Source organism: Streptomyces chattanoogensis (assembly GCF_001294335.1).
Classification (GTDB): domain Bacteria; phylum Actinomycetota; class Actinomycetes; order Streptomycetales; family Streptomycetaceae; genus Streptomyces; species Streptomyces chattanoogensis.
The window spans coordinates 1-101,263 of record NZ_LGKG01000142.1 but is presented as its reverse complement, the minus strand read 5'-3'; the positions used below and the strand labels follow the sequence as shown (position 1 = coordinate 101,263).

Below are 101,263 nucleotides of genomic sequence, written 5' to 3'. Positions count from 1 at the left end.
ACTGGGTTGATAGGCCAGATATGGAAGCGCCGTAAGGTGTGGAGTTGACTGGTACTAATAGGCCGAGGGCTTGTCCTCAGTTGCTCGCGTCCACTGTGTGGTTCCCGGGTTGCGCGCCCGGTTACATTCCGAACCCGGAAGCTAAGCCTTTCAGCGCCGATGGTACTGCAGGGGGGACCCTGTGGGAGAGTAGGACGCCGCCGAACAATCTTTCAAGGACCCTTGGTCCCAGCGTTCAGCTGGGATCAAGGGTCCTTTTTTGTTTTGCCGAAGCGCGCCGAACAGGTCGGTGCGTGAGAATGAAGTAGTACCGAAGACAGGAGTCACGTCGATGTCCACCAACTCTTCCGACGATCGTTGGGAGCGCCGGCCGCAGCGGCGCGACGGCGGTGACCGCGGTGGTTTCCGGCGTGATGACCGGGGGCCGCGGCGTGACGATGACCGCGGTGGACGCCCCTCCGGCGGCGGCTATGGGGGTCGTGACAATCGCGGCGGGGACCGTGGCGGATTCCGCCGCGATGACCGTCCGTCCGGTGGCGACCGTGGCGGGTTCCGTCGGGATGACCGGCGAGATGACCGTCGGGACGACCGGCCGCGTGGGCCGCGTCGTGAGGACGACCGTGGTGGCCGGCCGAGCGGTGGCCGTGGCGGATATGGCGGGCGGGATGACCGCGGCGGGGACCGTGGTGGGTTCCGTCGTGATGACCGTCCGTCCGGTGGCGATCGTGGTGGGTTCCGTCGGGATGACCGTCGGGACGACCGGCCGCGTGGGCCGCGTCGTGATGATGAGCGCGGTGGCGGCTTCCGGCGGGACGACCGCGGCGGTGAGCGTGGCGGGTTCCGTCGTGATGACCGCGGTGGGGACCGTGGCGGTTTCCGGCGGGACGACCGTGGCGGGCGGCCTGGTGGCAGCGGTGGCGGTTACGCAGGGCGGGACGACCGCGGCGGGTTCCGTCGTGACGACCGTCGTGACGAGCGGCGGGATGACCGCGGCGGTGAGCGTGGCGGCTTCCGCCGTGACGACCGTCGTGACGAGCGTCCCTCTGGTGGCGACCGTGGTGGCTTCCGGCGTGATGACCGCGGCGGGGACCGTGGTGGGTTCCGTCGTGATGACCGTCCGTCCGGTGGCGATCGGGGCGGGTTCCGGCGTGATGACCGGCGTGATGACCGTCGGGACGACCGGCCGCGTGGGCCGCGTCGTGATGATGAGCGCGGTGGCGGCTACCGGCGGGACGACCGCGGCGGTGAGCGTGGCGGGTTCCGTCGTGATGACCGCGGTGGGGACCGTGGCGGGTTCCGGCGGGACGACCGCGGGCCGCGTCGGGACGATGACCGCGGCGGGCGTCGGCCGTACGGCGGCGGGCGTGGGCGTGACGACCGGCGTGACGAGCGGCGTGACCGGGACCGGGAGCCGATCAAGCGGCTGCCGATTCCGGAGGACGTCACCGGTGACGAGATCGACAAGGACGTGCGGCAGGAGCTGCTGAGCCTGCCGAAGACGCTTGCCGAGGATGTGGCCAAGAACCTGGTGATGGTCGCCAAGCTGCTGGACGAGGACCCGGAGAAGGCGTACGGGTACTCGCGGGTGGCGCTGCGGCTGGCGTCCAGGGTTGCGGCGGTGCGCGAGGCCGCGGGCTTCGCGGCGTACGCGGTCGGTAAGTACAGCGAGGCGCTGGGCGAGTTCCGGGCGGCGCGGCGGATGACCGGTGGCGTCGAGCTGTGGCCCGTCATGGCGGACTGCGAGCGCGGGATGGGCCGGCCGGAGAAGGCGCTGGCGATGGCCGGTGAGCCCGAGGTGCAGCGGCTGGACCGGGCCGGGCAGGTCGAGATGCGGCTGGTCGCGGCGGGTGCCCGTCGGGACATGGGGCAGGCGGACGCGGCGGTGGTGACGCTGCAGAGCCCCGAGCTGGCGTCGAACGCCGTGCACCCGTGGACCGCCCGGCTGCGGTACGCCTACGCGGATGCGCTGCTGGAGGTCGGGCGCGAGGACGAGGCCCGTGACTGGTTCGCCAAGGCGCTGGAGGCCGACCAGGCCGGTACGACGGACGCCTCGGACCGGCTGGCGGAGCTGGACGGGGTGCAGTTCACCGATGTCCTGGAAGACAGCGAGGACAGCGAGGACAGCGCCGACGCGGATGAGGACGCGCGCGGCGGGGCTGCCGGTGAGGCCGAGGCCGAGGGGCGGTCCGAGTCCGAGAAGGGCTGAACAGCTGTCTGGTAGCTGAGCAGCTGCCTGGCGGACGAGTACGGCGAAGGGCGGGATCCCGGTGGGGTCCCGCCCTTCGCCGTTGTGGGGGGTCAGGGGGCGTACGGGGCGATCGGGTTGCGGAGGGTGCCGATGAGCTGGAGGGCGCCGGCCGGGTCCTGGAGGTCGACCATCTCCTGGTTGTTCCGCAGCTGGAGGCGGTTGAGGCAGGAGAGCGCGAACTCCTCGGTGAACAGGTCGTATGCGGTGAACTTGGCGGCGAGGTGGGGGTGGGCGGCCTGGTAGGCGGTGACGCAGTCGGCGACCGTGCGCCAGAAGGACTCCTCGGTCAGGATGCCGCGGTCGGCGAGGGTGCCGCTCAGGAAGCGGAAGAAGCAGTCGAAGACATCCGTGAAGACGGAGAGGAGCTTCTTGTCCTCGGGGACGTCGGCGCGGATGCGTTCGACGGCGGGGGGCAGGACCGCGGCGAAGGGGGCACCTCCCTGGCCCTTAAGGCCTTGGGGGACCATGACGGCGATCTCTTCGGCGATGTCCTTGAAGATCGCGCGGTCCACCGCACCGTCCTCGTCCAGGACGAGGATGACGTTTTCGCCGTGCGGCATGAAGACCAGGTCGTAGGCGTAGAAGGCGTGGAGGACGGGGGTGAGGTAGGCGTCCAGGTAGCGGCGGAGCCAGGCAGTGGGCTCGAGGCCGGACGCCTCGATGAGGGCGGCGGCGAAGGAGTCGCCGTCGCGGTCGGTGTGGAGGAGCGACGCCATGGTGGCGAGGCGTTGTCCCGGTTCCAGGGTGGGAACGGGGCTTTCGCGCCACAGCGCGGCGAGCATTTTGAGGTACGGGGAGCCCTTGGCGGTGGCGGCCTCGTACTGGCGGTGGTGGTAGCCGATGGCGGCGCGCTCGCGGATGATCGAGAAGCGGGCGGCCCGGAAGGTGTCGTCGGCGGCGATCAGGCCGGCCAGCCAGTCGTTGATGGCCGGGGTGGCCTCCATGTAGGAGGCGGAGAGGCCGCGCATGAAGCCCATGTTGAGGACGGAGAGGGCCGTCTTCACATAGTGCTTGGCGGGGGCGGTGGTGTTGAAGAAGGTACGGATGGACTGCTGGGCGAGGTGGTCGTCGTCGCCGGGGCCGAGGCACACCAGGCGCTGCTGGGCGACCTCGGCGGCGAAGGTGACGGACAGCTTGTTCCACCACTGCCAGGGGTGGGTGGGGAAGAAGTAGTAGTCGGAGGGGGTGAGGCCGAGGTCGGTGAGGGTGGTGGTGAAGCGCTTCACCGTTGCTTCGTCGAGTTCGTCGCGGATGAGGGTGTCGTAGTCGAGGCCGGTGCCGGCGGTGAAGGTGGCGTGGTCGCGGCGGGCGGCGAGCCAGAGGAGCCGGACGGGGGCGGCGGCTTCGGGGGCGTAGGCGTGGTACTCGTGGATGCCGAAGCCGAGGCGGCCGTTGTTGGCGACAAAGCAGGGGTGGCCCTCGGTCATGCCGGTTTCGACGGCCTGGAAGCCGGATTGTGCGAGCTCGGCGGCGGAGGGCCGGTCGGCGGCGAGTTTGTACGCGGTGCCGGAGAGGGTGGAGCTGATCTCCTCGAGGTAGACGGGGAGGATCGACGGGCCGAGGCCCAGGAAGTTGCGGAGTTCGATGAAGAACTCCAGGGCGTCCAGGGGGAGTTCGTCGTGGCCGCGGTGGCGGGTGATGCTGTCGGGGTCGACCTGCCAGTGGTCGAGGGCCTGTCTGCGGGCGGCGAAGCGGTATTCGGTGCCGCCGTCGTCGCTGCGTACGGCGTAGTGGCCGTCCTGGGGGAGGCGCTTGGGGGTGAGCAGCCGTTCGTGGGCGAATTCGGCGAGGGCCTTGCGGATCAGCAGGCGGTTGGCCTCGGCCCACAGGCCGGGGGTGAGGTGGGCGACGGCGTCCTGGGCGGCAAGGCCGGGGGTGGTCATCGGTGGTCTCCTTGGGTGGCCAGGAACTGGTCGCGGGTGCAGGTGCTGAGGTAGGCGTCCTTGGAGGGGAGCGAGACGGTGCGCAGGACCTCGAAGCCGACGGCCTTGTTAAGGGCGTGGACGGCGGTGTTGCGGGCGTCCGGCTCGACGACGACGCGGTGGGTGGCCGGGTCGGTGAAGAGCATCTCCATGACGGTGGTGATCACGGCGCGGGTGAAGCCGTGCAAGGGGGTGGCGGTGGGGGCCGTGAGGAAGTGCATGCCGACATCGCCGGGTGCGGCGGCGTGGATGCCGACCAGTTCGCGGTGCGCGGGGTCGTAGCGCTCCATCAGGAAGGCCGGGGTGCCGTTGTGCAGGCCGAGGAACGCGTCGTGGTGTGGGTCGGCGGCGATGCGCGTGAATTCCTTCTCGACGGCGGCGAGGCCGAAGTCCTGCATCAGCCAGAAGACGGCTTTGGGGTGGGTGACCCAGGAGTGCAGGAGTGTGGCGTCGGCGGCCGGCTCCACGGGCCGCAGGGAGAAGTCCCCGAGTGTGGTGTCGGTGCGGGTGAAGAGGGGGGTGGTCATGCTGCGGGGATCTCCGGGAAGTGGTGCGGGGCGGCGGCCGGGGCGGCGAATTCCTGGAAGGCGATGGCCTTTTCGACCGGGTAGTACTCGCGGCCGAGCAGCTCGCGGATGATGCAGGAGTTGCGGTACGCGGCCATGCCGAGGTCGGGGGTGACGAAGCCGTGGGTGTGCAGCTCGGCGTTCTGCACGAAGATGCCGTGGCCGGTGGTGTCGATGCTGTAGTTGCGGGCGACGTCGTAGCGGCCGCTGTCGTCCCAGGCGATGCGGTCGCGGACGGGGGTGAGGAAGTCCGGTACGCGGTGGCGGTAGCCGGTGGCGAGGATCAGGCCCTGGGTGTCGAGGGAGTAGTCCTGGCCCTGTTCCTCCTGGCGCAGGCCGAGGGTGTAGGTGCCGGATGCGGCTTCGTAACTCGCGCTGTGCAGTGCGGAGTTGGTGAGGAGCCGGGTGGGGACGGGGCCCGCGAGGCTCTTCTGGTAGAGCAGATCGAAGATGTCGTTGATCAGCTCCGAGTCGATGCCCTTGTAGAGGTGTTTCTGGGTGGTGTTGAGACGGTCGCGGGTGGCCGCGGGGAGGGCGTGGAAGTAGTCCACGTACTCCGGGGAGGTCATCTCCAGGGTGAGCTTGGTGTATTCGAGGGGGAAGAAGCGGGGGGAGCGGGTCGCCCAGGTCAGGTGGTAGCCGTGGCTGTCGATGTCCTGGAGGAGGTCGAAGTAGATCTCGGCGGCGCTCTGGCCGCTGCCGATGAGGGTGATCGAGTCCTTGGCCTGGAGAGCGGCCTTGGCGTCCAGGTAGTCGGCGTTGTGCAGGAGGTCGCCGCCCAGGTCCCGGCAGGCGTCGGGGATGTGGGGCGGGGTGCCGGTGCCGAGGACGATCTTGCGGGCGCGGAAGGTGCGGCGTGCGCCCTGGTGGTCGGCGTGGACGACGTAGAGCTGGGCGCTCTCGTCGTACTCGACGGTGGTGACCTGGTGGGCGAAGCGGACGGTGTCGAGTTTGCCGGCCGCCCAGCGGCAGTAGTCGTTGAACTCGGCCCGCAGGGGATAGAAGTTCTCGCGGATGTAGAACGGGTACAGCCGCCCCGATTCCTTGAGGTAGTTGAGGAAGGAGAAGGGGGAGGTGGGGTCGGCGAGGGTGACCAGGTCGGCCATGAAGGGCACCTGGAGATGGGTGCTGTCCAGCATCATGCCGGGGTGCCAGTCGAAGGCCGGCTTGTCGTCGAGGAACAGGCCGTCGAGTTCGGTGATGGGGGCGGTCAGGCAGGCCAGGCCCAGGTTGAAGGGGCCGAGGCCGATGGCGATGAAGTCGTAGGGGTCGTCGGGGCAGGAGTGGCGGGGCGCGGCGGACACAGGGGTTCTCCGGGAAGGGGGGCGGCTCGGGAAGGGGGCACCTCCCATGCCTCAAGGCATGGGGGAGGGTCAGCGGGCGCTGAGGGCCGGTTCGGGCCGCTCGGCCAGGTAACTGCCGGCGTGTTCGGCGATCAGGTCGAGGACGGTGGCGATGTCCTCGAGCGTGGTCTCCGGGTTGAGCAGGGTGAATTTGAGGTAGTGGCGGCCGTCGACCTTGGTGCCCGCGACGATGGCGTCGCCGGAGGCGAACAGGGCGTCCCGGGCGTGCAGGTTGACCTGGTCGATGACGTCGGGATCCGGCCCGGTGGCCGGTACGTACCGGAAGACCAGGGTGCTGAGCTGGGGCTCCACGACCACCTCGAAGCGGGGGTCGTCGTGGAGGAGCTTCCAGGCGTCCGCGGCGCGGTCGATGACCTCGTCGAAGAGCTCGCCGAGGGCCCCGGCGCCCATGATGCGCAGGGTGAGCCAGAGTTTGAGGGCGTCGAAGCGGCGGGTGGTCTGGATCGACTTGTCGACCTGGTTGGGGATGCGCCGCTCCGCCATCCGGCGCGGGTTGAGGTAGTCCGCGTGGTAGGTGACATGGCGGAGGGTGGACCGGTCGCGGACCAGGACGGCGCTCGAACTGACCGGCTGGAAGAAGGACTTGTGGTAGTCGACGGTCACCGAGTCGGCGCGCTCGATGCCGTCGAGCAGCTCGCGGCGGCGGGAGACCAGCAGCCCGCAGCCGTAGGCCGCGTCCACATGCATCCATGCTCCGTACCGGACGCAGAGGTCGGCGATCTCGGGAAGCGGGTCGATGGAGCCGAAGTCGGTGGTGCCGGCGGTGGCGACGACGGCCATGGGGATCAGGCCGTCGCGATGGCAGCGCGCCAGCTCGTCGGTCAGGTCGTCGGTGCGCATCCGCCTGTGCTCGTCGGCCGGTACGGAGATGACGGCCTCGGCGCCCATGCCGAGCAGGGTGGCCGATTTGCGGATGCTGAAGTGGCTGCACTCGGAGGTGAGGATGCGCAGCCGGGGCAGGACGTCGGTGAGCCGGGCGCCCGCCGGCGCTCCGTCGCGGGTCAGCTCCCGGCGGCAGGCCTCGTCGCGGGCGAGGAGCATGGCCTGGAGGTTGGACTGGCTGCCGCCGCTGGTGAAGATGCCGTCGGCGTGCTCGCCGAGGCCGGCGCGGCCGGCCGTCCAGTCGATCAGACGCCGCTCGATGAGGGTGCCGCCGGCGCTCTGGTCCCAGGTGTCCAGCGAGGAGTTGACGGCGGCGAGGACGGCCTCGCCGACCAGGGCCGGAATCACCACGGGGCAGTTGAGGTGCGCGAGATAGCGCGGGTGGTGGAAGTAGACGGCGTCGCGGAGGTAGACCTCTTCGAGTTCGTCGAGGGCGGCGGCCGGGTCGTGGAGCGGCGCCTCGAGGTCGACGGCGGCCACGGTGGGCGTGAGGCCCTCGACGGAAATCCCGGTGAACGGGCGGTCGGTGGCGGCGATTCTGGCGCTGACGCGGGCGACGGATTCGGTCACGGCGGCGCGGTAGCGGGCGGCGGTGGCGTTGTTGAGCAGATGGGCTCTGCTGTCGGCCGGTTCGGTGGGGGATATACCGGCGGGCGACGGATCCTCGGCGGAGGGCGCGAGGAGGCTCATGAAGGTGTCCTCCCTGATACGGGGTTGACCACGTCCTGCGCAGGGCGGAGAGGTGCCCAGGGGGATGGGTGCGCAGGGGCGGGAAACCCACCCGGAGCGACGTAGTGAGGTAAGCCTAACCTAACTAGCCCTTCGGGTGGGTATGGGGTGCCGTCAAGAGGGCCGACCGGCTGGGGATTCAGTTCTCGCCGTCGTCCAGCGTGCGCATGACCAGGCCGGTGGCCGGCTTGGGCCCGAAGGAGGTGGACTTGCGCGGCATCGTCACGCCGCACTGGGCGAGTTGACGGACCGTGTCCTCGGAGGTGGCGCGCATCAGCACGGCGGTGCCGCCGTGCCGGGCGGCCTGGGCGACGGCGGCCTCGGCGTGGTGCAGATAGCCGATGTCCGACGGACGGTCGGGAATGCGCCAGACCTCGTCCAGCAGGGCGGAGTGCAGCACGGTGGCGTCCAGCCGACGCCACGCCTCGGGCCGGTCGGTGCGGATCGTACGGTCGAGCAGCCCGGGGTCGGGGCGGTCCAGGAGGTGGAAGGAGTCCGGGCCGCCGGCCAGGACGAAGGCGTTGCCGGGCGTCTCCTCGAGGGTCTCCATGGCGGCGGACAGCCCGCCCGGCAGCCGGCGGACGCGGAAGGCGCCGGCCACCCCCATCAGCGCCTTGCCGACCGGCAGATGCGGCAGGACGCGGTGGATCGCCCGGACCTGCAGCGGATAGCGGGCGGTGTCGACCAGCAGCACCAGGCCAAAGGCCCAGGGGGAGTCCGAAGTGGCGCCCGGCTGCTGCTCGTAGAGCCGCTGGTACGTCGCCCAGCGGTGGTGGCCGTCCGCGATCAGCGCCTCGCGGCGGGCGAGATCGGCGTTGATGGCGGCCAGGTCGGCGGGGTCGGACACGGCCCACAGACGGTGCGCGAAGCCGTCCTCGGTGGTGGTGGCGAGCAGCGGGGCGGACTGCACGGTCCGCTCGATGACGGCGGTGGCGCCGGTGGCCGTGCCCTGGCCGCGGTACGAGAGCAGCAACGGCTCGAAATTGGCGGCCGCCTCGCGCATCAGGGCGGCGCGGTCCTCGACCACCTCCGGAATGACGTCCTCGTGCGGCAGCACCGGCCCGTCCAGGCGCAGCGCGCCGATCAGCCCGCGCTGCAGCACCTCGCCGCTGCGCTGCTCGTACACATACAGCGCGGGCCGGTCGTCCGGCCGCAGGACACCCTCCGCGCGCCAGCGGTGCAGGGTGTCGGCGGCCTGGCGGGGAGCGGCACCGGGGTCGGCGGCGTGCGGCAGGATCAGCCGGACGATGTTGTACGGATCCGCGGTCTCCAGTTCGCGCACGCCGTCCGGCCGGACCACGACGTCGTACGGCGGGGAGGTGACAGCGGTGAGGCTGCTGACCCGGTCCGGGGCGTAGCGCAGTCCACGGAACGGGAGGAGGCGAAGGCCGTCGGTGCTGGTCATTGAAGAATGCTATGCCGATTGCGCGATGAGGGAAGATCGGGGTACAGCGCGCGGTTGGCCGGAAATATCGGCTGGATGTGCCGGTGTGCGAGGAGAGCGGACCCCGGAGCGCAGGCGTCCGGATACGCGTCGGACACTGGGACGACGATGCGTGGGAGCGAGGAGCGAGACGGCATGAACGAGCGGATTCGCAGGCAGCCCGACGGGTGCGAGCGTGCGCTGAGTGCGGCGTACGACACCGCGCTGCTGGATCTGGACGGTGTCGTCTACGCCGGCGGGGAGGCCATCGCGTACGCCGTGGAGTCGCTGACGGCGGCGCGGGACGGCGGTATGCACCTGGCGTATGTGACGAACAACGCGGCCCGTACCCCGCAGGCGGTCGCCGATCAGCTCACCGGCTTCGGGCTGCCGACCGGGCCGGACGATGTGATCACCTCGGCGCAGGCGGTGGCGCGGCTGATCTCCGAGCAGGTGCCGCGCGGTGCGCGGGTGCTGGCCGTGGGGGGCGAGGGGCTGCGGGTGGCGCTGCGCGAGCGCGGACTGGAACCGGTGGCGTCGGCGGACGACGACCCGGCGGCCGTGGTGCAGGGCTATGACCCCACGCTGGACTGGGCGCGGCTGGCGGAGGCGGCGTACGCGGTGCAGCGCGGGGTGCCGTGGTTCGCGTCCAACACCGATCTGACCATCCCCAAGGAGCGCGGGATCGCCCCCGGCAACGGCGCGCTGGTGGAGGTGGTGCGGATCGCCGCGGGCGGGGCGCCGCAGGTGGCGGGCAAACCGCAGCCGCCGATGCACCGGGAGACCGTGCTGCGGACCGGGGCGAAGCGGCCGCTGGTGATCGGCGACCGGCTCGATACGGATATCGAGGGCGCGTACAACGGCGGGGTCGACTCGCTGCTGGTGCTCACCGGCGTCACCACGGCCGCGGAGCTGCTGGCCGCGCCGCCGCAGCACCGGCCGACGTATGTGGACGCCGATCTGCGGGGCGTGCTGCAGCCGCAGCCTCCGGTGACCCCGGAGGACGGCGGCTTCCGGTGCGGCGGCTGGCGTGCCGAGGCGGCCGGGGACGCGCTCGTCCTGGACGGTGACGGCGCACCGCTGGACGGGCTGCGCGCGCTGTGCGCGGCGGCCTGGACGGCGGCCGGGGACGGCAGTTGGGAAGGGGACGCGGGGAAGGCGCTGGGGCGGATCGGCAGGTGAGGCGGGCGCGTCCGGTCAGCGTCGTCGGTCAGTCCTCGCCGTCCGCCGGTGCCGTGCCCGCCGTCAGCTCCGCGAGCAGGTCCTCCTCGGTGGCGCCGCGCCGCCAGTAGCCGGTGAACTTCACGGCCCTGCGGTCGATTCCGCGGTCCCTTACGAGATGCCGGCGGACGGCCTTGACGGTCCCGGCCTCGCCGGCGATCCAGGCGTACGGGGTGCCCTCGGGCAGTTCGGCGGTGCGCAGGGCCGCCGGCAGCCGGCCGGGGTCGCCGTCCCGTACGAGCCAGGTGATGTCGGCGTCGGCGAAGGTGGGCAGCGGCTGACGGTCGTCCTCGTGGGCGATCTCGATCCAGACCTTGGCCCGGGTGCCGGGGGACAGCCAGGACAGGATGCCGGCGATGGCGGGCAGCGCCGTCTCGTCGCCGGTGAGCAGGATCCAGTCGGTGCCCGTGGGTGGCCGGAAGTCGACGCCGCCGTTGTCCTCGACGACCGGGGCGAGGACGGTCAGCCGGTCGCCGGGCCGGGCGCCGGCGGCCCAGCGGGCCGCGGGACCGCCCGCCGCCGTGCCGTGCCCGGCACCGTGCAGCGCGAAGTCCACGTCGAACTCCCCGGAGTGACACCGCTTTTCGCGGATCGTGTACGAGCGCATCAGCGGGCGCTCGGCCGGATCCTGCGCGCGCCAGGTGGTGTACCAGCCGTCCGAGGTGTCCTCGAAGACCGGCCGGTCCTGGTGCGGCTGCGGGAGGAAGAGCTTGAAGCGCTGGTCGCGGCCGCCGGACGCCAGGGCGTCCAGCCGTTCGCCGCCGAAGGTGACGCGGACGACGGAGGGGCTCACCCGCCTGGTGCGGACGACATGGACATCGAAGAAGCGGAAGGGCGCGGTGGCGGGGGCGGCGGTCGTGGTCATGTCGGGGACCTTCCGTGCGGGGGGTGGCGGGGGTTGGGAGACCGCGGCGGGCCGGTGCCGGTGATCCGCCGCGGCCGTCACCTCAGCTGACCTTCTTGGCGCCTTCGATCGCCTTGGTGAGCGACTCGAGCAGCGGTGCCGCGCCCGCGTACGAGAAGCGCGGCTCGCTCGACCAGGGCGTGACCTGGCCGGCCTTGACGGCGGGAAGCTTGGCCCAGGAGGGCTTGGCGGCCAGGTCCTTGGGCTGGAGGGTGGCCGTCCGGTTGTCCAGCAGCAGGACATCGGCCCGGTACTTGTCGGCGTTCTCCCAGCTCAGGCTCTCGAAGTAGCCGCCCTTGTCGAGGTGGTCGGGGACGATCAGGTCGACACCGAGGGACTTGAAGTACATGAGGTCGGCACTGATGCCGGGGTTGGAGGCGTAGAAGAGACCGGCGCTGCCGGAGCAGGCGAGCACCTTGACGGGGTGCGATGTGGCGGCCTTGCGCAGTGCGGCGGCGGCCTTTTCGAAGCGGGCCTTGGCGTCGGTGACCTTCTTGGCCTTCAGGTCGGCGCCCAGCGACTTCGCCAGCTCGGCGTACCGCTCGATGATGGTGAGCAGCGGCACACGGGCGGAGGTGATCGCGACGGACTTGGCCAGCCCGGTGATCTTGTCCTTGCTGTCGTCTGGGACGAACCACAGGGCGCCCGGCTCGAACATGTTGGTGATCAGCAGATCGGGGCTCAGGCCCGCGTACTTCTCGACGTTGAACTGGTCGTAGGCGTTGCCGAGGATGGTGACCTTGCTGATGTCCAGGTCGCCGGCCTGCGGATCGGGCTTGCCGTTCTTGAGCCTGGTCGGGCCGAAGACGCCGACTATCTGCTCGTCGATGCCGAAGTCGTGCAGTGCGGCGGCGGTGCCGGTGAAGGCGACGATGTGCTGCGGGGTGTGGTCGAGGGAGACCTTCTGCTTCCGGTCGTCGGTGAAGGACCACGGGCCGCCCTTGGCAACGCCGTTGGCGCCCGCCGCACCCTTGTCACCACCGCAGGCGGCGAGCAGGGCGCCGATGCCGACGGCGCCGCCCGCGGCCAGGATTCCGCGGCGGGACACAGTTACGCTTCGGGTGGTGCTCATGGTGGGTGCGCTTCTCTCTGGGAGGGGGCGGGGGCCCTCAAGGCCGGGCGATGTGAGGGTAGGCTAACCTAACTCTCGTGTTGGCTGACAGTCCCCCCGAAGCAACTCCCGTAGCGACCACGGCGGCCACGGCCCCGGACCGGGCGGCGCCGCGGCGCCGGCGGCTCACCTTCCCCCATTGCCTTATGGGCATGGGAGGTGCCCCCTTCGCGGGGCTGGCCGCCTCCGTGGCCGTACTGGCCGTCATCACCGTCGCGGGCATCGCCGTCGGTGCCAAACAGATCCCCCTCGACCAGGTCTGGCACGGGCTCTTCCACTACTCCGGATCCGCCACCGACGTCGTCATCCGCGATGTGCGGCTGCCCCGCACCCTCCTCGGACTGATCGTCGGCGCCGCCCTGGGCCTGGCCGGTACGGTCATGCAGGCGCTGACCCGGAATCCCCTCGCCGACCCCGGAGTTCTCGGTATCAACGCCGGTGCCTCGGCGGCGGTCGTCTCCGCCATCAGCTTCCTGGGCGTCACCTCGCTGACGGGCTATGTGTGGTTCGCCTTCCTCGGCGCCGCGGTGGTCAATGTCGCCGTCTACGTCCTCGGCGGCACCCGCAGCGCCACTCCCGTACGGCTCGCCCTGGCCGGTACCGCACTCACCGCCGTGCTCACCGGCTACCTCAACGCCGTCAACCTCACGGACACCGCGGCGCTGGACAAGATGCGCTTCTGGACGGTCGGTTCGCTGGCCTCGGCCACCATGCCCACGGTCACCGGCATCGCACCGTTCCTCGCCGTCGGCGCGGTCCTCGCCCTGCTGCTCGCCCGGCCGCTGAACGCCATCGCGCTCGGCGACGACCAGGCGCGCGCCCTGGGCACCAAGCTGACCCGCACCCGCGTCCTGGCGATGCTCGCGGTCACCCTGCTGTGCGGCGGCGCGACCGCGGTCTGCGGGCCGATCGTCTATGTCGGCCTGATGGTCCCGCATGCCGTACGGGCCCTCACCGGGCCCGACATGCGCTGGATCCTGCCGTACTCCGCGGTGCTCTCGCCGGTCCTGCTGCTCGGCGCGGACATCCTCGGCCGGGTGGCGGCCCGGCCGGGCGAACTGCAGGTCGGCATCGTCACGGCCGTCATCGGCGGACCGGTCTTCATCTATCTCGTACGGCGTCGGAGGATGGCCCAGCTGTGAGTACGACCAGTACGACCGTGAAGCCTGGGGAGTCCGAGGTGTCCGGGGAGTCCGGGGCGGGTGTGAAGGGGGTCCGGGGCGTACGGGCCGTGCGGACGCGGGGCGGGCTCTCGCTGCGGCTGGACGTACGCGCCCTGCTCGCCTGCCTCCTGCTGCTGGCCCTCGCGCTGGCCGCCGCGATCGCGCTGATCGGCTCCGGCGACTACCCGATGACGCCCGCCGAGGTGCTGAGCACCCTCACCGGCGGCGGCAACCCGGGCCAGGAATTCATCGTCCAGGACCTCCGGCTGCCGCGCGTCCTGGTGGGACTGCTGGCCGGCGCCGCGTTCGGGATCTCCGGGGCGGTCTTCCAGGCCGTCTCCCGCAACCCGCTCGGCAGCCCCGACGTGCTGGGCTTCGCCCAGGGGTCGTCCGTCGGCGCGCTGGTCGTCATCGTCTACTTCCAGGGCGGGACCGTCGCGGTCGCCGCCGGATCCGTCGTCGGCGGAGTGGCCACCGGCGTCGCCATCTTCCTGCTCGCCTGGAAGCGCGGCATCCAGGGCTACCGCTTCGTGCTCGTCGGAATCGGCGCCTCCGCGATGCTCTACGCCCTCGTGCTGTACCTCCTCACCAAGGCCAACATCGTCGAGGCGACCCGGGCCACCATCTGGATGAACGGCTCCCTCAACGGCCGCGACTGGGACCAGGTCGGGCCGCTGGCCGCCGTCTGCGCCGCCCTCCTCCCGCTGCTGCTGCTCCACGGACGGCCGCTGCGGATGCTGGAGATGGGCGACGACGCCGCGTATGCGCTCGGCGTACGGGTCGACCGGGTCCGCGTCGTGACGCTGCTCGCCGCGGTGCTGCTCGTCGCCTCCGCCACCGCCGCGACCGGGCCCATCGCCTTCGTGGCCCTCACCGCGCCCCAGCTCGCCCGTCGCCTCACCCGGTCCCCCGGCCCCAACCTGCTGCCCGCCGCCCTGATGGGCGCCGTCCTGCTGGTCGCCGCGGACTGGTCCGCGCAACGTCTCTTCGGCGCCGACCAGCTGCCGGTGGGGGTGCTGACCGGCGTACTCGGCGGCGGCTATCTGCTGTGGCTGCTGGCCAGGGAGCGGCGGGTGGGGCGGATGTGACGGCGGGGCGGGTGTGGCCGCGGGGCGGAGCGGTACGGCCGGATGTCTGCGTCCTCCCGCCGGCGCCGCGTTTCGCTGCCTGCCGACCGCCCCCGCCGCGTACCGACCGCCTCCGCCGCGCCCCTCGCGCCCGCCGGACAACAGCAGTGATCACGACAATCCCCAGGAGTCCCGAAGTGAGCCGTCTCGCGGCCGAGAACGTCACCCTCGCCTACGACCAGCGGGTCATCGCCGAGAACCTCTCGGTCACCATCCCCGACCACTCCTTCACGGTCATCGTCGGCCCGAACGCCTGCGGCAAGTCGACGCTGCTGCGCGCCCTGTCACGGATGCTGAAGCCCAGCGCGGGATCGGTGCTGCTGGACGGTTCGGCGATCTCCTCCCTCCCCGCCAAGAAGGTCGCCCGCACGCTCGGACTGCTGCCCCAGACCTCCGTCGCGCCGGACGGGATCACCGTCGCGGACCTGGTGGCGCGCGGCCGCTATCCGCACCAGGGGCTGCTGCGGCAGTGGTCGGCCGAGGACGAGCGGATCGTCCAGGAGTCGATGGCGGCCACCGGCGTCGGCGGGCTGGCCGAGCGCTATGTCGACGAACTCTCCGGCGGGCAGCGGCAGCGCGTCTGGATCGCGATGGCACTGGCCCAGCAGACGCCGCTGTTCCTGCTGGACGAGCCGACGACATACCTGGACATCCAGCATCAGATCGAGGTGCTGGACCTGTGCGCGGAGCTGCACGAGGAACAGGGGCGCACCCTGGTGGCCGTGCTGCACGACCTCAACCACGCCGCCCGTTACGCGACCCATCTCATCGCCATGAAGGACGGCGCCGTGATCGCCGAGGGCGCGCCGTGCGAGGTGGTCACGGCCGAGCTGGTGCAGCGGGTCTTCGGCCTGTCCTGCCAGGTCATCGACGATCCGGAGACCGGCACTCCGCTCATCGTCCCGGCGGCGCGCAAGCCCCGTAAGGCGGCGGCCGCGGCTGCGGTGACCGCCTCCGCGGTGCCGACGGCGTCGGCTACAGCAGCGTCCTGAGGCGCAGCAGGTCGCGCAGGCTCGCCTCCAGCCTGACGCGGCCGCTGCCCCAGGCCCTGGCGAAGTTGAGTTGGCCGTCCACCAGCGCCAGCAGATCGTCGCCGGACATGGCGAGGCGGACCTCGGCCTTGTGCGGCGGCGGGCCGGGGACGCTGGTGATGCCCTTGATGGTGCCGTCGGCCAGGCGGCCGAGGAAGGTCACGTCCAGGTCGGTGATGCGGCAGCTGAGTGAGCGGTCGAGGGCGGCGGCGCTGCGTACGTCGCCGTCCGCCGTGGTCATGTTCTGGGCCAGCCGGTCGAGCGCGGCGCGGCACTGGTCGAGGGTTGCCATCGTGAGCGACGATACGCCAGGTCGTGGGCGGCTCGTTCGCCGTGGACGGCCTGCGCCAAGGTAGCGTCGGGGGTATGGAAGAGCCGACGTCCGGCCAGGGGCCGGAGGCAGTCACGGGGGGCGGTCCTGCGGGGCCCGCCGGGCCGGAGCATGCCGGGCCGGGGGAGGCCGCCGCGAGCGGGGAGCCCGCGGGGTCCGTGGAGGCTGCCGGGTCCGTGGAGGCTGCCGGGCCTGCCGAGTCTGCCGGGCCCGCCGGGCCGGAGCCGCTCGGGGTCGGGGTGACCCCCACCGGCGATGCGGCGGTCGATGCCCGGCTGCGGCGTCTCGCCGATGCCGACCACCTCCCCGTGAGCGGCCACCTCGAGGTGTACGAGGATGTGCACCGTGGGCTGCGCGATGCACTGGCCGCTCTCGACCAGCGCCCCGGGCCGCCCACACCTTCCTCGACTTTCTCGACGACGCACGACAACAGGAGCTGAACCACAGGTGGCAGGAGTGGCACGACGCCGACTCGACGCGGAGCTGGTGCGCCGCAAGCTGGCCCGCTCGCGCGAGCACGCGAGCCAGCTGATCGCCGCCGGACGGGTGACCGTCGGCGGGACCACCGCGACCAAGCCGGCCACCCAGGTGGAGACCAGCGCGGCCGTGGTCGTCCGCGAGGACGCCGGGGACCCCGACTACGTCTCGCGCGGCGGCCACAAGCTGGCCGGCGCCTTCGCCGCCTTCGTCCCGCAGGGCCTGCGGATCAAGGGCCGCCGGGCGCTGGACGCCGGCGCCTCCACCGGCGGCTTCACCGATGTCCTGCTACGCGCCGGGGCCGGACATGTGGTCGCCGTCGACGTCGGCTACGGACAGCTCGCCTGGTCCCTGCAGAGCGACGACCGGGTCACTGTGAAGGACCGCACGAACGTACGCGAGTTGACGCTCGAGCAGATCGACTCGCAGCCCGTCGACCTCATCGTCGGCGATCTCTCCTTCATCCCCCTCGGCCTGGTCCTGCCCGCTCTTGTCGCCTGCGCCGCCCCCGACGCCGACCTCGTCATGATGGTCAAGCCGCAGTTCGAGGTGGGCAAGGAACGCCTGGGCAGCGGCGGGGTCGTGCGCAGCGCCGAGCTGCGGGCCGAGGCGGTGCGCGGCGTCGCGGGCCGGGCCGCGGACCTCGGACTCGGCGTACTTGGCGTGACCGCGAGCCCGCTGCCTGGACCTTCCGGGAATGTCGAGTACTTTCTGTGGCTGCGCGCCGGGGCGCCAGCACTCGACCCGGCGGATGTCGACCGTGCAGTGGCGGAGGGGCCTCGTTGACCACAACCAAGGCAGTTGAAGGCAGCGCAGCACACGAACACAACGGCGCGGAGCGGAAGATCTTCCTGCTCGCGCACACCGGCCGTCCCGCGGCCATCCGCAGCGCCGAACTCGTCGTCCAGGGGCTGCTGCGCAGCGGCATCGGGGTGCGGGTGCTGGCGGAGGAGGCCGCGGACCTGCCGCTGCCGACGGCCGTCGAACGCGTCGCCTCCGAGCAGTGCGCGGCCGAGGGCTGCGAACTCCTGGTGGTCCTCGGCGGCGACGGCACACTGCTGCGCGGCGCGGACTTCGCCCGGACGTCCGGGGTACCCATGCTCGGGGTCAACCTCGGCCGGGTCGGCTTCCTGGCGGAGGCCGAACGCGACGACCTCGACAAGGTTGTCGACCGGGTCGTCACCCGCGCGTACGAGGTCGAGGAGCGGATGACCCTCGACGTCCTGGTGCGCAACAACGGCAGTGTGGTGCACACCGACTGGGCGCTGAACGAGGCGTCCGTGGAGAAGGCGGCGCGGGAGCGCATGCTGGAGGTCGTCACCGAGGTCGACGGCCGGCCCGTCTCGCGCTTCGGCGGTGACGGGGTGGTCTGCGCGACCCCCACCGGCTCGACCGCGTATGCCTTCTCGGCGGGCGGCCCGGTGGTCTGGCCCGAGGTCGAGGCCCTGCTGATGGTCCCGATCAGCGCGCATGCCCTCTTCGCCAAGCCGCTGGTCACCTCCCCGCGTTCGGTGCTGGCGGTCGAGGTCCAGCCCAAGACCCCGCACGGTGTGCTGTGGTGCGACGGCCGCCGCAGCGTCGAACTCCCCGCGGGCGCCCGCGTCGAGGTCCGCCGCGGCGCCGTGCCCGTGCGCCTGGCCCGGCTGCATCATGCCTCCTTCACGGATCGTCTGGTGGCCAAGTTCGCCCTGCCGGTGGCGGGGTGGCGGGGGGCGCCGCACTAGGTGCATCCGGTGGATCAGGGCCGGCAGGGCCGGCAGGGCCGCGGCGACCGGTGCTCCCGCACGCCTCAGGAGCGCGGGAGGTGCCCCGTACCCCATCGCTTCGCTCCGTCTGGGCCGTTCCTTGATCCCCCGGAAGCCGGGCTGCATCGCACGGCGCCGGAGCGGCCTGATGGCGGAGCTCTTGGGACATTTCGGAAACGCCGGGTGGGGTCCCCAGCGCTGGTCGGGAGGCCGTCGCGGGCCCGGCCGTTGATCCCCCCCCCGTACGGCCATGGGCGCGCGGCGCCCCTAGGGCCGTACGGCCTTGGGTGCGCGGCCGTTCAGGAGCGCGCGGGCTCGGGTGAGTGCGGAGTCGCGCCGGGCATCGAGCTCCTTGTCGCTGAAGACGGGTGTCCGGATGGCCGGGGGTATGCCGGGGCCGTCGAAGGTGCGGCCGTCGGCGGTGAGGAATTCCTCGTTGGGCAGGCCGAACGTCCAGCCGTTGGGGAGGGTGCGGTCCAGGACGTCGGAGAAGACGCCCTGGGTGGGCTGCCCGATCCGGGTGGGGGCGGGGGCGCGGCCCATCACGGACTGGGTGAAGGTCTCGCCCGCGCTGATCGTCAGCGGCCCCGTGAGGACCGTGACCGGGCCGGTGTAGACGGGGCCCCGGTACGGGTGGATCCGTATCGGCTGGGGCCGGGTGAACTTCTCCGGGGCCGACGGGTGGTTGCGCGCCCGCTTGGCATAGGCGAGATACGGGCGGCCGGTGAGCCGGGAGGCGATCCGCAGGCCGAGCGGGTCCGCGCCGCCGCCGTTGAGCCGCAGGTCGGTGACGAGCCCGCGCAGGGCGGCCGGGCCTTGCGTACGGGCCCTGGTGAACACGGAGTCCAGGGCGCGGTCGAGCGCGGCGACATCGCCGGCGTAGTCACCCTTCTCGGTGTAATCGGCGAACTGCGTGATGCGGAAGTAGCCGATGCGGCCGGGGAGATCGGCGTAGGAGAGCTTCCCCTGTGCCCAGTGGCGCTGAGTGACACCGGGGCCGAGGTTCGCCGCTATGGCTCTGTCGGTACGGGCCGCGGATTCGGGGGTGGGCAGCACCGTACCGGGGCGCTTGCCGGCGTAGTGCCGGCCGCGGCCGGCGGCGATGTGGGTGTGCGCGTCGTGCAGCGGCTCGATCATCGCGCGCAGCACCGCGAACAGTTCGTCGTCGGTCGTCTTCGCCGTGATGCGGGGTCGGTACCGCTCGCGGACCGCCGTCCAGTCGATCTTCTTCGCGCGGAAGAACGGGTAATTCTCGGCGTAGGTCCGCCAGAAGACGTCGAAGACCGCACGCGGGTCGCGGGACGGGCGCTCGGCGCAGCGGGCGGGCAGCGCACCGATGCGGTGCAGGGTGCGCCGGCCGACGTTGTCCGCGATCGCCAGGCCGGCGCGGCCGGGTCCGGACGGGCTCACGGTGAGGGGCGCGGCGTCGAAGGGGGCACCTTCCTGGCCCTCAAGGCCTTGGGGGACGGTGAACCGGCTGCGTCCGTGCGCGTCGGGCGCACCCGCGCGGGTGCCCGTGACGCCGCCGGGGAGGCAGCTGACGGCGGTCGCCTCGTACGTCCGCAGGCTGCGGCCCTTGATGGCGACCAGGGTGCCGTAGCCGTCCATCCGCCAGACGCCTTCCAGGGCGCCGGCCGCTGCCGGTCGCGCCGCCGCGGCACGGCCCCGGGGACCCGCGTCCGCCCCGCGGCCCGCTGTGGACGGGGCGGTGCAGGCGGCGGTCGTGGCGAGGGCGGTGAGGACGGTGAGGACGGTCATGCCCGTCAGGAGGAGGGGCGCGGGGCCGGGACTGCGGGACCGGCGGCGGTCGGCGAGGCTCATGAGAACTCCCTTCGTTGCTTTCGTGACTCAGCGTGACGGACGGGTGCGGCCCCGCACCATGTGGAAGTCCTCAGACTTCGGGTGGGGTTTTCCGCAGGGCGCGGGCCAGGCGTTTCCCCAGTCCGTTGCGCGAGGGACAGGAGGAGACAGGGGGAGGCCGTCGCGGGGCGGCCCCCGGACCTCGTAAGGTCGTATCCGTGTTGGAGGAGATGCGGATCCGGTCCCTGGGCGTCATTGACGATGCCGTTGTCGAGCTGTCCCCGGGTTTCACGGCGGTGACCGGCGAGACGGGCGCGGGCAAGACCATGGTCGTCACGAGTCTCGGCCTGCTGCTCGGCGGGCGCGCGGACCCCGCCCTGGTGCGGATCGGTGCCAAGTCGGCGGTCGTCGAGGGAAGGGTCGCCATCGGACCAGGGGCCCCCGCGGCCGTACGGGCCGAGGAGGCCGGCGCGGAGCTGGACGACGGTGCGCTGCTGATAAGCCGTACCCTCTCCGCCGAGGGCCGCTCACGCGCGCATCTGGGCGGCCGGTCCGTCCCGGTCGGCCTGCTCGGGGAGCTGGCGGACGACCTGGTCGCCGTGCACGGCCAGACCGACCAGCAGGGCCTGCTGCGCCCGGCCCGGCAGCGCCAGGCGCTGGACCGCTACGCCGGGGACGCCGTCGCCGTCCCGCTCGCCAAATACGGCGCCGCCCACAAGCGGCTGCGCGCCGTCGCCGCCGAGCTGGAGGAGCTCACGACCCGGGCGCGGGAACGCTCCCAGGAAGCCGATCTGCTCCGCTTCGGCCTGGACGAGATCGCCGCCGCCGAACCGCAGCCGGGCGAGGACACCGAGCTCGCCGCCGAGGCCGAACGGCTGGGCCACGCCGAGGCGCTGGCCTCCGCCGCGACCGCCGCGCACGCCGCGCTGGCCGGCAACCCCGAGGACCCCGAGGACGTCGACGGCACCACCCTGGTCGCCGGCGCCCACCGCGCGCTCGACGCCGTACGCAGCCACGACCCGGCGCTGTCCGCACTGGCCGACCGGCTCGGCGAGATCGGCATCCTGATGGCCGATGTGGCGGGCGAGCTGGCCAGTTACGCGGACGGCCTGGACGCCGACCCGCTGCGGCTCGCCGCGGTCGAGGAGCGGCGCGCCGCCCTCAACCACCTCACGCGCAAATACGGCGAGGACATCGCGGGCGTCCTGGCCTGGTCGGAACGGAGCGCCGCACGGCTCGCCGAACTGGACGGCGACGACGACCGGATCGGCGAGCTGACCGCCGAACGGGACGCCCTTCGCGCAGAACTGGGCGAACTGGCGCAGGAGTTGACCGATGCCCGGACGGCCTCCGCCAAGCGGTTCGCCGACGCGGTGACCGCCGAACTCGCCGAACTGGCCATGCCGCACGCCCGGGTGAGCGTGCAGATCCGCCAGACCGAGCTGCCCGCCACGGCCGACGCGGCCGACGGCATCGAGGTCGGCGGCCGCACGGTGGCCTACGGGCCGCACGGCGCCGACGAGGTGGAACTCCTGCTCGCCCCGCACCCGGGCACCCCGCCGCGCCCGATCGCCAAGGGCGCGTCCGGCGGTGAGCTCTCCCGGGTGATGCTCGCCGTCGAGGTGGTCTTCGCCGGGTCCGACCCCGTACCGACCTACCTCTTCGACGAGGTCGACGCGGGCGTCGGCGGCAAGGCGGCCGTCGAGGTCGGCCGGCGGCTGGCCCGGCTCGCCAGGTCGGCGCAGGTCGTGGTGGTCACCCACCTTCCGCAGGTCGCGGCGTTCGCGGACCGCCAGCTCCTGGTGGAGAAGACCCACGACGGCTCGGTCACCAGGAGCGGGGTCACCGTCCTGGAGGGCGAGGAGCGGGTCCGTGAACTCTCCCGGATGCTGGCGGGCCAGGAGGACTCCGAAACGGCGCGGGCGCACGCCGAGGAGCTGCTGGAGACTGCGCGTACGGGGCGCTGAGGGGCGCGCTCAGGGGCGTACGGGCCAGGCGGGGCGCACGGCGGCGGTGGGGAGCACGGCCGCGGTGGGGAGTGCGGGCCGCGGCGTCGCCGGGCGGATATCCCTTAAGGGTCGTTCGAACGGATCCCCTAGGGGATGCGAGGGCCCCTTGCAGGCCTCCAACGCGGCGGGGCGGGAGGGATATTCCCGGTCCCCGGGACGAGTCGGGCACGGCGCTCTGCCTAGGGTGGCGGGGAGTTGAGCCCGGCACGGTGCCGGGGGAGGGGAGCGACATGGCGGCGGCACGCGGCAAGGTGCTGGGGCGGATCTCGTCGATGCTCGGGGCGGCGGGGGCGACGCGGGCCGCGTACGGGGTGCTCGGGAAGCGTCCGCCGGGTGGCGCCGTCCTGTGGGACCGCAAGAACTACGCGGGGCGGACCGTCCACCTGCACGCCGGGCTCGCCACGGCCACCGGTACCGCGCTCGCGGCCGTCACCGCACCGGGACTCTCCGCCCGTACCCGGGGCGCCACGGCCCTCGCGGTGCTGGCCGCCGGGGGCTGCGGGGCGTACGACGATGTCTTCGGCGTCGGCGACACCCGGCGCGGATTCCGGGCGCATCTCTCGGCGCTGCGCCAGGGGGAGGTCACCAGCGGGACGGTGAAGCTGTTCGGTATAGGTGCCGCCGGGCTCGCCGCCGGCGCACTGCTGAAGCGGCACCCGGCCGACAAGCTCCTCGCCGGTGTGGTGATCGCGGGCTCGGCCCATCTGGTGAACCTCCTCGACGTCCGGCCGGGCCGGGCGACCGGCGCCGTCCTGGCCCTCGGCGCGCCGGGGCTGCTGCGCCGCGGAGAGGCCGGGGCGCTGTCCGCCGCGCCCATGGGAGCCGCGGCCGCGGTCATCGGCGACGACCTCGCGGAGCGCACGATGATCGGGGACGCCGGGGCGCACGCGCTCGGCGCGGCCCTCGGGCTCGCCATCGTTGCCGGGAACGGGCGCAAGGGCCTCGCCGCGCACGCCGTGGGCCTGGTCGCCGCCGCGGCGGCGGGGGACCGGGTCAGCCGGGCCGTCGCCGCGATCTGAGGAGCGGCGCCGCCGGGGCGTCACGGCCCGGGGTGCGCCCTGGAGCCGCCGGGGCGCACCGCCGTCGAGCAGCGCGCCGTGGGGACCGCCGGATCCACCCCCGACGACGACTTCCGGCCGTCTCTTCGGGCCTGCGGCAGCCGGGGAGCGGCTCAGGTATCGCCCATGTGGGTGATCCCGCGGCGCCGGGGGCGATCGATCCCACCGGAACGGCGTCCGGACGGTGCCGAACCGGTGCCGCGGGGCTGGCATCCTGGGCGCGGTGCGCGGTGCGCGGTGCGCGGTGCGCGGTGCGCGGTGCGCGGTGCGCGGTGCGCGGTGCGCGGTACCGGGCGCGCTCGTGCCGTCCCGCCCGGTCGGGGGACGTCCCGCCCGCCACCGGCAGCCTGCCGCAGCGCCTTGTAGTACTCGGACCGCGCCACCGGTACGGTCCTACCGTCCCCCGACCCAGGAGCCCCGACCTCGTGACCAGCACCCCGACCTCGTCGCACGGGCAGTCGCCGCTGCGCACGGTCCAGGTGCTCGGGCACGGAAGCGCCGGCAGCGCGGCGCATGTCCGCTCGCTGGCCGAAGGGCTGGTCGCCCGCGGGGTACGGGTCACGGTCTGCGCCACGGCGGACGCCGAGCAGGCCTACGGCTTCACCGCCGCAGGCGCACGGTTCGCGCAGGTCAGCCCGCGGATGGACCCGGCGGCAGTGGCCTCGCTGCGCAGCGCCTGCTGGGACGCCGACCTGGTGCACGCACACGGACTGCGGGCCGGGCTGCGGGCCACGATGGCGCTGCGCGGGCTGCGCGGTCCCCGGGGCGCGCGTGTCCCCCTGGTCATCACCTGGCACACCAAGGCGCACTCCGAGGGCGCGCGGGCCGGGCTCGTGCATCTGATGGAACGGAGGGTGGCCCGCGCCGCCGCCGTCGTCCTGGGGGCCTGTTCCGACCTGGTGGACCGGGCGCGCGAACGGGGCGCGCGCGATGCCCGGCTGGCGCCGGTCGCGATTCCGCGCCCCCGTCCGGGCCGCGCCCCGTCCGAGCCCGAGGACCATGACCGGATGCGGCGCAAGGAACGGGCCGAACTGGGCGCGGTGGACCGGCCGCTGCTGCTCGCGGTCGGCCGGCTCGAACCGCATCACGGCCACGACCTGCTGCTCGACGCGGCACACGCCTGGTGCTCACTCGACCCGCAGCCGCTGCTCGTCATCGCGGGCGAGGGCGAGCAGCGGGCCGCGCTGCAGCGGCGCATCGACGCCGAACGGCTGCCCGTCCAGCTGCTCGGCCGCCGCGACGACGTGCCCGAACTCCTCGCCGCCGCCGACCTGGTGGTGCTGCCCAGCCGCTGGGAAGCGCGGTCCCTGATCGCCCAGGAGGCACTGAGGGCCGGTGTCCCGCTGGTCGCCACCGACACCGGTGGCACCCGCGAACTGGTGGGCCCGGCCGCGGAACTCGTCCGCTACGGGGACGCCGCCGCCCTGGCCCGTAGCGTCCTCGGCCTCCTCGCCGATCCCGTACGCCGCGATGCGCTCGCCGCGGCGGGCCGTAGCCAGGCGGCCGAGTGGCCGACCGAGGACGACACGGTTGCGCAGATCCTCAGCGTGTACGACGAGTTGACCGAGCCGCTGCTGTCGCTCTAGGGGCGGTCGAACAGAACCCTTAAGGGTTGGTCGAACAGATCCCCTAGGGGATGCGTGGGCCCCCTGCGGGTCCACAACGCGGCGGGGCCCGGGCGGTATTCCCGCGGTGCTCGATTTCAGGGCCGGTTCAGGGCAAGGCCGCCGGACAATGCCGCCGGACGGGGGTGCCGGACAACACCGCCCGGATAGGGTCGTCCGGAATCGGATTCTCGTACGACAGGAGATCGCCGTGACCGCTGCGGTACTGGGCTTTGCGCTGTTTGCCCTGTTGATGACGATGACTCCTGGCCCGGACACCCTGCTGGTGCTGCGCAACTGCGTGCGGGGTGGACGGCGCACGGGTGCGGCCACGGCTCTCGGTGCCGCGATCGGGTCGCTCGCCTGGGCGGCCGCCGCGGCGGTCGGGCTTGCGGCGGCGCTGCAGCGGTGGGACGCGGCGTTCACGGTCGTACGGCTGGCGGGCGCGGCCTATCTGGTGGTGCTGGGCGGGCAGGCGCTGTGGGCCCAGCGGCGGGTCGGGGCGGCGACGGCGTCGGGGGCCGCGCCCCTGGAGGCGGAGGCAGAGACGGAGGCGGGCGGACGTTCCGCCGCGCGGCTCAGCTCCGTACGTGCCTTCCGGCAGGGGCTGTTGAGCTGTCTGCTCAACCCCAAGGTGGGCATCTTCTTCGTGGCCGTCGTGCCGCAGTTCCTGCCCGAGGGGCACTCGGTCCTGGGGGCCACGCTGCTGCTCGGGGCCGTCGACGCGGTCATAGCGGCGGGCTGGCTGCTGCTGGTCGTGGTCTGCGCGGGCCGGCTGCTGGACCGGCTGCGGCGCCCCCGGGTGCACCGCAACCTGGAGCGCACGACGGGCGGGGTGCTGGTCGCGCTCGGCGCCGGCACGGCGGCGGAGACGGTCGCGGGGTAGCCGGACGCGGGCAGCCGGGAGCCCGGACGGGTGCTACGGGCGGTCCGTATGGCGCCTTGCGCGCAGGGCCAGGCGCAGGCCCAGCACCGTCTGGGGATCGTCCAGGTCGGTGCCCAGGAGCTGGGCGATGCGGGCGAGGCGGTCGTAGAGGGTCTGGCGGTTGACGTTCAGGTCGCGGGCGGTCTCGGCCTTGCGGCCCGCGCTGGCCAGGTAGGCCTCCAGAGTGGGCAGCAGCGGCTGGCGGGCGGTGCTGTCGTGGGCGAGGAGGGGGCCGATGGCGCGGTCCACGAAGTCGGCCAGGACGCCCTGTTCGCCGTGTTCGCGCATGCGCCACAGCAGGAGTTCGATGTCGAGGCGGCGGGCGTCGTACCAGGGCTGCTCGGGAAGGCCCGCGGCCGCGGCCGCAGCCTCCGCCGCATGCCGCAGTCCGGAGCCGGCCGCCGCCCAGTCGCCCGCCGTACCGACGACCACCACGGGGCGGGGCGCGGTGGGCCGGTCGAGGCCCGCACGGACGACTCCGGCGCGCAGGGCCTCGGCGATACGGTCGGCGAGCGCCGCGCGGTCCTGGCCCGCGCGCAGCGCCACCAGCATCGGGACGCGGCTTTCCACAGGCCGTACGCCGAGGAGCACCGGCACCCCGGGCGCGGCGAGTTCCTCGCGCAGCGCCTGGGCGAGGACGGCCCAGCTGCCGGGGCCGGGGAGGCCGGCGGGCAGCCGCATGACGACCGGGAGGACGGGGTCCGGGCCGGGCCGGAAGCCGAGCAGCCGGGCCTGGACCGGGGCCTCGGCCGCGGAGATCCGGCCCTCCGCCAGGTCGGCGAGGAAGTCACCGCGGCCCCGTGCGGCCAGCACCTCCTCCTGGCGGGACTGGAGCATGACGACGGCCAGGAGGTCGGCGGCGCGTTCAGCCGCGATCCGGTGGACGGGGGCCAGCGGGGCGTTGACCGGGAGCAGGACCAGGTGGGCGCGGACCGCGTCGGGACCGTGGCCGCCGCCGGGGATGTCGATGCGTACGCCGGTGTCGCGCAGGCCCTCCCAGGCCAGCAGGGGGTCGGCCGCGCCGGGGCCCTCCTCGTCGCCGCTGCCCGGGCCCGCTGCGTAGAGCGGGCTGCCGTCGGGGGCCTCCAGGCAGAGGGGGTTGCCGGTGAAGTCGGCGAGCAGCCGCAGCACCTCGGGCGTGCCGCCGCCGCGCAGCAGCACATCCGTACAGCGGCGCAGGATCTCGTCGGCCCGGCGCAGCAGCGCGTAGTGGCTGTTGACGATCTCGGTGTGGATGGCCTCCGTGACGGTGACGTAGGGGACCTCGCGGTGCAGCTGGATCAGCGGCAGGCCGCATTCCCGGGCGCTGTCGATCAGCGCCGAGGGCAGCGATGCGAAACGAGAGCCGAGCTCCACGACGAGAGCGGCGATCTCGCGGTCGGCGAGCTTGCGGATGAAGGCGCGCTGTTCGGACGGCCGGGCGCCCAGTCCCAGGCCGGTGGTCAGCAGCAGCTCGCCGCCCTTGAGCAGTGAGGCGATATGCGGTACTTCGCCCGCATGCACCCACCGAACCGGCCGGTCCAGCCGGTCCTCACCGGCCAGTACCTCCGGCAGGCCGCGCCGCAGCGCGGGCAGTTCCAGTGCCCTGCGTACCGTGATCTCGGCTTCGATTTTCGCTTCCGGCCCCATGGCGACGAACGGTACCCGCAGTCCGCTATCCGGAGGGGCACGGTCCGGATGGCAGCACCCCCGGCACACCGGCCCCGCCCCGCCTCCCGGTACCTGCGGTAGGCCCCGTCCGCCCCCGCCGCCCCTCACGAGGACTCGCGCACCACCAGCCGCGGCTCCGTGATCACCGGTGCGAGGTCCGGGCCCGCCCCCGTCCCCCCGGCCCCCAGCCGCCGCAGCAGCAGCCGGGCCATCAGGCGGCCCATCTCCTCCACGTCCTGCCGCACCGTGGTCAGCGGCGGGTCCGCCCAGGCCGCGGGCTCGAGGTCGTCGTAGCCGACCACCGCCACATCGTCCGGCACCCGGCGTCCGCGGGCCCGCAGCGTGCGCAGCGCGCCGTTCGCCATCAGGTCGGAGCAGACGAAGACGGCGTCCAGGTCGGGGGCGGCATCGAGGAGCCGGGCCATGGCGTGTTCGCCGCCGAGCGCGGTGAATCCGCCGTCCGCGATCAGCCCCGGGTCCGGATTCGCGGTGCCCAGGGCATCGCGGTAGCCGTCGAGGCGGTCGAGCGCGGAGGTCTGGTCGAGCGGGCCGGTGATCACGGCGATCCGGCGGCGGCCGCGGCCGAGGAGATGCCGTACGGCCTGACGGGCGCCGTCGCGGTTGTCGGTGTCGACGTACAGCGGCCGCGGCGCGCGGTCGGCGCCGGGCCAGCCGGGGCGGCCGCCGTAGACGGTGGGCAGTCCGGCGCGCTCGGCCATCGCGGGCAGCGGGTCGTCGCCGTGCAGCGAGAACATCAGCGCGCCGTCGGCATGCCCGCCCGCCAGATAGCGGCCGATGCGGGCGTAGTTGTCGCGGTGCTCGACAAGGAGAAGGACGAGCTGGGTGTCCGCGGCCGAGAGCTCGTGGCTGATGCCGCGGAGCTGGCGGCCGAAGAACGGGTCGGTGAAGATCCGGGTCTCCGGCTCGGCGATGATCACGGCGACCGCGCCGGTACGCCGGGTGACCAGGGAGCGGGCCGCGCTGTTCGGTACGTAGCCCAGCTCGGCCACCACCTGCCGGACCCGCTCCCGGACCGCGTCCCGGACGCCCGTACCGCCGTTGACCACGCGGGAGACCGTGGCCCGGGAGACTCCGGCGCGGGCCGCCACGGCCTCCAGCGTCGGTCGTGGGCCCTTCGGGTCGGACACCATGCAACTCCTTTTTCCACGCGGTGACTTGACGGTGTGCCGTCGAGTCGGCAGGGTTCACGGGGCACGGGATGAGAGCGCTCTCATCCCGTAGTGCCCCACGGAACTCCTCACTACCCCCCACCGTGCCGAGGAGAGACTGTCATGAGCATGAATGTCCCCGACGTGAATGTCATGGGCATGAGAAAGAAAGCTCCGAGAAGGAGGGCCTCGCGAAGGAGAGCGGTGCTCTTCGCCACGAGCACCGCACTCGTCACCGCGTACGCCCTTGCACTCCCCACGGCCTCCGCAGGGGAAGCCACCGCCCCCACAGCCGCCCCCGCCCCCCGGGAGGCCGCCTTCCAGGAGGTCTGGCGCACCGACTTCGACGGCGCCGCCGGAGCGAAGCCCTCCGCCGACGACTGGATCACCGACACCGGCACCGGCTACCCGGGCGGCCCGGCCAACTGGGGCACCGGCGAACGCGAGACCTACACCGACCGCCCCGAGAACCTCCAGCTCGACGGCGCCGGCCATCTCAGGATCACCGCACTGAAGGACGGCGCCGACTGGACCTCCGGCCGGATCGAGACCCGCCGCACCGACTTCGCCGCGCCGGCCGGCGGCAAACTGCGCATCGAGGCGAGCATCCGGATGCCCGATGTCTCCGGGGACGCCGCACTCGGCTACTGGCCGGCCTTCTGGACGCTCGGCGACGCCTACCGGGGCAACTACCAGAACTGGCCGGGCATCGGCGAATTCGACGTCATGGAGAACGTCAACGGCATCAACAAGGTCTGGGGCACGCTGCACTGCGGCGTCAGCCCGGGCGGACCGTGCAACGAGACCCAGGGCAAGGGGAATACCCGCGACTGCCCGGGCACCGCCTGCCAGGCCGGATTCCACACCTACGCACTCGAACTCGACCGCACCGACGGTGCCGCGGAATCCCTGAACTGGTACGTGGACGGACAGCGCTACCACACCGTCAACGCCTCCGAGATGGACGCCGACACCTGGGCGAAGGCCACCCACCACGGCCACTTCCTGCTGCTCAACCTCGCGATGGGCGGCGCCTTCCCGGACGGTGTCGCGGGCACCGCCACCCCCACCGACGCCACCCGGCCGGGTGCCTCGCTGCTCGTCGACCATGTCGCCGTATCCGTCGCCCAGCCCGCCCCGGCCCGTACCGCACGCCAAGGAGCCGCCTCGTGATCACCCGCCGCACCCTGCTCGGCGGACTCGCCGCCGGCGCCGCCACCGCCTCCGGACTCGCCCTCGCCGGCCGCGCCGCCGGCACCCAGGCCCCCGCGGGCCGGGCCGCCGCGGGTCTGCCCCTGCACATCGTCAACGCCTCGGGGGAGTACGCGAATTCCTCGGTATGGGTCTATATCGTCGGCAACGACGGTACCCAGCAGGTGCATGTCACCCCGGACGGCGAACTCAAGCCCGTCGCACTCGCCGACAACGGCCCGGACGGCTTCACCGACTACGCCATACCTCTCGCGGCCACCGGCACCACCACGCTCCGGCTGCCGCAGATGTCCGGCCGGATCTACACCGCGCTCGGCGCCAAGCTCAGGTTCAAGGCTGTCGAGGACGGCAACGGGAAGGCGGCCCTGGCCTATCCGGCGGGCTGGGTCGCGTCCGACCCCAATTACGACGTGCTGCACGACTGCGCCGAGTTCACGTACAACTCCGGCGGCATGTACTGCAACACCACCATGGTCGACATGTTCAGCGTCCCGCTCGCGATCAAGCTCAGCGGCGCCAAGGAGCAGACCACCGGCACACTCAAGGACGGCGCTCGCGCCAAGGTCTTCGCCGATGTCAGGGCGTCCGAGGGGTTCGACCGCCTGGTCATCGGCGACAAGCGGGTCATCGCGCCGGGGCACGGCCTGGACAGCGGGCTGTTCGGGAAGGACCACCTCGCGCCCGCCATCGACGAGGCCTGGGCCGCCTACGCGTCCAAGGACCTCACCGTCACGACGAACGCGGGCACCTTCACCGGCCGGGTCAGCGGCGGCAAGCTCACCTTCACCGGGCCCGGCACGGTGTCGTTCGCCAAGCCGTCCACCCGCGACGTCCTCTTCTGCGACGGCACCCTCGCCGCCCCGAACGACGGCACCCTGGGCCCGGTCGCCGCCGTCCTGGGCGCCGCCCTCAACCGCTCCACACTCGCCGCACACGCCGCCCAGCCCACCACCGACCCGGCCGCCTTCTACCAGGAGCGGCTCACCAACCACTACGCCAAGGCCATGCACGCGGCGACCCTGGACGGCAAGGCGTACGGCTTCGCCTTCGACGATGTCGCGGGATGGGCCTCGTACATCGAGGACGGCGCCCCGAAGGAGCTGACGCTCACCCTCACCCCGTTCTGAGCCGGGGTGTGCGGCGGGCCGCAGGATCGAGGCCCGCCGCTCCCGTCAGCCGCCGTACGCCCCGCTCGCCGTCAGCCGCAGCGCCGTGTCGATCAGCGGGACGTGGCTGAACGCCTGCGGGAAGTTGCCCACCTGGCGCTTGAGCCGGGGGTCCCACTCCTCCGCGAGCAGTCCCAGGTCGTTGCGGAGCGAGAGCAGCTTCTCGAAGAGCTTGCGGGCCTCCTCCACCCTGCCGATCATCGCCAGGTCGTCGGCGAGCCAGAAGGAGCAGGCCAGGAACGCGCCCTCCTCGCCCTCCAGACCGTCCACGCCGAGGTCGTCCTCGCCGGAGGTGGGGTAGCGCAGGATGAACCCGTCCTCGGTGGACAGCTCGCGCTGGATCGCCTCGATGGTGCCGATGACGCGCTTGTCGTCCGGCGGCAGAAAACCCATCTGGGGGATGAGGAGCAGCGAGGCGTCCAGCTCCTGGGAGCCGTAGGACTGGGTGAAGGTGTTGCGCTCCTTGTCGTAACCCTTCTCGCAGACGTCGCGGTGGATGGTCTCGCGCAGGTCCTTCCACCGCTCCAGCGGGCCGTCCACATCGCCCGACTCGATCAGCTTGACGGTGCGGTCGACGGCGACCCAGGTCATGACCTTGGAGTGGACGAAGTGCCGGCGCGGCCCGCGGACCTCCCAGATGCCCTCGTCGGGCTGGTCCCAGTGTTTCTCCACCCACTGGATCAGCTTGATCTGGAGGAGGGAGGCGTAGTCGTTACGGGCCAGACCGGTCATGTGCGCCAGGTGCAGGGCCTCGGTGACCTCGCCGTAGACGTCCAGCTGGAGCTGGCCCGCGGCGCCGTTGCCGACCCGCACCGGGCTCGAATTCTCGTACCCGGGAAGCCAGTTGAGTTCGTTCTCGCCCAGCTCCCGCTCGCCGGCGATGCCGTACATGATCTGGAGGTTGTCCGGATCGCCGGCCACCGCCCGCAGCAGCCACTCGCGCCAGGCCCGCGCCTCTTCGCGGTAGCCGGTGCGCAGGAGGGAGGAGAGGGTGATCGCGGCGTCGCGGAGCCAGGTGAAGCGGTAGTCCCAGTTGCGGACGCCGCCGATGCACTCGGGCAGGGAGGTCGTCGGTGCGGCGACGATGCCGCCGGTCGGCGCGTAGGTGAGGGCCTTGAGGGTGATCAGCGAGCGGACCACCGCATCGCGGTAGGGGCCGTGGTACGTACAGTGCTCGACCCACTCGCGCCAGAACTCCTCGGTGGCCTCCAGCGCCGCCTCCGGCTCGGCCAGGGCGGGCGGCTGGTGGTGCGAGGGCTGCCAGCTGATGGTGAAGGCGATCCGGTCGCCGGGGGAGACGGTGAAGTCGGAGTACGTCGTCAGGTCCTTGCCGTAGGTCTCGGCCTCGGTGTCCAGCCATACCGAGTCCGGGCCCGCGACGGCGACGGTGCGGCCCTCGCGCTTGTGGACCCAGGGCACCACCCAGCCGTACGCGAACCGCATCCGCAGCTCCGAACGCATCGGGACGCGGCCGCTGACCCCCTCCACGATGCGGATCACCTGCGGCGCCCCGTCGCGCGGCGGCATGAAGTCGATCACCCGGACCGTGCCGCGCGGGGTGTCCCACTCGGATTCCAGCACCAGGGAGTCCCCCCGGTAGCGGCGGCGGTCGGCGGGCCGGGGACCGGCGCCGGGGCCGTAGGCCGGGCCCATCCGCCAGAAGCCGTGCTCCTCGGTGCCCAGCAGTCCCGCGAAGACTGCGGGTGAGTCGAAGCGGGGCAGGCACAGCCAGTCGACCGTGCCGTCCCGGCACACCAGAGCGGCCGTCTGCATATCGCCGATGAGTGCGTAGTCCTCGATGCGCCCGGCCACGTGCATCTCCCGTCGAACTGGAGTCACGCCCCCCATGGGACGTATGTACTGTCCGTCCTGCCCATGAAACTTCGCCGAGCAGCGGGACCGGAAATCGGGCGGGGGTGGTGCCTTCCCGGGCGGCTCGTTAGCGAGTGTCCGAGCAGGATACGACGCAGATGAGCGATCCGCGCGACGCTCGCGAGGAGTGGAATGGTCCGATCGGGTGGGCTGTGTCACGCCGTCGTAACCATGCGCGACGACCCAAACGTCACCCTGCGTGGGCGGGCGCGACCATGCCCGGTCGCTGATAGCCTGGTACCCCGTGGACCGGTGGGATCCAGCAGTAGTCACGGCACCCCCGAACCGCAGCGACGGCACCCCTGGAACACCAGGTCCGGCCGCTTCGCACCTCTCCACCTCGCGACCACGGGAGCTCCCTCTTGGCCATGCCGCCCACATCTACGACGACCAAGCACCTCTTCGTCACCGGGGGCGTCGCCTCCTCGCTCGGCAAGGGGCTCACCGCCTCCAGCCTGGGTGCGCTCCTCAAGGCGCGCGGCCTGCGGGTCACGATGCAGAAGCTCGACCCCTATCTGAACGTCGACCCGGGAACGATGAACCCGTTCCAGCACGGTGAGGTCTTCGTCACGAACGACGGTGCCGAGACCGACCTGGACATCGGCCACTACGAGCGTTTCCTGGACGTCGACCTCGACGGCTCCGCGAACGTCACCACCGGCCAGGTCTACAACACCGTGATCGCCAAGGAGCGCCGCGGCGAGTACCTGGGTGACACCGTGCAGGTCATCCCGCACATCACCAACGAGATCAAGCACCGCATCCGGCGGATGGCGACCGACGACGTCGACGTCGTGATCACCGAGGTCGGCGGCACGGTCGGCGACATCGAGTCGCTGCCGTTCCTGGAGACCGTCCGCCAGGTCCGCCACGAGGTCGGCCGCGACAACGTCTTCGTCGTGCACATCTCGCTGCTCCCCTACATCGGCCCGTCCGGTGAGCTGAAGACCAAGCCGACCCAGCACTCCGTCGCGGCGCTGCGCAACATCGGTATCCAGCCCGACGCGATCGTGCTGCGCGCCGACCGCGAGGTGCCCACCGCGATCAAGCGCAAGATCTCCCTGATGTGCGACGTGGACGAGGCGGCCGTGGTCGCGGCCATCGACGCCCCGTCGATCTACGACATCCCCAAGGTGCTGCACGCCGAGGGCCTGGACGCGTATGTCGTGCGCAAGCTCGACCTGCCGTTCCGTGATGTGGACTGGACCCAGTGGGCGGATCTGCTCGACCGCGTCCACAACCCCGACCACGAGGTGAAGGTCGCGCTGGTCGGCAAGTACATCGACCTGCCCGACGCCTACCTCTCGGTCACCGAGGCGCTGCGCGCCGGCGGCTTCGCGAACAAGGCGCGCGTGAAGATCAAGTGGGTCACCTCCGACGACTGCCGGACCCCGGCGGGCGCCGAGGCCCAGCTCTCCGACTGCGACGCGGTCTGCATCCCCGGCGGCTTCGGCGACCGCGGTGTGGACGGCAAGGTCGGCGCCATCACCTACGCCCGTGAGAAGAAGCTGCCGCTGCTGGGCCTGTGCCTGGGCCTGCAGTGCGTGGTCATCGAGGCGGCCCGCAACCTGGCCGGCATCGAGGGCGCCAACTCCACCGAGTTCGACCCGGCGACGGCCCACCCGGTCATCTCCACCATGGCCGAGCAGCTGGACATCGTCGCGGGCGAGGGCGACATGGGCGGCACGATGCGGCTGGGCATGTACCCGGCCAAGCTCGCCGAGGGCTCGATCGTGCGCGAGACGTACGACAACCAGCCCTACGTCGAGGAGCGCCACCGCCACCGCTACGAGGTCAACAACGCCTACCGCGGTGAGCTGGAGAAGAAGGCCGGACTGCAGTTCTCCGGCACCTCCCCGGACAACAAGCTCGTCGAGTACGTCGAGTACCCGCGCGAGGTGCACCCCTACCTGGTCGCGACCCAGGCGCACCCGGAGCTGCGTTCCCGTCCGACCCGCCCGCACCCGCTCTTCGCCGGGCTGGTGAAGGCGGCCGTCGCACGACAGGAAGCTGCGCGCAAGACGGGTGCCGCGAAGTAGCGGACACCGCGACGGATACGGTTGCCGGGGTGCGGCCTCGTTCTGCGAGGCCGTGCCCCGGTTGCGTTGGCACAGGCACGGCACATACAGGAGGACGCGCGTCATGGCGATCAAGGACACCCCGGAGGAGTGGACGGTCACCGCGACCGCGACGCCGTTCACCGGGAACAAGACCAGCGTGCGCACCGACGAGGTCGTCATGCCCGACGGCGGCACCGTCAAGCGCGACTACCAGGTCCACCCCGGCTCGGTGGCCGTGCTCGCCCTCGACGACGAGGGCCGGGTGCTGGTGCTGCGCCAGTACCGCCATCCGGTACGCCAGAGGCTGTGGGAGATCCCGGCCGGGCTGCTCGACATCCCCGGCGAGAACCCGCTGCACGCCGCCCAGCGCGAGCTGTACGAGGAGGCACACGTCAAGGCGGAGGACTGGCGGGTGCTGACCGATGTCTATACGACGCCGGGCGGCTGCGACGAGGCCGTACGGATCTTCCTCGCCCGGGATCTGTCCGCGGCCGAGGGGGAGCGGTTCGAGGTCTCCGAGGAGGAGGCCGACATGGAGCTGGCGCGGGTGCCGCAGGACGAGCTGGTGCGCGGGGTGCTCGCCGGTGAGCTGCACAACAACTGCCTGGTGGTGGGGGTGCTGGCGCTGACCGCGGCGCAGGCCGGCGAGGGCCTGGACGCGCTGCGGCCGGCCGACGCGCCGTGGCCGGCCCGTCCCTTCGAGGCCTGACCGGCCGCTGACCGGTCGCTTTCGTAACCGGTCTGATGATCTTCTGTTCCGATCGAGTGACCAACCGCCCCGCTGAGCGCGGCCGGTGACGGGTCGTGAACTACGCTCGGCAGCGTTCCCGTCGGCGATCTCGGCGGGCTCGTACGCGCAGCTGGACAGGAGCGTGGCCGGTGACGGATCAGGCGGTGGGCGGCGGGCAGCTCCCGCCGGAGGAGAAGCACCGGCCGGCCGGGGGTGCCGCGGCCGCGCCGTCCCGGCGGGCATCGGGGCCCCGCCGGGATGGTGCTCTCACGGTCACCGTTCCCGCGCCCGCCGCCGCGCCCCCCGCCGTCCGGATCTCCGGCCGCCGCCGCGAGCTCAAGGCGCTCCGCGCCGACATCGAACGCACCGGCCTGGACACCCTCACCGGCCGCCGGGGCACCCGCAGCCGCGTCCTGCTGATCGCGGGCCGGCCCGGATCGGGCCGTACCGCGCTCGCCGAGGCGCTGCTGCGCGAGCTCGCCGCCGACTATCCCGACGGTGTGCTGCGGGCCGTGCTCACCGGCCGGGACGGGGTACCGGCCGCCACCGACGCGATCGCCCGCGAGCTGCTCGAGGCGCTCGGCACCCATGCCCCGCCCGGCGCCGCCGAGGACGAGCTGAGCGAGCTGCTGCGCGATGCGCTCGCCGGCCGCCGCGCCCTGCTGTTCCTGGACGACGCCCCGGGCGCCGAACAGGTCGAACCGCTGCTCCCGGACGCCCCGGACTGCCTGGTCGTGGTGGTCTCCCAGGGCCCGCTGACCGGCATCCCCGACGTCCGGCCGTGCACCCTCGGCGGCCTGGACGCCGCGGCCGCGGTCGACGTCCTCGCCCGTTTCGCCGGGCCGACCCGGATCACCGTCGATCCCCGCACCGCCGACGCGGTCGCCGAGGAATGCGCCGGCCAGCCCGCCGCCCTGGTGCTGGCCGGTGGCTGGCTCGCCGCCCGGCCCAGGTCCTCGCTGGCCGATCTGCACCAGGCGCTGTGCGACGTACCGCTGCCCGAGGGTCTGTCCACCGCCGCCCGCCCGCTGTACCGCGCCTTCCGCCTCGCCTACGACGCGCTGCCCGCACCCGCCGCCCGGATACTGCGGCTGACCGTCCTGGCCCCCGGCGGCCTGGTGGACGCGCACACGGTCGCCGCGCTGGCCGGCTGCTCGGTCGGCACGGCCGGGGCCGCGCTGCACGAGTTCACCGCGCTGGGCATGCTGCGGCCGGGCGGGGGACAGGACGGGGCACCCGACGGCGCCGCGGGGCACCCGCGCTACCGGCTGCCCGGCTGTCTCGCCCCGCTCGTCCGCGAGCTGCTGGAGGACTGCGAGCGGCCCGCCGAGATCCAGCTGGCCATCGCCCGGATGCTCCAGCGGACCGTACGGCTGCTGGTGTCGTGCCGGGCGATGAGCGAGGAGCCCGGTTCGCCCGCCCGCCAGAAGGTCGCCGGGCTGCCGCGCTCGCTGCGCTTCCCCTCGCGGGCCGCCGCCGCCGACTGGCTGCGCGGCCGCCGCGGCGTGCTGCTGGACGCCGCCCGGATCGCCGTCGCCGACGGTGAACTCGACACGCTGGACCGGCGGTTGATGGCGGCGCTGACCCGTACGCTGCTCGCGCACCAGGGGCCCGAGGCGGCCGCGCCCGACCTCTACGCGCTGCACGGGCTGGTCCTCGAGGTGGCCCGGCGGCGCGGGCTGGCGCGCGAGCAGGCCGCCGCGCTGCTCAACCTCGCGGACCTGGACGCGCAGGCCGGACGCACGGATGCGGCGCTCACCCGCTACCGCGGCGCCCTGGAGGCGGCCCGCTCGGCGGACGATGCGGTGGCCACCGGCCGGGCGCTGGAGTCGCTGGGCGGTATGTACGGCGAGCGGGGGGACTGGCAGCGGGCCGCGGACTGGTACGGACGGGCGCTGGAACTGCGGCTCGCCCGCGGGGAGCGGGCGGACGCGGCGCGGCTGCACGGCCGGATCGGCGGCGCATACGCCCGGGCGGGCCGGTGGGACGAGGCGCTCAAGGCGTGGCGGACCGCCACGCGCACCTACCGCAGGGCGGGTGATACGGCGGGCCAGGCGCGGGCGACCGGTGAGCTGGCCCACGTCCTGGAGTGCGCGGGACGCCCCGAGGAGGCGCTGCGGGCCTGCCGCGAGGCGCTCGAGACCGTCCGGAAAGCGGGCGACGGACTCCTGGAGGCGGCACTGCAGCTGCGGATTGCGGACACCCTCGAGCGGCTCGGCGACCCGGCGGCGGCCCGGCTCCACCGCGCCGCCGGGGAGCGGCTCCTCGAAGATCACTCCGCCGCCACCCCAGCAGACCTACGAAATCGGTAGTGGTGCTCACAAGAATTATTGCTTTACAAGGCTAGACAAGAAGAGCTCCTTCAATAGACTGGGTGGGCCGCGTACGGCGCGGTCAGTTCCGTCATGCAACGCATGAGGGGATAATTCCTCCTGCAAGCTCTTTTAAGGACCGTGATCGACGTGAAGGTCGGTATCCCCCGCGAGGTCAAGAACAACGAGTTCCGCGTGGCCATCACGCCCGCCGGTGTCCACGAGCTCGTCCGCCACGGCCACCAGGTCGTCATCGAGAAGGACGCCGGCCTCGGCTCGTCCATCACGAACGAGGAGTACGTCGCCGCCGGCGCCACCATCCTCGACACCGCCGACGAGGTCTGGGGCTCTGCCGACCTGCTGCTGAAGGTCAAGGAGCCGATCGCGGAGGAGTACCACCGCCTCCGCAAGGACCAGACGCTCTTCACCTACCTGCACCTGGCCGCCTCCAAGGAGTGCACGGACGCCCTGCTGGAGTCCCGCACCACCGCCATCGCCTACGAGACCGTCGAGACGGCCGGCCGCGCGCTGCCGCTGCTCGCCCCGATGTCCGAGGTCGCGGGCCGGATCGCCCCGCAGGTCGGCGCGTACCACCTGATGCGCCAGGCCGGCGGCCGCGGTGTGCTGCCGGGCGGCGTCCCGGGCGTGCAGGCGGGCAAGGCCGTCGTCATCGGCGGTGGCGTCTCCGGCTGGAACGCCGTGCAGATCGCGGTGGGCCTCGGCTTCCACGTCACCCTGCTCGACAGGGACATCAACAAGCTGCGCGAGGCGGACAAGATCTTCGGCACCAAGGTGCAGACGATCGTCTCCAACGCCTACGAGCTGGAGAAGGCCGTCGTCGAGGCCGACCTCGTCGTCGGTGCCGTCCTGATCCCGGGCGCCAAGGCCCCGAAGCTGGTCACCAACGAGCTCGTCGCCAAGATGAAGCCCGGAAGTGTCCTTGTCGACATCGCGATCGACCAGGGCGGCTGCTTCGAGGACTCCCGTCCCACCACGCACGCCGAGCCGACCTTCGAGGTCCACAACTCGGTCTTCTACTGCGTCGCCAACATGCCCGGCGCGGTGCCGAACACCTCCACCTACGCGCTCACCAACGCCACGCTGCCCTACATCGTGGAGCTGGCGAACCGCGGCTGGGTCGAGGCCCTGCGCCGTGACCCGGCTCTGGCCAAGGGCCTGAACACGCACGACGGCAAGGTGGTCTACGGCCCCGTCGCCGAAGCGCACGGCTACGAGTCGGTGGAGCTGCGCTCGCTCCTCGGCTGATAAAGCGTCAATCACGCGCGTCAAGCGCGGTGCATCCGGCCGGGCCCTGTCGACGGGGCCCGGCCGGTCGTATGTGCGACACGCCGTGGAGCGGTCGCCGGCCGACGGACTCTCAACTCGCCGTGAACGTAACCCTTTAACCGATTCGCGCACCCCCGAAACATCAGGTTGAAGCGCCCTGCGCCCTTGACATTGAGGGGTTGGGTTACCGACACATCGCGCCGGGTCCGGTGGATTGTGTTGCTGCGAACGCCCGACACGCCATAGAGTCGCCAACCGTCGGCATGGTGCCACGCTGACCTATCGATAAGTTTCCTGGTCACATCCAAGGAGGTAAGACGACTTGTGAATGAGTCGACATTTACTCCCGGAGGCGGACGGCCAGGAGCGGTTGCACGGGGCCAGGGTCCCTCGGGGCTCGAGGCTGTCGGCTCCGTCGCGGTCCACACCTTCGCAGCCCACCAGAGCACTTCCTCGACAGCCCACCAGAGTATGGACGGCCATCACGTGAACGCCATGGCCGGCGACCGGGGCAGTGGAGATCCCGCCCGTCTCGCCGACTACGACGACCTGCCCGAGGGGCACTTCTACGATCCGGACGCGGAGTACGAACCGGACCCCGAGTACGCGGCGACGCTCGCGCCGGACGCCGCGCGCCAGCGCCGCGAACGCGTCGGCCCGACCGGACGCCCGCTCCCGTACTTCCCCATCCCGGGACCGCTCTCGGATCACGGCCCCGCCAAAATCATTGCGATGTGCAACCAGAAGGGCGGGGTCGGCAAGACCACCTCGACCATCAACCTGGGCGCCGCACTCGCCGAATACGGACGACGGGTGCTGCTCGTCGACTTCGACCCGCAGGGCGCCCTGTCGGTCGGACTCGGCGTCAACCCGATGGAGCTCGACCTGACGGTCTACAACCTGCTCATGGAGCGGGGCATGTCGGCCGACGAGGTGCTCCTGAAGACCGCGGTCCCCAACATGGACCTGCTGCCCAGCAATATCGATTTGTCAGCGGCAGAGGTGCAGTTGGTCAGCGAGGTCGCGCGCGAGTCGACCCTGCAGCGCGCCCTGAAGCCGCTGCTGGCCGACTACGACTACATCGTGATCGACTGTCAGCCCTCCCTCGGCCTGCTCACCGTCAACGCCCTGACGGCGGCTCACAAGGTCATCGTGCCGCTGGAGTGCGAGTTCTTCGCGCTGCGCGGTGTCGCGCTGCTGACCGAGACGATCGAGAAGGTCCAGGAGCGGCTCAACCCCGAGCTGGAGCTGGACGGCATCCTGGCGACGATGTACGACTCCCGCACGGTGCACAGCCGTGAGGTGCTGGCGCGCGTCGTCGAGGCCTTCGACGATCACGTCTACCACACCGTCATCGGCCGTACGGTGCGCTTCCCGGAGACCACCGTCGCCGGTGAGCCGATCACCACGTACGCCTCCAACTCCGTCGGTGCCGCCGCCTATCGCCAGCTCGCCAGGGAGGTGCTCGCCCGGTGTCACGCCGAGTGAGTCTGCCCGGAGCCGACGAACTGTTCCGCACCACCGGGGGGATGGGGCTGCAGTCCTCCCCGCCCCGCCGGCCGGCGAACGGCTCCCCGGCGGCGGGCGAGCCCCGGGTGCCCGCACCGGCGGGTGAGGCCGATCCGGCCGCGGAGCCGGGGGACGCCGCGGTACGGCAGGCCGAGGACCCGGCCGCCGACCCCGGCCGCACCCCGGCAGCCGCCCCGGCCGCCTCCTCCCCGTCCGTCTCCCCGGCCGAGCACAGCGGCCGTGCGGCGGACGCGGCGGCCCCCAAGGGCCACCGGGCGCAGCCGGGCCAGGCGGGCCAGGAGGCGACCGCAACGCCCGCGGCGGTCACGGGGACCGCCGACCGCACCCGCCGCCGCGGCGGGCGGGGCGCCAACCGCCGCCCCAGCGGCCGCGAACGGCACGACGAGAAGATCACCGTCTATGTCTCCGCCGAGGAGCTCATGGACCTCGAACACGCCCGGCTGGTCCTGCGCGGCGAACACGGCCTCGCCGTCGACCGGGGGCGGATCGTCCGCGAGGCGGTGGCCGTAGTCCTCGCCGACCTGGAGTCGCGCGGCGACGCCAGCATCCTGGTGCGACGGCTCCGGGGACGTTAGGCACGTACGGGATAGCCTGCCTTTTCGGCGGGTGTCCCGCCCGTGACCAGCCCGTCGCCCCCGGCACGGGGACCGCAGCACCATGGACCGCGATGCCGACAACCCCCAACGACGCCGCCGACGCCCTCGCTCCCCGCGCCCGCAGACGACTCGGGCGCGGGCCGGGGACGGACCAGGCGGAGGAGGCCCCGGAGGTACCGGCCGCGCCGGAGCCGCCGGCCCCGGAGGCCGGACCGCCGGGCCCCTGCGCACCGGACGTCCCCGAAGCCCCCGCCGAGCCCGCCGGACCCGCCCGTGCCGATGAGCCCGCCGAGGCTGCCGAGCCCGGCGACGGCAGGTTCACCGTCCGGCTGGACAACTTCGAGGGCCCCTTCGACCTCCTCCTCCAGCTGATCGCCAAGCACAAGCTGGACGTCACCGAGGTCGCGCTGTCGAAGGTCACCGACGAGTTCATGGCACACATCCGGGCCATGGGGCCGGACTGGGACCTGGACCAGACCACCGAGTTCCTGGTCGTCGCGGCGACGCTGCTGGACCTGAAGGCGGCCCGGCTGCTGCCCGCCGCCGAGGTGGAGGACGAGGCGGATCTCGCCCTGCTGGAGGCCCGCGACCTGCTCTTCGCGCGGCTGCTGCAGTACCGCGCGTACAAACGCATCGCGGACATCTTCAGCGACCGGCTGACGGACGAGGGACGCCGCTACCCCCGTACCGTCGGGCTGGAGCCGGAGCACGCCGAGCTGCTGCCCGAGGTGGTCATCAGCATCGGGGCGGAGGGGTTCGCCAGGCTGGCCGTCAAGGCGATGCGGCCCAGGGCGAAGCCGCAGGTCTACGTCGACCACATCCATGCGCCGCTGGTGAGCGTGCGGGAGCAGGCCGAGGTGGTGATGGCGCGGCTGCGCGAGGCGGGCGAGGCCGGCTTCCAGGAGCTGGTGGCGGACGCCCCGGACACCCTCACCGTCGTGGCGCGCTTCCTGGCGCTGCTGGAGCTCTACCGGGAGCGGGCGGTCGCCCTGGACCAGGAGGAGGCGCTGGGGACGCTGACGGTGCGCTGGACGGGCGCGGAGGGGGCCGAGCCGGTGGTGACGGACGAGTTCGATCGGGAGGCGGCCGTGGAGCCCCAGGAGCAGGAGGAGGCGGAATGAGCGTGGACGGGGCCTACGGCGACGCGTACGAGGTCCAGGAGGCCGGCGCCGAGGCGTCCGGGGCCCCGGCGCCCACCGGGGCGCTGGGCGTCGCCGAGCTGGAGCTCAAGCCCGCCGTGGAGGCCGTCCTCATGGTGGTGGACGAGCCCGCGACCGAGGAACACCTGGCGAAGGTGCTGCAGCGCCCCCGCCGCGCGGTGGCCCTGGCACTGCGCGAGCTGTCCGACGACTACGCCCGCCAGGGCCGCGGTTTCGACCTGCGCCTGGTGGCCGGCGGCTGGCGGTTCTACTCCCGCGCCGAGTACGCGGACGCCGTCGAGAGCTTCGTCCTGGACGGCCAGCAGGCCCGCCTCACGCAGGCCGCATTGGAGACTCTGGCCGTGGTCGCGTACCGTCAGCCGGTCAGCCGTTCCCGCGTCTCGGCCGTGCGCGGTGTGAACTGTGACGGTGTGATGCGCACGCTCCTCCAGCGCGGCCTGGTGGAGGAGGCGGGGACGGAACCTGAAACAGGTGCGATCCTGTACAGGACGACGAATTACTTTCTGGAGCGGATGGGCCTGCGCGGTCTGGACGAGCTCCCTGAGCTCGCACCGTTCCTCCCGGAGGCGGACGCGGTCGAGGGCGACTCCCCGGAAGGTATCCCGTCGTTCGACGTAGACGACAGCGGCGACTCTCAGACGGATCATTGATGCGAAGCAGCGGCAGGAACAGCAGGGACAGCGGCAGCGGCAGGGGCAACTACCGCGGAGCCGGCAACAAGCGGGACGAGAAGCAGCAGCGTGCCGGCCGCCCCCGTCCCGAGGAGCGCCGCTACGACGTGGGCGGATCCGGCGGCCCCTCGGACCGCAAGGACGAGCGCAAGGGCGGCGCCCCCAAGGCCGGCGGCGCCCGGGGCGCGGCGGCCCGCGGCGGCGCCAAGGGCGGTCCGCGCACAGGCGCCAAGCAGGGGCAGGGCGGCAAGGGCGCCCCGCAGCGCGGCCGCGGCCAGGCCCCCGCGCGCCCCCGCGAGTACGACGCCCAGATCGAGGAGCGCAACCGCGCCCGCCACGACAAGCCGCAGGTCAAGACCCCCAAGACCTTCCCCGGCGCCGAGCAGGAGGGCGAGCGGCTGCAGAAGGTGCTCGCCAGGGCCGGGATGGGCTCGCGGCGGGCCTGCGAGGAGCTGATCGACCAGGCGCGGGTCGAGGTCAACGGCCGGATCGTCATGGAGCAGGGCGTCCGGGTCGACCCGGAGAAGGACGAGATCAAGGTCGACGGCCTGACGGTCGCCACCCAGTCGTACCTCTTCTTCGCCCTGAACAAGCCGGCCGGTGTCGTCTCCACGATGGAGGACCCCGACGGCCGCCAGTGCCTGGGCGACTACGTCACCAACCGGGAGACCCGGCTCTTCCACGTCGGCCGCCTGGACACCGAGACCGAGGGCATCATCCTGCTCACCAACCACGGCGAGCTGGCCCACCGCCTCACCCACCCGCGCTACGGCGTCAAGAAGACGTACCTGGCGGCGATCCAGGGTCCGCTGCCGCGTGAGATCGGCAAGATGCTCAAGGACGGCATCCAGCTGGAGGACGGGTACGCGCGCGCCGACCACTTCCGCGTCGTGCAGCAGACCGGCAAGAACTACCTCGTCGAGGTCACCCTCCACGAGGGCCGTAAGCACATCGTGCGCCGGATGCTCGCCGAGGCCGGCTTCCCGGTCGACAAGCTGGTCCGTACGGCCTTCGGCCCGATCTCCCTGGGCGACCAGAAGTCGGGCTGGCTGCGCCGGATGACCAACACGGAGGTCGGGATGCTGATGCGCGAGGTCGAGCTCTAAGGCCTCTCCGGCGAATCCGCTTGCGGTACGCCCCCACCACCCCTTAACGTCACTGTGACGCTAAGGGGTGGTTTTCAGTGGTTTCCATGGGGGACACCGTGGGGGACAAGAGGTCCGCGGCGACCGGCTCGCTCATCGGGCTGGCGCTCGGTGACGCACTCGGCTTCCCGACCGAGTTCAACGACGTACCGGCGATCCTCGCCAAGTGCGGGCCCTGGCGGGAGATGGCGCTGCCCGACCCCGCCTTCGTCACCGACGACACCCAGATGACACTGGCGCTGGGCCGCGGCCTGCGGACGGCAATGCAGCGGGGTGAGCTCACCCCGCTGCGCCTCGAGCGCCCGGTGCGCGAGGAGTACGTCGACTGGTGGCGCTCGCCCGACAACAACCGGGCGCCCGGCAACACCTGCCTGCGCGCCTGCCAGGCGCTCAGCGACGAGGACCGGCCCTGGGCGACGGCGAGCCAGATCGGGTCCAAGGGCTGCGGCGCCAACATGCGCGTCGCACCCATCGGGCTCGCACCGGGACTCAGCCCCCGCCAGCGCTCCGGCGCCGCCCAGCTCCAGTCCGCGCTCACCCACGGCCACCCCACCGCGCTCGCCGCCAGCGACCTGACCGCGTACGCCGTCCGCGCCCTCGCCGACGGCGCCCGCCCCGCCGAGCTGCCCGGCCTGCTGCGCGCCTACGCCCATGCCCACCGCACCGACTACCGGGAGGACTGGCTCGGCGACCTCTGGCGGCGCTCCCAGGACCCGACACCCACGACGTTCACCGCCCGCGGCTGGGACGACTGCCTCGGCGTCCTCGACCGTCTCGACGCCGCGCTCGCCGCCCCGGACCCGGAGGCCGACCCGTGCCTCGCCACCGGCGCCGGCTGGATCGCCGAGGAGGCCCTGGCCACCGGCCTGCTCTGCTTCCTCCTCTTCCCCGACGAGCCGCTCACCGCACTCCGCCGGGCCGCCTGCACCTCCGGCGACTCCGACTCGATCGCCTGCCTCACCGGTGCCTTCGCGGGCGCCCACCTGGGGGCCGCCGCCTGGCCCGGGGAGTGGGCCGGGCGCATCGAGTACCGCGACGAGCTGCTGGCGCTGGGGGAGGCCTGGGATGTCTGACCCCGGGACGAACCTCCGGGCCGCCGGCCTGCCGGACGTCGACCTCGCCGCCGTGGTTGCGGCAGAGTCCGACCCGCTGATCTTCGCCACGGTCTCCGGCGCCCACCTCTACGGCTTCCCCTCCCGCGACTCCGACGTCGATCTGCGCGGCGTGCACCTCCTGCCGACCGCCGAGGTGGTCGGCCTGCACGAGCCGGACGAGACCCGGACCCGGATGTGGGACCGCGACGGCCTGGAGATGGACCTGGTCACACACGATCTGCGGAAATTCGCCCGGCTGCTGCTGCGCCGCAACGGCTACGTACTCGAGCAGCTGCTGTCACCCCTGGTCGTGCACACCACCGAGGTCCACCAGGAGCTGATCGCGCTCGCCCCGGACCTGCTCACCGCGCACCACGCCCACCACTACCGCGGCTTCGCCACGACCCAGTGGCGGCTGTTCGAGAAGACCGGCGAGCTGAAGCCGCTGCTGTACACGCTGCGGGTCCTGCTCACCGGCATCCACCTGATGGACCACGGCCGGGTCCAGCCCCATCTGCCCACCCTGATCGGCGAGCTGGCCGCGCCCGCCTACGTACCGGAGCTGATCGCGGCCAAGGAAGCGGCGGAGCACGGCGCGGCGGGGGAGGTGGTGGACCCGGCGCGGCTGCGTACGGACATCGAGGCGCTGCACACCCGGCTGGACGCCGCCCAGGCCGCGACCGCGCTGCCGGACGCCCCCCGGTCCCGCGACGCCCTGCACGACCTCATCGTCCGGGCCCGGCTCGGAAAGCACTCGGACGGCCGCTTCCGTGCACCCCCACGGGTCTTCCCCACCCCCCACGGAGAGGCGCCGGGCCGTAGCGGCGGAGCCGTGCAGGCCCGGTGCCGCTGCCGACCAGCCCCGCGCAGCGGCACCACTCGCCGCAGGCGCAACGGCGGGGAGGCGCCGTGGCGGGGGAGGCGGCAACGTACGGCCCGGGCACAGCGCAGCGGACCCCCTAGAGCGCCGCCTCCCGCCGGGCCCGGAAGAGGAAGTCGGCTATCCGGGCCCGGTCCGGCTCGGCCGGGAGTGGTGAGCCGGAGACCGCCGCCTCGGCCTCACCGGAGAGCGCCGTCATACGGCGCTCCACCTCCTCCCAGGGGACCTCCCCCCGCCGGACCGCCAGCAGCTCCTCGCGGGCCTCGCCGACGTCCAGGGTGAGGACGCCGGTACGGAGCAGATCGCGCGCGCTCGCCAGCAGGCGCAGCAGATGCATGGCCTGCTTCCAGCGGGGTGTGCCGTGCCGCCCGACATCGGCCCTCAGCTGCCGGAGCTGTCCGACGGCGTACCGGGAGAAGGTGCGATGCGCCTCCCGGGAGAGAAAGGCGCCGCGCAGGGCGAGAAGCTCCCGGCCGGTGGCGTCGATGCGTTCCACGAGGGGCGAGTGCAGGCATTCCAGGGCGGTGGGGTTGGCGCGCAGGGCCAGTTCGCAGAAGCGTTCCAGCTCCCAGGAGAACTCCTCCTCGCGCGGACCCTCCACATGCGTCGGCGGCTTCTCGAAACGCCAGAAGAGGCGGGTGGGGGCGAGATACACGCCCCGCCGGTCGGTGTCGCTGGCCTCCGTCGCCAGCCCGAAAGCGCGGGAGCCCATCACGCATGAGTAGACGGTGTGCTCGGTGACCAGCTCATGGCCCGTGGGTTCGGTCGGCATGCGGGCGATTGTCGCTGGCCGGGGCGGGGACTGTCACCGGAATTCCGGCGCTGGCCGCACGGTTGTCGGTGCCGCTGGTTACGCTGATCAGTGCGTACGCAGACGTGTACGGCAGGTGGGTACGCGGTCGCATGTGCGGGCGCGTGTGCGGCACAGGACGCAGGGAGCGGTGACGTGGCGGTACGAGCGGTCCGGGGGGCCGTCCAGCTGGAGCGGGACGACGCGGAGCACATGCGGGAACAGGTCGCCGAACTGCTCCTCGCCATCCTGGAGCGCAACGACCTGGTGCCGGACGACCTGATAAGCGTGTGGTTCACCGCGACCCCCGATCTGCACAGCGACTTCCCGGCGGCCGCCGCGCGCAGCATCGGGATCACCGACGTGCCGCTGCTCTGCGCCCAGGAGCTGGAGGTGACCGGCGCCATGGAGCGGGTGGTGCGGGTGCTCGCCCATGTCGAGACCGGACTGTCCAAGGCCGGGGTCGCCCACGTCTACCTCGGCGCGGCCGGGGCGCTGCGGAAGGACATCGCGCAGTGAGAACCGCACTCGTCATAGGAACGGGCCTGATCGGCACCTCGGCCGCGCTCGCGCTGAACGCCCGGGGCGTCCAGGTCTACCTCGAGGACCACGACCATGCGCAGGCCCTGACGGCCGCGGCGCTCGGTGCGGGCACCGCGGAGGCGCCGCCGGGCCGCGTCGACCTGGCCGTCGTCGCGGTGCCGCCGGCCCATGTGGCCGCGGCGCTGGCCGACGCCATGCGGCGCGGTGCGGCCCGGGGGTACATCGACGTCGCCAGCGTCAAGGGCGGCCCGCGCCGCGAGCTGGAGGAGCTGGGCTGCGACCTGTCCGGCTACCTCGGCACGCACCCGATGGCCGGCAAGGAGCGCTCCGGGCCGCTGGCCGCCACCGCCGACCTCTTCGAGGGCCGGCCCTGGGTGCTCACCCCCCGGCCCGACGGCGACACCGAGGTCCTCAACCTCGCCCTGGAGCTGGTCGCGCTGTGCCGGGCCGTCCCGGTGGTGATGGACGCCGACGCCCACGACCGCGCCGTCGCCCTGGTCTCGCACACCCCGCAGCTGGTCTCCAGCCTGGTCGCCGCCCGCCTCAAGGGCGCCGACGAGACCGCCGTGCGGCTGTGCGGCCAGGGAATCCGGGATGTGACGCGGATCGCGGCCTCCGACCCGGCGATGTGGATCGACATCCTCTCCGCCAACCCCGGCCCGGTCGCCGATGTGCTGGCCGAGGTCGCCGCCGACCTGGACGAGACCGTGCGGTCGCTGCGCGCCCTGGAGTCCGCCGACGAGGACAAGCGCGGCGCCGGTGCCGGCGGTATCGAGGACGTCCTGCGGCGCGGCAACGCCGGGCGCGAGCGGGTGCCGGGCAAGCACGGCACCGCCCCGGCCGCGTACGAGGTCGTCTCGGTCTACATCGGCGACCAGCCCGGCGAGCTGGCCCGGATCTTCGCCGACGCCGGCCGGGCCGGGGTCAACATCGAGGACGTCCGCATCGAGCACGCCACCGGCCAGCAGGCCGGCTTCATCCAGCTCACGGTCGAGCCGGCGGCGGTGCCGGTGCTGACCGCGGAGCTGAGGGAGCGGGGCTGGTCCATCCGGCAGTGAGACCGTGGACGGGGCGGTACGGGCGAGCCAGTAACCTTGTCCGAGGCCTCTTGTCGGCCATGGACCTCCGCCCCGTGCACAGGAAAGGTGTTCGTCACCGTGGAAACCGCCACCCGGACCGCCCCGGCTGCAGTGATTGTCGCCATCGACGGCCCCGCAGGCACGGGCAAGTCCAGCACGTCCAAGGCCGTCGCCGCCAAGCTGGGGCTCGGCTACCTCGACACCGGCGCCCAGTACCGCGCGATCACCTGGTGGATGCTGACCAACGGCATCGATGTGAACGACGCCACCGCGGTCGCCGACGCCGCGGCCAAGCCTCAGATCGTCTCGGGTACGGACCCGGCCGCCCCGACCATCGCGGTCGACGGCCTGGATGCCGCCGCCCCGATCCGTACCCAGGAGGTCACCGCCGCGGTCAGCGCCGTCAGCGCGGTGCCCGAGGTGCGGGCCCGGATCACCGACCTGCAGCGCACCATCGCGGCCGAGGCGCCGAACGGCATCGTGGTCGAGGGCCGCGACATCGGCATAACGGTCCTGCCCGACGCCGATCTCAAGGTCTTCCTCACCGCCTCCGCCGAGGCCCGCGCGGCCCGCCGCAGCGGCGAGCTCAAGGGCAAGGAGGCCGCCGACCTGGCCGCCACCCGCGAGGCGCTGATCAAGCGGGACGCCGCCGACTCCTCCCGTAAGACCTCCCCGCTGGCCAAGGCGGACGACGCCGTCGAGGTGGACACCACCGAGCTGACGCTGGAGCAGGTCATCGAGTGCGTGGTCACCCTGATCGAGGGTGCGAGCGCCGCAAAGGCGGGACTCACCCGGTGACCGCATCCGGCAAGGCGCCGAGCCCCGCCGGTGCCGCGGTCGGCCGGCGGATCGGCATCGGCCTGATGTACGGGCTGTGGCGGCCGCGGGTGCTGGGCGCCTGGCGGGTGCCGTCGTCCGGCCCGGTGATCCTCGCGGTCAACCACTCGCACGGCATCGACGGCCCGATGCTGATGGGCACCGCGCCGCGGCCGGTGCACTTCCTGATCAAGAAAGAGGCTTTCGTCGGCCCGCTGGACCCGTTCCTGCGGGGCATCGGGCAGCTGAAGGTCGACCGTGACGCCACGGACCGCAAGGCGATCACCGACGCGCTCGGGGTGCTGGAGCGCGGCGGGGTGCTGGGGATCTTCCCCGAAGGCACCCGTGGCGAGGGCGACTTCGCCTCGCTGCGGGCCGGGCTGGCGTACTTCGCGGTGCGCTCCGGAGCCCCGGTCGTGCCGGTCGCGGTGCTCGGCAGCACCGACCGCACCAGCCGGCTGCACCGCGCCGTACCGCCGCTGCGCGGCCGCGTCGACGTCGTCTTCGGCGATGCCTTCGAGGCCGGCGACGGCAGCGGGCGGCGCACCCGTAAGGCGCTGGACGAGGCGACCGTACGGATCCAGGAGCGGCTGACCGCCCACCTGGCAGATGCCAGGCGCCTGACCGGGCGCCGACCGACACTTTGAGTAGTGGGGCGCGTACCAGCGCCCCACCGATGACGATGATGAACGAGGAACGGACTTCATGAACGACCAGACCCCCACCGGCGACGAGCACGGTGCGCTTGGCGACGCCGAGTACGCGGAGTTCATGGAGCTCGCCGCGGAAGAGGGCTTCGACCTCGAGGAGGTCGAGGGCGACATCGCGGCGGCCGGCCACGGCCCGCTGCCCGTCCTCGCCGTCATCGGCCGCCCCAATGTCGGCAAGTCGACGCTGGTGAACCGCATCATCGGCCGCCGCGAGGCGGTCGTCGAGGACAAGCCGGGCGTCACCCGCGACCGCGTCACCTACGAGGCCGACTGGAACGGCCGCCGCTTCAAGGTCGTCGACACCGGCGGCTGGGAGCAGGACGTCCTCGGCATCGACGCCTCGGTGGCGATGCAGGCCGAGTTCGCCATCGAGGCCGCCGACGCGGTCGTCTTCGTCGTGGACGCCAAGGTCGGCGCCACCGACACCGACGAGGCCGTCGTCAAGCTGCTGCGCCGGGCCGGCAAGCCCGTCGTGCTGGTCGCCAACAAGGTCGACGGCCCGTCGGGTGAGGCGGACGCCGCGATGCTGTGGTCGCTGGGCCTCGGCGAGCCGCACCCGATCTCCGCGCTGCACGGCCGCGGCACCGGCGACATGCTCGACGCCGCCCTGGAGGCGCTGCCCGAGGCGCCCGCCCAGACCTTCGGCGCGACCGTCGGCGGCCCCCGCCGGATCGCCCTGATCGGCCGCCCGAACGTCGGCAAGTCGTCGCTGCTGAACAAGGTCGCCGGCGAGGAGCGGGTGGTCGTCAACGAGCTGGCCGGCACCACCCGCGACCCGGTCGACGAGATGATCGAACTCGGCGGCAAGACCTGGAAGTTCGTGGACACCGCCGGTATCCGCCGCCGGGTGCACCTCCAGGAGGGCGCCGACTACTACGCCTCGCTGCGCACCGCCGCGGCGGTGGAGAAGGCCGAGGTCGCGGTCGTCCTGATCGACGCGAGCGAATCCATCAGCGTCCAGGACCAGCGGATCATCACGATGGCCGTGGAGGCCGGGCGAGCCCTGGTCATCGCGTACAACAAGTGGGACACCCTCGACGAGGAGCGCCGCTTCTACCTCGAGCGGGAGATCGAGCGGGACCTCGTCCAGATCCCGTGGGCGATGCGGGTGAACGTCTCCGCGCGCACCGGCCGCCACATGGAGAAGCTGGTCCCGGCGATCGAGACCGCGCTGTCCGGCTGGGAGACCCGTATCCCCACCGGGCGGCTGAACGCCTTCCTCGGCGAGATCGTGGCCTCCCACCCGCACCCGATCCGCGGCGGCAAGCAGCCCCGCATCCTCTTCGGCACCCAGGCCGGCACCAAGCCCCCGCGCTTCGTCCTGTTCGCGTCCGGCTTCCTGGAGGCCGGCTACCGCCGCTTCGTCGAGCGCCGGCTGCGCGAGGAGTTCGGTTTCGAGGGGACGCCGATCCACATCTCCGTGCGGGTGCGGGAGAAGCGCGGCACCAAGAAGAAGTAGGACGGCGAGGGCGCCGGCCGGCGGCGGGGCTCAGTGGCTCTGCGGCCGGCCGTCCCGCTGTCCCGGTGGCAGCGCCGCCGGGATATGGCCCCGCGGGTGGTAGGGCTGCCGCCCCACGACCTCCCAGTGGCCCGTCGAGGCCGTGGTACGGCCCCAGTTCCCGTTGCCGCGCAGCGATTCCGGGAGCTCCGCCTCGTCCGTACGGTCGCCGGGCAGTGCCTTGAAGGAGCGGCGGTACTCGGCGTACAGCGCGTCATAGATCGGCGTGCCCGAGGCGCGGTCCGGGCGCGGCGCGCCGGGCTCGTGCGACGAGCGCATGCCGGGGATCGGATGGGGGTACGGGGCGCGCGAGGAGGGGTCGTATGTGTGCACGTAGGTGCCAACGACCCCGGTGCCCGCGGGATGCGGCTTTCGGCCTCAAATGGCTGATCGCGGGGGCAATACCGCCCCATCAGGCGGTGTCGCTCCCGCGATCGGTGGCCGCTGCCGGGGGTCAGGTACCCGCCAGCGGCATTGCCGCGGCCACCAGGACGCCCTGGGCGGCGGCCTGCTCCAGGGCCTGGCGCATCAGGTCCTCGCGCGGCTGGTGTCCGATGGTGCCCGAGGGCGCGGCGTACATCAGCACGGTCTTCGCCCTGGTGGCCGCCGTGCGCCAGCCGTCCGAGACGGCCAGCGGCTGATGCGCCTGCCACCACGCGGACGGGCTGCCGCCGGCGGGGGCCGGCTGCAGGACGGCGTGCAGCTTGCCCATGGCGAGCAGGGCGGACCAGCCCGGGTTGGGAACGGGGAGCCGGTTCATGTCGGTCACCCTGGCGAAGCCCTGCTCCTCCAGCAGCTGGAGGAATTCGTCCAGCTGGCTCGTCGAGCCGGGGCGGACGATCGGGCCGTTGGGCTCGACGACCAGCGCCGGGTGCAGTTCGCCCTCGATCAGCACCAGGCCGCAGGTGATCCCCAGCGTCGCCTGGCGGTCGTTGGCGCGGGCCGGGGCGCTCGGCGCGGGCTCCGCCACGGGGGGTTGCGGGGTGGCGTCCTCGCCGGTGATGGAGCGCACGGCTCCCTTGAGCTGCTCCTCCGATACCGGGACGACCTGCGAGGGGATGCAGGTCGCATGGGCGAACGCGAGGACCGCGGTCTCCTCGCCCACGAACAGGACGGTGCTGGTGCGCTCCTGCTCACTGTCGCCGGGGGTGCGGCACGAGGTGCAGTCGTAGCTGCCGGGGGCGTCGCCACCGGCCAGCAGGCGGTCGGCTTCTTCATCACCGATCTCGGCGCGAACGTCGTCACTGACGTCGAGCATGCGCGGCACGGGTGGCTCCTCGATCTCTGAGCGGCTGCCGGGCGGTCTCCCGGCTCGTACAAGGACAACGGGCGACCTGCGGCCGGAGTCACGCGCGGACGGGAACAGAATCGAACCAAACGGCGCACACGGGAGAACAGCGGAAAGTGCCCTGAAAGCGGTCGTGAGCGATCGGTTTCCGTGCGAAAGATGGATGCAAATGGCCGCTTTTCCTGCGCCGGAGGGGGTGGAGCCGCTCGGCACCGCGGGCGCGGCGCGCGGGTCCGCGGCGGGTGGGTGCATAGCGTGAGCGGCTATGTCCGACCACTTTCCGGCGCCACGGCGCCGTGTGGCCGCCGTGTCCCTGTTCGCCGCGGCGGCCGCTGCCGTGGTGCTGTGCCTGCCCGGTGGCGTCTCCGCCGTGGCGGCGCGCCCCCAGGGCGGCGGGGGAGCGGCCGACTACGCCTGCGCCGACGACCAGTGGCCGTGGGGCTGTGTCGCCAGATGCGAGAGCGGCGGCAACTGGCGCGCCAACACCGGCAACGGCTACTACGGCGGGCTGCAGTTCGGGCAGCGGACCTGGCGGCACCACGGGGGCCTCGTCTACGCGCCGCGCGCCGACCTCGCCACCCGCGACGAGCAGATCGCCATCGCCGAGCGGGTCCTGGCGATTCAGGGCTGGCGCGCCTGGCCCACCTGCGCCAGGCGTTACGGGCTGAGCGGCACGACGTACGAACCGCGCCCCGCCCCCGAGCCGCTCGACCCGGAGCCGTCGCCCGGGGCGGGGACGGAGCCGGCGCCCGCGGCACCGTCCGCCGGTCCGTCCGTCAGCCCGTCCCGCACGCTCTATGTCAGCCCGCCCCGAGGGGCGGCGCCTCTGAGGGGGGACGGGATCCAGGGCCCGCAGGTTCCCTGACGTTGCTACCGATGCCCTAACTTTTTCGGAACAACTTGGCGATTGCCCCCAACCCGGAACTCCGTTCCGCCGTCTCCCCCTTCGGCAGTCGGACGGAAGACGCTGCAAGACGCAGGAAGACCGGGAAGAGCAGGGGACGCGGCGACGGATGCACATCTCATTCCTGATTCACAACGCGTACGGGATCGGGGGGACGATCCGGACGACGTTCAACCTGGCCCGCACGCTCGCCGAGCGGCACGACGTCGAGATCGTCTCCGTACTGCGCCACCGCGACACCCCCGTCTTCGACCTGGGCCCCGGTGTCGCGCTGCGGCATCTCGTCGACATGCGGGAGGACGGCCCCGGCTACGAGGGCGACGACCCCGCGCACCGGCGTCCCGCCAAGGTCTTCCCCGCCGCCGAGAACCGCTTCGCCCAGTACAGCGAGCTCACCGACCGCCGTATCGCCCAGCATCTGCGCCGTATCGAGGCGGATGTGGTGGTCGGCACCCGGCCCGGACTCAACGTCCACATCGCCAAGCAGGCCCGCCGCGGCCCGGTGCGCATCGGCCAGGAGCATCTGACCCTGGACACCCACCCCAGGGAGCTCAAGCTGGCGCTGCGCGGCGCCTATCCGCGCCTGGACGCGGTCACCACCGTCACCGAGGCCGACGCCCGCGCCTACCGCACCCTGCGGCTGCCCGGCGTCCGCGTCGAGGCGGTGCCCAACAGCGTGCCCGCCCCCGGCCTGCTGCCCGCCGACGGCAGCGGCAAGTGGGTCGTCGCGGCCGGCCGGCTGGCCCGGGTCAAGCGCTACGACGTCCTCATCCGCGCCTTCGCCCAGGTCGCCGAGCAGCGCCCCGACTGGCGGCTGCGGATCTACGGCGGCGGCGCCGAGAAGGCCGGGCTGCGCGCCCTGATAGACGAACTCGGCCTGTACAACCACGTCTTCCTGATGGGCCCGGCCAACCCCCTGGAGCCCGAGTGGGCCAAGGGCTCCATCGCCGCGGTCTCCTCCAGCCTCGAATCCTTCGGGATGACGATCGTGGAGGCCATGCGCTGCGGCCTCCCGGTGGTCGCCACCGACTGCCCGCACGGCCCCGGCGAGATCATCGAGGACGGGGTGGACGGCAGGCTGGTGCCGGTCGGCAAGCCCGCGGCGCTGGCCGCCGCGCTGCTGGACCTGATCAACGACGACGAAGCCCGCAAGCGGATGGGCCGCGCCGCGCTCGCTGCGTCCGTCCGCTTCGACCCCGCCATGGTCGCCGGACGCTATGAATCGCTTTTCGACGAGCTGCTCGCGCGCCGCCGGGGCCACCGCCTGCGCGGCACCTGGCACCGCACCCGGGGGGCGCTGCTCAGCGGCGCATACGCCACCAAGGACGCGGCACAGTCCGCGGTGAGAGGGGTACGGACGGCATGACCGCCTCGACACAGCTGCCCGCGACCCCGCCCGCGACGCCCGCCGAGTCCACGACGCCCACGACGCCCACGACGAAGGAGCATCCGGCCATCGATCAGGAACCCCAGGCTCCGGCAGCCGGCCCGGACCCTGCCCGGCGGCCGGACCCTGTGGAGCTGCGGGCCGACTGCATCGCCGACTCCGCGGGCGGCCTCACCTTCGACCTGAGCGCCCCCGAGGACACCCCCGCCTCCTGGAACGCCGCCCTGGTGCTGCGGCTGCGCGGCGGCGACGGCGCGGACGACGAGATCCGGCTGCCGCTGGGGCCGAACGGCTCCGGGCGGCTGCGCGCCGTCCTGCCCAGCACCGTCGCGCTCGCCGAGGGCCGCTGGAACGCCTACGCGGACCTGGGCGACGGCCGGAACCCGCAGCGCCTGCGGCCCGGCGTCAACGACCTGCGCTCCCTGGTGGACCGCCGCCCCCTGGCGGGCATCGGCCGGCTCGGCGTGCGCATCCCCTACGCCACCAAGTACGGCAATCTCGCGCTGCGCAGCTGGCTGCGCGGCCCGCACGCCGAGGCCGGCGACATCGTGGTGACGCCCGACGGCATGACGGTCTCCGGCCGCCTCTACGGCGCGTCTCCGGCGGCCGGTGCCGAGGCCGAGGCCCGCGCGCGCCGCAAGCCGCCGTCCACGGACGCCGGACGGGACCGTGTCACCGTCCCGCTGACCGTCGAGGGCCAGCACTTCCGCTTCACGCTGCCCTACGAGGAGCTGGCCGGCAGCTGGCGGCGCGGCAGCGAGCCGTGGGACCTGTGGCTGCGCCCCGCCGCGGACGCCCGTCCGGTGCGGATAGCCCGGCTCCTGGACGACGTGGCGGACAAGAAGCAGGTCTTCAGTTATCCCGCGCTCCCGGTGCGGGCCGCCGCCGCACAGGTCAGGGTCGGCCCGTACTACACCCTCGACAACGACCTTGCGGTACGGGTCGCCGGGCCGGAGGAGCCCGGGGAGTGACGTACGGCCCGGGAGCCGGGCGCCTTCGGGCGTCCGGCTCCCGGTGGCCGACGCCCGGGGCGATGTGCGGGAATTGTGTGCGGAATGTGTCCCGTCGGTCGATTTCCCGGTGTCCGGGAAATGGCCCCGGTATGGGGAATCCCGCTGCGGCACCGGTCGAATTTCCGGGCGCCGGTGTGATCCCCGGCGTTGTGCGGCCGCCTCGATTCACCGGTGATCAAGGCGGAATTCCGGCCGCTTTGTTTTCCACCCGGTTGCCGCAGCACACGGCACGTACGAGTGAGGAAAGTTACCGCAAACGGCGCAGTCCCGGCTGTGACACAAGTGTGACCAATGAAGGACCGGGCGGTCACCGGAGCCTGCGGAGGACGGGCCTTCCGCACATCGGTGCGGGCGCCTACGGTGGCTGTCATGGCACCCGTACCGGATCTCCCGAACGAACCCCAGGACGACATCGAGGCCTATGTGGGCCTCGCTCGACAGGACGCCGAGGAACGCGCCCGTGAGCGCGGCTGGGCCACTGTCCGGTCGCTGGCGCCGGGCACGATCATCACCATGGAATACCTCGTCGGCCGGCTCAATTTCGAGGTGAAGGACGGCCTGGTGCACCGCAGCTGGCAGGGCTGACGGACCGGCACACACGCCGAAGGCCCCGGCCGCTCCTCGAGGAGCGGCCGGGGCCTTCGGCGCGAGGCAGCGGGTGTGCGTACCGGCCCCGCGGCCTGTGGGACGGTCAGCCGGTCCCGTTGCGGCCGCGCCCGGAGGCGGGGCTCAGCGGCGTGGTGCGCGGGACGCGGTCCGCGTGCGGCGGCCGCCGGCTGCCCGCGGGCGTGACCGGGGAGCGCTCGGAGCGGATGGTGTAGGGGCGCGACGGGTGGTGCGGCCAGCCGTCCTGGGGGCGCCCGGTGGCGGAGCGGCCGACCGTGGCGGCGCCGATGGTCTCGCGGACGAGCACCTCGCCCTCGGGGGCGACGCGCTGCGGGGAGAGCCCCGGGACCAGCGCACCGGCCGGCAGCGGGCCGCGCAGCGAATCGGGGCGCAGCCGCAGCCAGAGCCGCAGGATGATGCCCATGAGCCGGTCCTCCACCCAGGTGATGCCGGGCTCCAGCCAGGGCATCGCGAGCAGCACCAGCAGGCCCGCGGCCCAGCCGAGCAGCACATCGCTGACCCAGTGCGTACCGAGGTAGACGGTGGTCATGCCGACGCCGAGCGCGCCGAGCGCGGCGATCACGGACAGCAGGCGGCGGCGCAGCGGGGTGGTCGCGATATAGGCGAGGACGCCCCAGGTGACCACGGCGTTCGCGGTGTGGCCCGACGGGAATATATCGCCGCCCAGCGCCATCTCATTGGCGCCGACCGTCGTCGCGTAGTGCGGCCCGAGGCGGCCCATGCCGAGCTTGGCGGCGCCCACCGTGATGTTCAGCAGCAGCAGCGAGGCGCCCAGCACCAGCAGCGGGTGGAGGTTGCGCTGGCGCCAGCAGCGCCAGCCCAGCCAGGCCGCCACCGCCACCGCGGTCGGGCCGCGCTGGCCCAGCACCACGAAGTAATCCAGGAAGGCATGGATTTCCGGCCATTGCTTGTAAGGCCGGAAGAACATGACCTGCCAGTCGAAGGTGACCAGCCATGAAGTGACCAGCACTCCGATCACGATCGCGAGGTACACCGCCAGCGTGCCGCCGAACAGCCACAGGCGGGTCCGGGTCATCGGAGGCGGTTGAACGCGATCGGTCGGGCGCTCCTCCATCTGGTCGAGCTTGTCATCGGTACGCACTCAATCGACGTTACCGCGTGTGATGTAGGTGCTTGGTCAAACTGTGCGCTTTGTAATGACGATGTGATGTGGAATGCGTCTCAAGCGGGTCGGCGGCTCCGGGATTTGACGGGGAATTCGGCGCGTTTCCGATTCCCCGGCGGACGTCCGCGTGTCGGCACTGCGAGTGTTTATCTGCTTTTCTGCGGAGGAGTTTATCCCCGATTTCCTCGGGCGTCGCGGGATGTTTTCCTTCGCGGGGGTTCACGGAGGGGGATCTTCCGGTCAGGCCGATGATCATGCCGCCGGGCGCCGTGCGTTCTCCTTCGCCGCTCTCCGACGTTCGTTCGCCGTCCGTCGTCCGTCGCGCTGCGTTCACGGCGGCCCGGACCCGTTCAGCCAGAACGCCCCGTAGACCGCCGAACCGGCCGCGACCAGCCCGACGACCAGCCACGCCCGCACCGGCCGCCACCTCGCGAGGCCCGCCGCGAGCGGCAGCAGCAGCGGATAGGCGGGCATCATCAGCCGCGGCTTGGAGCCGAAGTAGCCCCTGGCGGTCAGCGCCAGCAGCAGGACGACACCGCCGTAGACCGCGAGCGGCAACGGCTGGCCCCGCCGTACCCCATGGACGTAGAGCCAGATCACCAGCGCGACGCCGAGCGCGAGGCCGAGCCCGGCGGCGGGCGGCAGCTGCCACAGAAAGCGGGCGAAGGCGAGGCCGCCGTCGAAACCGTTGCCCCAGCCGCCCTGGACGTCCAGATATCCGGTGAAACTGCCCTCGTGCGCGCCCACCCACAGGAAAAAGCCGCACCAGCCGAGCGGGGCGAGCAGAACGCCCGGCAGTATGCCGCGGTGTGCACGGAGCGTGGCGCGTATCCCGTCGGCTCCGCCGTCCCGTTCGCGCCACATCGTCACCACGGCGGTGATCCACACGGCCGCCACGACCGCCACGCCCACCGGCCGGGTCAGCCCGGCGAGCGAGGCCAGCGCACCCGCCGCCACCCAGCGCCCGGTCAGGACGGCGTAGACGCCCCAGGCCGCGAGCGCGGTGAACAGCGACTCCGAGTACGCCATCGACTGCACGATCCCGACCGGCAGCGCGGCCCACAGCGCGGCCAGTGCCACCCCGGCCCGCGGGCCGTGCACCCGCTCACCGGTCGCATACAGCGCCCAGGCCGCGGCCAGCGACGCAAGCCATGCCACCACCATCCCGGCGTCCGCGGGCGACAGCGGCGAGACGGCCGCCAGCCCGCGCTCGAGCCAGGGCAGCAGCGGAAAGAACGCCAGACTGGAGTGCACATCGCCGTTGGCCAGCTGGACGGTGTAGCCGTAGCCCTGCTCGGCGACCCGGGTGTACCAGAGCGAGTCCCAACGGGCGGTCAGCAGCGTGTGCCAGTCCTTGCCGTCGGCCGCCGACCACAGGGCGAGCACCGTCACGCCCAGCAGCCGGATCGCCGCATACGCCGCCAGCGCGGGTGCGGCACGGCGCAGCGCGGCCGGTAAGGCGTCGCTGCGGTTCCGGCCGGGAACTGCGGCGGGGGCAAGATCGTTCATCCGGACGATTATCGACGATGATCCGGGTGGCCGAAGAACGACTGTCCGTGGTGGACGGGGCGTACCAGGGGGAACGCCGGGCGCTGCGACGAGCGTCTCACCGTGAGGTGGGCCACGCGGCACGCTGGGTGACTCGCGTAGTCTGACGTCTCAACTCGCCCGTGCCGCCGGTTCCCTCCGGGGTGTTGTCGCGCCCCGATCCCCGGCCGCGAGAGCATGAGCGCGTGCGCATGACAGGAGGAACTGCATGTCCGGGACGACCACGTCCGGCAGTGGACGGACGACTGGTGTGACCCGGCTTGCCCGCGGCGGCGCCAACCGCTGGACCGTGCTGATCGTCCTCTGCGTCAGCCTGCTCTTCGTCGCGCTGGACACCACGATCCTCTACGTGGCGGTGCCCTCCGTCACCGAGGACCTGCGGCCCGGCCCGGTGGAGCTCCTGTGGATCGTCGACGTCTATCCGCTGATAGCGGCCTCGTTGCTGATCCTCTTCGGCACACTCGGCGACCGCGTCGGCCGCCGCCGCATCCTCCTCCTCGGCTACGGGCTCTTCGGAGTGGCCTCGGCCGCCGCCGCGCTGGCGACCGATCCGCCGATCCTGATGGCGGCGCGTGCGCTGCTCGGTATCGGCGGCGCGATGATCATGCCCGCGACGCTGTCGATCCTGCGCCAGGTCTTCCCCGACCGGCGCGAGCGCGCGGTGGCGATCGGCGTCTGGAGCGCGGTGGCCGCGGTCGGCGCCGCCATCGGGCCGGTCCTCGGCGGCTTCCTCGTCGAGAACTTCTGGTGGGGTTCGGTCTTCCTCATCAACATCCCGATGATGACCGCGATGCTCCTGATAGGACGCTGGCTGCTGCCGGAGTCGCGGGGCGAGCGCAACGGTCCCTGGGACGTGGTCGGCGCGGTCGTCGCGGCGCTCGGGGTGCTGGGCATCGTCCTCGGCGTCAAGCGCATCGGCGGCGGCACGGCCGTGCTGAGCGCCGGCACACTCGGGCCGATCGTCGCCGGCACGCTGCTGCTGATCCTCTTCGTACGCCGGCAGTACCGCCGCAAGCACCCGCTGATCGATATGCGGCTGTTCGCCCGGCCCGCCTTCGGCACCTCCGTCGGCTGCATCGTGCTGGCCATGCTCGCCCTGGTGGGCCTGCAGCTGATCGCCGTCCAGTACATGCAGCTCGTCCTCGGGCTGAGCCCCCTGGAGACCGGCGTGCGGATGCTGCCGCTGGTGTTCTCCGCCATGGCCGCGGGCCTGACCGGCTCGAAGATGCTGCAGGCCCTCGGCCCGCGCGCGATGGTCTCCCTCGGCTTCACCCTGACCGCGGTCGCGGTGCTGTGCCTGCTGATGATGAGCAAGGAGGACCGCGTCTGGCTGCTGGCCCTGGGCTTCGTCCTGCTCGGCTTCGGCTTCCAGTCCACGCTGTTCGGCGCCTACGAGTCCATGCTCAGCGAGGCGCCTGCCGAACAGGCCGGGGGCGCCGCCGCCCTCGGCGAGACCTCCTACCAGCTCGGTGCGGGCATCGGCGTCGCCCTGCTCGGCAGCGTCATGAACGCCGCCTACGCGCCGGGCCTCGCACATGTGCAGGGTGTGCCCGGCCGCGCCTCCGCCGCGGCGTCGCATTCGCTCGGCGAGGCGTACAAGGTGGCCGCCGACCTCGGTGACTCCGCGAAGAACGCGCTGCGCGTGGCCGCCCGGGACTCCTTCATCCACGGGCTGCATGTCACCCTCATCGCCAGCGCCGTACTGCTGCTGACCGGTGCGGGCATCGCGCTGCGCCTGCCGCGCCGGGCCGCGGAATCCACCGAGCGCGCCGAGGGCGAGGCGGCCGCCGCGGGCGAGCACGCCACCGGCCCCGGCCGCGACAGCGAGCCCGCCCCCGCCGCGTCCACCCGCTGACCTCGGCCGTTCCCGTACCCCGCCGTGCCGGCCCTTGCCCGGCCGGCGGCGGGCCCGTACCGTCGGGCGGGTGTAACTACCACCGCTAGTTTTACCTGACTACCGCTGTGAGTTTTACGCTCCCGCCACGCGCGAGCGCTGAACCTGCCGGAGGCCCGCATGCCCGCAACGCCGTCCTCAGCTTCCCCGTCGGTCCCGCCGTTCGATCCCGGTGACCCGCTGGGCATCGACGATCTGCTCACCGACGAGGACCGCGCGGTCCGCGGCACCGTCCGCCAGTGGGCCGCCGACCGCGTCCTGCCGCAGATCGCGCAGTGGTACGAGGACGGCGAACTGCCCGGCATCCGCGAACTGGCCCGCGAGCTCGGCTCGATCGGCGCCCTCGGCATGTCCCTCACCGGCTACGGCTGCGCCGGCGCCTCCGCCGTCCAGTACGGCCTGGCCTGCCTGGAGCTGGAGGCCGCCGACTCCGGCATCCGCTCCCTGGTGTCCGTCCAGGGCTCGCTCGCCATGTACGCGATCTGGCGCTTCGGCTCCGAGGAGCAGAAGCAGCGGTGGCTGCCGGGCATGGCCGCGGGCGAGATCATCGGCTGCTTCGGCCTGACCGAGCCGGACCACGGCTCGGACCCCGCCGGTATGCGCACCTACGCCAAGAAGGACGGCGGGGACTGGGTGCTCAACGGCCGCAAGATGTGGATCACCAATGGCTCGGTGGCCGGTGTCGCGGTGGTCTGGGCCCGTACCGACGACGGCATCCGCGGCTTCGCCGTCCCCACCGACACCCCCGGATTCTCGGCCCCCGAGATCCGGCACAAGTGGTCCCTGCGCGCCTCGGTCACCAGCGAACTCGTCATGGACGACGTACGGCTGCCCGCCGATGCCGTACTCCCCGAGGTCACCGGGCTGCGCGGTCCGCTGAGCTGTCTGAGCCACGCCCGGTACGGCATCGTCTGGGGCTCCATGGGGGCCGCCCGGTCCAGCTTCGAGGCGGCACTGGACTACGCGAAGCACCGCGAGCAGTTCGGCAGGCCCATCGGCGGCTTCCAGCTCACCCAGGCCAAGCTCGCCGATATGGCCGTCGAGCTGCACAAGGGAATTCTGCTGGCCCATCACCTGGGGCTGCGGATGGACGCGGGACGGCTGCGCCCCGAGCAGGTCAGCTTCGGCAAGCTGAACAACGTCCGTGAGGCCATCGAGATCTGCCGCACCGCCCGCACGATCCTGGGCGCCAACGGGATCTCGCTGGAGTACCCCGTCATGCGGCATGCCACCAATCTCGAATCGGTGCTGACCTACGAGGGCACCGTCGAGATGCATCAGCTGGTGCTGGGGAAGGCGCTCACCGGGCTCGACGCGTTCCGGTGAGACGCTCGGGGCCCTGGGCGTGGTGTCCCCTAGGGGGCGTTCGAACAGATCCCCTAGGGGATGCGAGCGCCCCCTGCGGGTCCACAACGCGGTGGGGCAGGGGGGTATTCCGGGTCCCGGTCAGCTCTGGTTGAAGAAGCCGCCGTTGCGGTGGCCTTCCTGGCCGCCGCTCACCACCTTGTAGGCGGGCGGGGTGAGCAGGAACACCCGGGTGGCCACGCGGTCGATCGAGCCGCGCAGGCCGAAGATCAGGCCCGCGCAGAAGTCCACCACGCGCTTGGCGTCGGCGGGGTCCATGGCGGTCAGGTTGACGATCACCGGGACGCCGTCGCGGAAGAGCTCGCCGATTCCCCGGGCGTCGCCGAATCCCTCCGGGGTGACCGTGGCGATACGGGTGCCCTGGTCGTGCGCGGTCCGCCCGGCCACCTGTACCCGGGGGTCGGTCACCCAGGGCTCGCCGGCCGGGGCGGCGGACTCGGGTCCCTCGGCGTAGTCGTCGTCGTAGTAGCGCTCGTCATCGTTGTCGTCGACGAGGCCAAGCCAGGCACTCGCCTTGCGCACCGATCCCATTGACGCCTCCTCTCACCCGCGATGGTGTTCCGTCTTTCCGTGTTCCGACCCCTATCGTCGTGCATGATGCGGAGGGTGTGCCAAGTGGATAGCCGCCGCACGGGGGGTTCGTGACACATCTGGTGCAAAGAGGGTGGCGTGTCGTCAGTTCGTGCGCCCCTGCAAGAAACTGACAGTGCGATGGACATCACGGTCGGTACCTGACCGTAGATGTCGACAAGTGGTCATGAAACCCGGGCCCAGCCCGGAGGCCGGTTCCGGCGGACCGGTGGCCGGGTGACTGGCCCATTGGAGGGTGGCTGACGCGGCAGCAGATTCCCTTCTGTGTCCCGCGGAACGCCTCCGAGGGCTCCGCCGGCCGTGCCCGCCCCGGCTCACCCGGTCTCGGGCGGGCTGATCCGCGCCTCCTTGATCGCCGAGGCGCCGGTGCCCCACTTCTTCAGGATCCGGTCGTAACTCCCGTCCTTCTCCAACCGGTTGACGGCGGCCCGGAAGGCGGGTGCCAGCGGCGTCCCCTTCTTGAACGCGAAGCCGACGTCCAGCCGCTTGAACTCGTTGAGGAACCGCAGCCCCGGCTGCTGCTTCACCGCGTAGCGCAGCCCGTTGATGGTGCTCATCACCACATCGCTGCGCCCCTGTTGCAGGGAGATCCACAGCGGGCCCTGATCGGCGTAGGTCTTCACGTCGTACGGCTTCTTCCCCGCGTCCTTGCAGAGGTGCGCGTTCTCCTCCAGCGTGGCCTCGAAGGTGGTGCCGGCGCCGGTGGCGACCGTCAGCCCGCACAGCTGCGCCAGCGAGGTGACCTTCTTCAGGGGGCTGTCCTTGCGTGCCGCGAACCCCTGGCCGTCATTGATGTAGGTGACGAAGTCGAGGGTTCTGCGGCGCTCGTCGGTGACGCCGAAGTTGCCGGTGCCCACGTCGTACTTGCCGCTGCCGAGCGCGGGCAGGATCGCCTCGAAGCTCGCCACCTCGCGCCGGATCCGGATGCCGAGGACCCTGCCCACCGCATCCGCGAAGTCGATGTCCTGGCCGGCCAGGGTCCTGCCGTCGGCCAGGTAGGCGGAGCCGGGCGGGGTGCCGACGCTGGCGGCGAGGGAGAGGGTGCCCCGTTTGCGGACGTCCGCGGGGAGCAGCCCGGCGGCGGCCCGGTCCTTCTTGATGTCCGAGACCACGTCCGTGGTGGGGATCCCGGCCGCCTTCGGGCCCGCCGCCCCCGCCGGGGCGTCCGCCGGGTCGCCCGAGCCGCAGGCGGTGAGCGCCAGCGCCGCGGTGGTGAGGAAGGCGGCGGTGCGCAGCGCGGCGGTGCGGGGCGTGGTTCCGGTCATGGGCGCGGGGTCTCCAGATGCTTTTCGAAGGGCAGCGGGCCGATGGATTCCGGGGCGGCGGTCAGGTCGAACAGCGGGTGGTAGCCCGCGGCCAGATAGAGGCCCTTCGCCTCCGGCTGCCGGGGCCCGGTCGTCAGATGGATGCGGGTGTAGCCGTGGGCCGCGGCCTCCCGCTCCAGGACGTCGAGCACCCGCCGGGCCAGGCCGCGCCGGCGGTGCGCGGAGTGCGTCCAGATCCGTTTGAGCTCGGCGGTGGCCGCGTCATAGCGCCGGTAGGCGCCCCCGGCGACGGGCTCGCCGTCCTCCAGCAGCAGCAGGAACGCGCCGCCCCTGGCCCGGGTGAACTCGTCGGCGGGGTACTCCAGGCCGAGGTCGACGGGCCTGTCGTACCGGGTGCTGTATTCGTGGGTCAGCTCGTCCAGCAGAGGGCGGGCGAGCGGGTCGGTGACGGTGGTGTGCAGCACCGTCGGCCCGGTGGCCGGCAGAGTCATCGGACCCCCTCTCCGGCGAGCGGCGGCAGGGCGGGAGCGGGGGCGGCCGGCCAGGGCAGCTGGTCGGGCAGTTCCGCGCGCAGCTGCGGCAGCACCTCGGCGGCGGTGAGCCGCAGCACCTCGGCCTTGCGGTGGAAGGGCAGCCCGGCGCTCTCCACCGAGAAGAACTGCAGCGTGTGGCCGTAGGCGTGGTGCTGCTCGAGGATCTTGTCGGTGATCCGCCGCGGGGAGCCGACGAGCACCGGGCCGTGGTCGGCGGCGTCGTCCAGGGTCCGGAACGGGGTGTTGTTCCCGGGGACGTCGCGGGCGGCGACGGCCGTTTCGTAGTACGGCGCGAACTCGCGGCGGGCGGTGTGGTCGTCGGGCGCGGCGTAGAGGATGCCGCCGGAGCCGACCACCGCGGCGGAGGGATCGTGCCCGTAGTCCTCCCAGCGGGCGCGGTAGTGGTCGATCAGCTTGGCGTAATTGGCCACCGGCTGAACGGCGTTGGCGGCGAAGACCGGATCGCCCCACAGCGCGGCCAGCTCCACCGAGCGTTCGCTGGTGGCGCTGCCGTGCCAGATGGTGGGCGGCTGCTGATACGGGCGGGGGAGCGCGGTCGCCTCCTTCAGCGGCGGCCGGAACCGGCCGGACCAGGTGACCTTCTCCTCACTCCACAGCCGCCGCAGCAGCTCGTAGTTCTCCTCCTGGAGCGCGTACTGGTCGGCCACCTCACGGCCGAAGAGCTGCCAGGGCTCGGGGGCGTTGCCCTTGCCGATGGTCAGCTCCAGCCGGCCGCCGGAGAGCTGGTCGACGGTGGCGTAGTCCTCGGCGACCCGTACCGGATCGAGGGTGGAGATCACCGTGACGGTGGTGAACAGCCGGATGCGATGCGTACGGGCGGCGATCGCGCCCAGCACCGCCGGCGGCGAGCTGGACAGGAACGGCGGGCCGTGTCGCTCCCCGACACCGAACGCATCGAAGCCCAACTCCTCGGCCAGTACGGCGAGTTCGACGACCTCGCGGAGGCGTTCGGAGGGGGAGAGGAGGTGCCCGGACAGGGCGTCCGGGACGTTGTCGATCAAGGTCATGACGCCGAAGCGCATACCGCGCCCTTCTCTGAGCGGGCCGACGGAAAAGGTACGAGCGAGGGGAGGGTGCGCCGGACGGCGGCGCGAAGTGTGAAGGCGCGCGGCTGACGAAAGAGGAAGAACCGCGAAACGGCCCGCTTCAGGGACGGCGGGCTGCAGGGCAGGGGGTCAGCTCAACAGGACGACGACCACACACGACCGAAGTCGATGTGGTCCCGGGTGACCAGCCGCTGCCGTGGGTGCATGCGGCCAAGTGGAGCAGGCATCCGTTTCCGCGTCAACTGCATGCCGGGGCACTGTCCACAATGTGGACAACGGTCTGGATGGCCTTGACAGCGCGCCGTGTTCGCCGCTTAGCCTCAAGAACCGGTTCGTGCTGAGGGGCGCGGCCCGCCGCATTCCGCGTCATGCATTCCGCATCACGCGCTCTGCCTGTGTGAAGGCGCTCAACTCCCGTGTTCGATCACGGTATCCACGGAGCCTTCGCATGTCCCTGGCAGACCCAGCCTCCGACACCCTCGCCGAACCGGTCCCGGCCCCGCCCGGCCGGACGGACGCACCCACCGCCCCGCGCATCGTGCCGCGCCGCCGCACCGGGCAGTGGACCGCGGCCGTCGCCGTCCTCGTCCTGCTGACGCCGGCCGCCCTCTCCGTCGTCCGCAACGACGCCTTCCAATGGGACGTCGTCGCCGACTACTTCCTGACCACCGCCGTACTGCGTGGCCTGGGCCTCACCCTCTGGCTGACCGCCGTCGTCATGGCGCTCGGCTTCGCCCTGGGCACCCTGCTCGCCACGATGCGGCTGTCCGCCAACCCCGTGCTGCGCGGCGTCAGCTGGGGCTATGTCTGGCTCTTCCGGTCGACGCCGATCCTGGTGCAGCTGCTGTTCTGGTTCAACATCGGGGCGTTGTACCCGACGGTCCTCGGCATCAGGACCGTCAATCTGCTGAGCCCGGTCGCCGTCGCCGTCATCGGCCTCACCCTGCACGAGGCCGCCTACGCCACCGAGGTCGTCCGCGGCGGCATCCTCTCCGTCGAGAGGGGCCAGCTGGAGGCCGCCCAGTCGCTGGGCCTCGGCGCGCGTCGGCGGCTGCGCCGGATCGTGCTGCCGCAGGCGATGCGGGCGATCGTGCCGCCGGCCGGAAACATGCTGATCGGCACCCTCAAGGGCACCTCCATCGTCAGCGTCATCGCCGTCCAGGACCTGCTCTACTCCGTCCAGCTGGTCTACCACCGCACCTACCAGGTCATCCCGCTGCTGCTGGTCGCCACCCTCTGGTACGTCCTGGTCACCTCGGTGCTCGGCGTCGGGCAGCACTACCTCGAGCGGCACTACGCCCGCGGGACGGCCGGTGCCCGGTGACCCCCGCCCGCCCCTCCGTGGTGATCGTCGGCGCCGGGCCCCGGGGCACCGGGCTGGTCGAGCGGCTCGCCGCCAACGCCCCCGAGCTGTACCCCGACCGGCCCCTTGACCTGCACCTTGTCGACCCGTACCCGCCCGGCGGCGGCCGCATCTGGCGCGCCGACCAGTCGTTGCTGCTATGGATGAACTCCACCGCGGAGGACGTCACCATGTTCACCGACGAGAGTGTGGAGATGGCGGGTCCGGTCCGGCCGGGCCCCACCTTCGCCGAGTGGTCCGGCGCCGACGGGCAGACCTTCCCCGGCCGGCGGGAACAGGGCGCCTATCTGAGCTGGGTCTACGAGCAGTCGGTGGCCGCCCTGCCGCCGCGCATCGCCGTCCACGAGCACCGCCGCAGGGCCGTACGCGTCACCGGTCCGCGCGACGGCCGCCAGGAGGTGTGGCTGGAGGGCCGTCCCGCACCGCTCGCCGCCGATCTGGTGGTGCTGACCCTGGGGCACCTGGAATCCGAACTACCGCCGGAACAACGGGAGTTGAGCGACTTCGCCGCCCGTCACGGCCTGACCCACCTGCCGCCCGCCTTCACCGCCGACGCCGATCTGAGCGCGCTCCGGCCGGGCGAGCCGGTCCTCGTACGCGGCTTCGGTCTGGCCTTCATCGATCTGATGGTGCTGCTGACCGAGGGGCGCGGCGGTACGTACGCCACCGGGGCCGACGGCCGGCTGGTCTACCGGCCCTCGGGCCGCGAGCCGGTCCTGCACGTCGGCTCGCGGCGCGGCGTCCCGTACCACTCCAAGATCGGCTACGAGCCGGCCGGCGAACGGCCGCCGGTGCCGCGCTTCTTCGGCCCGGAGCAGGTCGACGCGCTGCTCGCACGGCCCGGCGGGCCCGACTTCCGGCGCGACGTCTGGCCGCTGATCGACAAGGAGCTGGGCTTCGCCCACTACCACCGGCTGTTCACCGCCCACCGCGAGCGCACCCGGATGAACTGGCCGGACTTCGAGGAGAAGTACGCCGCCGCCGACCCCGGCAGCGCCGCGCTCCAGGCCCTGGTCGGCACCGCAGTCCCGGACCCCGCCGACCGCTTCGACCCGGCGGCCCTGGACCATCCGCTGGCCGGTGTCCGCTACCCCGACGGCGAGGCCCTGCAAGAGGGGTTGCGCGGCTACATCGAGGCCGACCTCGCGCGCCGCCACGACCCCGCGTACAGCCCCGACCTGGCGGTCTTCCTTGCGCTGCTGTCGGTCTACGGCCAGCTGATCCGGATCGGCGACCGCGGCCCCTGGTGGCACGGCTTCTTCAGCTATCTCGCCTCCGGGCCGCCGGGACCGCGGCTGCGGCAGCTTCTCGCGCTCTCCCGGGCCGGTGTGGTGCGCTTCCTCGGCGCCGACCTCACCGTCACCGCCGACGAGCGGCGCGGGCTGTTCCGCGCCGAGAGCGCCACCGTGCCCAGGGAGCCGGTCGAGGCCCGGGCGCTGGTGGAGGCGCGGCTTCCCGAGCCGACCGTCGCGCACACTCGGGACGCCCTGCTGCGGTCGCTGCACACCGACGGCGCGGCCGCCACCCCCGCCGGACTGCTGGCCGTGGCACCCGCCGACGGCCGGATCCTGGACCGCTCCGGCCGCCCGCACCCGCGCCGCTTCGCCCTCGGCCCGGGCACCGACGCCCGCGCCGCCGGTGCCTTCGCCCGCCCCCGTACCAACGCCCCCGCCTTCCGGCAGAACGACGCCACCGCCCGCGCCCTGCTCACCTTCCTCCGGGACCACGCCACCCCGTCCGCCCTCGCCCTCACCCCCAAGGAACCCCGTGTCGCTGACCACTGATCACCCCGTAGCGCACGCCGCGGCCGAGCTGCGCCGCATCGTCTCGGTCATGGCGATCGGCGCGCTCTTCTACCAGGTCCAGGTCTCTACGGACGGAACGGCAGGGTCGTGCCCCTCCTGATGGTCGCCACCGCCTGGTACGCCCTCCTGACCGGTGCGCTCTCCGTCCTCCAGCACTACGTCGAACGCCACGTCTTCAAGGGAGCGACCCGATGAGCACACCCACCGTCACGGCCGCGCGCCCGATGGTCGAGATCCGGTCCGTCCACAAGAGCTTCGGTCCCCTGGAGGTGCTCAAGGGGGTGGACCTGGACGTACGGGCCGGTGAGGTGGCCGTCGTCCTCGGCCCCTCCGGCTCCGGGAAGTCGACCCTGCTGCGCAGCATCAACCACCTGGAGAAGGTCGACAGCGGCACGGTCAGCGTGGACGGTACGCTGGTCGGCTACCGGCGCTCCGGCGACAAGCTCTACGAGCTGCGCGAGCGCGAGATCCTCAGACAGCGCACGGACATCGGCTTCGTCTTCCAGAACTTCAACCTCTTCCCGCATCTGACCGTCCTCGACAACCTCACCGAGGCCCCCGTCTCCGCGCTCCGACGGCCGAAGAAGGACGCCCTCGCCACCGCGGTGAAGCTGCTGGAACGGGTCGGGCTCGCCGACAAGGCGGATGCCTACCCCCGGCAGCTCTCCGGCGGCCAGCAGCAGCGCGTCGCCATCGCCCGCGCGCTCGCCCTGGAACCCAAGCTGCTGCTCTTCGACGAGCCGACCTCGGCGCTCGACCCGGAGCTGGTCGGCGAAGTCCTCGACGTCATCAAGGACCTGGCGCACCAGGGCACCACGATGATCGTCGTCACCCATGAGATCGGCTTCGCCCGCGAAGTGGCCGACACCGTCGTCTTCATGGACGGCGGACGGATCATCGAGCAGGGCCCGCCCGGCGAGGTGCTCGACAACCCGCGCCACGAGCGCACCAAGTCCTTCCTTTCCAAGGTCCTGTGAACGGTCCGCCAGCCATGAGAAGACATCCGTTGAACCGCCGCGCCCTGTCCGCCGCCCTCGCCCTCGCCGCCGGCTCCGTACTCCTGACCGCCTGCGGCAGCGGCGGCGGGGAGGTGGCGGGCGAGCACGTCGCCGCCGCGGGAGGCCGGGGACCGAAGATCAATATCGGGCGGCCCTGAAGACCTCGGAGATCAACCCTCCCGGCCTGCCGAAGACGGCGAGCTGACCCGGCGCGAGAAAGGCCCACCCATGTCCGTGACCCCGAGCCCGCTCCATCTGGCCGTCGCCCTGGATCCGCCGGACGGCCGGATCCCCTGTGACGCCGCACATCACCTCGCCCTCGCCCGGCTCGCCGAGCGCGGCACCCTCGACTTCCTCACCCTCGGCGACGGCTTCGCCGGACCGGGACCCGACGCGCTCGCCGTACTGGCCCGCATCGCCCCCGCCACCGAACGCATCGGCCTGGTGCCGACCGTCACCACCACCCACACCGAGCCGTTCCATGTCTCCACCGCCGTCGCCACCCTCGACTGGGTCAGCGGCGGCCGGGCCGGCTGGACCGTCGGGGTCTCCACCACCGAGGCCGAGGCGGCGCTGACCGGCCGCCGCCCGGCCGCGCCGCCCGCCGACGTCTGGCGGGAGGCCGGCGAGGCCGCCGATGTGGCCGCCCGGCTGTGGGACAGCTGGGAGGACGACGCGGAGATCCGCGACCGGGCGACCGGCCGCTTCATCGACCGCGACAAGCTGCACCACATCGACTTCACCGGCAGCGCCTTCAGCGTCCGCGGCCCCTCCATCGTCCCCCGGCCGCCCCAGGGCCGCCCGGTCATCGCCGTGGACGCCACCGAGGATCCCGCGCGCGAGGTGGCCGCGGCGCACGCCGACCTCGCCCTCGTACGGGTCGAGGACCCCGCCACCGCGCGCGCCGTACGCGAGGACCTGCGCCACCGCGCCCGCACGCACGGCCGCGACCCCGACCTGCTGCGGGTTTTCGCCTCGCTGCCGGTCGAGCTGTACGACTCCGGCGACGCCGCCGGGCTCGCCGATCTGATCGGGGACTGGCGGGCGGACGGCGCCGCCGACGGCTTCCATCTGCGGCCCGCCGATCCCGGGCGGGACCTCACGCTGCTGGTCGACGGCACCGTCCCCGTCCTCCGCGACCGCGGCCTGCTGCGCCGCGCGTACGAGGGCGTGACGCTGCGCGAACACCTCGGCCTGCCGCGCCCGGCCAGCCGTTACGCCCTCGCCAGGGAGACCGCATGACCCCGAAGACCCCGACGGCCCCGCACCGCATCTGACCCCGGGCGGACTGGACGACTTCGTCGACCGGGTCGTACCGCTCCTCCAGGAGCGCGGCGTGTACCGCACGGAATACCACGGCCGGACGCTGCGTTCGCACCTGGGACTGGCGCAGCCGGGCGGCCCGGCAGGGGAGGACGGACGGCCATGAGCACCCCGCACCCACTCCAGGACTGGCAGGACTGGCGGGAGCGCCGCCTCGCCGCGGTCTCCGCGCCGTACGGACCCCTCGCGCTGACCGGCACCCACTGGCTCGCGGACCATCCGGACGGCCGGATCGCGGGGCTGCCGGGCATCTGGACCGCGGACGGCGACGGGGTCGTGCTGCGGGCCGGGGACGGCGACCGGCTCACCGTCGACGGCAGGCCCGCGGCCGGTGCGATACGCCTCGGCCCCGACGCCGCGCCGGACGCCACCCGCGTGACCCAGGGCGCACGCCATCTGCTGGTGCTGCGCCGCGAGGACCAGTGGGCGGTACGCGACTTCGACCCCGGCGCCGCGAACCGCCGCGACTTCGCCGGCATCGACGTCTACGACCACGACGAGCGCTGGATCCGGCCCGGACTGTTCCGCCCGTACGGGGAGCGGCGCAGCGTCGAGGTGCCCCACGCCGACGGGGCCCGGCGCGGCCTCGGTCTGGCCGGTGAACTGGCCTTCACGCTGGACGGCGACGAGCACACCCTCCAGGTGGCGGTCGAGGCCGACGGCTCGCTGTGGGCGGTGCTCGCCGACGCCACCGGCGGCACGGACAGCTACCGCTTCCGGTTCCTGCGCCCGCCCGCGCCCGCCGCGGACGGCACCGTCACCGTGGACCTCAACCGCACGCAGCTGCCGCCCTGTGCCTTCGCCGACCACTTCCTGTGCCCCTTCCCGCCACCCGGCAACACCCTGCCGTTCGCGCTGCGGGCCGGTGAGCGGAACCGCCGCCCGGGCTGATCCGTCCCATCCCCGACCGAGGGGGTCACCGCGCCGCCCCGGCAGTCCCAACAAGGCTGCCGGGGCGGCGAATTGCGCGCCGGATGCGGCCGGGAGCCCTCCGCCGGGAGCCCTCCGCCGGCAGATTTCCTTCCCCTTCCTTCCTGTTCCTTGCCGATGCCCTCTTGCGCTCCGGGGGCGCTGCGCCGGACACTCCGACCAGCGCTTGTCAGGGGCACGTCGAACATCCTTGCTGTGCGGCACCGCTGAACTGCGATGCCGGACAGCGGCGTTCACCATCCGGCGTTCCTGTCCGACGTCCGGCGTCCGACGTGCGGTACCCACGCGGTACCCACGTCGAACGTCCACCGTCCGGCATCAGCGTCCCACGTCTGACGTCCGACACTGGCATCCCACGTCTGACGTCCGGCATCCACCGTGCGGATTTCCCCGTGCCCTTCGGCTGCGCCTCACCAGGCCGCCCACCGGCGGCCCCTTCATCCCCCCTCGGAGGCATCACGTGAGGAACGAGCGCACCATCCCCCGCAGCGGCGTGGCAAGACGCACCCGGCTGATCGCCGTGGCGTCCGGACTGGTGGCGGTCGGCGCCCTCGCCGTCCCGACCGCCAGCGCCCAGGGCCCCGCCCCCGCAACCACGTTCAGCGCCGCGCAGCTCTCCGCCGCCGGCCACGCCGTACGCACCGCGGATGTCGCGGGGACCGCCTGGGCCGTCGACCGGAAGACCCACACCCTGGTCGTCACCGCCGACCGCACCGTCTCCCGGGCCGGGATCGCCCGGATCAAGCAGGCCGCGGGCAGCAACGCCGGCGCCCTGCGCATCGAGCGCATCTCCGGCACCCTGCGCAAGCTCATCTCCGGCGGCGACGCCATCTACGCACCGAGCTGGCGCTGCTCGCTCGGCTTCAACGTCCGCAGCGGCAGCACCTATTACTTCCTGACGGCCGGCCACTGCACCGACGGCAAGCCGCCCTGGTACACCGACTCCTCGCACACCACGAGCATCGGGCCGACCACCGGCACCAGCTTCCCCGGCAACGACTACGGCATCGTGAAGTACACCAACACGTCTCTGTCGCACCCCGGAATGGTCGGCAGCCAGGACATCACCAGCGCCGGCACCCCGACCGTCGGCCAGTCGGTCACCCGCCGCGGTTCCACGACCGGCACCCACAGCGGCAAGGTCACCGGCCTGAACGCCACCGTCAACTACGGCGGCGGCGACATCGTCTCCGGCCTCATCAAGACCACCGTGTGCGCCGAGCCCGGCGACAGCGGCGGCCCCCTCTACTCCGGCACCAAGGCCCTGGGCCTCACCTCCGGCGGCAGCGGCGACTGCACCTCCGGCGGTACGACGTTCTTCCAGCCCGTGACGGAGGCGCTGAGCGCATACGGCGTGAGCGTGTACTGACCGGTCGCGGACCGGCCGGCCCCGGCCGAGGTCCGGTGCGGGGCCCTGTCCGCCGGGGGACAGGGCCCCGCACCGGGTGGCCGCCTGCGTCTTTCGACCACCCCGCGAACCAGGCATACGATGAAATAGACGAAATAAAGGACGGCAAAGGGCGGCATTCCTCTGTCAGGGGGCTGTGATGCTCGAAGAACTGGTGACGGCCGGGGTGGGGCTGGCCTCGGCCGGCCTGGTGTATTTCATCGCGGCTGCGCGGGTGGTCAAGCAGTACGAACGCGGTGTGGTGCTCCGGCTGGGGAAGCTGGCCTCCGGTGTGCGCGGGCCGGGCTTCACCATGATCATTCCGGGCATCGACCGGATGCGTAAGGTCAATATGCAGATCGTCACGATGCCGGTGCCCGCCCAGGAAGGCATCACCCGCGACAACGTCACGGTCCGGGTCGACGCGGTGGTCTATTTCAAGGTCGTGGACGCCGCCGATGCGGTCGTCCGGGTCGAGGACTACCGCTTCGCGGTCTCCCAGATGGCGCAGACCTCGCTGCGCTCGATCATCGGCAAGAGCGAACTGGACGACCTCCTCTCGAACCGGGAGAAGCTCAACCAGGGTCTGGAGCTGATGATGGACAGCCCGGCCATCGGCTGGGGAGTGACCGTCGACCGCGTGGAGATCAAGGACGTCTCGCTGCCGGAGACCATGAAGCGGTCGATGGCCCGCCAGGCGGAGGCCACCCGCGACCGCCGCGCCCGCGTGATCAACGCCGACGCCGAGCTGCAGGCCTCGAAGAAGCTGGCCGAGGCCGCCGCGGCGATGTCCGACCAGCCTGCCGCGCTGCAACTGCGCCTGCTCCAGACCGTGGTGGCGGTGGCCGCCGAGAAGAATTCCACCCTCGTCCTCCCCTTCCCTGTGGAACTGCTCCGCTTCCTGGAGCGCTCCGGCCTCCAGGCGCAGGCCCAGACCGCGCAGGTCGAAGCGGAGCGGGCGGAGCGCACGGAACGGACGGCTGCCACGGACTCGGAGGGTTCCGAGGGCTCGGAGGGCTCGGAGGGCTCGGAGGGTTCGGAGGGTTCCGGGGCGGGTGTCGCGGACGCCGGCGTCGCGGCGGGTTTCGACGACGTCACGGACCTCGATCGCGTCGCGGACGTCGAGCAGCGCGCCCTGCCCGCAGAGCTGGCCGACCTGCCGGACCTCCCTGGGGCGGACGGCTTCGACGTGGGCCGGGGTGCCGAGCGCGGTTAGGGCCTGATCCGCCGGACAGGTCCAGGGCCTGTCCGGCGGCAACCGATCGCCGTACGTGCCGTGGGGCACCTACGGCGATCACTGCTGTCGGGGGGCGGTCGCCTGTCGGAGGCGGGCCGGGCGCCGTCCGGGGCGAGCGCGGTCACGGATGTGTTCCGGCCATTCGCCCTCGTAACCCCCACACGCGGACACCGGTGTGACCCTCACGTGACGAACGTGATGACACGGTGAACTCCCGTACTCGAGACCGGAACTCGGTCTTGTGCACGAGTGAGACGGGTGGGGATACTCGGCCCGCACGTTGGCATGGACGCGACTCCCCGGAGCGCTGTTACCGAGTGCTGCCAGCCGGGCGGAACGTTTGTGTCCCGATTCCTCACACTCTCGGGCCCGCGCATCTCCCCACGGACCGGGCCCATCCCCCCACGGGAGGCACTGAGTTGAAGCACCGACGCATACCCAGCCGGCGCGCGGTCCTGGCAGGCGCGGGAGCGCTGGCCCTCGCCGCCACCGCCACCGTCACCCTGGCCAACGCCCACGCGGCCCCCGCCCCCACCGTCCCCGAGCCGGCCAAACTGACCTCCGCCGCGGCGACCGCCCTGGCGTCCCAGCTCAAGACCGGCACCGCCGGCGCGTACTACGACGCCCAGGCCAAGAAGCTGGTGGTCAACGTCGTCAGCGAGACCGCGGCCAAGGCCGTACGGGCGAAGGGTGCGGAGGCCAGACTCGTCAAGCACACGCTCGCCCAGCTCGACGCGGCCCGGCAGACGCTGAAGTCCAAGGCGACCATCCCCGGCACCTCCTGGGGCGTCGACCCGGTCGGCAACAAGATCGTGGTGACCGCCGACCGCACGGTCAAGGGCGACCGCCTCGACCGCCTCACCCAGGTCACCAAGGGCCTCGGCGACCGGGTCGAACTCCGCCACACCAAGGGCGAGTTCAAGCCCTTCATCGGCGGCGGCGACGCGATCTGGGGCAGCGGCGCCCGCTGCTCGCTCGGCTTCAACGTCGTCAAGGACGGCAATCCGTACTTCCTGACGGCCGGCCACTGCGGCAACGCCGTCAAGAGCTGGTCCGACCAGCAGGGCGGCTCGGAGATCGCGACCACCGAGGACTCCAAGTTCCCCGGTGACGACTACTCCATCGCCAAGTACACCGGCGACACCGCGCACCCGAGCGAGGTGGACCTCTACAACGGCAGCACCCAGAAGATCACCAAGGCCGCGGAGGCCACGGTCGGCGAGAAGGTGCAGCGCAGCGGCAGCACCACCCAGGTGCACGACGGCACGGTCAAGGCGCTGAACGCGACCGTCAACTACCAGGAGGGCACCGTCGAGGGCCTGATCCAGACCGACGTCTGCGCCGAGCCCGGCGACAGCGGCGGTGCCCTCTTCGACGGTGAGTCCGCGCTCGGCCTCACCTCCGGCGGCAGCGGCGACTGCTCCGGCGGCGGCGAGACCTACTTCCAGCCGGTCCCGGAGGCCCTGGAGGCCTACGGCGCGCAGATCGGCTGACCGCTCCGGCCGGTCGCCCGGGAAAACCCGGACCCGGTCCGGCCGGCTCATGCGCCTGGCCCCCGGGCATCGCCGTCCGATGCCCGGGGGCCAGGTCCGTCCGGTCAGGGGGCTCTCCGGTCAGAACCGGAACACCGACCCCTGGCCGTCCATCATCGTGCACGAGTTGGCGAAGGTGTAGGTGTACGACACCCGGCGCCCCTGCCAGACGCCGTCCGCGGTGACCACGATCGGGTCCCACTCCTTGGTGCACACCCGCTGCGTCGTCGCGCCGGTCACGGCGGTGAAGTCACCGGACAGGGAGCGCAGCTGGGCGCAGGCGGCTTGCGGGTTCGGGTGGCTGCCGGTCGCCCGCGGCGTACAGCTGAGGGTGACCGCGCGCTCCACCGTGGCCGTCTCGCGGGTCTCGCCCTGGCCGACGGTCATGACCAGTTCCGTCGGGGCGTAGAGGCCACCGGAACGGAAGGTCTGCGCCGGGGTGTCGGCCGCCTGTGCCGTGGTGGCCAGCGAGCCGAGAACCAGAGCCGCGCCGAGTGCGAGGGCCCCGGGGATGTACCGCATGACGAACTCCTTTGGTTGAAGGTGCGGATGCCGAACGGGAGTCTGGACCCAATGGCGCTCCGGCCGCACACCCGGGCGATTGCTTTGAGTCGATGAGTGAAAGCGGTGAGTAATGGCGCGAACGAATGCGGTGGAGATGTGAAGAGAGTGTGACAGCACGGTGTTCGGCCAGCGGGGATGCAGCGCTCGCCGCCCTGCGGAACGGGGTGCCGTACGGGTCGGTAGGGGGAGAAATTCAGCCGCCGACCGATCGTTCGGCAGGGCGTTGATCTCCGATGATTGGCTGAAGAGGGGGCCGGAGACCACCTCCGAATGAGGTTTGGGAGGGGAATCCGCCCGTCGTGAACCGCCCGCTTCCCGCGCCCGCTTACGTGCCCGCGCCCCCGTCCAGCTCCGGCAGCCCCGCCGTCAGAGCCCGCATCCCCCGGGCCACCAGCTCCGCCGGCCCCCGCGGCCCGTCCTCGGGTTCGTCGCCCGCCGCCCACTCCTCCACCGCGACCCGCATCGCGGTGTTCGCGGCCGCCGCGGCCAGCCGTACCGTCAGCGGATCGGCGCCGGTCAGCCGTGCCAGGACCGGGGTCAGCGCCTCCTCGGCATCGTGGTGGACCCGGTGCCAGACCGCGCGCAGCGCGGGGTCGCCGGGCATCGCCCGCAGCAGCCCACGGGTCCAGCGCAGCGCCTCCGTGGCCGGTTCGTCGGCGGGGGTCAGGGCCCGGCGTGCCGCCTGCTCCAGCGCTTCCCGTACCGGCGGGGTGTCCGGACCGGCGGCGGGTGCCGCCAGATCGTCGATCCACTCCCGTACGCCGACGGCGAGCAGCGGCGCCACCGCGTCCTCCTTGGTGCGGAAGTAGCGGTAGAAGGTGCGCAGCGCGACGCCGGCCGTGCGGGCGATCTCGTCGGCGGTGACCGCGGCGCCGCGCTCCGCGAACAGCGCGGCCGCGGTGCGGGCGATCTCCAGCTGGGTTTCGGCCTTGCGCCGCTCGGTCAGCGAGGGGCGGGGGGAGGGGCCGGAGGGAGAGCCGGATGAGGGGTGGGGTGCGGTGGGCATGGGATCAGCTTACGGAGCGAGGTGACAGAGTGGCGTGATGTGCGAAAGTGGCATGACGTGCCATGAGCGGCGTACGGTGCGGCCGGGACCCCGAGAACGGAGCAGCACCATGAACCGGAGCGCCATGAACCGGAGCACCATGAACCGCCGTATGAACCGCTTTGACGGACGCCGCGTACTGATCACCGGAGCCGGTTCGGGCATCGGGCAGGCCACCGTCCACCGGATCCTGGCCGAGGGCGGCTGGGTCATGGCGGCGGACATCGACGAGGCGGGCCTCGCGGTCACCGCCGGCCGCGCCGCCGCGGACGGTGCCGCCGGCCGCCTGGTGACCGCGCCGCTCGACATATCCGACGAGGCGGCGGTGCGGGCCGGTGTCGCCGCCGCGGTGTCCGGGCTCGGCGGCCTGGACGTCCTGGTGAACGCGGCCGGCATCCTGCGCTCCTCGCACACCCACGAGACCGGCCTCGACTTCTTCAACAAGATCATCGCGGTCAATCTGACCGGCACCTTCCTGATGATCCGTGAGGCGCTGCCCGCCCTCCTGGAGGGCGATGCGCCGGTGGTGGTCAACTTCAGCTCCACCTCGGCGTCGTTCGCGCACCCGTACATGGCGGCGTACGCGGCGAGCAAGGGCGGAATCCAGTCGATGACGCACGCCATCGCGAGCGAGTACAGCAAGCGGGGCCTGCGTGCGGTGTGCGTGGCGCCCGGTTCCATCGCCAGCGGCATGACCAGCGGCCGGGGCCCGGGGCTGCCGGAGGACGCCGATATGAGTCTGTTCCTGAAGCTCGCCCCGGCCATCGGACAGGGCTTCGCGGGCCCGGAGGCCGTCGCCGGTGTCATCGCGATGCTGGCCTCGGAGGACGGCGCGTTCGTCACCGGCACGGAGATCCGGATCGACGGCGGCACCCATATGTGAGCCGTCCGCCCTGATCAGGCCGTCCGCCCTGCCGCCTGTCCTTCCTCGGCATTCTCCCGCTTCCGGAACACCGACAGGACGAGCGTGACCAGGGTGCCGCCCACCGCCCAGGCGGCCAGCACCAGCAGCGGTCCCGTCATCGCATGGCCCCGGAAGTACGCGATGGAGCGGGCCGACCAGGTGCCCGCACCCGGCGGCAGGGCCGGGCCGATCGCGCGCCAGAAGGGCGGCAGCAGGGGGTACGGATAGGCTCCGCCCGCGCTCGGGTTGCCGAGGATCACGATCAGCAGGATCGCCAGGCCGATGCCGATGATCCCCAGCAGCGACTGGAAGGCCAGCGTGCTGGCCCCGACGGCGAAGACGATCAGGGCGCCCAGGCCCCACAGGCAGGCGATGCTGCCGGGCAGTGCCCCCAGGACCGGGCCGACGACGATCGCGCCCGCCAGCCCCGCGACGATCGCATAGAGCGCGAGCGCGGCCAGCCGGATGGCCGCGCGCGCTCCGTTGGCCGCGCGGGCCCCGTGGCTGATGGCGAGGATCGCGGCGCACAGATAGCCGCCCACGCACCAGCCCACGACGAGGTAGAAGGACGTCAGGCTGCGGCTGTCACCGCGGTCGGCGGGGGTGACGTCCACCGTGCGCACGGTGCGCTGCTGGGATTTCTCCGCCGCCCGGACGACGGCTTCGAGCGCCTGGGAGAGCGAGGCGCCGCCGCCGCTCGCCACCAGGAGCCGGTCGGTGGTGCCGCGCGGGTCGACGATCAGCGCGCCGTCGATCCTGCGGTCCGCGATCTGCTGCCGCGCCTGCCGTTCCGAGGCCACCGTGCGCGGATCGAGCGGCGACCCCGGCAGCCGGTCCAGCTTCGTCACCAGCTGTCCGGCTGTCTGCGCCGGGGCGACCACGCCGAGCGGTACATCCGTCGGCCGGGGGTGGTGGAAGGCGCCCGCGTACGACGTGATGAACGCAACCATCAGGCCCAGTACCCCGGTCACCAGCAGCGCGGCCCGGGCGGTCACCGCGCTCCTGACCTCCTCGCGGAAGGGCGTGCGGGTGCCGTCGTCCGTGGTGGCCATGTGCCGCTCCGTTCGGGGGCTTCGTCGCGTTGCGCCGGGTCGTCGCGTGACGTCGGTCGCCTCATCTTCCGGTCGGCGACGGGGACCCCGCAGATCGGACAGGGCCGATCGACGGACGGGCGGCGGCCGCGCGGACCGTGGCAGGCCCCGCGAGGGTGTTCGTACGAATGTTCGAGTTACGCGTTATGGTGGAGGGAGAAACCGGAGGGGCCCGGGAAAGCCAGGGGGCTGAAGTAGCCAGAGGGACTCAGGATCAGCTGGGGGCGGATGAGGCGCAGGAGGTGCGGATGGCCGGGTTCACGCATCTGCACACCGCTTCGGGGTTCTCCCTGCGCTACGGCGCCTCCCACCCGGAGCGGCTTGCCGAGCGCGCCGCCGAGCGCGGTATGGACGCCCTCGCGCTGACCGACCGGGACGGACTGTCCGGCGCCGTACGGTTCGCCAAGGCCGCCGCCGAGGCCGGGGTCCGCCCGCTGTTCGGCACCGAACTCGCGGTGGCGGAGCGCGAGTCGGCCACCGGGGCCGCCGAAGCCACCCGGACCGCCGTCCGCCGCCGCACCCCGGTGCGCGGCGGCGCCTTCCTCGACGAGTCCGCCGCCCGCGCCGTCTTCCTCGCCCGCGACGGAGCGGCCGGCTGGGCCGCCCTGTGCCGGCTGGTCTCCGCCGCCCATGCGGGCCGGCAGGAGCAGCCCGTGGTGCCCTGGGACGCGCTGGAATCCGCCGGCGGCGGCCTGGCCGTGCTCCTCGGACCGGACTCCGAGGCGGGCCGGGCGCTGTCCGCCGGCCGCCCGGACCGCGCCGCCCGGATCGTCGCTCCCTGGCGCGAGGTGTACGGCGATGCGCTCCGCCTGGAGGTCGTCGACCACGGCCGCCCCGGCGGCGGCCCCGGCTCCGCGCGGCTGGCCGCCCGTACGCTCGGCTTCGCCGTCGACCAGGGCATCCGCGCCGTACTGACCAACGCGGTCCGCTACGCCGACCCCGGCCAGGGCCCGGTCGCCGACGTCCTGGACTCCGCCCGCCGTCTGGTGCCGGTCGACCCGCACCGCCCCGAGGCCCGGGACGGCGGCGAACGCTGGCTCAAGGACACCGCCGCGATGCGCCGGATCGCCGAGCGCACCGCCGAGGCGGCCGGATTCCGCCGGGGCCTCGCCCACCGGCTGCTCGCCATGACCGAGGAGGCCGCGGGGGAGTGCCGGGTCGACCCCCGCGACGACATCGGGCTCGGCCGGATCCACTTCCCCGAACCCCATCTGGTCGGCGCCGGACACCGCACCGCCGCCCGGGTGCTGCGCTCGCGCTGCGCCGCCGCGATGGTGCTGCGCGGCTACGACCGCGACCGCGCGCGGTGGGAGCGGCTGCACGACGAACTCCGTACGATCGAGCGGCTGGGCTATCCCTCGTACTTTCTGACGGTTGCTCAGGTCGTGGACGACGTACGGGAGATGGGCATCCGGGTCGCGGCGCGCGGGTCCGGCGCCGGGTCCCTGGTCAATCACCTCCTGGGCATCGCGCACGCCGATCCGGTCGAGCACGGGCTGCTGATGGAACGCTTCCTGTCCGAGCGGCGGAAGGCGCTGCCGGACATCGACATCGACGTGGAGTCCGCCCGCCGCCTGGAGGTCTACCGGGCGGTCTTCGACCGGTTCGGCGAGGAGCGGGTGGCGGCCGTCTCGATGCCCGAGACCTACCGGGTGCGGCACGCCGTACGGGACGTGGGCGCCGCGATGGGCATGGACCCGGCGCGGGTGGACCGGCTGGCCAAGGCCTTTCCGCACATCCGCGCCCGCGACGCACGGGCCGCGCTGGCCGAACTCCCCGAACTGCGCGGCGTACGGGAGGCCGGCAGCGAACGGCTGTGGCAGCTGGTCGAGGCGCTGGACGCGCTGCCGCGCGGGATCGCCATGCACCCGTGCGGGGTGCTGCTCTCCGACGCCACGCTGCTGGACCGTACGCCCGTCGTGCCCACCAGCGGCGAGGGGTTCGCGATGTCGCAGTTCGACAAGGACGACGTGGAGGAGATGGGGCTGCTCAAACTCGATGTGCTGGGCGTGCGGATGCAGTCCGCGATGGCGCATGCGGTCGCCGAGATCGGCCGGGCCACGGGACGGCACCTCGATCTGGACGACCCGGCGCAGGTGCCGCCGGGGGACGAGAAGACCTACAGCCTGATCCGCTCCACCGAGACGCTCGGCTGCTTCCAGATCGAATCGCCCGGCCAGCGCGATCTGGTCGGCCGGCTCCAGCCCGCCACCTTCCACGACCTGGTCGTCGACATCTCGCTCTTCCGGCCGGGGCCGGTCGCCGCCGACATGGTGCGGCCCTTCATCGAGGCCCGGCACGGCCGGAAGGCGGTCCGCTATCCGCACCCCGACCTGGAGGAACCGCTGCGCGAGACGTACGGGGTGGTGGTGTTCCACGAGCAGATCATCGAGACGCTGCGGATCATGACGGGCTGCGCCCGCGACGAGGCGGACGAGAAGCGGCGCGCGCTGTCGCATCCGGAGCTGCAGGGGCGGGTGCGCGCCTGGTTCGCACAGCGGGCCGGGCGGCGCGGATACACCCCCGAGGTGATCGCGCACACCTGGGAGATCGTCGAGGCCTTCGGCGCGTACGGCTTCTGCAAGGCGCATGCGGTCGCCTTCGCGGTGCCCACCTACCAGTCCGCCTGGCTCAAGGCGCATCACCCCGCGGCCTTCTACGCCGGGCTGCTCACCCACGACCCGGGGATGTACCCGAAGCGGCTGCTGCTGGCGGATGCGCGGCGGCGCGGGGTGCCGGTGCTGCCGTTGGACGTGAACCGGTCGGCGGTCGCCCATCGGATCGAACTGGTGTCCGGTGGGGATGGTGCCCGTGGTGTCTGGGGGCTGCGGCTCGCCCTCTCCGACGTCCATGGCATGAGCGAGGCCGAGGCGCGGCGGATCGAGGCCGGGCAGCCCTACCGCTCGCTCCAGGACCTGTGGCAGCGGGCCCGGCCGTCCCGCCCCGTGGCCGAACGCCTCGCCCGGGTGGGTGCACTGGACTCCTTCGGCGCCAACCGGCGCGATCTGCTGCTGTATGTCGCCGAGCTGCATCATCACCAACGAGGCGCGTCCGGCGGTCAGTTGACGTTCGATCAGGACTCGGCGGCCGGGGCGGCCCAGGCGGTCGAGCCGGTGGGCCTGCCCGACCTCACCGACATCGAACGGCTCAGCGCCGAGCTGGGCGTCCTCGGCATGGACGCCTCCCGTCATCTGATGGCCGACCACCGGGAGTTCCTCGCGGAGCTGGGCGCGCTGCCGGCCCGGCTGCTGCGCGGCGCCCGGAACGGCGAGACGGTGCTGGTCGCCGGGGCCAAGGCGGCCACCCAGACCCCGCCGGTCCGCTCCGGCCGCCGGGTCATCTTCACCACCCTCGACGACAGTACGGGGCTGGTCGACTGCGCCTTCTTCGACGACTCCCACGAGGCCTGTGCGCACACCGTCTTCCACTCCTGGCTGCTGCTGGTCCGCGGTACGGTCCAGCGCCGCGGCCCGCGCAGCCTCAGCGTGGTCGGCACGGCCGCCTGGAACCTCGCCGAACTGGCCGAACTGCGCCGCGAGGGCGGTCTGGAGGCGGTCACGGCCCGGCTGGCCGCGCGGCCGGACCGGGCACCCCGCGAGGAGCCCGAAGCCGTCGCCGGCACCCCCGCCCCCGGCCGCACCATCCGCCTGGAGACCGGCTACGAGATGCACCCGTGGGCCGACCTCCAGCCCGCAGGTGAACGCGCCGCCACCGGCCGCAAGCTGTGGCACTCCAGCCCGGGGAGCGCGGGATGAGCCCCGCGCCCCGGCCCCCTGCCGTCCCGCCGGACCCGGCCGCCGGGTGCGGGCCGGGTGTGCTCCACGTACGCTTCCGGACCGCCGACGGCACCCCCGTCAGCGCCGCGCAGTACGAGCAACTGCTGCATGTCCTGGAGCAGTTCACGCCCGTGATCGAGGCCCTGCCGCCGGATGCCGCACTGGCCGACGTCCGCGGGGCGCTGCGCTACTTCGACCGGGACGCGGCAGGCATCGCCGAGCTGGTCCGGCTGCGCGCGCTGGCCTGGCACGGCGTACGGTGCACGATCGGGATCGGCGCCAACCCGCTGCTCGCGCGGATGGCGGCCCAGGCCGCGCCGCCCGGCGAGATCCGGTCCGTCCCCTCGGACGCCGGGGCCGTCGCCTCCTTCCTCGCCCGCCGCCCGGCCTCGGCCCTTTACGGCGTCGGTCCCGCCACCGCGCGCACCCTGTGTGCGTACGGACTCGACACCGTCGAACGGATCGCCGCCGCGCCGCCCGCCACCCTGCAGCGGATCCTCGGCGCGAAGACCGGCCGCGCGGTGTACGAGCGGGCCCGCGGCATCGACCCGACGCCGGTGACGCCCAACGCCCCGTCCCGCTCGATGGGCGCCGAAGCCCGCTTCGCCCACGACGAACTGGACCCCGTACGGCGCCGGCGTGCGCTGCTGTCGCTCGCCGACGACCTCGGGGCCCGGATGCGGGCGAGCGGGCAGGCGGCCCGTGCGCTCACCCTCACCGTCCGCTATGCCGACCGCTCCACCACGACCCGCACCCGGCGGCTGGCCGAGCCGACCGCGCACGGCCCCGCGCTGACCGCGGCGGCCTATGCGCTGCACGCCGCGCTCGGGCTGCAACGGGCACGGGTGCGGTCCCTGGCGCTACGGGCGGAGGACCTGTGCCGCGCCGAACTCGCCGCCCGCCAGCTGACGTTCGACCCCGCCGACGACAAGGCGCGCCGCATCGAGGCGGCCGTCGACCGGGCCAGGGCGCGCTTCGGGGCGGGCGTCGTACGGCCGGCGGCGAAGCCCGGCCGCGGAGCCGGGCGCTGACGGCGTCAGTCGCCGTAGAGCCGCTCCGCATACCCCGCGCCGTAATGCGCCTCCAGCGCCTCCAGCGGCACATCCTTGGCCTCGAGCCCCTTCACCATCCGGGCCCGTGACGGCAGCGCGTCCGGCTCCCAGGTCTCCGGCTTCCACAGATCGGAGCGCAGGAACGCCTTGGAGCAGTGGTAGAAGACCTCCTCGACCTCGACCAGCAGCGCCAGCCGCGGGCGGTTGCGCTTGACGATCAGCTCGTCGAAGAACGGCGCGTCCCGCAGCAGCCGGGCCCGGCCGTTGATGCGCAGGGTGTCGCCGCGCCCCGGAAGGACGTAGAGCAGCCCGACCCGGGGATTGGCCAGGACGTTGTGGAAGCCGTCCACGCGTCTGTTGCCGGGGCGGTCCGGTATGACGAGCGTCGTGTCGTCCAGGACATGGGTGAACCCCGCCGGGTCGCCTTTGGGCGAGACATCGCACCGGCCCTGCGCGTCCGAGGTGGCTATCAGGCAGAACGGCGACCGCGCCAGCCACTGCCGGTCGAGGTCCTGCAGACGGTGCCGGGTCTTGTGCGCGGCATGCGCGGTCGGCTCCCCGACCAGCGCCCGCAGCTCCGCCTCCGACGTCACCTCCGTGAGCCCCGCGGCCCACGCGGCCTCAGCGGTCCCCTCCTGCTGCGCCGTCCCCGCCTGCTGTGCCGTCCTCGCCTGTTGAGCCGCCCCCATGGCCTTCTCCCCTCGCAGATCGCCCACGCTTTCGACTCTACGGGACCCCACCGACAACCGTCCCGCCGCGACTGCACCCGTACGTCCGGTGGAGGTTCCGTGCTGGTTCCTTCACGGTCACGTAACTGGTACATCCGGCTTACCCGGCCGTAACTTACTTGGGAGTCAACTGCGTTGGCCCTTGCGATCCGGATCGCAGGTGAACGGCTCACCGAGCACTTCGGAGTCCCCTCACCCCGCAAGGAGCATCGTATGAAACTGCGTTGTGTGCAGCCGCGCTGGTCGAAAGCGCTCACTCTCCTCCCCGCCCTCGCCCTGGCCCTCGGGGTCACCACGGCCGCCCCCGCCGCCGCTGCCCCCACCGTCAGCAGCGGCTGGAACAACTTCTCCTGCAAGCCGTCCGCCGAACACCCCCGCCCGGTGGTCCTGGTGCACGGCACCTTCGGCAACTCCGTCGACAACTGGCTGGGCCTCGCGCCCTACCTGGTGGCCCGCGGCTACTGCGTCTTCTCCCTCGACTACGGCCAGCTGCCCGGTGTCCCGCTCTTCCACGGCCTGGGGCCGGTCGACGCGTCCGCCGGGCAGCTCGCCGACTACGTCGACCAGGTGCTGGCCGCCACCGGTGCGCGCAAGGCGGATCTCGTCGGCCACTCCCAGGGCGGCATGATGCCGCGGGTCTACCTCAAGTCCCACGGCGGCGCGGACAAGGTGAACACGCTGGTCGGGCTGGCCCCCGACAACCACGGCACCGACCTCAACGGCCTGACCCGCCTGCTGAAGTACTTCCCCGGCGCCGAGAAGTACCTCGACGAGCACACCCCCGGCCTGACCGACCAGATGGCCGGCTCCGACGTCCTCAACCGCCTCAACGAGGGCGGCGACACCGTGCCGGGCGTGCACTACACCGTCATCGCGACCAAGTACGACGAGGTCGTCACGCCGTACCGGTCGGGCTTCCTGGACGGCCCCGGCGTCCGCAACGTCGTGCTCCAGGACCTGTGTCCCCTCGACCTCTCCGAGCACGTGGCCATCGGCCTCACCGACCGGATCGCCTTCCATGAGACGGCCAACGCCCTCGACCCCGCCCACGCCACCCCGACGACCTGCGCCTCGGCCGCCTGACCCGGCCCGGCGGCCCGGCCCGTCCGCCGCGCCGTCAGCCCTGCGGGACGGCGACCAGCAGCGCATCCGTGCACCGCTCCGCCAGCTCCTCGGCGTGTACGGGCAGCGGTGTGCCGTCCCGCAGATGGCGTCGGACCAGCGTCAGCGGGACGTCGATGACGGCGAGCGTGACCCGTTCGGTGTCCTGCGGGCCGCTCGCCCCCAGCGCGTCCGCGAGGTCCGCCACGGACGCAAAAATCCGGCCGTTGCCCTCGTCGGCGCGCCGCCGGTGCTCCTCCGGCCACCCGTCACGCCCGAACTCCCGGGCCCCGTACTGGAGCAGTGCGGCCTCTTCGGGGTGCGCGCGGCACCATGCCACGACGTGCCGGGCCGCCGCGCAGCCCGCGGTGCGCGGGTCCGGGGACGACGTCAGTGCGGCGAAGTAGCCCTCCTGGAAACGTTCCACGGTCCGCAGCCACACCTCGGCGAGCAGCGCGGGGCGGCCGGTGAAGCGGTGGTAGAGCGAGCCGCTGGGGGCGCCGGCGGCCGCCGCGACCGCGGACATGGTGACGCCCGTGGGGCCGTGCTCGGCGGCGAGCCGCACGGCGGCGTCGAGGAGGAGCGCGGTGTCGAAGCGGGGTGGCCTGGCCATGTTCTAGAGGGTACCCTCCATAATATTAGAGAAGTCTCTCTAAAAACTGGCTGGAAACTCTCCGGAAAGGGGCCTGCCCGCTATGGGGGTCTACAACGTGCACGAAAGGGTGCTGCCGGTGCCCGCGGCCGAGGCGGGAGCGCTGATCGACGGACTGTCCGGCGACGCCGACCGGCTCTGGCCGCGCCGCGACTGGCCCCCGATGGCGCTCGACCGCCCACTGGGCCCGGGGGCGGTCGGCGGCCACGGGCCCGTCCGCTACACGGTGACGGCCCATGTGCCGGGCCAGTGGGTGCGCTTCGCCTTCCGCGGGCCGCGCGGCTTCGACGGCTTCCACGAGTACACCGTGCATCCGCTCGGCCCGGACCGCACCCTCCTGCGCCACACCCTCGCGATGCGGGCCCACGGCCCGGCCCGGCTCTCCTGGCCGCTGGCCTACCGCTGGTTCCACGATGCGGTCCTGGAGGACAGCCTGGACGACGCCGAACGCGCCTGTACGGGCACCGTCGCCCGGCCCGCGCGGTGGAGCCCGTACGTCCGGCTGCTGCGCCGCCTCAGGCGCTGACCCGGCGCCGGCCGGCCGCGCGCACCCGACGCAGCGTCAGGAAGCCGGTGGAGGCGAGCGCCAGCAGCGCGGGGATCAGCAGCAGCCGCCCCGAGAAGGCGAGCACCACCGCCGTCAGCACGGAGCCGGCGGCCACACCGCACCACAGGGGAGTGCGGCGCGGCAGCAGCACCAGCGCGGCGGCCAGGCCGGCCAGGGTCACGGCCGCCAGACAGGTGGCGGTCGCCTCCATCAGGAGGTGCAGATCGGCGCCGCCGAACCCGGCCGCCACGGCCACGAGGACGGCCGCCGCGCCCAGCACCGCGAGCGAGCGGCGCGGCACCTCGCCCGGTTCGCCGCCCCTGGCCAGCCAGCGGGGTGCCGCCCCGTCCCGGCCGAGGGCGGCGCCCAGCCGGGAGGCGCCCGCCAGATAGGAGTTGACGGCCCCGAAGGTGAGGAAGAGAGCCGCCGCGGCGGCGACCGGACGGGCGGCGGCGCCCACGCTCTGGGCGAGCAGCGCGGTCAGCGGGGTGTCGGTGCCGGCCGCGGCCGGACCCAGCGCGCCGATCGTGGCGACGGCCAGGCCGAGATAGAGCACGGTGATCACGGCGAGGGCGTTACGGGTCACCCGCGGCAGGTCCCGCCCCGGATCGGCGAACTCACCGGAGAGATGGCTGGCCGCCTCCCACCCGGCGAACGCGAAGAACAGCACCGAGGCCGCCGAACCGACCGACGTCCAGCCGCCGGGCAGGAACGGCGTGAAGTGCGCGGCGGTGATGTGCGGCGCGGCGGCCAGCACGGCGCACAGCAGCACGGCCGCCAGCAGCCCCCCGAGCATCAGCTGCACCCGCCCCGACATCCGCAGCCCGAATGCGTTGGAGACCAGCGACCCGGCCAGCACCAGCCCGCCGACCGCGGCCGCGCCCGCCTCGCCCCAGCCGGCCGCGTCGGCCACGTACGTGCCGCCGATCCAGGCCGCCGCGACCACACCGAGCGGCACCGCCCCGTAGAACCACCACCCGACCACGGCCGCCGCCCGCGGCCCGATCGCCCGGTGGACGAACGTGGCCACGCCCCCGCCGTCGGGGAACCGTACGCCGAGCGCCGCGAAGGAGGCGGCCACCGGGACGCACATGGCCAGCAGGACGGCCCAGGCCAGGATCGAGGCGGGACCGGCCGCGGCGGCGGCCAGGGACGGCAGGGTCAGCACACCGGGGCCGAGCACGGCACCCGCGCACAGCGCGGTGCCGCCGCCGACGCCCAGACGCCGTACATTCGGCCGTGCGGAAGCGGGAATGCTTGTTTCTTGTACGGTCACAGTCGCCGAACGTAACCGTAAAATTGATCAATTTTCTGATCCACCGAACTAAATTCGGTAGGGGCCCGCACCATGGACCCATGGACGACATTGATTCGGCGATTGTCCGCGAACTGCAGCGCGATGCACGGCAGACCAATCGCGAACTCGCCCGCATGCTCAACATCGCCCCCTCCACCTGTCTGGAGCGGGTCCGCGCGCTCCGCGCCCGCGGGGTGATCACCGGCTACCGCGCGACGGTCGATCTGCGCGCCCTCAACCGCCCCGTGCAGGCGCTGCTCACGATCCGCATCCGCCCCATGAACCGCGAGGTCATCGAGCGCTTCAAGACCTTCCTGACCTCCCTGCCGGAGGTGCTGAACGTCTATGTCGTGGCGGGCGGCGACGACTTCCTGGTCCATGTCGCCGTACCGGACCTCGACCGGCTTCACACGCTCCTGATGGACAGCGTCTTCAAGCGCCGGGAGGTTGTCGACTGCCGCAGCTCGGTGATCTATCAGCATGTCGCCAACGACGTCATCGGTCCGCTGCCGCCGAACGGGCCGCAGGGAGGCTGACGGTGCGACGCCGCCCCCTCCGGGGCGGGGAGGGGACGGCGTCACGGTGCGCCGGGGACCGTCGCAGTCGGTCCCCGGCGGGCTGTGGGGGTTACCGGCCGCGGGCGGCCTTGCGGCGGGTGGTGGCGAACAGGACCGCGGCACCCACGGCCAGTACGGCGGCGCCGCCGATCGCCATCGGGGCGGTGGAGCTGTCGCCACCGGTCTCGGCCAGGTGCTTGCCGTCGGCCGGCTGGAGGGCGCCGTCGGGGTGTGCGCCGGCCGGGGCAGCTGCGGCGGAGTGGCCGGAGTGGCCGGAGCGGTCGGCCTTGGGGGAGTGGCCGGCGTCCGTCCCGTGACCGTGCTGGCCCATGTCCATCGACGACTTGTCCGCGCCCGCCGCGATCTGGGCGTCCGTCGGGGCGGACGCGGCCGGCGCGGGCGTCCCGGGCGTCGCGGACGAGCCGCCGCCCGCCCTGCCGTTGGCCTGCCCTCCGTTGTCCTTGCCGAACACCACGTCGGAGCAGGTGTAGAACGCCTCCGGGCTGTCCGACCGCTGCCAGATGCTGTAGATCAGATGACGTCCGGACCTGGCCGGGACCTTGCCGCTGAAGACGTAGTCACCGTTGGTCAGCGTCGGGTCGGTGACCTTCGCGAACGGCTTCGACTCCAGGTCGGACCACTTCAGCGGCTTGGCCGGGTTGTAGCCGGCCTTGGTGATGTACAGCTCGAAGGAGCCCTTGTGCGGGGCGGTGGCCTTGTAGTGGAACGTGTGCTTCCCGGCCGCCATCCTGGAGGACGGCCAGTCGGCGCGCGCCAGGTCCAGGCCCTTGTACTCGGGGTTGTTGGCGCTGCACAGCTTGCCGTCCGGGATCTTCGTCTTCGACTGGCCGCCGGCGTTGCCGTCCCGCACCCCGTTCCAGTCGTAGAACGCCTGGGCGCCGCCGGCCTGCACGGCGGCCTTGCACGCCGCGGACTTCGGGCTCTCGGGCCCTTCCGCGTAGCACGCCGAGACCCGGCTGACGGGGTCCGTCATCGAGCCGTGCGCGGCGGCCGGAGTCGCGGTCACAACGGTGAGCACGAGCGGCGCGATACCGGCCAGGGCGAGCCCGGTGGCCTTGCGACGAGCGGTCATGTGGGGGTCTCCTTCATCGGATACGTCGAGCGGACGAGCGGCAAGACGGGCCGTGGGGGGTCGGGACACATGCCCGGCGCCGTCCCCCGGTGTACGGCGCCGGCGGCATGAACCCCGCCTTGCGAGAAGCACGCTAACCCCGCTGAACAGCGGATTTGAGGGCCGAAGGCCGATCCTGGAGATCCTTATGGTCCGTTTAAGGAACCGCTAAGCGGGGGCACAGGCAGGGATGCCCAAAGCGGGCATTGTGAGCCGGAGTTGACCCACCGCCCGCACTTTCGCGCCCGTGGGCGTGGCTGCGGGCTGTGCGGCGGCCGTCCGGCGCGGCGAAAACGGGTATCGGGGACGAGGCTGGGGCCTGAGCGGCACGATACGAACGGTGGAGGGCGTGATGCCGGGCCGGGCCGTCCGTTCCGCCGTTGTCAGTGGTGTCGGGCACCATCGAGACATGAGTACCGACCTGCCGGATCTGTCCGCACTGCCGCCCTCCAGCCCCGACGCCGCCTATTGGGAAGCCGCCGCCGAGCGCTTCGACGACGAGCCCGACCACGGGATGCGGGACCCCGCCGTGCGGGCCGCCTGGGACGGCCGGCTGCGGTCCTGGCTGCCGGCCGGGCGGGCGCGGATACTCGACCTCGGCTGCGGTACGGGGAGTCTGGCGCTGCTCGCCGCGGAACAGGGGCACCGGGTCACCGGCGTGGACCGCTCGCCCGCCATGGTCGCGCGGGCACGGGCCAAGTGCGCGGGCCGGGATGCCGGGTTCCTGGTCGGGGACGCCGCCGAACCGCCCGTGGGGGAGGGGCGGTTCGATGTGGTTCTGGTGCGGCACGTTCTGTGGGCGCTGCCCGATCCGGCGGCCGTACTCCGCCACTGGGCCGGGCTGCTGGCCCCCGGTGGGCGTCTGGTGCTGGTCGAGGGGCGGTGGGGCGAGGCGGACCCGGTGGGGATACCGGCCGATGAACTCGCCGTGCTGGTCGGCCCGTTGGCGGAACGTACCCGGCTGGAGCGGCTCTCCGGCGAGAGTGCTCTGTGGGGGAAGGAGGTGCGGGACGAGCGGTATGCGCTGATCGCATACGCCCCGTGACTCACCCCCGGCCCAGCTCCCGTACACACCGCCATTCCCCGGCGAACGGGCGGTAGCCGAAGGCGCGGTTGATGGCGAGCATCGGGGCGTTGGTGGCGTCGTTGCCGGTGAAGGCCTCGGTGCAGCCGGCGTCGCGGGCGCGGAGCAGGGAGTGGGCCTTGGCCAGGCGGGCCAGGCCGCGGCCGCGGAAGGCGCGGCGGGTGCCGGTTCCGGAGGAGGCGTAGCGGCCTAGGCCGTCGGTGGTGGCCAGGCTGTAGGCGGCGACCTCGCCGTCGACGGTCACCACGGAGGTGAGGTCCAGATCGATGTCGGGGTGCTCCCAGACGGTGCGCAGCCAGTGCTCGTAGGCGAGCGCGTCGGCGGCGACATCGCTCGGCTCGTCCGCCGCGGCCTCCGCCTCGGCCGCGAAGAGCGGGCTCGGGTCGGCGCCGAAGTCCGCGGCGGTGCACAGGCGGACGCCGGGGGGAAGCGAGGCGGGCAGCGGCGGCAGGTCGGCGGCCGCGAGATCGAGACGGAGGCAGTGGGACGGGCGGGTGCGGCGGTAGCCGCGGCGCTCGGCGAAGGCCAGCGGGCCGGGCTCGTCGACGGCCCAGGCGAAGAGGCGGGTGGCGCCGGCCGCGGTCAGATGCTCCTCGGCCGCGGTCAGCAGCGCGCCGCCGACGCCCCGCCCCCGGCGGTCCGGGTGCACCTGCGGGGTGGCCGCGCCCTGGCCCGGGGTGCTGCTCTCGTGCAGCAGACAGCTGGTGACGGAGCCGGCGATCCGGCCGTCCAGTTCGGCGACGAACAGGCGGAGTTGCTGCGCCCGGGGCGCGCCGGCCAGCTGCCAGGCGACGCCCTGCGGAGTGGAGATCAGGAACGGCAGGGAGGCGCGCCGAAGGTCCGCCACGGCCTTGGCGTCGGCGGGGCGGAAATCACGCACGGTGAGGGTCATGAGCGCGGACAGTACGCCGCCACCTGCCGTTTTGCCTCTCCTTTTCCGGTGGACGGGCGGCGGTTTGCCGTTCCTTTTCCGTAATGCGGCGTCTGGGTGTCTCGTTCCGGGCGGCCCCCGGACAGCATAGGTGGCCCATGCATCTATCTGGGCGTACGGTGACTGCCACAGGCCGCCGCCGGGACATGACGGCCCGCCGCCGCCCGAAGGAGAGGAGCCGCATCGTGTGCGGAATCACCGGATGGATCTCCTACGACACCGACCTGACCACCCGTCGCCCCACGCTCGAGGCGATGACCCGGACGATGGCCTGCCGCGGGCCGGACGCCGCGGGTACCTGGCTCGACACCCACGCGGCGCTGGGGCACCGCCGCCTCGCCGTCATCGACATCGAAGGCGGTAAGCAGCCCATGGCCGTGGAGCACGGCGGCCGCACCCTGATCGTCACGACCTACAGCGGAGAGGTCTACAACTACCGGGAGCTGCGCAAGGAGCTGGCCGGGCTCGGCCACACCTTCCGTACGCACAGCGACACCGAGGTCGTCCTGCATGCCTATCTGCAATGGGGCGAGGCGTTCGCCGAGCGCCTCAACGGCATGTACGCCTTCGCGCTCTGGGACCCGCGCACCGAGCAACTCTTACTGATACGCGACCGGATGGGCATCAAGCCGCTCTACTACTACCCGACCTCCGACGGTGTCCTCTTCGGCTCGGAGCCCAAGGCGATCCTCGCCCACCCCTCCGTACGGCCCGCCGTCGACGCCGAGGGCCTCGCCGAGCTGATCACCTTCACCAAAACCCCCGGCCACGCCGTCTACAAGGGCATGTACGAGGTGCGCCCCGGCCAGACCGTCCGAGTGGGCCGCGGCGGCATCACCGTCAAGCGCTACTGGGCCCTCGAGGCCCGCGAGCACACCGACGGCCTCGACGCCACCGTCGCGCACATCCGCGAACTGCTCGACGACATCGTCGCCCGCCAGCTGATCGCCGATGTGCCGCTGTGCACTCTGCTCTCCGGCGGTCTGGACTCGTCCGCCATCACCGCACTCGCCGCCGGTGCGCTCGCCGCCCGGGGCGGCGGCCCGGTCCGCTCCTTCGCCGTCGACTTCACCGGCTACACGGAGAACTTCACCCCCGACGACCTGCGCGGCACCCCCGACGGGCCGTATGCGCACGCCCTGGCCGAGCACGTCCGCTCCGAGCACCGCGACATCGTCCTGGACACCAACGCCCTGATGGATCCCGGCCACCGCGCCGCCGTCCTGGCCGCCCGCGATCTCCCCAACGGCTTCGGCGACGGCGACACCTCCCTCTACCTGCTGTTCAAGGCGGTCCGGGAACAGTCGACCGTCGCCCTCTCCGGCGAGTCCGCGGACGAGGTCTTCGGCGGCTACCGCTGGTTCCACGACCCCGAGTCCGTCCACGCCGACACCTTCCCCTGGATCGCGGCGGGCCTGGCGGGGCGGTTCGCCGGCGGCAACGCCACCCGCGAGGCGCTGCTGGACCACGGCCTGCTCGCCAAGCTCGACCTGCGCGGCTACCAGGACGGCCGCTACCGCGAGGCGCTCGCCGAAGTGCCGTACCTGGACGGCGACACCGGGCTCCAGCGCCGGATGCGCGAGATCAGCTATCTGCATCTGACGCGCTTCGTCCAGATACTCCTCGACCGCAAGGACCGCGCCAGCATGGCCGTCGGCCTCGAGGTCCGCGTCCCCTTCTGCGACCACCGTCTGGTCGAGTACGTCTTCAACACCCCCTGGTCCATGAAGACCTTCGACGGCCGCGAGAAGTCGCTGCTGCGCGCCGCCACCCGTGACGTCCTGCCCGACCTCGTCGCCGACCGGGTCAAGAGCCCCTATCCCAGCACCCAGGACCCGCACTACAACGAGGCGCTGCGCACCGAGCTCAAGGCCCTGGCCGCCGACCGCGACGCCCCCGTGCGGCCACTGCTGGACTCCGGCGCCGTCACGGAAGCGACCGCCGACGGCGCCGCCCACGACATCCGGCCGGCGGCCGAACTGGTCCTCGGCATGGATGCCTGGCTGCGGACGACGGGCACCGCCCTCGAGCCGTAGGCCCCGGGAGACCCAGGGGCAGGTAACCGGCTCTCCCGATAATCACTCCAACGGGCTACCGCTCCGATTCCGGCACGGTGGCCGCTCCTGGCGCACAATGGGTGCCCCGCCCCTCCCCGCCACAACAGCAACAGGAGCGCCACCGTGTCCCCGCAGACCCTTACGATCACCATCGATCCGGACGCGGCCGATGCGCCCTTCGAGCAGGTACGCGCCCAGATCGCCGACCGGGCCAGGGGCGGCGGCCTGCCGGTCGGCTTCAAACTCCCCACCGTCCGGGGCCTCGCCGAAGACCTCGGGCTCGCCGCCAACACCGTCGCCAAGGCGTACCGCGCCCTGGAGGCCGACGGTGTGATCGAGACCCGCGGCCGGCACGGCAGCTTCATCGCGGCGGCCGGCGAGGCCGCGGACAAGGAGGTCGCCGCGGCCGCCGAGACCTATGCCCGGCGCGCCAAGCGCCTCGGGCTGGACCACGGCGCCGCCCTCGAGGCCGTCGAGGACGCGCTGCGTGCGGCGTACGGAACGGACGGCTGAGCCCATGTCCGTACCCGAGTCCCTGACCGGTCCGCGGGCCCTCGTCCGCCGCCCCGGCCCCCGCATCGCCGAGGGCCTGGTCACCCACCTCGACCGCCGCCCGGTGGACCCCGCGCTGGCCCTGCGCCAGTGGGAGCGCTATGTCGACACGCTCCGGGACCACGGCTGGCGCATCACCGAGGTCCCGCCCGCCGACGACTGCCCCGACGCGGTGTTCATCGAGGACACCATGGTCGTCTTCCGCAATGTCGCACTGATCGCCCGCCCCGGCGCGGAGTCCCGCAGGCCCGAGACGCTCGCCGCCCGCCGGGCGGCCGAGGCGCTCGGCTGCTCGGTCGACGCGATCAGGGCGCCCGGCACGCTCGACGGCGGTGACATCCTCAAGATCGGCGACACCGTGTACGTCGGCCGCGGCGGCCGCACCAACGCCGAAGGGGTACGCCAACTCCGCGACGCCTTCGAGCCGTTGGGCGCCCGCGTCACCGCCGTGCCGGTCAGCCGGGTACTGCATCTGAAGTCCGCGGTCACCGCCCTCCCCGACGGCACCGTCATCGGCTACCCGCCGCTGGTCGAGGACCCCGCCTTCTTCCCTGCCTTCCGTCCCGTCCCCGAGGAGGCCGGCGCCCATGTCGTCCTCCTGGGCGGCGACGCCCTCCTGATGGCCGCCTCCGCGCCCAGGACCGCGGAGCTCTTCGCCGGCCTCGGCTACCGGCCGGTCCTGGTGGACATCGGTGAATTCGAGAAGCTGGAGGGCTGTGTGACCTGCCTGTCGGTACGGCTGCGGGGGCTCGCCGCCTGACCGCAAGGCCGGACGGTCAGTCACCTGACCTTTCATCAGGTGGTTCCCGCGTGCGCTCCGCTCGTCGGGATCGCGCCAATTTTGGCGCGCGGAACGTGATCCGGGTCTCGGCGACATTGCCTTTCATTGACATGGACTTGGGCATCCTTTTACGTTCGGGGGGTGCGGCATCAGTGCAGGTCATCGCCGCACTCCCCACACCTTTTGGGAGGTCCCACATGGAGCAGCTCATCAAGAAGATGGCCCAGGACGACGTCTGGAAGGGCTGGCTGGCCGCCAACTCGGCGCAGCAGGCGGCGAAGGACGGCTGCATCAGCGCCGCCCCCAAGTCCGGCTGCATCAGCGTGGCCGGGAAGACCGGCTGTATCTCCTGACGGTCACCCGCTGACCGGCCGGACAGCCGGCCGGTGTACGCCCGGGAGCGGTCCGGTAGGTGGGTCTTCCGCCGTCGGACCGCTTCCGGGCGCAGCGCCCCCTACGCCCTGCGGGCACCGCTCCCGAAGACACCCGAGGAATTCCATGGATGGTCAGCCGACCGCCGAGGTCATCGAGCAGATCCGCGACATTCCGATCTACCGCGAATCGCTGGAGCGCGGACACTTCCCCATCCTCGACAAGCCGGAGATCGCCCGGGGATTTCCCGACAACTGGATGACGCCACGGCTGGCCGCCGCCCTGGAGTCCGGCGAGGCCGAGTTCGTCCTGTCCACGGGCACCCATCACGCCCGTATGCAGATCATCCGGCCCCCGTACTTCCTCCTGAACTCCTACTACCAGCTGTGGCGCGCGCACCCCGATATCGGCGAAACCTGGGAGGCGGGCTGCCGGCGCGTTTCGCTGACCACCGTGCTGGCGACGGAACACGTAGCCCGGGTGAATGCCAAGAAGCGCGGCGCGGACCCGGATCCCGTGCCGGGCCTGGGCGACCGGTGGCTCGATGCGCGTACCTGCTATCTCAATCTGCGGCTCGACCCGGCGCTCTGGGAGCGCAGTGAAGTGGAGCGGATGCTCGCGGAAATGCGGACGGCGGCGCAGGAACACCCGCGCGGCTGGTACCACCTCGACTGTTCCAGCTATCACCTGGCACATCTGCTGCGGAAGGTGAGCGAGTGGGGGCTGTGGGACGCATTCCCGCCGCCCGCCAGCATCATCCACGCCTACGAATACACCCCGGTGAACGTACGGCGTTTCCTGGAGCAGCATTTCGCGTGCCCGATCATCGACCTGTTCGGCAGCACCGAGCTCGGCTATCTCTTCTTCAGTGACCGCCGCGGCCGGTACCGTCCGCATCTGGACAAGATGAGCGTGGAACTCGTCCCGGTCGCCCCGGGAAGCACGATCTACCAGCTCATCGTGTCCAGCGTGCGCAATCCGTACATGCCGCTGATCCGCTACCGCTCGGGAGACTGCGTCCGCACGCTGGACGGCACGCCCGACCCCGCCAAGATCTCTCAATTCTGCGGCCGCGAAAAGGAGTTGCTCGCCACACCGCACGGCCCCGTCGCCCAGGGCGACCTCGACCGGTGCCTCGGCGAAGCGTCCGCACAGGTCTTTGTGCACCAGCTGCAGCTGACGGGCGCCGCCGAGGCCCGGCTGGCCTATACGACGTTCAACGGTGCGCCCGTCGATGCGACCGAGGCCGCGGCGCTGGAGGACGGGGTGCGGGAACTGACCGGGCGGCGCTGCCGGCTGGAGCATCGTGCGCATATCCCGATCGGGAAGTCGGGGAAGTACGCCTGGCTTGCCAATGATGCCTGAATGAAGCCGAATTACCGCCGAACCACCCCTGAACCTCCCCCGAACCACCCCTGAATCACGCGGACCGAGACCCTTCACCCGACAGGAGAAGCATGACCAGTCAGGCGCGGATATCCGCCGACGACCTCACGGCGCTGCTCGGCGAAGCGCTGCACTCCGAGGTGGTGGAGCATTTCGCCGGAAAGACCGATGCACCAAGGGAGTTCGTGGAGCGCCAGGTCGTCGAGTGCCTGCGCTATCTCTACCTCGTCTCCCGGCACCGCGACCGGCTCAGCGGCCTCTTCCTGCCCGTCGAGCAGGACATCGACGAGATCTGGCACTACCTCATCCTGCAGACCCGCGAATACCGCACGCTGTGCGAGGAACGGCTGCCGGGCGGGTTCTTCATCGAGCACCGCAGCATCGCCTACGAGAACTACCAGCAGGAACCGGGCCGGGAGCAGGCGCTCGAAGAGGCGCTGCGCTGGATCCCGCTGTACTGCCAGGAGTTCGGCCCGTTCGACGAGGGGGCGCTGCCGCACTGGACGATCGTCCGCTTTCTGCATGCGCAGATGGGCCTGTCGCTCACCGATATCGCGGCACTCGAACCGATGCCGGTATGACGGCCCCCGGGCGGCGTGACCAGGCGCAGCGGCGGATCCTGACCGTGCTGGTGTTCTCCCAGGTCCTCAGCGGCGCGGGCCTGGCAGCCGGGATCACCGTCGGTGCACTGCTCGCCGAGGAGATGCTCGGCTCGACCGGTCTGGCCGGTGTGCCCAGCGCCCTGTTCACCGCGGGGGCCGCCCTCGGTGCCGTCGCCATAGGCCGTATCTGCCAGCGCTGGGGCCGACGGCCCGGACTCGCGCTCGGATACGGCGTCGGGGCGCTCGGCAGCCTCGGCGTCGTCACGGCGGCCGCCCTCGGCAACGTTCCGCTGCTGTTCCTGGCCCTGCTCGTCTACGGAGCCGGGACGGCGACCAATCTGATGGCGCGCTACGCGGGAGCGGATCTGGCCTCACCCGCGCGCCGCGGCCGCGCCGTGAGCACGGTGCTCTTCGCCACCACGCTCGGCGCGGTCGTCGGCCCCAACCTGGTGACCGTCACCGGAGAAGTGGCGCACGGGTGGGGGATACCCCGCCTCGCCGGGCCGTTTCTGCTGGCCGCCGTCGCCTTCGGGGCGGCCGCGATCGTACTGGCCTGTCTGCTGCGCCCCGATCCGCTGCGGCTGGCCCGCACCCTGGCGGAGGACACTCCGGCACCGGACGCCGAGGACGGCACGGCAAAGACGGCCGGGCGGCCGGACCGCCGCGGTCTGCTCACCGGCACCGCGGTGATGGTCCTCACCCAGCTCGTCATGATCGCGATCATGACGATGACGCCGGTGCACATGAGCGCGCACGGGCACTCCACGCAGGCGGCCGGGCTGGTCATCGCCCTGCACGTCGCAGGGATGTACCTGCCCTCCCCGCTCACCGGCCTGCTCGTCGACCGGGTCGGCCGGCAGTGGGTCGCCGCCGCGTCCGCGCTGATCCTGCTCGCCGCCGGGGCCCTTGCCTCCCTCGCGCCGCCGCACTCGGTGCCCGTCCTCGCCGCGGCGCTGGTCCTGCTGGGTCTCGGCTGGAACTTCGGCCTGGTCAGCGGCACGGCCATGGTCACCGACGCACTGCCGCCCGACCGCCGCGCCTCGATGCAGGGGCTGGTGGACGTCGGCATCGCGATGTCCGGTGCCGTCGGAGGGATGTCGTCGGGCCTCGTCGTGATGCTCGGCGGGTACCCGGTGCTGGCGCTCGCGGGCGGCGTCCTCGCGCTGGCGATCGTGCCCGTACTCGCCCTGACGTCCCGGCCGGCGCGCACCACGGCCGTACCGGCGCACGCGATCACGGACGCGCCGGCGGACGCGACCCCGAGCGCCGTTGCACGCGGCAAGGGTGCGCCCCATGACGGTTGATTCACGACCACACTTCCAGCCAGATGTCCCCCAACTTGGCGTCATTTTCCGTTATCACGCCGGAAACTTGGATGCTTCACTGTTGGTGCATCTTTAGTCTTGTCAATGGTTCACCTTGGTTTTGTGGATGATCCCCTTATCCGGGAGATCCACCGCGACGCGCCGGGCCCCGTGAGGCACGACCGGGCCGGCCGTCCCGTAGCAGGTCACGTCGGGGGGCGATGATGCGGAAGAGCCACGGCGCGCCGGGCATACCGGTCGCGCGCCTGTGCCGCATCCCGCTGACCGTGATCGCCCTGCTGCTGGCGCTTGTGCTCGGTGGTACGGCGATGGCGGCCGATGCGCTTCCGGCCGCCGCCCTGAAGTCCGCCGCCCTCAAGACCGCGGGCGGTCCGCCGACCGTCGCCCCGGCCGCCGACGCCGACGAAGAGGACCACAGCAAGAGCAGCGAGAAGCGCGAGGGCAAGCGCGGGCAGCCGCGCCAGGCCGCGCGGACCGCGCTCGGCGCGCCCCGGTCCGTCGGCCGGCCGCTGCCCGCCGAGCGGAGCGGCAGCGCGCCGGCCTCCGCTCCCCCCTCGGTCCCCAGATCCGACGCGGCCGCCTCGAGACCGCTCCAACTCCCCCTGCTGCACTGCGTGTTCCGCTGCTGAGCGGCGCGGGTGGCCTGCCCCACCCTTCGCGCCTCGCACGTTCCCGCCATCCCGCACATGGCACCACTTACCAGGAGGAGACCTCCGTATGGAGCGAGGACCGGGAGGCCTACGGCCGGTTCGCCGCCGGCCAGTCCCCGCTCGCCCTGTTCATCACCTGCTCCGACTCCCGGGTCGTACCGTCCCTGATCACGGGGGCGGGACCGGGTGAGCTCTTCGAACTGCGCACGGCCGGCAATGCCGTGCCCGTCTACCAGGAAGGCATGGCCGCCAGTTCGGAGGCGGCCACCATCGAATACGCCATG

Annotated in this window: 90 protein-coding genes, 1 rRNA gene and 3 pseudogenes; 65 read left to right on the top strand and 29 right to left on the bottom strand. The window is 72.5% G+C overall.

The features are described from left to right. Positions 1-93 precede the first annotated feature (93 nt). The 3 genes from rrf to ADL29_RS44595 all read left to right on the top strand — a co-directional run bounded on the left by rrf (position 94) and on the right by ADL29_RS44595 (position 2,206). Positions 94-206, top strand: a 5S ribosomal RNA gene (gene rrf / locus ADL29_RS21650). Positions 207-500: 294 nt separating this feature from the next. Beyond that, a complete protein-coding gene (locus ADL29_RS44600) occupies positions 501-1,487 on the top strand; it encodes a hypothetical protein (RefSeq protein ID WP_211274363.1) in 987 nt (328 codons plus the stop codon). Continuing rightward, positions 1,424-2,206, top strand: a complete 783-nt coding sequence (locus ADL29_RS44595) for a tetratricopeptide repeat protein (protein WP_211274362.1) — start codon at positions 1,424-1,426, stop codon at positions 2,204-2,206. The genes ADL29_RS44600 and ADL29_RS44595 overlap by 64 nt, the downstream gene beginning before the upstream one ends. 92 nt (positions 2,207-2,298) lie before the next feature. Here the strand turns inward: ADL29_RS44595 and ADL29_RS21635 are convergent, their stop codons facing one another. The 5 genes from ADL29_RS21635 to ADL29_RS21615 form a co-directional block, all read right to left on the bottom strand. Continuing rightward, positions 2,299-4,131: an IucA/IucC family protein gene (locus ADL29_RS21635; protein WP_053925261.1), complete on the bottom strand. Its 1,833-nt coding sequence runs from the start codon at positions 4,129-4,131 to the stop codon at positions 2,299-2,301. After that, entirely contained in the window at positions 4,128-4,697 is a 570-nt protein-coding gene (locus tag ADL29_RS21630) for a GNAT family N-acetyltransferase (RefSeq protein WP_053925260.1), read from the bottom strand. Before ADL29_RS21630 ends, ADL29_RS21635 begins: the two co-directional genes overlap by 4 nt. After that, positions 4,694-6,040: a lysine N(6)-hydroxylase/L-ornithine N(5)-oxygenase family protein gene (locus ADL29_RS21625; RefSeq protein WP_053925259.1), complete on the bottom strand. Its 1,347-nt coding sequence runs from the start codon at positions 6,038-6,040 to the stop codon at positions 4,694-4,696. The genes ADL29_RS21630 and ADL29_RS21625 overlap by 4 nt, the downstream gene beginning before the upstream one ends. A gap of 69 nt (positions 6,041-6,109) precedes the next feature. Next, positions 6,110-7,672 (bottom strand): pyridoxal phosphate-dependent decarboxylase family protein, encoded by a 1,563-nt coding sequence (locus ADL29_RS21620; RefSeq protein WP_053925258.1) that lies wholly within the window; start codon positions 7,670-7,672, stop codon positions 6,110-6,112. A gap of 178 nt (positions 7,673-7,850) precedes the next feature. After that, on the bottom strand, positions 7,851-9,116 hold the full coding sequence (locus tag ADL29_RS21615; protein WP_053925257.1) for a DUF1015 family protein: 1,266 nt from the start codon (positions 9,114-9,116) through the stop codon (positions 7,851-7,853). Between the two features lie 174 nt (positions 9,117-9,290). On the opposite strand from ADL29_RS21615, the gene ADL29_RS21610 reads away from it, so the two are divergent. Next, on the top strand, positions 9,291-10,316 hold the full coding sequence (locus ADL29_RS21610; protein WP_053925256.1) for an HAD-IIA family hydrolase: 1,026 nt from the start codon (positions 9,291-9,293) through the stop codon (positions 10,314-10,316). A 28-nt stretch (positions 10,317-10,344) separates the two neighbouring features. Here ADL29_RS21610 and ADL29_RS21605 read toward each other — a convergent pair whose 3' ends face one another. Then, positions 10,345-11,220 (bottom strand): siderophore-interacting protein, encoded by an 876-nt coding sequence (locus ADL29_RS21605; protein WP_053925255.1) that lies wholly within the window; start codon positions 11,218-11,220, stop codon positions 10,345-10,347. 82 nt (positions 11,221-11,302) lie between these two features. Next, the gene (locus ADL29_RS21600; RefSeq protein WP_053925254.1) at positions 11,303-12,331 is read right to left on the bottom strand and encodes an ABC transporter substrate-binding protein; all 1,029 of its coding nucleotides are present in this window, start codon (positions 12,329-12,331) and stop codon (positions 11,303-11,305) included. 191 nt (positions 12,332-12,522) lie between these two features. Between ADL29_RS21600 and ADL29_RS21595 the strand changes: the two genes are divergently transcribed. The 3 genes from ADL29_RS21595 to ADL29_RS21585 all read left to right on the top strand — a co-directional run bounded on the left by ADL29_RS21595 (position 12,523) and on the right by ADL29_RS21585 (position 15,652). Then, positions 12,523-13,512 carry a FecCD family ABC transporter permease gene (locus tag ADL29_RS21595; protein WP_425424262.1) on the top strand — a complete coding sequence of 330 codons (990 nt, stop codon included), beginning with the start codon at positions 12,523-12,525 and terminating at the stop codon, positions 13,510-13,512. 38 nt (positions 13,513-13,550) lie between these two features. After that, the gene (locus ADL29_RS21590; RefSeq protein ID WP_245689570.1) at positions 13,551-14,621 is read left to right on the top strand and encodes a FecCD family ABC transporter permease; all 1,071 of its coding nucleotides are present in this window, start codon (positions 13,551-13,553) and stop codon (positions 14,619-14,621) included. Positions 14,622-14,797: 176 nt separating this feature from the next. Continuing rightward, on the top strand, positions 14,798-15,652 hold the full coding sequence (locus ADL29_RS21585; RefSeq protein ID WP_053925252.1) for an ABC transporter ATP-binding protein: 855 nt from the start codon (positions 14,798-14,800) through the stop codon (positions 15,650-15,652). Here ADL29_RS21585 and ADL29_RS21580 read toward each other — a convergent pair. Next, positions 15,636-15,983: an SCP2 sterol-binding domain-containing protein gene (locus ADL29_RS21580; protein ID WP_053925251.1), complete on the bottom strand. Its 348-nt coding sequence runs from the start codon at positions 15,981-15,983 to the stop codon at positions 15,636-15,638. The genes ADL29_RS21585 and ADL29_RS21580 overlap by 17 nt on opposite strands. A 74-nt stretch (positions 15,984-16,057) precedes the next feature. Between ADL29_RS21580 and ADL29_RS21575 the strand changes: the two genes are divergently transcribed. The 3 genes from ADL29_RS21575 to ADL29_RS21565 are packed head-to-tail and all read left to right on the top strand — an operon-like array spanning position 16,058 to position 18,223. Next, the gene (locus ADL29_RS21575; RefSeq protein ID WP_107095039.1) at positions 16,058-16,462 is read left to right on the top strand and encodes a hypothetical protein; all 405 of its coding nucleotides are present in this window, start codon (positions 16,058-16,060) and stop codon (positions 16,460-16,462) included. A 7-nt stretch (positions 16,463-16,469) separates the two neighbouring features. Beyond that, the gene (locus tag ADL29_RS21570) at positions 16,470-17,285 is read left to right on the top strand and encodes a TlyA family RNA methyltransferase (RefSeq protein WP_046928727.1); all 816 of its coding nucleotides are present in this window, start codon (positions 16,470-16,472) and stop codon (positions 17,283-17,285) included. A 59-nt stretch (positions 17,286-17,344) separates the two neighbouring features. After that, on the top strand, positions 17,345-18,223 hold the full coding sequence (locus tag ADL29_RS21565; RefSeq protein WP_046931385.1) for an NAD kinase: 879 nt from the start codon (positions 17,345-17,347) through the stop codon (positions 18,221-18,223). A gap of 288 nt (positions 18,224-18,511) precedes the next feature. Here the strand turns inward: ADL29_RS21565 and ADL29_RS21560 are convergent, their stop codons facing one another. Then, positions 18,512-20,065 (bottom strand): S41 family peptidase, encoded by a 1,554-nt coding sequence (locus ADL29_RS21560; RefSeq protein WP_053925250.1) that lies wholly within the window; start codon positions 20,063-20,065, stop codon positions 18,512-18,514. Between the two features lie 209 nt (positions 20,066-20,274). On the opposite strand from ADL29_RS21560, the gene recN reads away from it, so the two are divergent. From recN to ADL29_RS21540, 4 genes are all read left to right on the top strand, one after another. Then, a complete protein-coding gene (recN, locus tag ADL29_RS21555) occupies positions 20,275-22,011 on the top strand; it encodes a DNA repair protein RecN (protein WP_053925249.1) in 1,737 nt (578 codons plus the stop codon). A 272-nt stretch (positions 22,012-22,283) separates the two neighbouring features. Then, a complete protein-coding gene (locus tag ADL29_RS21550) occupies positions 22,284-23,072 on the top strand; it encodes a hypothetical protein (protein ID WP_053925248.1) in 789 nt (262 codons plus the stop codon). A 464-nt stretch (positions 23,073-23,536) separates the two neighbouring features. Then, positions 23,537-24,697, top strand: a complete 1,161-nt coding sequence (locus tag ADL29_RS21545) for a glycosyltransferase family 4 protein (RefSeq protein WP_053925247.1) — start codon at positions 23,537-23,539, stop codon at positions 24,695-24,697. 229 nt (positions 24,698-24,926) lie between these two features. After that, positions 24,927-25,601, top strand: coding sequence for a LysE family translocator (locus ADL29_RS21540; protein WP_053925246.1), 675 nt, complete (start codon positions 24,927-24,929; stop codon positions 25,599-25,601). A gap of 33 nt (positions 25,602-25,634) precedes the next feature. Here ADL29_RS21540 and ADL29_RS21535 read toward each other — a convergent pair whose 3' ends face one another. Beyond that, positions 25,635-27,269: a PucR family transcriptional regulator gene (locus ADL29_RS21535; protein ID WP_053925245.1), complete on the bottom strand. Its 1,635-nt coding sequence runs from the start codon at positions 27,267-27,269 to the stop codon at positions 25,635-25,637. Positions 27,270-27,394: 125 nt separating this feature from the next. Next, a complete protein-coding gene (locus ADL29_RS21530; RefSeq protein ID WP_053925244.1) occupies positions 27,395-28,441 on the bottom strand; it encodes a LacI family DNA-binding transcriptional regulator in 1,047 nt (348 codons plus the stop codon). Positions 28,442-28,663: 222 nt separating this feature from the next. Between ADL29_RS21530 and ADL29_RS21525 the strand changes: the two genes are divergently transcribed. Together ADL29_RS21525 and ADL29_RS21520 are read left to right on the top strand one after the other, a co-directional pair. Next, on the top strand, positions 28,664-29,632 hold the full coding sequence (locus tag ADL29_RS21525) for a glycoside hydrolase family 16 protein (protein WP_245689567.1): 969 nt from the start codon (positions 28,664-28,666) through the stop codon (positions 29,630-29,632). Beyond that, positions 29,629-30,798 carry a beta-1,3-glucanase family protein gene (locus ADL29_RS21520; protein ID WP_053925243.1) on the top strand — a complete coding sequence of 390 codons (1,170 nt, stop codon included), beginning with the start codon at positions 29,629-29,631 and terminating at the stop codon, positions 30,796-30,798. Before ADL29_RS21525 ends, ADL29_RS21520 begins: the two co-directional genes overlap by 4 nt. A 45-nt stretch (positions 30,799-30,843) precedes the next feature. Here ADL29_RS21520 and ADL29_RS21515 read toward each other — a convergent pair whose 3' ends face one another. Next, a complete protein-coding gene (locus ADL29_RS21515) occupies positions 30,844-32,655 on the bottom strand; it encodes a glycoside hydrolase family 15 protein (protein ID WP_053925242.1) in 1,812 nt (603 codons plus the stop codon). A gap of 422 nt (positions 32,656-33,077) precedes the next feature. On the opposite strand from ADL29_RS21515, the gene ADL29_RS21510 reads away from it, so the two are divergent. The 11 genes and pseudogenes from ADL29_RS21510 to ADL29_RS41305 all read left to right on the top strand — a co-directional run. Continuing rightward, positions 33,078-34,748, top strand: coding sequence for a CTP synthase (locus tag ADL29_RS21510; protein WP_053925241.1), 1,671 nt, complete (start codon positions 33,078-33,080; stop codon positions 34,746-34,748). Positions 34,749-34,851: 103 nt separating this feature from the next. Beyond that, positions 34,852-35,478, top strand: a complete 627-nt coding sequence (locus ADL29_RS21505) for an NUDIX domain-containing protein (protein ID WP_046928737.1) — start codon at positions 34,852-34,854, stop codon at positions 35,476-35,478. A 170-nt stretch (positions 35,479-35,648) separates the two neighbouring features. After that, positions 35,649-37,811, top strand: coding sequence for a tetratricopeptide repeat protein (locus ADL29_RS21500; RefSeq protein ID WP_053925240.1), 2,163 nt, complete (start codon positions 35,649-35,651; stop codon positions 37,809-37,811). A gap of 150 nt (positions 37,812-37,961) precedes the next feature. Next, positions 37,962-39,077 (top strand): alanine dehydrogenase, encoded by a 1,116-nt coding sequence (gene ald / locus ADL29_RS21495; protein ID WP_053925267.1) that lies wholly within the window; start codon positions 37,962-37,964, stop codon positions 39,075-39,077. Positions 39,078-39,569: 492 nt separating this feature from the next. Beyond that, positions 39,570-40,586 carry a ParA family protein gene (locus ADL29_RS21490; RefSeq protein WP_046928739.1) on the top strand — a complete coding sequence of 339 codons (1,017 nt, stop codon included), beginning with the start codon at positions 39,570-39,572 and terminating at the stop codon, positions 40,584-40,586. Beyond that, the gene (locus ADL29_RS21485; protein ID WP_046928740.1) at positions 40,583-41,203 is read left to right on the top strand and encodes a hypothetical protein; all 621 of its coding nucleotides are present in this window, start codon (positions 40,583-40,585) and stop codon (positions 41,201-41,203) included. Before ADL29_RS21490 ends, ADL29_RS21485 begins: the two co-directional genes overlap by 4 nt. Positions 41,204-41,295: 92 nt before the next feature. Beyond that, a complete protein-coding gene (locus ADL29_RS21480; RefSeq protein ID WP_053925239.1) occupies positions 41,296-42,345 on the top strand; it encodes a segregation and condensation protein A in 1,050 nt (349 codons plus the stop codon). Continuing rightward, the gene (gene scpB / locus ADL29_RS21475) at positions 42,342-43,034 is read left to right on the top strand and encodes an SMC-Scp complex subunit ScpB (RefSeq protein WP_245689566.1); all 693 of its coding nucleotides are present in this window, start codon (positions 42,342-42,344) and stop codon (positions 43,032-43,034) included. Before ADL29_RS21480 ends, scpB begins: the two co-directional genes overlap by 4 nt. Further along, positions 43,034-44,161: a pseudouridine synthase gene (locus tag ADL29_RS21470; protein WP_053925238.1), complete on the top strand. Its 1,128-nt coding sequence runs from the start codon at positions 43,034-43,036 to the stop codon at positions 44,159-44,161. The genes scpB and ADL29_RS21470 overlap by 1 nt, the downstream gene beginning before the upstream one ends. 86 nt (positions 44,162-44,247) lie before the next feature. Continuing rightward, positions 44,248-45,273, top strand: a complete 1,026-nt coding sequence (locus ADL29_RS21465; RefSeq protein ID WP_053925237.1) for an ADP-ribosylglycohydrolase family protein — start codon at positions 44,248-44,250, stop codon at positions 45,271-45,273. Further along, positions 45,266-46,039 (top strand): annotated as a pseudogene (locus ADL29_RS41305) (nucleotidyltransferase domain-containing protein); the annotation flags it as partial. The gene ADL29_RS21465 and the pseudogene ADL29_RS41305, both read left to right, overlap by 8 nt. A gap of 214 nt (positions 46,040-46,253) precedes the next feature. Here ADL29_RS41305 and ADL29_RS21455 read toward each other — a convergent pair. Further along, positions 46,254-46,946, bottom strand: coding sequence for a nucleotidyltransferase domain-containing protein (locus tag ADL29_RS21455; RefSeq protein ID WP_053925235.1), 693 nt, complete (start codon positions 46,944-46,946; stop codon positions 46,254-46,256). 174 nt (positions 46,947-47,120) lie between these two features. On the opposite strand from ADL29_RS21455, the gene aroH reads away from it, so the two are divergent. From aroH to der, 5 genes are all read left to right on the top strand, one after another. Beyond that, complete coding sequence (aroH, locus tag ADL29_RS21450) at positions 47,121-47,483, top strand: chorismate mutase (protein WP_053925234.1); 363 nt, start codon at positions 47,121-47,123, stop codon at positions 47,481-47,483. Beyond that, positions 47,480-48,565 carry a prephenate dehydrogenase gene (locus ADL29_RS21445; RefSeq protein ID WP_053925233.1) on the top strand — a complete coding sequence of 362 codons (1,086 nt, stop codon included), beginning with the start codon at positions 47,480-47,482 and terminating at the stop codon, positions 48,563-48,565. Before aroH ends, ADL29_RS21445 begins: the two co-directional genes overlap by 4 nt. Positions 48,566-48,664: 99 nt before the next feature. Beyond that, on the top strand, positions 48,665-49,384 hold the full coding sequence (gene cmk, locus ADL29_RS21440) for a (d)CMP kinase (RefSeq protein ID WP_244319220.1): 720 nt from the start codon (positions 48,665-48,667) through the stop codon (positions 49,382-49,384). Further along, positions 49,381-50,049 (top strand): lysophospholipid acyltransferase family protein, encoded by a 669-nt coding sequence (locus tag ADL29_RS21435; RefSeq protein WP_053925232.1) that lies wholly within the window; start codon positions 49,381-49,383, stop codon positions 50,047-50,049. The genes cmk and ADL29_RS21435 overlap by 4 nt, the downstream gene beginning before the upstream one ends. A 58-nt stretch (positions 50,050-50,107) precedes the next feature. Then, positions 50,108-51,571 carry a ribosome biogenesis GTPase Der gene (gene der / locus ADL29_RS21430; RefSeq protein ID WP_053925231.1) on the top strand — a complete coding sequence of 488 codons (1,464 nt, stop codon included), beginning with the start codon at positions 50,108-50,110 and terminating at the stop codon, positions 51,569-51,571. A 30-nt stretch (positions 51,572-51,601) separates the two neighbouring features. On the opposite strand, the gene ADL29_RS21425 is transcribed toward der, so the two are convergent. After that, positions 51,602-51,889, bottom strand: coding sequence for a hypothetical protein (locus tag ADL29_RS21425; RefSeq protein ID WP_046928751.1), 288 nt, complete (start codon positions 51,887-51,889; stop codon positions 51,602-51,604). 175 nt (positions 51,890-52,064) lie between these two features. Then, a complete protein-coding gene (locus ADL29_RS21420) occupies positions 52,065-52,868 on the bottom strand; it encodes a hypothetical protein (RefSeq protein WP_425424264.1) in 804 nt (267 codons plus the stop codon). Positions 52,869-53,163: 295 nt separating this feature from the next. On the opposite strand from ADL29_RS21420, the gene ADL29_RS41300 reads away from it, so the two are divergent. The 4 genes from ADL29_RS41300 to ADL29_RS21400 all read left to right on the top strand — a co-directional run bounded on the left by ADL29_RS41300 (position 53,164) and on the right by ADL29_RS21400 (position 56,787). Next, complete coding sequence (locus ADL29_RS41300; RefSeq protein ID WP_053925228.1) at positions 53,164-53,763, top strand: transglycosylase family protein; 600 nt, start codon at positions 53,164-53,166, stop codon at positions 53,761-53,763. Between the two features lie 148 nt (positions 53,764-53,911). Continuing rightward, the gene (locus tag ADL29_RS21410; RefSeq protein ID WP_053925227.1) at positions 53,912-55,168 is read left to right on the top strand and encodes a glycosyltransferase family 4 protein; all 1,257 of its coding nucleotides are present in this window, start codon (positions 53,912-53,914) and stop codon (positions 55,166-55,168) included. Further along, the gene (locus ADL29_RS21405; RefSeq protein ID WP_245689564.1) at positions 55,165-56,160 is read left to right on the top strand and encodes a hypothetical protein; all 996 of its coding nucleotides are present in this window, start codon (positions 55,165-55,167) and stop codon (positions 56,158-56,160) included. The genes ADL29_RS21410 and ADL29_RS21405 overlap by 4 nt, the downstream gene beginning before the upstream one ends. A 411-nt stretch (positions 56,161-56,571) precedes the next feature. Next, entirely contained in the window at positions 56,572-56,787 is a 216-nt protein-coding gene (locus ADL29_RS21400) for an I78 family peptidase inhibitor (protein ID WP_053925226.1), read from the top strand. 106 nt (positions 56,788-56,893) lie between these two features. Here the strand turns inward: ADL29_RS21400 and ADL29_RS21395 are convergent, their stop codons facing one another. Both ADL29_RS21395 and ADL29_RS21390 read right to left on the bottom strand, forming a co-directional pair. Further along, entirely contained in the window at positions 56,894-57,931 is a 1,038-nt protein-coding gene (locus ADL29_RS21395; protein WP_179954596.1) for a phosphatase PAP2 family protein, read from the bottom strand. A 354-nt stretch (positions 57,932-58,285) separates the two neighbouring features. Continuing rightward, entirely contained in the window at positions 58,286-59,464 is a 1,179-nt protein-coding gene (locus tag ADL29_RS21390) for a hypothetical protein (protein WP_053925225.1), read from the bottom strand. 247 nt (positions 59,465-59,711) lie between these two features. On the opposite strand from ADL29_RS21390, the gene ADL29_RS21385 reads away from it, so the two are divergent. Together ADL29_RS21385 and ADL29_RS21380 are read left to right on the top strand one after the other, a co-directional pair. Then, entirely contained in the window at positions 59,712-61,358 is a 1,647-nt protein-coding gene (locus ADL29_RS21385) for an MFS transporter (RefSeq protein ID WP_053925224.1), read from the top strand. 159 nt (positions 61,359-61,517) lie between these two features. Continuing rightward, positions 61,518-62,723: an acyl-CoA dehydrogenase family protein gene (locus ADL29_RS21380; RefSeq protein ID WP_053925223.1), complete on the top strand. Its 1,206-nt coding sequence runs from the start codon at positions 61,518-61,520 to the stop codon at positions 62,721-62,723. Between the two features lie 120 nt (positions 62,724-62,843). On the opposite strand, the gene ADL29_RS21375 is transcribed toward ADL29_RS21380, so the two are convergent. The 4 genes from ADL29_RS21375 to ADL29_RS21360 form a co-directional block, all read right to left on the bottom strand. Further along, positions 62,844-63,293, bottom strand: a complete 450-nt coding sequence (locus ADL29_RS21375; protein ID WP_046928758.1) for a cell division protein SepF — start codon at positions 63,291-63,293, stop codon at positions 62,844-62,846. Between the two features lie 374 nt (positions 63,294-63,667). After that, positions 63,668-64,618 (bottom strand): ABC transporter substrate-binding protein, encoded by a 951-nt coding sequence (locus ADL29_RS21370; protein ID WP_053925222.1) that lies wholly within the window; start codon positions 64,616-64,618, stop codon positions 63,668-63,670. Further along, positions 64,615-65,109: a GNAT family N-acetyltransferase gene (locus ADL29_RS21365; protein WP_053925221.1), complete on the bottom strand. Its 495-nt coding sequence runs from the start codon at positions 65,107-65,109 to the stop codon at positions 64,615-64,617. The genes ADL29_RS21370 and ADL29_RS21365 overlap by 4 nt, the downstream gene beginning before the upstream one ends. Then, entirely contained in the window at positions 65,106-66,194 is a 1,089-nt protein-coding gene (locus ADL29_RS21360) for an LLM class flavin-dependent oxidoreductase (protein ID WP_053925220.1), read from the bottom strand. The genes ADL29_RS21365 and ADL29_RS21360 overlap by 4 nt, the downstream gene beginning before the upstream one ends. A gap of 472 nt (positions 66,195-66,666) precedes the next feature. Between ADL29_RS21360 and ADL29_RS21355 the strand changes: the two genes are divergently transcribed. From ADL29_RS21355 to ADL29_RS21320, 11 genes and pseudogenes are all read left to right on the top strand, one after another. After that, the gene (locus tag ADL29_RS21355; RefSeq protein ID WP_053925219.1) at positions 66,667-67,542 is read left to right on the top strand and encodes an amino acid ABC transporter permease; all 876 of its coding nucleotides are present in this window, start codon (positions 66,667-66,669) and stop codon (positions 67,540-67,542) included. Further along, on the top strand, positions 67,539-69,365 hold the full coding sequence (locus ADL29_RS21350; protein ID WP_053925218.1) for an FAD/NAD(P)-binding protein: 1,827 nt from the start codon (positions 67,539-67,541) through the stop codon (positions 69,363-69,365). The genes ADL29_RS21355 and ADL29_RS21350 overlap by 4 nt, the downstream gene beginning before the upstream one ends. A 37-nt stretch (positions 69,366-69,402) precedes the next feature. Continuing rightward, a pseudogene (locus ADL29_RS41295) lies at positions 69,403-69,581 on the top strand (amino acid ABC transporter permease); the annotation flags it as partial. Next, the gene (locus ADL29_RS21345; protein WP_053925217.1) at positions 69,578-70,363 is read left to right on the top strand and encodes an amino acid ABC transporter ATP-binding protein; all 786 of its coding nucleotides are present in this window, start codon (positions 69,578-69,580) and stop codon (positions 70,361-70,363) included. The pseudogene ADL29_RS41295 and the gene ADL29_RS21345, both read left to right, overlap by 4 nt. A gap of 29 nt (positions 70,364-70,392) precedes the next feature. Continuing rightward, entirely contained in the window at positions 70,393-70,542 is a 150-nt protein-coding gene (locus ADL29_RS42775; protein WP_211274360.1) for a hypothetical protein, read from the top strand. Positions 70,543-70,612: 70 nt separating this feature from the next. Further along, positions 70,613-71,626 (top strand): LLM class flavin-dependent oxidoreductase, encoded by a 1,014-nt coding sequence (locus ADL29_RS21340; RefSeq protein ID WP_053925216.1) that lies wholly within the window; start codon positions 70,613-70,615, stop codon positions 71,624-71,626. Positions 71,627-71,651: 25 nt separating this feature from the next. Next, positions 71,652-71,813: pseudogene (locus ADL29_RS45385) on the top strand (F420-dependent methylene-tetrahydromethanopterin reductase); the annotation flags it as partial. Then, on the top strand, positions 71,810-72,598 hold the full coding sequence (locus ADL29_RS21335) for a DUF1684 domain-containing protein (protein WP_053925215.1): 789 nt from the start codon (positions 71,810-71,812) through the stop codon (positions 72,596-72,598). The pseudogene ADL29_RS45385 and the gene ADL29_RS21335, both read left to right, overlap by 4 nt. Positions 72,599-73,097: 499 nt before the next feature. Beyond that, positions 73,098-74,006: a S1 family peptidase gene (locus tag ADL29_RS21330; RefSeq protein ID WP_053925214.1), complete on the top strand. Its 909-nt coding sequence runs from the start codon at positions 73,098-73,100 to the stop codon at positions 74,004-74,006. 178 nt (positions 74,007-74,184) lie between these two features. Continuing rightward, positions 74,185-75,240, top strand: coding sequence for a slipin family protein (locus ADL29_RS21325; protein WP_078971178.1), 1,056 nt, complete (start codon positions 74,185-74,187; stop codon positions 75,238-75,240). A gap of 440 nt (positions 75,241-75,680) precedes the next feature. Then, positions 75,681-76,754 (top strand): S1 family peptidase, encoded by a 1,074-nt coding sequence (locus ADL29_RS21320; protein WP_053925213.1) that lies wholly within the window; start codon positions 75,681-75,683, stop codon positions 76,752-76,754. Between the two features lie 120 nt (positions 76,755-76,874). On the opposite strand, the gene ADL29_RS21315 is transcribed toward ADL29_RS21320, so the two are convergent. Both ADL29_RS21315 and ADL29_RS21310 read right to left on the bottom strand, forming a co-directional pair. Next, a complete protein-coding gene (locus tag ADL29_RS21315; protein WP_046928770.1) occupies positions 76,875-77,315 on the bottom strand; it encodes a subtilase-type protease inhibitor in 441 nt (146 codons plus the stop codon). Positions 77,316-77,682: 367 nt separating this feature from the next. After that, complete coding sequence (locus ADL29_RS21310; protein WP_053925212.1) at positions 77,683-78,363, bottom strand: TetR family transcriptional regulator; 681 nt, start codon at positions 78,361-78,363, stop codon at positions 77,683-77,685. 151 nt (positions 78,364-78,514) lie between these two features. Here ADL29_RS21310 and ADL29_RS21305 point away from each other — a divergent pair, with 151 nt between their 5' ends. Next, entirely contained in the window at positions 78,515-79,285 is a 771-nt protein-coding gene (locus ADL29_RS21305) for an SDR family NAD(P)-dependent oxidoreductase (protein ID WP_053925264.1), read from the top strand. 14 nt (positions 79,286-79,299) lie between these two features. Here the strand turns inward: ADL29_RS21305 and ADL29_RS21300 are convergent, their stop codons facing one another. After that, complete coding sequence (locus tag ADL29_RS21300) at positions 79,300-80,358, bottom strand: YhgE/Pip domain-containing protein (protein ID WP_053925211.1); 1,059 nt, start codon at positions 80,356-80,358, stop codon at positions 79,300-79,302. Positions 80,359-80,645: 287 nt separating this feature from the next. Here ADL29_RS21300 and ADL29_RS21295 point away from each other — a divergent pair, with 287 nt between their 5' ends. Next, positions 80,646-84,152: a DNA polymerase III subunit alpha gene (locus ADL29_RS21295; protein ID WP_053925210.1), complete on the top strand. Its 3,507-nt coding sequence runs from the start codon at positions 80,646-80,648 to the stop codon at positions 84,150-84,152. After that, positions 84,149-85,204 (top strand): DNA polymerase Y family protein, encoded by a 1,056-nt coding sequence (locus ADL29_RS21290; protein ID WP_053925209.1) that lies wholly within the window; start codon positions 84,149-84,151, stop codon positions 85,202-85,204. The genes ADL29_RS21295 and ADL29_RS21290 overlap by 4 nt, the downstream gene beginning before the upstream one ends. A 5-nt stretch (positions 85,205-85,209) precedes the next feature. Here ADL29_RS21290 and ADL29_RS21285 read toward each other — a convergent pair whose 3' ends face one another. Beyond that, positions 85,210-85,941, bottom strand: coding sequence for a pyridoxamine 5'-phosphate oxidase family protein (locus ADL29_RS21285; RefSeq protein ID WP_245689560.1), 732 nt, complete (start codon positions 85,939-85,941; stop codon positions 85,210-85,212). 225 nt (positions 85,942-86,166) lie between these two features. On the opposite strand from ADL29_RS21285, the gene ADL29_RS21280 reads away from it, so the two are divergent. Beyond that, positions 86,167-87,036 (top strand): esterase/lipase family protein, encoded by an 870-nt coding sequence (locus tag ADL29_RS21280; RefSeq protein WP_053925208.1) that lies wholly within the window; start codon positions 86,167-86,169, stop codon positions 87,034-87,036. A 34-nt stretch (positions 87,037-87,070) separates the two neighbouring features. On the opposite strand, the gene ADL29_RS21275 is transcribed toward ADL29_RS21280, so the two are convergent. Continuing rightward, the gene (locus tag ADL29_RS21275; protein ID WP_053925207.1) at positions 87,071-87,667 is read right to left on the bottom strand and encodes a TetR/AcrR family transcriptional regulator; all 597 of its coding nucleotides are present in this window, start codon (positions 87,665-87,667) and stop codon (positions 87,071-87,073) included. Between the two features lie 82 nt (positions 87,668-87,749). Here ADL29_RS21275 and ADL29_RS21270 point away from each other — a divergent pair, with 82 nt between their 5' ends. Further along, a complete protein-coding gene (locus tag ADL29_RS21270) occupies positions 87,750-88,232 on the top strand; it encodes an SRPBCC family protein (protein ID WP_053925206.1) in 483 nt (160 codons plus the stop codon). Here ADL29_RS21270 and ADL29_RS21265 read toward each other — a convergent pair. Then, entirely contained in the window at positions 88,222-89,529 is a 1,308-nt protein-coding gene (locus ADL29_RS21265; protein WP_053925205.1) for an APC family permease, read from the bottom strand. The two genes, ADL29_RS21270 and ADL29_RS21265, sit on opposite strands and share 11 nt — an antisense overlap. 80 nt (positions 89,530-89,609) lie before the next feature. On the opposite strand from ADL29_RS21265, the gene ADL29_RS21260 reads away from it, so the two are divergent. After that, positions 89,610-90,086 carry an Lrp/AsnC family transcriptional regulator gene (locus ADL29_RS21260; protein WP_053925204.1) on the top strand — a complete coding sequence of 159 codons (477 nt, stop codon included), beginning with the start codon at positions 89,610-89,612 and terminating at the stop codon, positions 90,084-90,086. A 91-nt stretch (positions 90,087-90,177) separates the two neighbouring features. Here ADL29_RS21260 and ADL29_RS21255 read toward each other — a convergent pair whose 3' ends face one another. After that, positions 90,178-91,200, bottom strand: coding sequence for a lytic polysaccharide monooxygenase auxiliary activity family 9 protein (locus ADL29_RS21255; RefSeq protein ID WP_053925203.1), 1,023 nt, complete (start codon positions 91,198-91,200; stop codon positions 90,178-90,180). 448 nt (positions 91,201-91,648) lie between these two features. Between ADL29_RS21255 and ADL29_RS21250 the strand changes: the two genes are divergently transcribed. After that, the gene (locus tag ADL29_RS21250; protein WP_053925202.1) at positions 91,649-92,284 is read left to right on the top strand and encodes a class I SAM-dependent methyltransferase; all 636 of its coding nucleotides are present in this window, start codon (positions 91,649-91,651) and stop codon (positions 92,282-92,284) included. 1 nt (position 92,285) lies between these two features. On the opposite strand, the gene ADL29_RS21245 is transcribed toward ADL29_RS21250, so the two are convergent. Next, positions 92,286-93,215 (bottom strand): GNAT family N-acetyltransferase, encoded by a 930-nt coding sequence (locus ADL29_RS21245; protein WP_053925201.1) that lies wholly within the window; start codon positions 93,213-93,215, stop codon positions 92,286-92,288. A 224-nt stretch (positions 93,216-93,439) separates the two neighbouring features. Here ADL29_RS21245 and asnB point away from each other — a divergent pair, with 224 nt between their 5' ends. The 9 genes from asnB to ADL29_RS41290 all read left to right on the top strand — a co-directional run. Further along, a complete protein-coding gene (gene asnB / locus ADL29_RS21240) occupies positions 93,440-95,290 on the top strand; it encodes an asparagine synthase (glutamine-hydrolyzing) (RefSeq protein WP_053925200.1) in 1,851 nt (616 codons plus the stop codon). 144 nt (positions 95,291-95,434) lie between these two features. After that, positions 95,435-95,824: a GntR family transcriptional regulator gene (locus ADL29_RS21235; RefSeq protein WP_053925199.1), complete on the top strand. Its 390-nt coding sequence runs from the start codon at positions 95,435-95,437 to the stop codon at positions 95,822-95,824. A gap of 4 nt (positions 95,825-95,828) precedes the next feature. Continuing rightward, positions 95,829-96,623: a dimethylargininase gene (gene ddaH / locus ADL29_RS21230; RefSeq protein WP_053925198.1), complete on the top strand. Its 795-nt coding sequence runs from the start codon at positions 95,829-95,831 to the stop codon at positions 96,621-96,623. A gap of 218 nt (positions 96,624-96,841) precedes the next feature. Further along, on the top strand, positions 96,842-96,997 hold the full coding sequence (locus ADL29_RS44165; protein ID WP_169795247.1) for a hypothetical protein: 156 nt from the start codon (positions 96,842-96,844) through the stop codon (positions 96,995-96,997). Positions 96,998-97,142: 145 nt separating this feature from the next. Continuing rightward, positions 97,143-98,381 carry a phenylacetate--CoA ligase family protein gene (locus ADL29_RS21225; RefSeq protein ID WP_053925197.1) on the top strand — a complete coding sequence of 413 codons (1,239 nt, stop codon included), beginning with the start codon at positions 97,143-97,145 and terminating at the stop codon, positions 98,379-98,381. A 92-nt stretch (positions 98,382-98,473) separates the two neighbouring features. Beyond that, entirely contained in the window at positions 98,474-98,983 is a 510-nt protein-coding gene (locus tag ADL29_RS21220) for a glycine-rich domain-containing protein (protein ID WP_053925196.1), read from the top strand. Then, positions 98,980-100,308 carry an MFS transporter gene (locus ADL29_RS21215; protein WP_053925195.1) on the top strand — a complete coding sequence of 443 codons (1,329 nt, stop codon included), beginning with the start codon at positions 98,980-98,982 and terminating at the stop codon, positions 100,306-100,308. The genes ADL29_RS21220 and ADL29_RS21215 overlap by 4 nt, the downstream gene beginning before the upstream one ends. Positions 100,309-100,532: 224 nt before the next feature. Continuing rightward, positions 100,533-100,958, top strand: a complete 426-nt coding sequence (locus ADL29_RS44160) for a hypothetical protein (RefSeq protein ID WP_169795246.1) — start codon at positions 100,533-100,535, stop codon at positions 100,956-100,958. 14 nt (positions 100,959-100,972) lie between these two features. Then, a partial coding sequence (locus ADL29_RS41290; protein WP_425424263.1) for a carbonic anhydrase occupies positions 100,973-101,263 on the top strand: 291 nt, incomplete at its 3' end.

What these genes read in the sequence shown, in the direction of transcription:
- ADL29_RS21455 (WP_053925235.1), bottom strand. Translation starts at nt 46,946, where the DNA reads ATGCCGACCGAACCCACGGGCCATGAGCTGGTCACCGAGCACACCGTC.
- ADL29_RS21595 (WP_425424262.1), top strand. Translation starts at nt 12,523, where the DNA reads ATGGGAGGTGCCCCCTTCGCGGGGCTGGCCGCCTCCGTGGCCGTACTG.
- ADL29_RS21275 (WP_053925207.1), bottom strand. Translation starts at nt 87,667, where the DNA reads ATGGCCAGGCCACCCCGCTTCGACACCGCGCTCCTCCTCGACGCCGCC.
- ADL29_RS21220 (WP_053925196.1), top strand. Translation starts at nt 98,474, where the DNA reads ATGACCAGTCAGGCGCGGATATCCGCCGACGACCTCACGGCGCTGCTC.
- ADL29_RS21370 (WP_053925222.1), bottom strand. Translation starts at nt 64,618, where the DNA reads ATGACCGGAACCACGCCCCGCACCGCCGCGCTGCGCACCGCCGCCTTC.
- ADL29_RS21405 (WP_245689564.1), top strand. Translation starts at nt 55,165, where the DNA reads ATGACCGCCTCGACACAGCTGCCCGCGACCCCGCCCGCGACGCCCGCC.
- ADL29_RS21300 (WP_053925211.1), bottom strand. Translation starts at nt 80,358, where the DNA reads ATGGCCACCACGGACGACGGCACCCGCACGCCCTTCCGCGAGGAGGTC.
- ADL29_RS21305 (WP_053925264.1), top strand. Translation starts at nt 78,515, where the DNA reads ATGAACCGCTTTGACGGACGCCGCGTACTGATCACCGGAGCCGGTTCG.
- ADL29_RS21315 (WP_046928770.1), bottom strand. Translation starts at nt 77,315, where the DNA reads ATGCGGTACATCCCCGGGGCCCTCGCACTCGGCGCGGCTCTGGTTCTC.
- ADL29_RS44160 (WP_169795246.1), top strand. Translation starts at nt 100,533, where the DNA reads ATGCGGAAGAGCCACGGCGCGCCGGGCATACCGGTCGCGCGCCTGTGC.
- ADL29_RS21390 (WP_053925225.1), bottom strand. Translation starts at nt 59,464, where the DNA reads ATGAACGATCTTGCCCCCGCCGCAGTTCCCGGCCGGAACCGCAGCGAC.
- der (WP_053925231.1), top strand. Translation starts at nt 50,108, where the DNA reads ATGAACGACCAGACCCCCACCGGCGACGAGCACGGTGCGCTTGGCGAC.
- ADL29_RS21215 (WP_053925195.1), top strand. Translation starts at nt 98,980, where the DNA reads ATGACGGCCCCCGGGCGGCGTGACCAGGCGCAGCGGCGGATCCTGACC.
- ADL29_RS21465 (WP_053925237.1), top strand. Translation starts at nt 44,248, where the DNA reads ATGGGGGACACCGTGGGGGACAAGAGGTCCGCGGCGACCGGCTCGCTC.
- ADL29_RS21260 (WP_053925204.1), top strand. Translation starts at nt 89,610, where the DNA reads ATGGACGACATTGATTCGGCGATTGTCCGCGAACTGCAGCGCGATGCA.
- ADL29_RS21610 (WP_053925256.1), top strand. Translation starts at nt 9,291, where the DNA reads ATGAACGAGCGGATTCGCAGGCAGCCCGACGGGTGCGAGCGTGCGCTG.
- ADL29_RS21490 (WP_046928739.1), top strand. Translation starts at nt 39,570, where the DNA reads ATGGACGGCCATCACGTGAACGCCATGGCCGGCGACCGGGGCAGTGGA.
- ADL29_RS21550 (WP_053925248.1), top strand. Translation starts at nt 22,284, where the DNA reads ATGGCGGCGGCACGCGGCAAGGTGCTGGGGCGGATCTCGTCGATGCTC.
- ADL29_RS21420 (WP_425424264.1), bottom strand. Translation starts at nt 52,868, where the DNA reads ATGCTCGACGTCAGTGACGACGTTCGCGCCGAGATCGGTGATGAAGAA.
- ADL29_RS21255 (WP_053925203.1), bottom strand. Translation starts at nt 91,200, where the DNA reads ATGACCGCTCGTCGCAAGGCCACCGGGCTCGCCCTGGCCGGTATCGCG.
- ADL29_RS21635 (WP_053925261.1), bottom strand. Translation starts at nt 4,131, where the DNA reads ATGACCACCCCCGGCCTTGCCGCCCAGGACGCCGTCGCCCACCTCACC.
- ADL29_RS21310 (WP_053925212.1), bottom strand. Translation starts at nt 78,363, where the DNA reads ATGCCCACCGCACCCCACCCCTCATCCGGCTCTCCCTCCGGCCCCTCC.
- ADL29_RS21425 (WP_046928751.1), bottom strand. Translation starts at nt 51,889, where the DNA reads ATGCGCTCGTCGCACGAGCCCGGCGCGCCGCGCCCGGACCGCGCCTCG.
- ADL29_RS21345 (WP_053925217.1), top strand. Translation starts at nt 69,578, where the DNA reads ATGAGCACACCCACCGTCACGGCCGCGCGCCCGATGGTCGAGATCCGG.
- ADL29_RS21410 (WP_053925227.1), top strand. Translation starts at nt 53,912, where the DNA reads ATGCACATCTCATTCCTGATTCACAACGCGTACGGGATCGGGGGGACG.
- ADL29_RS21270 (WP_053925206.1), top strand. Translation starts at nt 87,750, where the DNA reads ATGGGGGTCTACAACGTGCACGAAAGGGTGCTGCCGGTGCCCGCGGCC.
- ADL29_RS21355 (WP_053925219.1), top strand. Translation starts at nt 66,667, where the DNA reads ATGTCCCTGGCAGACCCAGCCTCCGACACCCTCGCCGAACCGGTCCCG.
- ADL29_RS41300 (WP_053925228.1), top strand. Translation starts at nt 53,164, where the DNA reads ATGTCCGACCACTTTCCGGCGCCACGGCGCCGTGTGGCCGCCGTGTCC.
- ADL29_RS21290 (WP_053925209.1), top strand. Translation starts at nt 84,149, where the DNA reads ATGAGCCCCGCGCCCCGGCCCCCTGCCGTCCCGCCGGACCCGGCCGCC.
- ADL29_RS21535 (WP_053925245.1), bottom strand. Translation starts at nt 27,269, where the DNA reads ATGGGGCCGGAAGCGAAAATCGAAGCCGAGATCACGGTACGCAGGGCA.
- ADL29_RS21360 (WP_053925220.1), bottom strand. Translation starts at nt 66,194, where the DNA reads ATGCGCTTCGGCGTCATGACCTTGATCGACAACGTCCCGGACGCCCTG.
- ADL29_RS21515 (WP_053925242.1), bottom strand. Translation starts at nt 32,655, where the DNA reads ATGCACGTGGCCGGGCGCATCGAGGACTACGCACTCATCGGCGATATG.
- ADL29_RS21385 (WP_053925224.1), top strand. Translation starts at nt 59,712, where the DNA reads ATGTCCGGGACGACCACGTCCGGCAGTGGACGGACGACTGGTGTGACC.
- recN (WP_053925249.1), top strand. Translation starts at nt 20,275, where the DNA reads ATGCGGATCCGGTCCCTGGGCGTCATTGACGATGCCGTTGTCGAGCTG.
- ADL29_RS21245 (WP_053925201.1), bottom strand. Translation starts at nt 93,215, where the DNA reads ATGACCCTCACCGTGCGTGATTTCCGCCCCGCCGACGCCAAGGCCGTG.
- ADL29_RS21365 (WP_053925221.1), bottom strand. Translation starts at nt 65,109, where the DNA reads ATGACTCTGCCGGCCACCGGGCCGACGGTGCTGCACACCACCGTCACC.
- ADL29_RS21280 (WP_053925208.1), top strand. Translation starts at nt 86,167, where the DNA reads ATGAAACTGCGTTGTGTGCAGCCGCGCTGGTCGAAAGCGCTCACTCTC.
- ADL29_RS21375 (WP_046928758.1), bottom strand. Translation starts at nt 63,293, where the DNA reads ATGGGATCGGTGCGCAAGGCGAGTGCCTGGCTTGGCCTCGTCGACGAC.
- ADL29_RS21530 (WP_053925244.1), bottom strand. Translation starts at nt 28,441, where the DNA reads ATGGTGTCCGACCCGAAGGGCCCACGACCGACGCTGGAGGCCGTGGCG.
- ADL29_RS21400 (WP_053925226.1), top strand. Translation starts at nt 56,572, where the DNA reads ATGGCACCCGTACCGGATCTCCCGAACGAACCCCAGGACGACATCGAG.
- ADL29_RS21295 (WP_053925210.1), top strand. Translation starts at nt 80,646, where the DNA reads ATGGCCGGGTTCACGCATCTGCACACCGCTTCGGGGTTCTCCCTGCGC.
- ADL29_RS21340 (WP_053925216.1), top strand. Translation starts at nt 70,613, where the DNA reads ATGTCCGTGACCCCGAGCCCGCTCCATCTGGCCGTCGCCCTGGATCCG.
- ADL29_RS21580 (WP_053925251.1), bottom strand. Translation starts at nt 15,983, where the DNA reads ATGGCAACCCTCGACCAGTGCCGCGCCGCGCTCGACCGGCTGGCCCAG.
- ADL29_RS21630 (WP_053925260.1), bottom strand. Translation starts at nt 4,697, where the DNA reads ATGACCACCCCCCTCTTCACCCGCACCGACACCACACTCGGGGACTTC.
- ddaH (WP_053925198.1), top strand. Translation starts at nt 95,829, where the DNA reads ATGTCCGTACCCGAGTCCCTGACCGGTCCGCGGGCCCTCGTCCGCCGC.
- ADL29_RS21470 (WP_053925238.1), top strand. Translation starts at nt 43,034, where the DNA reads ATGCGAAGCAGCGGCAGGAACAGCAGGGACAGCGGCAGCGGCAGGGGC.
- ADL29_RS21620 (WP_053925258.1), bottom strand. Translation starts at nt 7,672, where the DNA reads ATGAGCCTCCTCGCGCCCTCCGCCGAGGATCCGTCGCCCGCCGGTATA.
- ADL29_RS21325 (WP_078971178.1), top strand. Translation starts at nt 74,185, where the DNA reads ATGCTCGAAGAACTGGTGACGGCCGGGGTGGGGCTGGCCTCGGCCGGC.
- ADL29_RS21250 (WP_053925202.1), top strand. Translation starts at nt 91,649, where the DNA reads ATGAGTACCGACCTGCCGGATCTGTCCGCACTGCCGCCCTCCAGCCCC.
- ADL29_RS21225 (WP_053925197.1), top strand. Translation starts at nt 97,143, where the DNA reads ATGGATGGTCAGCCGACCGCCGAGGTCATCGAGCAGATCCGCGACATT.
- ADL29_RS21605 (WP_053925255.1), bottom strand. Translation starts at nt 11,220, where the DNA reads ATGACCACGACCGCCGCCCCCGCCACCGCGCCCTTCCGCTTCTTCGAT.
- ADL29_RS21505 (WP_046928737.1), top strand. Translation starts at nt 34,852, where the DNA reads ATGGCGATCAAGGACACCCCGGAGGAGTGGACGGTCACCGCGACCGCG.
- ADL29_RS21575 (WP_107095039.1), top strand. Translation starts at nt 16,058, where the DNA reads ATGGAAGAGCCGACGTCCGGCCAGGGGCCGGAGGCAGTCACGGGGGGC.
- ADL29_RS21335 (WP_053925215.1), top strand. Translation starts at nt 71,810, where the DNA reads ATGAGCACCCCGCACCCACTCCAGGACTGGCAGGACTGGCGGGAGCGC.
- ADL29_RS44165 (WP_169795247.1), top strand. Translation starts at nt 96,842, where the DNA reads ATGGAGCAGCTCATCAAGAAGATGGCCCAGGACGACGTCTGGAAGGGC.
- ADL29_RS21615 (WP_053925257.1), bottom strand. Translation starts at nt 9,116, where the DNA reads ATGACCAGCACCGACGGCCTTCGCCTCCTCCCGTTCCGTGGACTGCGC.
- ADL29_RS21600 (WP_053925254.1), bottom strand. Translation starts at nt 12,331, where the DNA reads ATGAGCACCACCCGAAGCGTAACTGTGTCCCGCCGCGGAATCCTGGCC.
- ADL29_RS21560 (WP_053925250.1), bottom strand. Translation starts at nt 20,065, where the DNA reads ATGAGCCTCGCCGACCGCCGCCGGTCCCGCAGTCCCGGCCCCGCGCCC.
- ADL29_RS21510 (WP_053925241.1), top strand. Translation starts at nt 33,078, where the DNA reads ATGCCGCCCACATCTACGACGACCAAGCACCTCTTCGTCACCGGGGGC.
- scpB (WP_245689566.1), top strand. Translation starts at nt 42,342, where the DNA reads ATGAGCGTGGACGGGGCCTACGGCGACGCGTACGAGGTCCAGGAGGCC.
- ADL29_RS21480 (WP_053925239.1), top strand. Translation starts at nt 41,296, where the DNA reads ATGCCGACAACCCCCAACGACGCCGCCGACGCCCTCGCTCCCCGCGCC.
- ADL29_RS21380 (WP_053925223.1), top strand. Translation starts at nt 61,518, where the DNA reads ATGCCCGCAACGCCGTCCTCAGCTTCCCCGTCGGTCCCGCCGTTCGAT.